The 98,325-nt window shown below is 45.9% G+C and carries 86 protein-coding genes and 1 tRNA gene (1 of these 87 cut by a window edge); 8 read left to right on the forward strand and 79 right to left on the reverse strand.

Annotation, left to right across the window (positions count from 1 at the left end; all coding sequences use genetic code 11):
* The 16 genes from AC3RCI_RS28875 to AC3RCI_RS28950 form a co-directional block, all read right to left on the reverse strand.
* A protein-coding gene (locus AC3RCI_RS28875) for an ABC transporter ATP-binding protein (protein ID WP_492527220.1) crosses the window boundary here: on the reverse strand, positions 1-749 show its 5' portion. The gene continues 61 nt to the left of window position 1, outside the view; 749 of the gene's 810 nt are visible here — the first part of the coding sequence; its start codon is at positions 747-749; its stop codon lies off the left edge, out of view.
* Complete coding sequence (locus AC3RCI_RS28880) at positions 749-1,780, reverse strand: FecCD family ABC transporter permease (protein WP_492527221.1); 1,032 nt, start codon at positions 1,778-1,780, stop codon at positions 749-751. Before AC3RCI_RS28880 ends, AC3RCI_RS28875 begins: the two co-directional genes overlap by 1 nt.
* Positions 1,777-2,817: a FecCD family ABC transporter permease gene (locus tag AC3RCI_RS28885; RefSeq protein ID WP_492471117.1), complete on the reverse strand. Its 1,041-nt coding sequence runs from the start codon at positions 2,815-2,817 to the stop codon at positions 1,777-1,779. Before AC3RCI_RS28885 ends, AC3RCI_RS28880 begins: the two co-directional genes overlap by 4 nt.
* Positions 2,810-3,907 (reverse strand): iron-siderophore ABC transporter substrate-binding protein, encoded by a 1,098-nt coding sequence (locus AC3RCI_RS28890; protein ID WP_492527222.1) that lies wholly within the window; start codon positions 3,905-3,907, stop codon positions 2,810-2,812. Before AC3RCI_RS28890 ends, AC3RCI_RS28885 begins: the two co-directional genes overlap by 8 nt.
* A gap of 530 nt (positions 3,908-4,437) precedes the next feature.
* Positions 4,438-5,292 (reverse strand): ABC transporter ATP-binding protein, encoded by an 855-nt coding sequence (locus AC3RCI_RS28895; RefSeq protein ID WP_492527223.1) that lies wholly within the window; start codon positions 5,290-5,292, stop codon positions 4,438-4,440.
* Complete coding sequence (locus tag AC3RCI_RS28900) at positions 5,289-6,089, reverse strand: ABC transporter ATP-binding protein (protein WP_492471114.1); 801 nt, start codon at positions 6,087-6,089, stop codon at positions 5,289-5,291. Before AC3RCI_RS28900 ends, AC3RCI_RS28895 begins: the two co-directional genes overlap by 4 nt.
* The gene (nikC, locus tag AC3RCI_RS28905; RefSeq protein WP_492527224.1) at positions 6,086-6,943 is read right to left on the reverse strand and encodes a nickel transporter permease; all 858 of its coding nucleotides are present in this window, start codon (positions 6,941-6,943) and stop codon (positions 6,086-6,088) included. Before nikC ends, AC3RCI_RS28900 begins: the two co-directional genes overlap by 4 nt.
* Positions 6,940-7,887, reverse strand: coding sequence for a nickel ABC transporter permease (gene nikB / locus AC3RCI_RS28910; RefSeq protein ID WP_492527225.1), 948 nt, complete (start codon positions 7,885-7,887; stop codon positions 6,940-6,942). Before nikB ends, nikC begins: the two co-directional genes overlap by 4 nt.
* Positions 7,887-9,434 carry a nickel ABC transporter substrate-binding protein gene (gene nikA, locus AC3RCI_RS28915; RefSeq protein ID WP_492527226.1) on the reverse strand — a complete coding sequence of 516 codons (1,548 nt, stop codon included), beginning with the start codon at positions 9,432-9,434 and terminating at the stop codon, positions 7,887-7,889. Before nikA ends, nikB begins: the two co-directional genes overlap by 1 nt.
* A gap of 272 nt (positions 9,435-9,706) precedes the next feature.
* On the reverse strand, positions 9,707-10,036 hold the full coding sequence (locus AC3RCI_RS28920; protein WP_110758177.1) for a hypothetical protein: 330 nt from the start codon (positions 10,034-10,036) through the stop codon (positions 9,707-9,709).
* Positions 10,036-11,226 (reverse strand): WXG100 family type VII secretion target, encoded by a 1,191-nt coding sequence (locus AC3RCI_RS28925; RefSeq protein ID WP_336782595.1) that lies wholly within the window; start codon positions 11,224-11,226, stop codon positions 10,036-10,038. Before AC3RCI_RS28925 ends, AC3RCI_RS28920 begins: the two co-directional genes overlap by 1 nt.
* Before the next feature lie 222 nt (positions 11,227-11,448).
* Positions 11,449-13,143 carry a histidine kinase N-terminal 7TM domain-containing diguanylate cyclase gene (locus AC3RCI_RS28930; protein WP_492527227.1) on the reverse strand — a complete coding sequence of 565 codons (1,695 nt, stop codon included), beginning with the start codon at positions 13,141-13,143 and terminating at the stop codon, positions 11,449-11,451.
* A 297-nt stretch (positions 13,144-13,440) separates the two neighbouring features.
* Positions 13,441-14,205, reverse strand: a complete 765-nt coding sequence (locus AC3RCI_RS28935) for an AAC(3) family N-acetyltransferase (RefSeq protein WP_492527228.1) — start codon at positions 14,203-14,205, stop codon at positions 13,441-13,443.
* 208 nt (positions 14,206-14,413) lie between these two features.
* Positions 14,414-15,838 (reverse strand): L-arabinose isomerase, encoded by a 1,425-nt coding sequence (gene araA, locus AC3RCI_RS28940; protein ID WP_492527229.1) that lies wholly within the window; start codon positions 15,836-15,838, stop codon positions 14,414-14,416.
* A gap of 93 nt (positions 15,839-15,931) precedes the next feature.
* Positions 15,932-16,627, reverse strand: a complete 696-nt coding sequence (locus AC3RCI_RS28945) for an L-ribulose-5-phosphate 4-epimerase (RefSeq protein WP_492527230.1) — start codon at positions 16,625-16,627, stop codon at positions 15,932-15,934.
* Position 16,628: 1 nt separating this feature from the next.
* Positions 16,629-18,245, reverse strand: coding sequence for a xylulokinase (locus AC3RCI_RS28950; RefSeq protein WP_492530047.1), 1,617 nt, complete (start codon positions 18,243-18,245; stop codon positions 16,629-16,631).
* Positions 18,246-18,706: 461 nt separating this feature from the next.
* Between AC3RCI_RS28950 and AC3RCI_RS28955 the strand changes: the two genes are divergently transcribed.
* Positions 18,707-19,798: a GntR family transcriptional regulator gene (locus tag AC3RCI_RS28955; protein ID WP_492527231.1), complete on the forward strand. Its 1,092-nt coding sequence runs from the start codon at positions 18,707-18,709 to the stop codon at positions 19,796-19,798.
* Positions 19,799-19,916: 118 nt separating this feature from the next.
* On the opposite strand, the gene AC3RCI_RS28960 is transcribed toward AC3RCI_RS28955, so the two are convergent.
* The 4 genes from AC3RCI_RS28960 to AC3RCI_RS28975 all read right to left on the reverse strand — a co-directional run bounded on the left by AC3RCI_RS28960 (position 19,917) and on the right by AC3RCI_RS28975 (position 23,218).
* Positions 19,917-20,561: a nitroreductase family protein gene (locus AC3RCI_RS28960; RefSeq protein WP_492527232.1), complete on the reverse strand. Its 645-nt coding sequence runs from the start codon at positions 20,559-20,561 to the stop codon at positions 19,917-19,919.
* 119 nt (positions 20,562-20,680) lie between these two features.
* Positions 20,681-21,127, reverse strand: a complete 447-nt coding sequence (locus AC3RCI_RS28965; protein ID WP_492527233.1) for an RrF2 family transcriptional regulator — start codon at positions 21,125-21,127, stop codon at positions 20,681-20,683.
* A 98-nt stretch (positions 21,128-21,225) separates the two neighbouring features.
* Positions 21,226-22,071: an ATP-binding protein gene (locus AC3RCI_RS28970; protein ID WP_492527234.1), complete on the reverse strand. Its 846-nt coding sequence runs from the start codon at positions 22,069-22,071 to the stop codon at positions 21,226-21,228.
* Between the two features lie 616 nt (positions 22,072-22,687).
* Positions 22,688-23,218 (reverse strand): GNAT family N-acetyltransferase, encoded by a 531-nt coding sequence (locus tag AC3RCI_RS28975; RefSeq protein ID WP_492527235.1) that lies wholly within the window; start codon positions 23,216-23,218, stop codon positions 22,688-22,690.
* A 275-nt stretch (positions 23,219-23,493) separates the two neighbouring features.
* On the opposite strand from AC3RCI_RS28975, the gene AC3RCI_RS28980 reads away from it, so the two are divergent.
* Positions 23,494-24,237: a YheC/YheD family protein gene (locus tag AC3RCI_RS28980; protein ID WP_492527236.1), complete on the forward strand. Its 744-nt coding sequence runs from the start codon at positions 23,494-23,496 to the stop codon at positions 24,235-24,237.
* A gap of 87 nt (positions 24,238-24,324) precedes the next feature.
* On the opposite strand, the gene AC3RCI_RS28985 is transcribed toward AC3RCI_RS28980, so the two are convergent.
* From AC3RCI_RS28985 to AC3RCI_RS29060, 16 genes are all read right to left on the reverse strand, one after another.
* Complete coding sequence (locus AC3RCI_RS28985; protein WP_286455731.1) at positions 24,325-24,657, reverse strand: hypothetical protein; 333 nt, start codon at positions 24,655-24,657, stop codon at positions 24,325-24,327.
* Between the two features lie 273 nt (positions 24,658-24,930).
* The gene (locus tag AC3RCI_RS28990; RefSeq protein ID WP_492527237.1) at positions 24,931-25,707 is read right to left on the reverse strand and encodes a class B sortase; all 777 of its coding nucleotides are present in this window, start codon (positions 25,705-25,707) and stop codon (positions 24,931-24,933) included.
* 26 nt (positions 25,708-25,733) lie between these two features.
* On the reverse strand, positions 25,734-31,874 hold the full coding sequence (locus AC3RCI_RS28995; RefSeq protein ID WP_492527238.1) for a DUF7601 domain-containing protein: 6,141 nt from the start codon (positions 31,872-31,874) through the stop codon (positions 25,734-25,736).
* 547 nt (positions 31,875-32,421) lie between these two features.
* On the reverse strand, positions 32,422-34,545 hold the full coding sequence (locus tag AC3RCI_RS29000; RefSeq protein ID WP_492527239.1) for a bifunctional metallophosphatase/5'-nucleotidase: 2,124 nt from the start codon (positions 34,543-34,545) through the stop codon (positions 32,422-32,424).
* Between the two features lie 251 nt (positions 34,546-34,796).
* Complete coding sequence (locus AC3RCI_RS29005) at positions 34,797-34,934, reverse strand: hypothetical protein (RefSeq protein WP_492527240.1); 138 nt, start codon at positions 34,932-34,934, stop codon at positions 34,797-34,799.
* Between the two features lie 831 nt (positions 34,935-35,765).
* Positions 35,766-37,589, reverse strand: coding sequence for a caspase family protein (locus AC3RCI_RS29010; protein WP_492527241.1), 1,824 nt, complete (start codon positions 37,587-37,589; stop codon positions 35,766-35,768).
* Between the two features lie 13 nt (positions 37,590-37,602).
* Positions 37,603-37,914: a hypothetical protein gene (locus AC3RCI_RS29015; RefSeq protein WP_492527242.1), complete on the reverse strand. Its 312-nt coding sequence runs from the start codon at positions 37,912-37,914 to the stop codon at positions 37,603-37,605.
* Between the two features lies 1 nt (position 37,915).
* Complete coding sequence (locus AC3RCI_RS29020; protein ID WP_492527243.1) at positions 37,916-38,824, reverse strand: radical SAM protein; 909 nt, start codon at positions 38,822-38,824, stop codon at positions 37,916-37,918.
* Entirely contained in the window at positions 38,811-39,797 is a 987-nt protein-coding gene (locus AC3RCI_RS29025; RefSeq protein WP_492527244.1) for a dTMP kinase, read from the reverse strand. The genes AC3RCI_RS29020 and AC3RCI_RS29025 overlap by 14 nt, the downstream gene beginning before the upstream one ends.
* A gap of 366 nt (positions 39,798-40,163) precedes the next feature.
* Positions 40,164-40,337, reverse strand: a complete 174-nt coding sequence (locus AC3RCI_RS29030) for a hypothetical protein (protein WP_492530049.1) — start codon at positions 40,335-40,337, stop codon at positions 40,164-40,166.
* Positions 40,259-40,684 carry a type IIL restriction-modification enzyme MmeI gene (locus AC3RCI_RS29035; RefSeq protein WP_492527245.1) on the reverse strand — a complete coding sequence of 142 codons (426 nt, stop codon included), beginning with the start codon at positions 40,682-40,684 and terminating at the stop codon, positions 40,259-40,261. The genes AC3RCI_RS29030 and AC3RCI_RS29035 overlap by 79 nt, the downstream gene beginning before the upstream one ends.
* A gap of 1,030 nt (positions 40,685-41,714) precedes the next feature.
* Complete coding sequence (rlmH, locus tag AC3RCI_RS29040; protein ID WP_095362209.1) at positions 41,715-42,194, reverse strand: 23S rRNA (pseudouridine(1915)-N(3))-methyltransferase RlmH; 480 nt, start codon at positions 42,192-42,194, stop codon at positions 41,715-41,717.
* Between the two features lie 274 nt (positions 42,195-42,468).
* Complete coding sequence (locus AC3RCI_RS29045) at positions 42,469-42,693, reverse strand: hypothetical protein (RefSeq protein WP_492527246.1); 225 nt, start codon at positions 42,691-42,693, stop codon at positions 42,469-42,471.
* Between the two features lie 36 nt (positions 42,694-42,729).
* Entirely contained in the window at positions 42,730-42,897 is a 168-nt protein-coding gene (locus AC3RCI_RS29050; protein WP_068964251.1) for a CxxH/CxxC protein, read from the reverse strand.
* Positions 42,898-43,179: 282 nt separating this feature from the next.
* Positions 43,180-43,701: a hypothetical protein gene (locus AC3RCI_RS29055; protein ID WP_492527247.1), complete on the reverse strand. Its 522-nt coding sequence runs from the start codon at positions 43,699-43,701 to the stop codon at positions 43,180-43,182.
* Between the two features lie 278 nt (positions 43,702-43,979).
* The gene (locus tag AC3RCI_RS29060) at positions 43,980-45,251 is read right to left on the reverse strand and encodes a trypsin-like peptidase domain-containing protein (protein WP_154894427.1); all 1,272 of its coding nucleotides are present in this window, start codon (positions 45,249-45,251) and stop codon (positions 43,980-43,982) included.
* Between the two features lie 669 nt (positions 45,252-45,920).
* On the opposite strand from AC3RCI_RS29060, the gene AC3RCI_RS29065 reads away from it, so the two are divergent.
* Entirely contained in the window at positions 45,921-46,133 is a 213-nt protein-coding gene (locus AC3RCI_RS29065) for a hypothetical protein (RefSeq protein WP_095290595.1), read from the forward strand.
* Here AC3RCI_RS29065 and AC3RCI_RS29070 read toward each other — a convergent pair.
* From AC3RCI_RS29070 to rpsF, 27 genes are all read right to left on the reverse strand, one after another.
* The gene (locus AC3RCI_RS29070; protein WP_175397035.1) at positions 46,102-46,908 is read right to left on the reverse strand and encodes an MBL fold metallo-hydrolase; all 807 of its coding nucleotides are present in this window, start codon (positions 46,906-46,908) and stop codon (positions 46,102-46,104) included. The two genes, AC3RCI_RS29065 and AC3RCI_RS29070, sit on opposite strands and share 32 nt — an antisense overlap.
* Positions 46,909-46,914: 6 nt before the next feature.
* Entirely contained in the window at positions 46,915-47,658 is a 744-nt protein-coding gene (gene yycI / locus AC3RCI_RS29075; RefSeq protein ID WP_095290591.1) for a two-component system regulatory protein YycI, read from the reverse strand.
* Positions 47,659-47,935: 277 nt separating this feature from the next.
* The gene (locus AC3RCI_RS29080) at positions 47,936-49,216 is read right to left on the reverse strand and encodes a YycH family regulatory protein (RefSeq protein WP_492527248.1); all 1,281 of its coding nucleotides are present in this window, start codon (positions 49,214-49,216) and stop codon (positions 47,936-47,938) included.
* Positions 49,200-51,050, reverse strand: coding sequence for a cell wall metabolism sensor histidine kinase WalK (gene walK / locus AC3RCI_RS29085; protein ID WP_127537593.1), 1,851 nt, complete (start codon positions 51,048-51,050; stop codon positions 49,200-49,202). The genes AC3RCI_RS29080 and walK overlap by 17 nt, the downstream gene beginning before the upstream one ends.
* Positions 51,050-51,772 carry a response regulator YycF gene (gene yycF, locus AC3RCI_RS29090; RefSeq protein ID WP_492527249.1) on the reverse strand — a complete coding sequence of 241 codons (723 nt, stop codon included), beginning with the start codon at positions 51,770-51,772 and terminating at the stop codon, positions 51,050-51,052. The genes walK and yycF overlap by 1 nt, the downstream gene beginning before the upstream one ends.
* Before the next feature lie 249 nt (positions 51,773-52,021).
* Entirely contained in the window at positions 52,022-53,554 is a 1,533-nt protein-coding gene (locus AC3RCI_RS29095) for a peptidoglycan DD-metalloendopeptidase family protein (protein WP_154894422.1), read from the reverse strand.
* A gap of 552 nt (positions 53,555-54,106) precedes the next feature.
* Entirely contained in the window at positions 54,107-54,868 is a 762-nt protein-coding gene (locus AC3RCI_RS29100; RefSeq protein ID WP_492527250.1) for a hypothetical protein, read from the reverse strand.
* Positions 54,869-55,039: 171 nt separating this feature from the next.
* On the reverse strand, positions 55,040-56,326 hold the full coding sequence (locus AC3RCI_RS29105) for an adenylosuccinate synthase (RefSeq protein ID WP_492527251.1): 1,287 nt from the start codon (positions 56,324-56,326) through the stop codon (positions 55,040-55,042).
* Between the two features lie 441 nt (positions 56,327-56,767).
* Entirely contained in the window at positions 56,768-58,129 is a 1,362-nt protein-coding gene (dnaB, locus tag AC3RCI_RS29110; protein ID WP_095290580.1) for a replicative DNA helicase, read from the reverse strand.
* 1 nt (position 58,130) lies between these two features.
* Positions 58,131-58,574 (reverse strand): 50S ribosomal protein L9, encoded by a 444-nt coding sequence (gene rplI, locus AC3RCI_RS29115; RefSeq protein ID WP_095290578.1) that lies wholly within the window; start codon positions 58,572-58,574, stop codon positions 58,131-58,133.
* A complete protein-coding gene (locus AC3RCI_RS29120; protein WP_127537597.1) occupies positions 58,571-60,559 on the reverse strand; it encodes a DHH family phosphoesterase in 1,989 nt (662 codons plus the stop codon). Before AC3RCI_RS29120 ends, rplI begins: the two co-directional genes overlap by 4 nt.
* A gap of 11 nt (positions 60,560-60,570) precedes the next feature.
* Positions 60,571-61,482, reverse strand: a complete 912-nt coding sequence (locus AC3RCI_RS29125; protein WP_127537598.1) for a DUF2232 domain-containing protein — start codon at positions 61,480-61,482, stop codon at positions 60,571-60,573.
* A gap of 5 nt (positions 61,483-61,487) precedes the next feature.
* Positions 61,488-61,790 carry a MazG-like family protein gene (locus AC3RCI_RS29130; RefSeq protein WP_095290575.1) on the reverse strand — a complete coding sequence of 101 codons (303 nt, stop codon included), beginning with the start codon at positions 61,788-61,790 and terminating at the stop codon, positions 61,488-61,490.
* Positions 61,791-61,972: 182 nt separating this feature from the next.
* On the reverse strand, positions 61,973-62,398 hold the full coding sequence (locus AC3RCI_RS29135) for a CBS domain-containing protein (RefSeq protein ID WP_127537599.1): 426 nt from the start codon (positions 62,396-62,398) through the stop codon (positions 61,973-61,975).
* Between the two features lie 175 nt (positions 62,399-62,573).
* Positions 62,574-63,608, reverse strand: a complete 1,035-nt coding sequence (locus tag AC3RCI_RS29140; RefSeq protein ID WP_127537600.1) for an LCP family protein — start codon at positions 63,606-63,608, stop codon at positions 62,574-62,576.
* Positions 63,609-63,866: 258 nt separating this feature from the next.
* Positions 63,867-65,459 carry an MFS transporter gene (locus tag AC3RCI_RS29145; RefSeq protein ID WP_492527252.1) on the reverse strand — a complete coding sequence of 531 codons (1,593 nt, stop codon included), beginning with the start codon at positions 65,457-65,459 and terminating at the stop codon, positions 63,867-63,869.
* Positions 65,460-65,741: 282 nt separating this feature from the next.
* Positions 65,742-68,174 carry a S9 family peptidase gene (locus AC3RCI_RS29150; RefSeq protein ID WP_492527253.1) on the reverse strand — a complete coding sequence of 811 codons (2,433 nt, stop codon included), beginning with the start codon at positions 68,172-68,174 and terminating at the stop codon, positions 65,742-65,744.
* A 105-nt stretch (positions 68,175-68,279) separates the two neighbouring features.
* A complete protein-coding gene (locus tag AC3RCI_RS29155) occupies positions 68,280-69,173 on the reverse strand; it encodes a D-alanyl-D-alanine carboxypeptidase family protein (protein WP_492527254.1) in 894 nt (297 codons plus the stop codon).
* Positions 69,174-69,467: 294 nt separating this feature from the next.
* Positions 69,468-71,294, reverse strand: coding sequence for an oligopeptide ABC transporter substrate-binding protein (locus AC3RCI_RS29160; RefSeq protein WP_492527255.1), 1,827 nt, complete (start codon positions 71,292-71,294; stop codon positions 69,468-69,470).
* A gap of 17 nt (positions 71,295-71,311) precedes the next feature.
* Entirely contained in the window at positions 71,312-72,226 is a 915-nt protein-coding gene (locus tag AC3RCI_RS29165; protein ID WP_127537605.1) for an ABC transporter permease, read from the reverse strand.
* Positions 72,227-72,255: 29 nt separating this feature from the next.
* A complete protein-coding gene (gene opp4B / locus AC3RCI_RS29170; RefSeq protein ID WP_127537606.1) occupies positions 72,256-73,218 on the reverse strand; it encodes an oligopeptide ABC transporter permease in 963 nt (320 codons plus the stop codon).
* Between the two features lie 7 nt (positions 73,219-73,225).
* The gene (locus AC3RCI_RS29175) at positions 73,226-74,158 is read right to left on the reverse strand and encodes an ABC transporter ATP-binding protein (RefSeq protein ID WP_127537607.1); all 933 of its coding nucleotides are present in this window, start codon (positions 74,156-74,158) and stop codon (positions 73,226-73,228) included.
* Positions 74,159-74,162: 4 nt separating this feature from the next.
* Entirely contained in the window at positions 74,163-75,161 is a 999-nt protein-coding gene (locus AC3RCI_RS29180; RefSeq protein WP_127537608.1) for an ABC transporter ATP-binding protein, read from the reverse strand.
* A 726-nt stretch (positions 75,162-75,887) separates the two neighbouring features.
* A complete protein-coding gene (locus AC3RCI_RS29185) occupies positions 75,888-76,478 on the reverse strand; it encodes a M15 family metallopeptidase (protein ID WP_492527256.1) in 591 nt (196 codons plus the stop codon).
* A 204-nt stretch (positions 76,479-76,682) separates the two neighbouring features.
* A complete protein-coding gene (gene rpsR / locus AC3RCI_RS29190; RefSeq protein WP_062327715.1) occupies positions 76,683-76,955 on the reverse strand; it encodes a 30S ribosomal protein S18 in 273 nt (90 codons plus the stop codon).
* 54 nt (positions 76,956-77,009) lie between these two features.
* Complete coding sequence (gene ssb, locus AC3RCI_RS29195) at positions 77,010-77,492, reverse strand: single-stranded DNA-binding protein (protein ID WP_154894413.1); 483 nt, start codon at positions 77,490-77,492, stop codon at positions 77,010-77,012.
* A gap of 48 nt (positions 77,493-77,540) precedes the next feature.
* A complete protein-coding gene (gene rpsF / locus AC3RCI_RS29200; RefSeq protein WP_024629534.1) occupies positions 77,541-77,834 on the reverse strand; it encodes a 30S ribosomal protein S6 in 294 nt (97 codons plus the stop codon).
* A 199-nt stretch (positions 77,835-78,033) separates the two neighbouring features.
* Here rpsF and AC3RCI_RS29205 point away from each other — a divergent pair, with 199 nt between their 5' ends.
* Complete coding sequence (locus AC3RCI_RS29205; RefSeq protein WP_095362189.1) at positions 78,034-78,228, forward strand: YjzC family protein; 195 nt, start codon at positions 78,034-78,036, stop codon at positions 78,226-78,228.
* Between the two features lie 408 nt (positions 78,229-78,636).
* On the opposite strand, the gene AC3RCI_RS29210 is transcribed toward AC3RCI_RS29205, so the two are convergent.
* From AC3RCI_RS29210 to AC3RCI_RS29225, 4 genes are all read right to left on the reverse strand, one after another.
* Positions 78,637-78,727, reverse strand: a tRNA-Ser gene (locus tag AC3RCI_RS29210).
* Between the two features lie 102 nt (positions 78,728-78,829).
* The gene (locus AC3RCI_RS29215; protein WP_336782654.1) at positions 78,830-79,039 is read right to left on the reverse strand and encodes a DUF951 domain-containing protein; all 210 of its coding nucleotides are present in this window, start codon (positions 79,037-79,039) and stop codon (positions 78,830-78,832) included.
* A complete protein-coding gene (locus tag AC3RCI_RS29220; RefSeq protein ID WP_492527257.1) occupies positions 79,029-79,994 on the reverse strand; it encodes a mechanosensitive ion channel family protein in 966 nt (321 codons plus the stop codon). Before AC3RCI_RS29220 ends, AC3RCI_RS29215 begins: the two co-directional genes overlap by 11 nt.
* Positions 79,995-80,009: 15 nt before the next feature.
* Positions 80,010-80,261 (reverse strand): putative Se/S carrier protein, encoded by a 252-nt coding sequence (locus tag AC3RCI_RS29225; RefSeq protein WP_095293526.1) that lies wholly within the window; start codon positions 80,259-80,261, stop codon positions 80,010-80,012.
* Positions 80,262-80,423: 162 nt separating this feature from the next.
* Here AC3RCI_RS29225 and yyaC point away from each other — a divergent pair, with 162 nt between their 5' ends.
* Positions 80,424-81,029, forward strand: coding sequence for a spore protease YyaC (gene yyaC / locus AC3RCI_RS29230; RefSeq protein WP_095362187.1), 606 nt, complete (start codon positions 80,424-80,426; stop codon positions 81,027-81,029).
* Here the strand turns inward: yyaC and AC3RCI_RS29235 are convergent.
* The 12 genes from AC3RCI_RS29235 to rpmH all read right to left on the reverse strand — a co-directional run bounded on the left by AC3RCI_RS29235 (position 81,004) and on the right by rpmH (position 92,906).
* Positions 81,004-81,504 carry a DUF4446 family protein gene (locus tag AC3RCI_RS29235; protein ID WP_127537610.1) on the reverse strand — a complete coding sequence of 167 codons (501 nt, stop codon included), beginning with the start codon at positions 81,502-81,504 and terminating at the stop codon, positions 81,004-81,006. The genes yyaC and AC3RCI_RS29235 overlap by 26 nt on opposite strands.
* Before the next feature lie 186 nt (positions 81,505-81,690).
* Positions 81,691-82,845 carry an aminotransferase class V-fold PLP-dependent enzyme gene (locus tag AC3RCI_RS29240; RefSeq protein ID WP_492527258.1) on the reverse strand — a complete coding sequence of 385 codons (1,155 nt, stop codon included), beginning with the start codon at positions 82,843-82,845 and terminating at the stop codon, positions 81,691-81,693.
* Between the two features lie 183 nt (positions 82,846-83,028).
* Positions 83,029-83,874 (reverse strand): ParB/RepB/Spo0J family partition protein, encoded by an 846-nt coding sequence (locus AC3RCI_RS29245; protein WP_095293505.1) that lies wholly within the window; start codon positions 83,872-83,874, stop codon positions 83,029-83,031.
* Complete coding sequence (locus AC3RCI_RS29250; RefSeq protein ID WP_095293506.1) at positions 83,867-84,628, reverse strand: ParA family protein; 762 nt, start codon at positions 84,626-84,628, stop codon at positions 83,867-83,869. Before AC3RCI_RS29250 ends, AC3RCI_RS29245 begins: the two co-directional genes overlap by 8 nt.
* 192 nt (positions 84,629-84,820) lie before the next feature.
* Positions 84,821-85,639: a nucleoid occlusion protein gene (gene noc, locus AC3RCI_RS29255; RefSeq protein WP_095293507.1), complete on the reverse strand. Its 819-nt coding sequence runs from the start codon at positions 85,637-85,639 to the stop codon at positions 84,821-84,823.
* 494 nt (positions 85,640-86,133) lie between these two features.
* Complete coding sequence (gene rsmG / locus AC3RCI_RS29260; protein ID WP_492527259.1) at positions 86,134-86,859, reverse strand: 16S rRNA (guanine(527)-N(7))-methyltransferase RsmG; 726 nt, start codon at positions 86,857-86,859, stop codon at positions 86,134-86,136.
* A complete protein-coding gene (mnmG, locus tag AC3RCI_RS29265) occupies positions 86,859-88,748 on the reverse strand; it encodes a tRNA uridine-5-carboxymethylaminomethyl(34) synthesis enzyme MnmG (RefSeq protein ID WP_336782665.1) in 1,890 nt (629 codons plus the stop codon). Before mnmG ends, rsmG begins: the two co-directional genes overlap by 1 nt.
* A 216-nt stretch (positions 88,749-88,964) precedes the next feature.
* Positions 88,965-90,341: a tRNA uridine-5-carboxymethylaminomethyl(34) synthesis GTPase MnmE gene (gene mnmE / locus AC3RCI_RS29270; RefSeq protein WP_492527260.1), complete on the reverse strand. Its 1,377-nt coding sequence runs from the start codon at positions 90,339-90,341 to the stop codon at positions 88,965-88,967.
* A 148-nt stretch (positions 90,342-90,489) separates the two neighbouring features.
* Positions 90,490-91,191 (reverse strand): RNA-binding cell elongation regulator Jag/EloR, encoded by a 702-nt coding sequence (gene jag / locus AC3RCI_RS29275; RefSeq protein ID WP_239305407.1) that lies wholly within the window; start codon positions 91,189-91,191, stop codon positions 90,490-90,492.
* The gene (locus tag AC3RCI_RS29280) at positions 91,188-92,066 is read right to left on the reverse strand and encodes a YidC/Oxa1 family membrane protein insertase (RefSeq protein WP_127537615.1); all 879 of its coding nucleotides are present in this window, start codon (positions 92,064-92,066) and stop codon (positions 91,188-91,190) included. The genes jag and AC3RCI_RS29280 overlap by 4 nt, the downstream gene beginning before the upstream one ends.
* 74 nt (positions 92,067-92,140) lie before the next feature.
* Positions 92,141-92,491, reverse strand: a complete 351-nt coding sequence (gene rnpA, locus AC3RCI_RS29285) for a ribonuclease P protein component (protein ID WP_095293513.1) — start codon at positions 92,489-92,491, stop codon at positions 92,141-92,143.
* Positions 92,492-92,771: 280 nt separating this feature from the next.
* Positions 92,772-92,906 carry a 50S ribosomal protein L34 gene (gene rpmH, locus AC3RCI_RS29290; protein WP_024629517.1) on the reverse strand — a complete coding sequence of 45 codons (135 nt, stop codon included), beginning with the start codon at positions 92,904-92,906 and terminating at the stop codon, positions 92,772-92,774.
* An 806-nt stretch (positions 92,907-93,712) separates the two neighbouring features.
* Between rpmH and AC3RCI_RS29295 the strand changes: the two genes are divergently transcribed.
* From AC3RCI_RS29295 to gntK, 3 genes are all read left to right on the forward strand, one after another.
* A complete protein-coding gene (locus AC3RCI_RS29295; RefSeq protein ID WP_154894406.1) occupies positions 93,713-94,387 on the forward strand; it encodes a GntR family transcriptional regulator in 675 nt (224 codons plus the stop codon).
* A 211-nt stretch (positions 94,388-94,598) separates the two neighbouring features.
* Entirely contained in the window at positions 94,599-95,960 is a 1,362-nt protein-coding gene (locus AC3RCI_RS29300) for a GntT/GntP/DsdX family permease (protein WP_492471084.1), read from the forward strand.
* Between the two features lie 63 nt (positions 95,961-96,023).
* Positions 96,024-97,571, forward strand: coding sequence for a gluconokinase (gene gntK / locus AC3RCI_RS29305; protein WP_492527261.1), 1,548 nt, complete (start codon positions 96,024-96,026; stop codon positions 97,569-97,571).
* Positions 97,572-98,325: the final 754 nt, after the last annotated feature.

Consider the following 98,325-nt stretch of genomic DNA (forward strand, 5'->3'; position numbering starts at 1 on the left):
GGATCTTCTACCACAGTACAGTCCAGGCCAAATATGTCTTTCACCATGGTGCTTGTAATGACGTCAGAAGGAGCACCCTCTGCGACAAGCTTCCCTTCCACCAGCGCAATGATATGATCCGCATAACGGGCTGACAGGTTGATGTCGTGCAGCACCATGACAATGGTTGTTCCATGCTTCCGGTTAAGGTCGGTGAGCAGATCGAGAATCTCAACCTGATAGGTAATATCCAAGAAGGTTGTTGGTTCATCTAGAAAGAGAATATCCGTCTGCTGCGCCAGAGCCATCGCAATCCAGACCCGTTGTCGTTGACCGCCTGAAAGCTCATCGATGTTATGGTTGGCAAATTCGGTAATGTCCATGATCTCCATGGCTTCAGCTACAGCTTCGTAATCCTTCTTGGTCCATCCGCTCAGCAAGGACTGGTGCGGAAACCGCCCTCTTCCCACCAAGTCGGCAACAGAGATCCCTTCCGGGACAATAGGGGATTGGGGTAACAGTCCCACCACCCTGGCCAGCTGCTTGGGTGGGAATTTGCTGATCGGCTTCCCATCCAGCGTAATTTTTCCCGATATCGGCTTGATCAGCCGGGCCAATGTTTTGAGAAGCGTAGACTTCCCGCAGCCGTTAGCCCCAATGATGACACTGATTTGGTTGCTGGGAATCGCAAGGTCTACGCCATGAATAACGGTTTTATTGTCATAGCCAGCCACTAAGTCTTCCGCTTGGAACACATGCGTCGGTTTCATTATAATTCTCCCTTTCGGTTCATTCGGATGAGCAGGTAGATCAGATAAGGTGCACCGAGGATTCCGGTAATGATGCCCACAGGATATCTGACCTCGAACGCAAATTGCCCGATGAGATCTGCAGCCAAGACCAGATTAACGCCAACAAGTCCCGCCGGAATGGCATTTGAGAAGCCTGATCCGGCTAGTCTCTTCGCGATAGGTCCCGAAAGGAAAGAAACAAAAGCAATCGGACCGGTAGTGGCTGTCGCGAGAGCAATCATGCCTACAGAACACAAGATGAGTACAACTCTTGTCTTATCCGTAGCAACACCAAGTGATGTAGCCGATTGTTCTCCAAGCTCCAGTAAACCAAGATGTTTGCCTAGCACAATAATAAAAGGAGACAGGACCAGAACCGCAATGATTAAAGGCGGAAGCTCGTCCATCTTGGAGCCGTTAAGGCTGCCGCTGAGCCAGCGAAGCGCAGTTGGAATGTCCTGCTGCGAACTGACCAGCAAAAGATAGGATATGACCGCATCCAGCATGGCCTGTATGCCTATTCCGACAAGGATCAATCTTCCGATCGAGAAGGTTCTTCCCTTGGATAATACATAGATCAATACCACCGTTGCAAGACCCGCAATGACCGAAGCTATGGAAACAACGGCTCCATTTGCATGAATGACCGTGATGCAAAACACAGCTGCTGCGCTTGAACCGGAGGTTATACCGATGACATTCGGATTCGCCAAGGGGTTGCGCAGCATGGTCTGAAAAATATAACCCGCCATACCGAAGGCAAATCCGGCAAACAGCCCTGCAAGCATCCTTGGTAAACGTATGGTATGGATTGCAAATGTCGCCCCCTTAACCTGCTCACCGGAAAGGACCCGGATGACATCACCAAGCGGGTAAATGGTATTTCCCAGCAAAAGCATGGCACAGCATAGAGCGAGCGCGAGTATGGCAAGTAATGCAGTAACAACGACCCACCGACGTCGTCTATGACGTCTGCCCGATATAATCAATTCCATCGTATTATTTTTCATAATGAACGCACTTTCGATTTAATCGCTAGAATGATAAGAATTGGAGCTCCAATGAAGGCTGTAACCACACCGACCTCGAGCTCTCCCGGACTGCCGATGAGCCTGCCAAGCACGTCGGATATCGTCAAGATAATCGCACCCGAAATCGCCGACATCGGAATAACAAAACGCAAATCAGAGCCGAGTATAAGCCGAATCACATGCGTCGCCAAAAGTCCGATAAAACCAATGGGACCGGCCAGTGCCGTTGTTGCACCACACAATAGAACCGCCGCAAGTGCTGCAATCAGCCTGAGCACTCCCGTTCGAACACCCAGCCCGGTTGCCACGTCGTCACCCAGTGCCAATGCATTCAGTGCTGGAGCCGTAATAAAGGCAATGATGATACCAATGGCCAGAAACGGCACAAACGTACCGATATCGCTCCAGTTGCCTGAACCGACGCTGCCGACTTGCCAGAATCTGAATTGATCCATTACATAAGCGCGTGGAATCATGATGGCAGTCACCAGAGAGGAAAGGGCTGCCGTTATGGCTGCTCCTGCTAGCACCAATTTGATGGGTGTAGCGCCGCCCCGCCCCATGGAACCGACAGCGAATACAAATACAGCGGTAAGTGCAGCACCAACCAAGGCCAGCCAGATATATTGGCCTGCCGTGTTTATGCCCAGAAAGGCAATGCCGAAAACAACAAACAGGGACGCCCCTGTATTGACACCCAGAATACTCGGGTCAGCGAGCGGGTTGCGCGTGACCGATTGCATCAATGCTCCGGAAACGCCCAGTGCAGCTCCGCAAAATAAACTGAACACGGTCCGGGATATTCGTTTGCGTACGATATTTGCCCCATAGGAGTCCATATTGGAGTGAAACAGACCATCCATCAGTTCATTCCATCTCACAAGCCGGGAACCTAGTGTGAGTGATGCCAACACGCAAACGCCGAGCAAGACGATGCAAAGGAACAGCACCGTCTTGAAATGTTTAGGCATATGAAGTTTTAAAGGATTGTTTTGGGAAGTCGAAGAACTATTCATTGATCTTGTCGATCGCCGCACCGATTAATTTCAGGTATTCATCAATGGTATACGCAATCGAAAGCGGATTCGGTGTTCCGGCAGCCACCAGAGGTGTGTCACTATCGATGAAGGCAACAGAGCCTCTCTCGATCGCAGGGATTTTACCCAGCAAGGAATCGGCCTGAATAGCCTTTAACAATTCATCATTGCCGTATCCGATCAGCAGATCGGCATCGTTAAGAGCCTCTGCATTCTCAGCACTCAGTTCCAATGAGTAGCTTTTCGGATCCTTAATGAGTTCGGTGATACTTTCGGGATTACTCAATCCCAGTTCTTCCAAGAAAGAAACACGAGAGTCAACTGGCGTATAAATATGCAGTTTGGACATGTCTTGGGCAGAGAAGTTCACCCAAACTACTTTTTTGCCTGCAATCTGAGGATAGGCACTCAGTTTCTCCTTAATCATGTCTTCGGTATCTTTGATCAGCTGCTCACCTTCCGCTTCCATGCCCATGCCCTTAGCGTTAAGGTTTACTTGTTCACGCCACGTCGTTGCCCATGGAGCTGTTGGATAAGCCACAACTGGAGCAATCTCGCTTAATGTATCGTAGTCTTCTTGTGTAATACCGGAGTACGCGGCAAGAATCACATCAGGGTTAGCATCCGAAATGGCTTCAAAATCAAGACCGTCTGTATCCTGGAACACGTTCGGATCTGTTACACCAAGCTCGTCCAGCTTCTCTTTGGTCCAAGGAAGCAGTCCGCTGTCATCCTGCACACCAAAGTTTGCTGCCGAGAATCCAACAGGGACAACATTTAGAGCAAGAGCGATGTCATGGTTGGCCCATTGTACGGTAACCACGCGTTCAGGCTTGCTTTCGATAACCGTCTCACCAAGAGCGTGCTTGATGGTGATTGGATATTGTGTACTTTCATCTGGCGTAACCGCTGTTTCCGTAGCTGCTTCATCTGTGTTTGATGAACTGTTTGCGGCTGGCGCTGAACCCGTGGTCGAATCGGATTGCTGCGTTGAGCAGCCCACCAGTGCCAAGATCATAATCACCGAGATGATTAGTGCTTTTAATGAAATGTTTTGTTTCCCCTTCATGTGTTAGACCCTTCCTTTTCTACAATAAAATTTTTTGAATAAATCGATTAACTATCCTGTCTTGCTGTAACCTCGATCACGAATCATTTCGAGAACGTTTTCAATCAATCTGAGCGATTGAATGAAGCTGATATTGCAAAATCGTGGCATGCATCTGCTCACCTGAAACCCCAGTCTATATGTATCGGTGCGAAAACAACCTATAGCAAAGTAGAGAATGAAGCTTCGTATATTTATGCATTTTTACTCATTGCGATACTGATAATGATTATCGATATCACAAATCTACCTTTGTTTTAATCGATTGTCAACAAAAAATATGGATGCATACGATCTGAAGTCATGAAAAAAGGAGGGGACAAAAATTATTTTATTCCTAGATATCTTAAGTTTAATGAACAAACCAGCAAAAGTATGGGCTTTCAAACGTACAGAAAAACAAAAGTAACATCAAAAAGCCACAATCAATTCTCATTGAAAGTGGCTTTTAGGTTTGGGTATGCCTTTATACCCTCCATTTCGGGGTTTACTCAGAAGATTGAGATGAGTCCCTTCGTATACGGATGACGTTCATCTGCGAACAGCGCATCCGCACCAAATCGATCGACGATTTGTCCTTCTCGCATCACGATGATACGCTGGCTCATACGGTGTACGGCAGCCAGATCATGCGAGATGAACAAATATGAAAGTCCCAGTGATGTCCGTAGGTCGGTTAGCAATTGCAGTACAGCGCCCTGTGATATCACATCCAGGCTGGCTGTTGGTTCGTCAAGAACGATAACGTCCGGTTCAATACCAATGGCACGTGCGATGGTTACGCGCTGACGCTGCCCGCCGCTTAACTCATGCGGATAACGCCCCGCGAGTTCACTTGGAAGCTCAACAGCTTCCAGCAGCTGCTTCACGTAGGCGTCCTTCGATGTATAGGCAAAGTGTGACAGCTTAACGTCTCTCCCCAACTGTTCATACGGGTCGATTAATGAATCGGCAATCTTCAGCTTTGGATTCAGCGCCGCAGCCGGATTCTGAAACACAATCTGGATCTTCCTGCGATGTGGGCGCAAGCGTCGGCCGCTAAGCCGCGCAATGTCCTCACCACCAAGCATGATCGAGCCGGAATCAGCATCTTCGATCCGCAGCAGACAGCGAGCGAGTGTACTCTTGCCACAGCCGCTCTCGCCAACCAGTCCGAGGCACTCGCCTTGGTTTAAGGTGAAAGACACGCCGTTAACAGCTGGACGCTCAGCGCCAGCATAGGTACGGCTGAGATGTTCCACGCCCAGCACCGGTTGGGCAGACAACTCAGATTTCTCCTTGTCCTGTTGGATAGATGGCTCAACCGGCAATGATTCCTTATGGTACTCCATTTCGATAGTCTTCACTGCGTTTCCGCCTCCTTCAGACCCGATTTTAACGAGCGGCTCAGGACAGGAGCTGCTTCAATCAGTTGACGCGTATACTCATGCTGCGGATGGTCCAGAATACGGTGTTTCCCGCCCGATTCGACAATCTGTCCTTCCTTCATAACTGCTAGCCGATTGGCGTAGCGGCGCACATGACGCCAGTCGTGTGTAATGAACAGAATGGCGCAGCCAGTCTCTGCCTGCTTACGTGCCAGCAGCTCCAGCACGCGGTGACCCGAGACGCTGTCGAGCGCCGTAGTCGCCTCGTCGGCAATTAGCAGCCTTGGCGATAGCATAAGCGATGTTGCGATGGATGCACGCTGAAGCTGACCACCGCTCAACTGGAACGGATAGCGGCGCAGCAGCTCTGCGCCAAGTCCAACGGACTCCAGCGCCTCGATGGCGCGTTTACGCCGGACAGCAGAAGACTTTTCTCCATGGATCTTCTGGTATTCGTCAAAGTGTCCGCCAATACTGCGAAACGGCGTGAACGCTCCCTGATAATCCTGAAAAATATATGAGATGCAGCTTCCCCGCAGGGCGCGCATCTCCTTCGGTTTACATTCGAGCAGGTTGCTGCCTTCAAACATGATTCGCCCCGCTGCGTGCAGGTTGGATGGAAGCAGTTGACCGATCGACTGTGAGAGCAGACTTTTGCCACTACCGCTCTGCCCAACCAGCGCCATGAATTCACCTTCTCGAACGGCGAGAGAGACGCTGTCGACAATGGTACGATCACAGCTGAAGATGCTCAGTTCCTCAATGGAGAGAATCACGGCTGCACCTCCTTTTTCACGTCAAAGCGGTCTCTCAGATAGTCGCCGAGCATATTCGCAAGCAGTACTACCACTACGATGGCTAGACCCGGATAGACCATAAGCTCTGGCCGTGACTGGAAGTATGGTCTGGAGTCATTCAGCATAGCTCCCCATTCAGGCGTTGGTGGCTGAGCCCCAAGTCCGATGTAGGACAACGAAGAGATGAGCAGAATGATCTTCCCCAGATCGAGGCTTGCCAGTACGAGCACATGCCCGGCAATATGCGGGAGCAGATGCTTGGTCATAATGCGTGCGTCTGACAGTCCATTGGTTCGTGCGATACGAATGTAGTCCTTTTGCGACTCGGACAGAACGGTACTGCGGACAAGGCGTGCATAGCTGACCCATTTGACGATCACGATCGCCAGCACCAAATTACCGATACCCGCCCCAAGCAGCCCGCTTAATACAATAGCCACAATGGTGTCAGGGAAGGCAAGGAAAGCATCGGCAATTCGCATAAAGAGCTTATCCACCCAACCTCGCTTGTATCCCGCAATCAGGCCAAACGGAATGCCAATGAGCAGTGCCGCTCCGAGCGCCAGCAGACTATAACCGAGCGTCTGGCCGCCTCCAAGCAGCAGCCTTGTTAGAACGTCTCGACCCAGATGGTCGGTGCCAAATGGATGGAGAGTACTTGCACCCTGCAGCCGTCCGCGCAAATCGGTTAGTGTAGGGTCATGCTTAAGATAAACAAAGGCATATATGGAGGCCCCGATGATCAGCAGCACAAATAGCAAGGCGGTGATCGCCTGTATGCTGTGTTTTTTCGATTTTTTAGCGGCCAGTGGGCGCAGAAGCATCGTTTTCATCGGTGGGCCTCCCTTTCCTTGAGTTTCATTTCCGGATTCAAATATCGATAGGACAGATCAACTGCCGTATTTACGAAGAATACAACGACCGCCATGATCAGAATGTAACCCTGAATCAATGGATAGTCGCGCTGGCGGATGGCATCAACGACGAGCTTGCCAATGCCCGGATAGGCAAACAGCACCTCGATAACGACGACTCCTCCAATGAGACTTCCCAGACTGACACCGAACACTGTAATGACGGGTGGCAGACTGTGGCGAAAAGCATGTAAAAAGAAAATGCGGCCTTCGGATAACCCTCTCGCCCTGGCGGACCGGACGAACTCCTGGCTCAGTGAATCCAACAGGCTGGAGCGCAAAAGACGCACATAAACGCTGGATATGGCAAGCCCCAGCGTCAGAGACGGCAAAATAAGCGATACAAATCCATCCCGCCCCATGGTCGGCAGATTACCGAAGCGTACGCCGAACAGGTCGATCAGAATCAGGCCCAGCCAGAAGCTTGGTACCGCTGCACCGACAATGGACAGCATGCGGCTGCCCCGGTCGATCCAGCTGCCACGATGCAATGCCGACAGGGATCCAAGTGGGATCGCCACAACCAGCATGACAAGCAGAGCTCCGATTGTCAGTTCCGCTGTAGCCGGAAGCGCCCGCATGAGCGTCTGCATAACCGGCTGCCCCGTCGAGTACGATACGCCGAAGTCCAGGCGGATGAAGTTGAGCAGCCAGTTTCCAAACTGGACTGGCAATGAGTCATTGAAGCCCATTTGTTCACGCACAACCTCTACCTGTTCCTGACTGACAGATAGTTCGTCCACGTTTAGAATCGTGAGCACCGGGTCCCCTGGAGCCAGACGGATGAACAGGAAACTCACGAACATAATGAACAGCAGAAAAATAAATACTTCGAGAAACTTGCGGAGCAAAATGCGAAACATTACATCACATCCAGCTTATTGGTAATCATGTAATACTCACTGCGCGTGGTAACCCAGTTCTTGATCTTCTTGCCGTTGTAGGCAACGATCGTACCCGGATGCAGGACAAATGAATTCAGCACGTTGTCGTGCACGTAATTGGCGGCCTTTTCCGCAAGCTCTGCGCGCTTCTCCGGATCGACTGTGAGATTCAGCTCATCGATGATCGCCGTCAGCTCCGGATCCTCTGATCCACTGAAGTTGAGTGCGCCCTTCGGATGATATGTTGCGTTCAGGTAGTACCCGGCGTCTCCACGTGGTGCTGTCAGGTTACTATAGGTCGCCAGATCCCAATCACGGTTGGATGCCATATAATCTTCCGGCGTATCGATCTGGCGAATTTGCACATCGATGCCAATCTGCTTGGCGTCAGACTGGAAGACTTGGGCGATCAATGGCAGGTCTGCGCGAGCCGAGTATGTAAGCAGCGTCAGTTGCAGTGGTTTGCCATCTTTGGTCATAACGCCGTTTTGCAGCGTGTAGCCGGCTTCCTTCAGGTAATTAACCGCAGCTTCTTCACCTGATTGTGATGCTGCCTTGTCATAGGTAGGTGCAAACGGCAGAGACGGAAGGAACGGCCCGATTGCCGACTCACCGTAGCCAAGCAGGATGGTATCAACGATCCCCTGCCGGTCAATTAATGCATCCAGTGCACGGCGCACGTTTAGGTCCTTGATGCTTTCACGCTGCATGTTCATCGTCATCTGGTGAACGCGGAACGTGGAGGTGGACTCCACAGTCATGCCATCGATTGCTTTAAGGGATTCCAAACTTTCTACTTCCGGACGGTATACGATGTCGACTTGTCCGGATTGAAGTGCGAGTGTACGAGCATTGGCATCCTCGTTAAACGAGAATGTTACCGAGTCGAGAGGTGAAGCACCGTCCCAGTATTCATCGTAGCGATCCAGTTCTAGCTTGCTGCCTGGGGTAAAAGAAGTCAGCTTGAACGGGCCCGTACCAATAGGCTTGTTCACAATGTCCGGCTCACTCACGTCTATAATCGCCGTGTTGGGGTTCACCAGTTCTGAAGCGAATTCCGGGAACGGCTGTGTTGTTGTAATCTCCAGTTTGTCGCCCTCGGCTTCGATCGTGTCGATCTTAAGTGCGTTCTGAATGGCCGTACTTTCGGTCAATGCGCGCTCAAGTGATGCCTTAACAGATTCACCGGTCATCGGCTTGCCGTTCTGGAATGTTACATCATCGCGCAGATCAATCGTCCAATGCTGTCCGTCTTTGCTTTCCCAGCTCTCAGCAAGCCATGGTGCAACGGTCAGATTCTCTTCATCGAGACGAACCAGCGTTTCCGTGATGCCCGCACGTAGCGGAACATAGCTGGAGTCTACATGTGGGTCAAGCGAGTTTGTGGAAAAGTTATATAGGAAGTGAACGTTTTTATCGGTGGAAGGCTGCGCAGCGGGACTCGTTTCGGAAGATCCACAGGCGCTCAGCAGTCCGGCGCTCAGGACCAGGGAGGTCAGCACCAGCAGCGGCGTCTTTTTATTCAAGGTAATGCCCCTCTCTCTTAATCGTTGTCTTAATCGTAATTATTATTATTTAAACAATGAGTATTATCATATCGTAATGATTACGTTTTGACAAGAGATATATTGGTGTTGGAATGCAAAAGAAACCCGACTCTCAGATGAGAGCGGATTCTTCATGTTTTTTGTTACATATAAGGGCTTTATTATGGTTCCTATTACGCTGATTGTGTTCTTTTAATGTGACCTAGCCTCTACGTTCATTAGTTACATCGTACAGAAGGTTTAAATCTTACTTAGAATATATAAAGTACCGTGTCTTCATTAATAAATGCATCAGGCAGCACTTTTTGTAGATTCTCAATTCTCCCCTTCATATACTCCAAATCATTTCCAACCAAGTTTTTTATTGTCCATTCCTTTAAAAGTGCTAACTCATCTATTGCAGCTTCTAATTGACTATAATTAATCTCAGATCCATCTTGAATAATTTTTATTCCTAATTCATGTATTGCTGTCTCCCAATGTTCTTCATAGAAATCTTGAGTTGATATATTCTCACTGAGTGTCAGCTCTGCGTTCCGATCATTGATGTCACCGTTATATCTAAATAGACCTATGGACATTATTCTTTCCCTCCAAATTCAGCTGAAAAATTGTAATCCGGATATTTGGTTTTTAAATTATTAAGTTCATTTTGAACTGCCAACCTTAACTTTGGAGTATCTGCATCAATTCTGAACACATAGTTCCTAATGTTCGTTATATCCTCAAATAGGGGAACATCTTGAGATATAGAACTTGACAGCTTCACTTCCGTTTGTTGAAGCGCTGTTATTCTGTTTGAACCCTTTTTAAATATCTGTTTAAGTGCCCATTGTTCTTCAGTTTGCGGAACATTGGGATTATCCATGTACAATTTCTTCGCTGATTTATCCTCATATATTATTTTGTTTTTTAAATCTACTTCGTCAATTTCACTATTTAACTTACCATGTATATTAATCTCTTTATAAGACTCTTGCTTAACTGAAACTGGAGAAGATGGTCCTACCTCTTTACCATTTTTCGTTCTAACAGCCTCAATATGCTGCTTAATCTTCGCCACAGCTGGGTTGGATGATGGCAACCGGAATGGACCTTTGCTACCCGGCATACTCCCTTTAACCATCGAAACGGCCATAAAAATCTGACTAAGTTTAAGCGACGTAACCATTGTTTGAGCATATTTATCTGAGACAGGCTCGCCTGTAAACGGATGTATTCCATTCTCAAATGCCTTGATCTGGAGCGCGAAGATATCCTCCCCTGGCGGGTCCATGTTCATAGGGCCTTGCATACCTTTTACATCCAAATTCCCTTTATCCTTCTCATAGGCCTGGAGAGCCGCCTGATCCGTAACGCCTTTCTCATTCACAGGAAGCCATACTCCAAATGCTGAGTTATACGCCATCCGATAACCCTTATCTTCCGGGTTTCCGTTCCCCGTCAATCTTGTCGTCATCGCCATCGCACCAACAGCTCCAGTTGCACCTGCCAAACTTACTTGCCCTGCATCTGCTTCTTGAAAGCGGGTAGCGATATCCCTCAGATCCTTGGACGTGTTGACCATACTCTCTAATGCTTTCTCCAGTATAGGCTTGGATCGCTCAAACTCATAGTAAAAACGTTCCTGCGTTGCACCCATCCACATCGCCTGAATGAACATAATCTGCCTGGTCAGATCACTCCGAATGCTCTCCATTTGTTGTCTGGCCTGATCTATCTGATTGGATACGTGATGTAGTTGTTCAGGGGTAACTTTAATTGTACTCATATGTATCTCCGCTCATTTAATAAGATTAAACTATGTTAGCAGAAGTTTTACATACATACATCCGGCTAACATCCTGATTTTTCCTATTTCATAATATTAGCTCCTGATACTATCAGTCCTATGGTCCTATATGCATATACCCTGGCTAAAGGTTAAAAAAACAAATGACACCAATCGGCTTGGTGTCATTTGTAAGACAGTATAGAAGTGATTCTCACCTCATCAAGAAACGCTCCGCTCTAGCTCAGCAAACTCAATCCGATTCCGCCCATTCTGCTTCGCCTGATAAAGTGCCTTGTCTACTGCTGCAAATAGTTGCGTCAGATACCCTTCCGGATTATCCGGTACATCATCACATTCGAAATCCTCAATAGATAGAATCCCAATACTGATCGTAATGGACACCTGCCCAACCGTATGATCTACTGCCATAAGGTTGGACTCCACGAACAGCCTCACGCGTTCTGCGATTTTTTGAGCTAACTGGCGTTCCGTATGCGGAAGGTAGATCATGAACTCTTCCCCGCCGTAACGCGTTAGGATATCGGTCTCCCGGATGGACTGTTTCACAGCCTGAGCTGTGCGGTACAGCACTTCGTCCCCGATGACATGTCCATAGCGATCATTAATCGCCTTGAAGTAGTCAATATCCAGGAGAAGGAGTGAAAACGGCGTCTTATAGTGGACGTTCGTAATCACCTCATGCGTCAGCTGCTGGGTCAGATAACGGCGATTGTAGCAGTGGGTCAGACTATCCGTAAGCGCCAGCTCCTCCAGTTTGCGATTAGCCTCGGATAACTCCTGCCGAATGCGATCCAGGGCATGATTGCGTTCCTGAAGCATCTCATTCTGCCGGTTCATTTCTTTTACATAGTAGCGCTCTTGTGACACATCCTGAAATGTAACGAGGTAACCAATGGAGAGCTGATACCTATCAACGATTGGAGATGTCTGGAGGATGAAATGACGCTCCATGTCTTGCTCCACGATAACTTCAATTTGGGAGAGCTTATTTTCCCTTTGCCGATACTGATTCAGAAACGACTGGCTGCTGCCCTCTACGCGGACAGATTTAAGAAACGCCTCCATATCGAAACAATCCCCAACATGCAGATCCATGAAGGATCTAGATGCCTTGTTCGCTTCAATAATGGTCTCATTCTCATCCAAAACCAGGATGCCATATGGAAGAGTATTAATCACATCCTCATGGGCGACGGAAACCAGATCGAAGACATTGTACCTCTTAATGACATAGACAAAGAATAGATCCGACATAAAAATTCCCAACGACGTGAGTCCGGGAATGATGAACGGTATCCATGCTCGCAGAACCACATTCAGGAGGGCATCAATGGCTGCAAAAACAGCCAGGACGAATATACCCCAGAGCGTAATTTTCACCTGTTTTTTAATCGTTGGCGATTTATCGGAGGCGCGAAGTGCCCCGAACAAAATAAAGAGGGAAGCTACAAAGTAGCTCACCAAAACAATCATGACAACCCAGAACCATGGGCCATACGCCCGTTCGACATAACCACCCTCCAGCGGGGTTACAAACCAATTAGCCGGGTTGATAACCACACCTATCGCTGCAATAACGGCTGGTACGAACAGCAGCATAACTCTTTTTGTCCCTAAACGATCCGAATAACCGGTAATGAAGATGGTCAACAGCAGCCAGCCGCTTCCAAGCAGTGAGACGGCGACGAAAGACAGGGTCACATAAAATAACTGCCAACCCGGGTTATCCGACAACACGATCGCAAACTGACAGAAGGGCCAGAGCATCATCAACCCATGAAATAGAAAGTAAACCTTATGTAAGTTCGTGATTCTAGCGGTAGCAAAAACATAAACGTATACACCTAACAACAGGACGAATAAAAAGAGATCATACCATACCAATGGGCTCACAAATCTTCTCCTTCTTGGTTGCGCTACTTCGATATCATTGAGCTAGGCTGTTTTCGTAAATCTAATTGAAGCTGTATTGAAACTAAATATTGCTTTCCCTGACTAAAATTTTGGTTAAATTAACCATATCTTATCACACACCCCTATGGGTGAGTAGGCCATACACTGGAAATACAGCCAAGCACTGTTTTATTTATGCATCTATTTTGCTGATTTGTGAGTGTTTTTGAACGTTTAACTATTGAGAAAAGAACCATCTCCCGCCCGTTGCCGAGCGGTCCTCTGATACATCTACTCTTACTCCTTCGCTAGTGGCAGGTTATCCGAGAATAGATCCGGATTCGCCCTCAGCATCTCTGTGATAACTGCCTCCACCATGGCCGCATCACATACTCGTACAATAGCACCCCCAAGCCTTCCTATGCGCATCGCGCCTTTGTGCTGTAACACCTCATCCACTTTCCAGAAATGCTCCGACCACGACAACCCGCAATGCCTGCGGGAGGGTACTGAAATCTCTGTTCCATCTGGCAATACCGTGTAGAGCTGCTCATGCTCATCTGTTAAACGCCCCGGAATGTCCACCCATTCCTCTACGCCATGAATGAACGTGTTTCGTTTTAGGTCAACGCCAACAAGGAGAATGGTCGCCTTACGATCCAGCAGCTTGCCCCAAGCTGAGCCTCTTGCACAAGGCGTGTCATCTAGGTGATCGTCCTTCGTGAATGCCACTGCATCCTGACCGATTGCTGCAACCGAGTGAGTCGGGTGCCAAGAACGTACTACACCTGGCCGTTTTCGAAATAGCTCAGGTAGAATCCCGACGCAGCATGGTGATGATTCCACGTGGAACATTGGATTACTCGCATTGATGGTGGACCAGGTGTGGGTTGGCAGCACCAGCAGTCCGTCCTTCATATACTCTGTAAAGGCATCCAGTACGGTATCCGCCCCACCTTCGACCTCACCCATACTTTTCATGGAAGAGTGAACAAGCAGCGTACCTCGTCCGTCAATACCAAGCTGGTGGAGCTGCTCAAACAAGCTTTGTTGTGTATGCATAATGAATCGATAACCTCCTTTGGGCTATTATAGCAAAATGAAAGAAACTCTATGGTGCGCAAGGGTACGCACTTCATGAGACTGCATTACAGATTGTGACTGTGACTGCTCAGCCAACCGCATTACAGCATGACAAAGGGCCGAGGGAATCCCTCGGCCGCCAGGCAATCATGGATATGAGTCCAATTACGATAAAAATATCTTATGTTTACTTAATAACTACATACTCCAGGTTAACCAGCTTCGCATACGTTACGATCTGGTCTGTTGTCAGGTTCAAGGAAACCACGGTGTGGTGACCGCCGCCATTTTCGATCCAGGCTTTGACCCCATCCTGGAAGTTTGGCTTCACGTTCCACAATACACGTGCCACAGGCAGATTCGGTGCTGGTACAGTTGGCTCAAATGCAGACACTTCATTGATTAGCAGCTTGTAATGTGTGCCGAAGTCAGCCATGGATACAACAACACCTTCGCCTGCTTTGCCATCGAATACCAGACGTGCTGGATCTTCGCGATCGCCAATACCCAGTGGAGACACAATGATTCTCGGTTTGGTGCTGGCTAGTGTAGGATCTACTTCAAGCATGTGAGATTGAAGGATAGCTTCCTGTCCAGCAGCCATTTCATAGGTGTAATCTTCCATGAAGCCCGTATTCTTGTTATGGCTCATGATTTTCAGCAAACGATCAAGTGCAGCTGTTTTCCAGTCACCTTCACCAGCAAATCCATATCCTTGGGCCATCAGGCGCTGTACAGCCAAACCTGGAAGCTGCTTCATGCCATGCAGATCTTCGAAGTTGGTGGTGAATGCAGTGTATCCGCCCTCGTCGAGGAAGCGTTTGATTGCAATTTCATAACTGGCTTGCACACGTACACTGGCTTCCCAAGCTTCCTTGCTGTTTGTACCATAATCGAATTCATACAGCTCTGCGTATTGGCTGATCAGGTCATCGATTTCCTGCTCCGTCACCGCATTCACAACCTGTACGAGGTCACCGATGCCGAAGTAGTCGACCGTCCAACCGAATTGGATTTGTGCCTCCACTTTATCCCCTTCAGTTACACCCACATTGCGCATGTTGTCGCCAAAACGGGCCACTTTAATATTGAAGCTTTCGTTATAGGCAACCGCCACGTCCATCCAATCGGCAACCTGCTGCTGCACTTCTGGGCGCTCCCAGTATCCAACGACAATTTTGTTTTGTTTTCTCAGACGGGCATTGATGAAACCATACTCACGGTCACCGTGTGCTGCCTGGTTCAGGTTCATGAAGTCCATATCGATGGTGGCCCAAGGAATGCTTTCATTGTATTGCGTAGCCAGATGAAGCAGTGGTTTTTGCAGCAATTTTGTACCACGAATCCACATTTTCGCAGGAGAGAAGGTATGCATCCAAGTAATAACACCCGCTACTTCGTCGCGGTAGTTGACTTCTTTCATGATGCTTGTGATTTTATCCGCGCTTACCGCCAGATCCTGCAATACGAGTGGGTATGGCAGAACGCCGCTTGCATTCAGGGCATCCGCGATCTTCTGTGCATTGGCTTTGACCTCGCCCAGTGCTTCTTCACCATAGAGATGCTGCGAACCAACGACAAACCAAAATTCTTTTGCTGCTGTTGTTGACATGTAATCATCCTCATTTCATTTTTATAGTTGAACAAATGGGTTACACTTACCACTCCGATTGCAGTACCATCTTCCGATCACTACATAACCAAATTACTTCTGTCCGTAATACGCGTCTTTTCCGTGTTTCCGCAGATAGTGCTTATCCAGAATGCCTTGCGGCAGTTCTTTGGCGAAGTTGTTTAGTTGCCGTGCATACAGGTTCATTTTGCATACTTCCTCCAGCACAACACTGTTCACCACAGCCGCCTTCGCATCTTTCCCCCAGGTAAACGGTGCATGACCATGGAGCAACACGGCCGGAACGGTCATAACATCAATCCCACGCTGTTCAAACGTTTCAATAATGACGCGCCCTGTCTCCGCTTCGTACCCGCGATCAACCTCATTCTGGTTCAGGAAACGTGCACAAGGTACCGCACCATAGAACGTATCCGCATGTGTCGTTCCCATAACAGGTACATCCAATCCAGCTTGGGCCCAGATGGTCGCCCATGTGGAATGCGTATGCACAATCCCGCCTATTTCGGAGTAATGCTTATATAAAACGGCGTGGGTTGCTGTATCCGAGGAGGGTCTCATCTCACCCTCGACCACGTTGCCATCCAGATCGACAACAACCATGTCGCTTGGCTTCATGACATCGTAGCTGACACCGCTTGGTTTGATTACAAACAATCCGCTATCCCGATCAATGGCGCTGACATTGCCCCAAGTGAACTTCACAAGACCATGCTTCGGCAGCTCCAGATTCGCCTCGTAAACCTCTTGTTTCAATTGCTCTAACATCTTAGTCCCTCCCGTTCTCTACCAGATGATCAACAGCCGCCTGCTCAATGGCCAGGCCCTTCCGGTAGCGTTCGATAAATGATTCAAATCCTTTGACATCCGATGGGTCCGGTGCTACTTCCTCTCCAGCGACATCGCTGAATACCTTTTGCTCCAGGAATATATCCAGACTCTCCTGCTCATCCTTATTGATCATGTACGAAGCGAGAAGCGCCATGCCCCATGCCCCGCCTTCCCCCGCCGTGGACATAACGGATACGGGCACATTCATCGCTGCTGCAACGATCCGCTGTCCAACGACTGGCGTTTTGAACAATCCACCATGAGCCAGGATGCTGTCGATAGCTACATGCTCTTTTTCCGTCAAAATATCCATCCCGATCTTCAGTGCACCGAAGGCTGTGAATAGATGGGTACGCATGAAGTTGGCCAGGTTAAACCGGCTTTCAGGTGAACGAACGAACAACGGACGGCCCTTATCGATCCCTGTAATGTTCTCGCCGGAATAGTACCCGTAGCTCAGTAGGCCGCCGCCATCCGGGTCTGCTTCAAGTGCTTTGTTAAACAAGACACTGAAGAGCTTGCCGCTATCAGCTTCGTATCCCATCGCCTCAGAGAATTCACGGAACAATCCGATCCAGGCATTGATGTCGCTGGAGCAGTTGTTGGCATGAACCATACCCACCGGGCTGCCGTCCGGCGTTGTGACCATATCGATCTCGGGATACACTTTGGACAGCTCATTTTCCAGGACGATCATGGCAAAGACAGATGTGCCGACAGAGATATTGCCCGTGCGTTTTCTTACGCTGTTCGTCGCGACCATGCCTGTTCCGGCATCACCTTCCGGTGGACATAGCGGAATGCCTGCTTGCAAGTCTCCTGCAGGATCAAGCAGCTTGGCCCCGGCATCCGTTAACGTACCTGCATCCTCGCCAGCGAGATATACCTTGGGAAGAAGCTCTTCCAATGTCCATGGATAGCCTCGGCCTGCGATCAGTTCGTCGAACTGCTTGATCATGGTTGGATGATAATTATGTGTGGACTCATCGATTGGGAAAATGCCTGAAGCATCACCAATTCCAATCGCTTTATTGCCGGTTAACAACCAGTGAATGTATCCAGCCAGTGTGGTCAGGGCATCAATACGAGGCAGATGCTCCTCCTCGTTCAATATGGCCTGATACAAGTGTGCGATGCTCCAGCGTTCCGGGATGTTGAACTGAAGAAGATCTGTTAACTCCTTCGCTGCCACTCCAGTTGTTGCATTACGCCACGTCCGGAACGGTACCAGCAATTCACCCGTACGATCCAGTGCAACATATCCGTGCATCATGGCGGAAAATCCGATGGAACCAATGGTTTGCAGCGTGATGCCGTACTTATGTTCTACATCCTGCTTCATCTCGCGATACGCGGTTTGCATGCCCGTGATGATATCCTCTTGGTTGTACGTCCAATATCCGTCTTTCAAGAGATTCTCCCATTCGTAACTTCCGGATGCGATGGTGTCGAAACGTTCATTAATCAATACGGCCTTGATCCGCGTTGACCCGAACTCGATGCCCAGGGATGTAGCTCCCTTTTCAATGGCCTCTTTCATCTGCTCATGACTCATAACCATGGTTGTCCCCTCTCTGATCGCCGTTTTATATCCCAAGGCTGGTAGTTACATTAAAGGACCAAAACTGCAACCGCTTAGGATGAATTTATGAATTCGTATAAAATGTGTACTGCTGTTGTGATCACTTCTGGTGAATGAACAGCAGCAATCCTTATTTAAGAAGGCGCTTTCCTTTTCTGACAGCCTTAGTATAATTTTTGTACGTACATCTGTCAATAATATATAATATTTATACTTACAAAGAACATGTTATTACTGTTTATCATGTCTTTTTATGCTTGCTTAAGGGTATGCTGTAGTGTACAGTTTCATGTAATTGAACCTGAATTGTACGGTTTATTTCGGGAAACATGCTGTTTTATTTTCATTAGACTAGAATCATGCTAAAATATGTACGTACAACTATTTGAACCCTACGTTTCTATAGATGAGTAATCATGAAAGAAGTGGATTGCATGAAGCCAAAATACCAAGTCATTATTGATGATATAAAGAGCCATATCCTTTCGGGGACATATAACGTGGGAGAACAGATTCCAACAGAGTCTGCTCTGCAGGAGAGCTACAATGTGAGCCGCCAGACGGTACGGAAGGCCATTCTGGAGCTGTCGAACGAAGGCTTTTTGAGAAGCGAGAAGGGCTCTGGCACCTATGTCAGCAACCAATACCGATCCAGATCCGGTGGAACAACGATGAAGAAAACGATTGGTGTCATCACGACATACATCTCTGACTACATCTTCCCCTCGATCATTCGCGGTATTGAAAGCCGATTGAACGAAGATAATTATTCACTGCTGTTAGCCAGCACCAATAATGATGTCGCTCAAGAGAAAAAAGCGCTGGAGATGATGCTCTCCTATGGGATCGATGGTCTGATTGTGGAGCCGACCAAGAGCAATCTGTACAATCCCAACATTGCGTACTACCTGTCATTTAAGGAGCAGGATGTACCGTTCACGATGATTAATGCCTTTTACGAAGAGCTGGAGGTTCCCTTCTTCTGTCTGGATGACGTACAGTCCAGCTATCTGGCCACCCGGGAATTGATCGCCAATGGGCATACCCAGATTGGGCTTATTGCGAAAATGGATGATTTGCAAGGAAAGTACCGGATGAAGGGGTATATCAAAGCATTGGGCGAAGCCAAGTTACGGTTCCATCCCGAGCAGGTGCTTTCGTTCGATACGGCCTCGAAGCCGGATCTATCCGCTAATCTGGAAACGTTTCTGAACGATAACAGGGAAGCTCTAACTGCCATCGTATGTTACAACGATGAGGTGGGGCTGGAAGTGGTGCATGCCTGCCGAAGACTGGGCATATCCATTCCGGATGAGTTATCCATTATTGGACAGGACAATTCGTACATTGCCAAGAACGCCAACATTAAACTCACCACGCTAACCCATCCCCAAGAGCAAATGGGCCGCGACGCTGCCGATTGGGTCATTAAGAAGTTGCAAGGCAAAAAGGATCTACCAACCAACACCTATTACCAGCCTGTCCTGGTGGAGGGTGAGACGGTGAAGGAGATTGAAGTAGAATAAGGTATTATCCATAGAAAAAGGCTGCCATCATGGCAGCCTTTAACGTTTTTATGTTTTACCTATCTACAATCATTAGAAGAACTCTATCCAAGGGAAATCCTCGGGAGCATTCTTCCCATTATCTTGTTATGCCATTCCAAAATGTCATCTCATCAATCGGAAGACGTGTGGTTGGATGTCCCGGTTGTGATGCTTTACCGATAGCTATGAGTATAGTGGGCACATAATGATTGGGGATATCAAATGCCTCGATGAATTTCTCCTTGTCATACCCAGCCATGGCAACGGTATCGTAACCGCGCGCTCGTGCGGCTAGCATGAGCTGCATCGATACAAGACCACAATCGAATATTACACCATCCTTAATATATTGAGGATCCATGGATGCCAGCATTCCCTTCATATTGGTAACCAGTGTTTCCTTGACTTCTTGGGTCATGTAACCAGCTTCTACGGAAGCGTCATAAACAGAGTCCACCTGTCTAATGTACTCCAGGTCACCAAGCACCGCGATGACAGCCGAGGCATTCACCACTTGCTGTTGGTTATTCGCAATGGGAAGCAGCTGTTTCTTCAAAGCCTGATCATTGAAGACAACGAATTTCCATGGCTGCATATTTGCACCTGACGGAGCAAGAGTAGCTTCAGTCAAAATATCTTTCAGTTCCTGCTCGGAAATATTGAAGGCAGGATCGTAATGCCGTACTGAACGTCTTTCTTTGACAACACCCATGAAACTTTGCTCTTGTTTTGTGCTCTCCATTCCGTTTAGCCTCCCATATCTATACTGTGTATTATTTAGCACAGTTAAGAGCAAAAAAAATAAACCACTTAACTGTGCTAATATAAGCACAGTATATATGCGGAATAGATCGTTGTCAATTATTCCGTTACAGGGTTCATTTTATTGGCCATATCGGCAATGGTGTATTTTTGTAAAATATTCAGAACGCTATTGTTAATTTCATCCGATATATCGCTGAACATATCATGCATCTGTAAGCCGAATGCGTGCTCACCTGTAGATTCAAGCATACCTTCGCATAGAGATATATCGGTCTGGAGTGCCTGATATATATCAGCCAGCGTGACTGACTCCGGTGTTGCCTTCATCCGGTATCCCCCATCGCGACCTTCCCGGACTTCAAGAATATTTTCCTGAGCCAGCTTCGCCAATATCCGGCGGATCAACGTCGCTTCCGAACACAAGTGATCAGCAATATTGGTGCTTGGATAGCGATTTGGACTATCTGACATGAACACAAGAGCCTGCAGAGCCAAGCCGAATGCCTTGCTGTTGGATGGACAGGTATGTTTGGCCTTTTTCATTATACAGTGCTCCCTTCTTCGTGATGTAATGTGTGCATTATAACAAACCCTTAAGTCCCATTCAACAACAGGAAGAGGAACCATTCTACGATGACTGTTTACTTCTCACTCACAGCTAAGAAGCGAACAGTAACCGTGGTTCCATGTCCTATCACACTATGATAATGAATCTCTCCACCATACTTTTCTACAATGTTAAAGCAAATCATTAACCCTAACCCTGTCCCATTACTTTTTAACGAATAAAAAGGAGTGCCTAGTGACTTCACCTCATCTTCTGACATTCCGCTTCCTTGATCGATAATTCTTATCTCAATATCATGACGACTTCTCCTTGCCGTGATAGAGACAGACATGCCGGCCTCCGAGGCTTCCACTGCATTTTTGATTAAATTCATAAGCAGCTGCTTAAACTCAATCGTATTAATGAGAATCGTGCAGTCTTCCTCAACATCTATATCAATATGATTATCCGATAGCATGGCATATGAACTTAGCAGACTTGTAACACTATGAAGGACATCCTTCACATCGACTCTCTCCGGTTTCAAATCTCCGTTGGGCTTGGAGAGGGTTAGGAATTGAGAAGTGATGTGTTCAACCGTATTCAGTTCATCGATCATTAATTTAAACTTGCTCTTGTCCGAAACGTCAAAAGCGGGATCTTGCTGATATAACTGCAAAAAACCTCGAACAACAGTAACCGGATTCCTAATTTCATGCGCCACAGCAGCGGTCAAATTAGCGATCATCTTCAAACGCTCTGCTTGTTGTATCTGCTCATAATAGAGCTGCTGCTTTTTCATCCGACTAAAGGATAAATGAAATATGAGAAACAGCAGCACTTGGCTTGCTATGATATTGATTAAATTGCCTACAAGATCATAATGTAAGTATGTATACACCTGTCCCTGGTCAATTAGAGTGATGTAAACGAAAGTCATCAGAATCAGTATTCCATTTAAAACCATGGAGAAGTAAAACAATTTCATATCAAAAAACAAAATGGCAAGAGAAGGAATGAGGCATATCAGAATATAGGTGGTCCAGGTATCCGGGTACAAAAAGAACAGCGTATAGAAATAAGCGAACCCCATCATAATGATGATCGTTCTGAAAACATAGGTCTCATACTTCGGATAGATCAGCAAACACACCGATATAATTGCTACACACGTAAAATGAATACCATAGCCTATCGTAATGCCCTTTAACTCAGACGTCGATAGGATAAGTCCCCACACCATAAGCACTATGATCGTTAACATAGATATGTAATATGTTCTTCGGTTTACCTGACTGTATAATTCCTTCATGAACCCACCATTTCAATTCAAATTTAATATCTTCGAATATCTTCAACACGATATAACCTTGTGCGCGGGCAAACCTAAAGGCACCCGCCTGGATGCCTATTCTACATCTCATTGTATCTTATTTGACTAACGACTTAATATAAAATTCTGTTGTTTTACGTAAAATATAGTATAGCCGTACAGTCTACGAGCCCGTACGGCTATACTAAAGTTTATGCTGCTATCGTAATCCTGATAGATAAGCTTAATTGGATGTTGATTTTGAGTATAAATAGAGATCGCTCGCTGCTTCTTCTGCGCCTTTATCTTGACTAAGGATTCCTTCATACGTGAAACCAAGCTTCTGCAAGAGCTTTATGGAATTCAGGTTTTCAGATTCTACCTTTGCTTCGATTCGTTTCAGCTTCCATGATGAAAAAGCATACTCGACCAAACTCGAAACCGCCTCTGAAGCATAACCTTTTCCCCAGTACGATTTGGCTAGGTCATAACCAATTTCCGCTGTTCCATTTACAAAATTGAAGGCATTATATCCACATGATCCTATAATTTCGCCCGATTCTTTGTGTATGATGGAGAAACGAACGGCCTTATTGGCCTGTGATAGATCATCCAGAAGCTGAATCATTTCTATTGCTTGATTTTCAGCGGTGAAACAACGAACATTCATAAATCGAGTAACCTCCGGATCAGACCAGATTTTAAATAAACCCGGTGAATCTGATACCTGCATTTTCCTCAGCTGCAGACGCTCTGTCTGTATTTCTGTAATCAATACTTTCACCTCCATTGTTTTTAGAATAGGGTAGGTTCAAGATATTGATATCTGCGCATAGTTCAGTCCCTTCCATGTTGAATTCACTCTATTATATCAAATGGTTAAAAAAACCATATACCCACCATTCTACCATGCAAATTGGACATCATGGAACCGGTCGGCATCCCACGCCGAACCTCATTGAGCACGTGAGTTGAACGAGCACTATCCTAAATATAGACGAATGGCCGCTTATGCTAACCGTTACTTTACCTTAGAATGACTGTAAACGAATGGAAAAGGCTGTGATTCCGATTGGAATGAAAAGAGACAAATGGACTCAGTATCGCATCCTCCGTAAGGGCCCTTCTCTTGCCAAACGTCTGCCTAAGACGCGGCTGCTTCGAAAGAACAATTTATCGAAGATGCTGCATCAATATCAAAGCGTTGTTGTGAAGCCTCGCGACGGGCGTTACGGAAGAGATATCCTGTTCATTCATCGAAATGGTGCAAAATCCATACGTATTCAATATGAGGACCATGTGACTACCATGAAAGACATGAATCAGTTACTTCAATTATTTCATAACAAAAACAAGGATCATGGATATGTCGTCCAAAGACGTTTGCAGCTTGCCCAGGTTCAAGATCGACCCTTCGATATCCGCATTATGGTTCAACGCCAAAAAAGTCCTTCATCCCACTGGAACGTGACAGGCTCATACGCAAAAGTTGCAGAGCAAGGATACTGTGTCACGAATGTGACCAGCCGCACCATCCCCGTGCTAAAAGCATTAAAATTATCTCATATTGGAGGCCGAAGCTTACTTGTTAAGGCGGAACGAATTGCCCTGCTGGCTGCCAAACGACTGGGAGAGCACTACCCCAAGCTTAGACAGGTGGGGTTCGATATAGGCATCGACAGGAAGCGTCGGATTTGGATCATTGAAGGCAATTATAAACCAGACCTGCGCCCTTTCCGGCATGTACAAGATTCCTCAATGTATCGCAGAATATTATGGTATAAGGAGCATTGAAGCAAAAAAGAAAGGTGACCCACCTTGTAGCTTTGGCAGGTCGCCTCTTTATATTATGGCGCTATTCCCGATCATGATCGGTTTCTGTTATTTCTTGCGGCGTTTAGCAGCACTTATTACACGTGTCACTTGAAATCTATTAGCCCCGACTTGTATAATAGCGAACTGGCTGTATGAAGTACCCGAAGAAGTATACGGTTCGGCTTCAACATTTCCACTCGGTGTTCTAACCGTTGCCGTTATTCTAGTCACCAGGCAGGCCCCGCGACTAGACGCTCTCCAAGTCTCATCACGCTGAACACTATAATTGTCGTCAGCACAAAAGATGGATGCATACTCTACTCTCCCAACCGCATTATACGGAGTGGAGTTAACGATCTGAACAAGATCATAGCCAGCTCCAGGTCTTCTATTTCCCATTCTCAAAACCTCCTTTGTTATTGATAGTTTTATTAAATGCAATAGGATTGCTTTTAGTGAGGTATAACAGTGGACAAGAAACAAAAAGTACGTTTGTCCGATTATCGTTCTATTGAATAAGAGTTAAAAAGCAACGGTAAGAAATTAATTAGACTCAACGTTTTGGCGACAAAAAATCGCGTCCTCCAAAGAGAGAACGCGATATGAAGCAGAATCATTTCCTGTTTTATTTCTGGTATCATTTCCTGTATCGATTCTTGTATCAGCATCACCTCAACGCTTTCGCGCGACCACGGCCAGCCTTCCATTTTCAGTCGAGTACTCACAGGTGGACAGCACAATAAGCTTGTCGCCATACTCAGCTGTTACACCTGTATCATAGAGAGCAAGCTTCTTCATATTCTGTACATAGGAATTGAACTCGGCAGGGGTATTGATCTCCCCAATCTGGTAGTATTTAAAAACGTCATCCGATTTCAGGTAGACCTCTGACAGAATAACAGCAACAATCTCATACTCTTCTTTCTCGTAAAGTGTGCTGAATTGGAACGTGGCATGCTCCTTATAGAAGCTCTCGTTCTTATATTTCATCAAGTCTTTGAACATCCAGCCGCTTTTCATATGGTGTCCGTGAATCAGCAAAATGTTCGAAGTGTCAGCCTGACTATCCTTATCCAAAAAAGGAAGCCCACCTGTATTTTCTCTTTTATCAAAATCATGATTGAGATAGTACTCCGCATCCTGTGGATTCTGCATGACCGGATACTCAATCCGGGTGCCCTCCATTTTCAGCCAGCCAACAATGTCTGAGTTCCTCTCATACAGATTCCGGAATTCGGGAAGCATGACCTGCTTATTCGCCTTATTGGACAAAAAGGAGGGGACTGTATCCCCTCCTTCTTGGTTTGATCCTTCCTCCCAAACCTCTGTCAGCTCTTCAATTTTCTGTTGCTCCGTATAATCCCGCAAAAAAATTCTTGTCATACTGACGAGAGAAAACACCAACAAAAGGGAGGAAACGGCGATAAGCATTTTTTTCGTTTTGCTCATTGCTATCTTACCGCCTTTCCAATCTACTACATGTGCGATTTCTTCTTATTACCGAATAGACAGAGTCCGATTGTCACCAAAGACATCAGCGCCAGAACCATATACCACATTGGCGAAACGCTATCGTCACCGGTTTTTGGAGCATCATCCAGCTCGTCACCAACATTGCTGCTTTCGTTGCTGTTGTTATCGGCTTCGTTGCTGCCGTTGCCAGTTTCGTTGCTGCTGTTGTCGGTTTCGCTGCTACCGTTGTCGGTCTCGCTGCCACCGTTGTCGGTCTTGCTGCTACCATTGTCGGTCTCATTGCCACCGTTGTCGGTCTCGCTGCTACCATTGTCGGTCTCATTGCCACCGTTGTCGGTTTCGCTGCTACCATTGTCGGTTTCGCTGCTACCGTTGTCGGTCTCGCTGCTACCGTTGTCGGTCTCGTTGCTACCGTTGTCGGTCTCGTTGCTACCGTTGTCGGTCTCACCGCTACCATTATTGTTGTTTTCGTTACTGCCATTGTCTGTACCACTGTTACCGCTGTTGCCCGTTCCGCCATTCCCAGCGTTACCACCAGTGCCACCACCGGAACGGATCGGTTTCATTGGAACATCGTATTTTACAATGTCAAAATCAACAGAAATGGTGCCGCTTCTGTGCGTTTCATATCCATCCTTAGTTACGATCAGGTAATAATCTGCTTCAGGGAACACCATGTACGCGTAGAAGCCGTTGGCATCACTCAACTGCTCTGGGCTCGCGTTGTCATGAGGCGGAAAATTAGGAACCGGAGGAAGTGTAACTTTCGTACCCGGAATGCGGCCGTTATCTCGATTACGCTGCGTATCGGCATAGTAGAGTGTAACTTTGGCTCCTTCAATTTTTTTGCCTGTGCTCGCATCTCCTGTCGTTTCGTCATAAACCGTACCGTAAGGATCGACCAATGCCTCGGATATATTCAGCTCCCCGTTCGCTTTCACGTTCAGCTGTGTCACTTTGAAGAGCAGTTCCTCCCCCGTCTCAGCCTTATAGCGAACTTCCATGGTATACTTCTGCTCGCTCAGCCCCTCCACAGAGAAGGTACCGTTTGAAGCCATAGGAAACGCCTTGGGATGACCGTTCTCCTCAACATACTTGCCGTTCATATCCTTCAAATAAATGTACATCTGACTGGTTAATGACTCACTGAATAGCTCTGTTGTTCCATCCAGCTGCTTAAACAGAATGATCCCTACAGCTGTTATGTCAGCTGGAACGGTCTCGTCAGTCACGCTGCCGTCTACATTGGCTTTTTGTGTGAACTCGACAGGAACATCTTTTCCGCCAACCTGATACCACTTGGCATATGTGATTGTGTAGTCCGTATCCGCTGTGGCCGGAATCGCATATTCACCCTTGTCATTCGTTTCCGTTTGAATCTCCTTACCGGTCTTCAGGTCCGTTATCGTAATAGGTGCATTTGGAATAACTTCTCCTGTGTTGTTGTTACGCAGAACGCCTTCCAGATAAGGGCGAGTATTGATGAAATGCGCTTCGGCCAGTTTTTTGTCTGGAATCGTGCCTGCGTGGTTGAAAGTTTCAGGACTCGTTACATAACCATCTTCCATGTAATCATCCTGGGTCACCTTATACTCGAGATACGTTGGAAGTCCTTGCACAATAAGTGTTTGACCGTCTGTAAGCTCAAAGGTCTCCCCGTTCTTGATTGTGCCGCTGCTTCCGTCTGATTTTTCATAGGTGTAAGCTTCATTCTCGCCCTCTCCTGTGAAGTTAAGGGTGTACTTGAACAATTTCTTTTTGTCATCGTCTTTGCCTTTGACTGTATTACTGATGAGCAGTCCACCCTTCAGCACACGAATGTTGGTGAACGGGGCTAGTTCATCTTGGCCTTCCATGATTCCGATATGTTCCCGTTCCTCAGGATTGGTCGTGTAGTCATCGGCTGTGTATTCCTTCTGGGTAACGGTGTACTTCAGACCTTTAGGCAGATCGGAAATATCCAGTGTCTCTCCATGCTTAAGCTTGAAGATATCCAGGGACTTGATCGTACCTGTGCTGCCGTCCGACTTCATATAGGAGTAGCTTCCATCCTTACCCGTACCCTCAAAAATGACTGTGTACTCAAAGTCCTTCGTCTTGTCGCCACCATTTCCCATGACGGTATTGCTGACTGTCAGCTTGTTAACGGTTCGTTCATTGACGAAGTCTGCCTTGTGATCACCTTTGTTCACGATTGTACCGGTCAATTCTCTCGTTTCCGGGTTAGTCGTGTATCCGTCAACGGTTGTATAATCTGCCTCGGTTACGGTATATACCAGACCTGCAGGCAATGCCGAGAGCGTTACAGATTCTCCATGCTTCAGGATAATCTTGTCACCGTTCTTGATCGTGCCAATCGTACTATCAGGCTTCTTATAGGTATACTCTCCGTCCTTACCTTCACCCTCAAAAGTTACGGTATATTCAAAATCCTTGGCAGGATCGCTGCCGTTCCCTTCCACCTTATTGGTGATGGTCAGCTTTCCTTGTGCTGGTGTAGGAACAACCAGGGGATTAGTGCTTTCTACCAGAATGCCGTCCACCCAGATAGGGTTAAATGGCGTACTAGACACACGCACGTTATACACTCGTTCGGTAGGCAGATAGGTTGTCTCGTCGATCCAGGTTTCTTTCAGATCATAAAGTCCTACCTCGACGTTAAAAATCAACTCGCCCTTGCTGTCGGTAACTCCCTTGAGGGGAACCCCCTTCTTATCAACAGCTACCGTACCATCCTTGTTGTAAAGCGTAAACTCTACGCCCTGCAGCGGCTTTCCATCAGGATCGACCTTTCTTAGCTTCAGAATAGGCTGCCATCCAGCACCCCCGCTAATATCTGCACTTTCTACCGTGTATTCCGCATGGCTGCTGACATCCTTGGCGGCATCATCACCCATCATCTGCACGTTGTTGCCTGCCTTGTCGCCGACACCGAGTACAGTGCCATCGATTTCAGTCTGGTAAACGAACAGATACAGCTTGTTCGGGTTCGCCATCTTGAAGGTCAGTGTCGTTGTCCCGTCTGCCTCCTTGTTCGCTGTAACCTTGACCTCGCTATCAGAAGCGTACAGGTCAAGAGCCTCACCGTCTTTGGCCAAAGCTCCGCTAGCCGTTAACTTGGCAGGGTAGATCGCCATATCGGGAGCCCGTAGAGAGAGTTGGTCAAATTCATCATTGCGCAGTTTAAGTCCCTTGCCTAAGGTATCCTGCAAGTAGGCGGTATCCTTAACCGTAAATGGCGTGGCATATTCCACGGTCCACTCCAGCACGCCAGGGGCTGCTTTTTTAACCGTTTTGTTTATCGATTTTGATGGGGGAACGATAACTTTGCGCTGCACGGGCGTCTGGTTATCCCGCTCGACATCAACTACTGTATCCTCGTCTCCCCATTTGATGCGCAGCTCAGCCTTGTTATATACCGTCTGTTCCGTCTGACCGGCATCGGCATATTGCTTGAGTGTCGCCGCCGTTGGGCCAGCCTTCACCAAAATCACATATGGCTGCTCCAGCTTTGTAAAGCTAAACGTCCCTACGTTGCCAGCAGCAGAAAAGCTTACCAGATTGTCGGGATCGGTAATAGGCGCAACAGGTGCAGTGGCGTCCACCCTCAACCCATAATCGGCTCTTGCCCCTTTGTAAATCTCAAATGCTTTCCCCTCGGAATAAGACTTAAACTCCCAGCCCTCGGGGAGGATATCGACCACTTGAATATTTTGTGCGACATGCGTGCCGCCGTGCTTGGCCATTTCCTCGGTATTGATTCCATTGGCGTTGACCGACAGACGGAAAGTTACTGTATTGGTCTCTCGGTCATAGGCCGCTCTTGTCCAATAATCCTTCTCATTTCCGGAGTAGATAAAACTGTTAACCTGATTTGGCGCAACATTATCCTCCACCCCGCTTGTCGGGTTCACCGGCTTTGACGCAAAGAGCATTCCCTTGGTCAGCATACCGCTGTTGACAGCGTTAGCGTTCGAACCTGCACCTGTTACATAATCTCCGCCATCGAACAGAGATACCTGGTTATAAAAATTATTCGCGTAATTATGTGCAAAATGCTTCCAGTTCGTCAAAAATGTATTAATGGTATACGTATATCCTTTCTCTCCGGTTGTAAAACCGGTGACAGCCAGGATGTCGGCGACCGCCTTGCCGTTTTGAGTAACCGTATAGACTTTTTCGGTTAACCCATCGGCAGAGCTAAAGGAAACTGGCTTATACCGCTGCCAATACCTTGGATTTGCCGCATTTTTGGTTCGTATAGCTGTCAAGAGTTCCGTATCGATGGACGGACTGACCGTAACCTTACTCCAGTCAATGTCGCTTCCATCTCCGTACACGAACAGGTCATAAATGCTTCCGTCCGGCATCGCGTCCAGCGGCTTAAAGGTCACCTTCCATCCTAAAATGCCTGTAGCTAAATCGCCTCCGTTGGCTGTCTTGCTCAAGCTAATGGTCGCTTTGGTGACCGTTGCCTGATCTGTTACCCCGATGTCGTTGTTTTGCCCGTTACCGTCCGTCTGATCCAGATTCCACTTGGCAGTAGCCTTATTAGTAAAGCTGGTTTGCGTGCCGGTAATGTCGGTGACAATGACCAGCCTCACGGGACCGTCCACATTTCCGAAGGAATAGACATCGTCAGCGGGCTTCGTCGTAATCGTATTTATATCCGACCATGCATTTGCTTCAGACTTTTGAAATGTTGCAGACTTGAAGGTGAGTCCGGCAGGGATGACATCCGTTATTGCCAAGTCCTGCAGAGGGTTCCTGTTGTATTTGGCATTATGGTTAACCGTAATGGTCCATGTGATGGTGTTATCCTTGTAGTTCTGCACCCCATCCTTCTGAATCCAAACGGGCTTGAGCGCAACAGCCCACGTATTACCTGTTGTCAGCTCCGTATTGTCCGCTTTCAGCAGTTTTACTGCACTTGTGTCCGTGCCATTGATTACTTGCTGTGTTTTGGAGAAGTCCCAGCTACTATCATTATAGCGATACTGTGCGTAGTATTTTTCCTTCGGAATCCAGGTTTCGAAGTTGATGGTTGCCGTATCGCCGATATTGTCAGGGAAGGTGTAGGTCAGCCCGTTCCCATTATAGGTTGGCGTTGCTCCTACCACAACATTGTTGGCCGCATCCTTTACTTCGAAGGAATCTGCCACATAATTACCTACATTAGTCAAATCATTGGAAAATATCGTTTTGTCCAGCGGCAGCTTGATGTTCACGTCATCCATGTCAGTAGCAGTGACGATCGCTTGCCATTTCACCTTGCCTGCTTGAAAATCAGCATTCGATATCTCCACCCTGCCTCGTTGCTGGGTATAGCTAACGAAGCTGTCCGTGTTACTGATCGAGCGCAAGCTGATGCTGTACTTCCCTGCAACATCCGGATTTTCCAGCATATATCCGCTCCCGAATAGGCTGAGAGGCGCGGTTGTGCCGTAGTCCATGCCCGCTACATCGGCCTTTGCGGTGGTGTCAAAGCGGAAGTTAACGTTTGTCCCCTGGAGAAACAAGCTTTCTTCACCGTCAAAAATGATCTTAATGCTGCTTCCGGTAAAATAGGCGGTTCCCAGCTTGTAGTTCACCCCAAACAGATTAACGTTTAAAGGTAATGTAGCATTCGTCAGAGTTACTCCCTGAAAGTAATCCGCTTGCTTCAACTCAATGAAGTCGCCTTGTTGGATGTAAGTGTCTGGATCGTTCGCATCCGTGTCACTGTCGCTCCGCATTGGCACACTGAGATTTTCCGACGTGATTGTAAAAGTCTGCCTGCCGTTGATCTTGTCAACTTCTGGATCGTATCCAGAAGCTGTAGTAGACTTTATCTCACTCGCAGGAGTTCCTTGGGAAACCGTCAGCGGAAAAGGGGTATTTTTACCCATCAATAAACTCGTCTTATCCGCTGGCCCAGCCGCTAAGGCTATTGGGGCCGAGGCCGGCTCATCGTACACCGCCTCCGTTACTGACGGCTGTTCGTCCGTACTCGATGAATCGGCTTCGCTAATAGCCGCTGCCCCGGAATCATTTGGCACGCTATCCGCATATGCAGTGACAGAGAATGCTACCGTCTGCAAAATAAGCATCATTGCCAGGAAGCAAGAGAGTATAGCCTTACCTATGTTGCGTTTTCGTTTCAAAATCCCATTCTCCTCCATTCCCTAAATTGCCAAAATCCATCTACAGCAGGAGGATCCAGCCTGATCACATTTATCCTAATGAATCTCTTCTGTATGTATGATTCTAGTAGACCTTTGCTTCAAATGAGATCTTGCGAAGATTCCTCCTGTTCACCCTCATAGATCGATGGCTCGTGAAGATGCACTTTGGTCCGAGTTTCCACTCTTTCTTGTTTAGTTTAAAAAACGAGTCTCTACAAAATCTCAACAAAGACAACTAGAACATGAGAAACGAGCTGATCGAGGTGACATTTGAATAGAAAAGTGATTCGTTTGGGATAAATTGAGGGGATTTATTGCTTGAAGGAGTGTATTTCTGAAGTGAGCTTGCCTCTTGGACTAACTAACCGTTCATATAAAAGCATAATAAAAAACACATCCTCATTGGGGTTATAGTACTCTCCCAGATAAAACCTTTCAAAGATTCGAGGTTTATCATTAGAAAAGAGCTATTTTCCAAAAAGGATGTGTCTTCCTGTCTTAAAATATGGTTTGAATACGTTCTATATTATGAAGCTTTTGCTGCCACTGCTTTTTGAATGAGTGCTTTGGCATCGTTATTAGAGAGGCCTTGTTTCGGCTCGAGTGAATTGTTCTCTGCCGCTCCAAGAATACCTTGCTCAATCAATTGTGCCAAGGATTTAACTGCATAGGCAGATACGGATTTACCATCTTTGAAACCAGCAATAATCGCTGCAGCATCTTTATCCGAAGCTGGATTTTTCAACAATTTAGCAAGAATAGTCGCTGCTTCTTCACGAGTGATATCACGGTCAGGGCTGAAGTTACCACCAAAGCCTTGAATGAGTCCAGCATGAGCAGCTTCAGCAATAGCATCTGCATATGCCGCGTCAGCAGCCACATCCTTGAACGCAGGTGCTGTAGCAACTTCGTTTAGTTTCAACATGTCTACTAGCGCACTTACAAATTCAGCACGGGAAATGAATTCTGTTGTTACCGGTGTTTCTGGCTGCTCTGCAGCTGCAGCGATGTTCGTAATGCGCCCTTCTGTTTTCGCTTCAATCGCGCCGCCTTTATATGCATCTACAATGTATTGATAGAATACATCCAGATCGATAGGACCGGCCAGGGACGATTTAGCATCCACCAGTACTTTATAGTTATCTCCACCTGCTGCCATAAAGTTGTTCACTACAGCTGTATATGTTTTGGCAGGATCAATAGCCGTACCATCTTCAAGGCTAAGACTAGTTACACGTTCTGCAACTGGCTTATTGAAATCTGCAGTGTATTTCAAACCAGAGATTTGTAGGGTTTTGGTGTTTGGCGTACCATCCGCATTGGTTCCCCATTGTTGTTCCAGCAAGGTTTGAATTTGCTCACCCGTCAGCTCTAGTTTTACTAGGGTGTTGCCAAACGGCTGGATTTTAGCAAGATCAGCAAAAGTCACATCGCCTTCTGGCAGATCTGCACGAATACCACCTGGGTTCATAAATGCAAAGTCAGCTTCGCTTGCGTTATCCCCGAAGTCAGCTTGACGCATTGCATCTGCAATGAGGTTCCCCAGAGGCGCCTCGTTATTGTAAGCATCTGTGCGAGTAACAGAACCATCTGTTGTACCTACTGGCTTGGTTAGCTCAGGATGCTTGTCCAATGATTTCTTTATAATTGCCAAAGATTCAGGGTCTTCTTTTACACCCTCTTGGAAAGTAGTTGTCACTGTTGCAGATTTTTCAGTTACATCCCCAGTCGTCGGGTCAATCATCAACTTGATATCTTCAAATGCTGTACCATAAGAGTACGCTTGAACGATCAATTTCCCATTCACTTCACCGTTAGCCAAAGCGTGATTGTCACCTGCAACGATAACATCAACAGGAGAGTCTGCTGGCAGAGCTTTTGCCAAATCAGCTGCTTCTCCAGTCGTTACGCCTTCTTTGGTTGTTGCTGGGTCATGCGCCAGAACGATGATCGTTTCAACACCTTGATCTTGCAATTCTTTAGAATATTTATTAACCGCTTCCACTTCTTCCTCAGCGCTTAGGAAACGCACGCCTGCTGTACCTGATGGGGAAACTTTAGCCGGTGTAGATTTCGTCACCAATCCGATAAATCCGATTTTGACGCCGCCCACTTCTTTGATCACATATGGCTTAATTAATGTTTTGCCCGAGGCAGTCTCGATGACATTTGCATTTACATAATCAAATTTTGCTCCAGCATGAGTCACTTTGCCTTCTTTTGGATCAAGGCCACCAAAGATCTGTGCTTTCAATGCAGCAATGCCTTGGTCGAATTCATGGTTGCCAAGAGAACCTACATCGAAGCCCATCATGTTCATCCATTCCATCGTAGGCTCATCCCGATCCAAAGAAGAAACTGGCGCAGATGCACCAACAGAGTCTCCATTATGGAAGAGTAGGGAGTGCTCATATTTGGCTTGAGCTTCTTTCAGATATGTAGCTAGAATTGGAGCAGTTCCTGCCTTTTTATCCCCAACCATTGATGTGGTATCGAGCTGACCATGCAGGTCATTAATTCCGATCAAGTGTACTTCTACATCTGCGTCTGCAGCAGAGACAGAACCTACCGCGCCGAATAGTTGAGAAAGTAATAGTGCAGTAGTGGCCACACGAATGGTACTTTTCCCCAAAACTTTTTTCCATGACATGCGTTAAAAAACCCCTCTCCAATTTCTGATCCTGAGATATTTTAACATAAATCTAGTCATAAAAATCGCGAATTATATCAAATGGATGTAAAAATTTCGGAAGATTGATAGAGAGGTGAAATGCCCGTATTAATTAAAGACCTAACAATTAACTTCTTCCCTTCATCACTTACAAGAGCGAAAACTGGCCAAAACTCTTTAAGTATTAAGATTTTAGTCTTTATCAACCTTCGCTTCATTACTAACAATCTCTACGCTCCCTTACGATTGCTCCGCTTCAGTTGGGATTGGACTTTGCCAAATGTAATTTTTTTAATTAATGGTTTATGTTGACCTTTTACAATTAAATCTGAATGTCTAACCTTGCCTATATAAAATCGATTCGTCAAGATAATTCGAATTGCTCATAGTTACCTTGTTGTGTCTTGTAACCTAACTCACACAAGTGACGTTGAAATCTAGCAATGGATTTAATTCTAATTAACTTTTAAAAATGACACGAACTACCGTGGCCTTTTCTTCAGCCGTTACTACTTATGGCTTTTCGACTCCTTCGTGCTTCCATTTGTAACCTATTGGAGCATTACCGCAAGCCTTAACACCACTTCTTTCCTTTTGACACCGTCCCTTTGCCAGTTTCTTGCTTATGCTTAGGTGGTCATATTGGTCATGTAATTCCATCATGCCTTTCACCAAAAAAATAGTTAGGCTCCTTGTTATAAATGTTATAATCTTTTTGTTCAATACTGACTATTTGGGCATTTATTTTCTGCAAGTCTCGCTTCATTAAGACTTTGGCCGTATCTTCACGCCATAATCGACTCGTATTCATGACAATTACTTTTTTACTCCATAAGCTGTAATCCTCCTGTATTGCTATATTCTTTGAATGCATTCTCTTGAACATCTTTTCCATAACCTTTTTCAGCTTGTGTTTCCGTTGTAAGCTCTTATATATAAGCTTTTAGTAAAATACAACGTAACTGCTTATATAAAGGGGAAGAAAAAAGTTTTTCAGCAAGTGGAGTAATAAACAAAAGCCCATGACGGTAGTACCATCATGAGCTCTTGATTTAATAATATTTTTAATTTAGATGATATAACGTTAGCCCTGGAGGTATAACCGTCATGGAGTATGATTTAAAAACGAGGTTCCAAAAGTCAATTGTTTAGTGATTAAGAATTAGCTTTTAAAAATGACTATTGAAGCATAAATAAAATTAGACCATTATTCTTTTTTCTTTCAATATATTCTTAGTAGCCCATTCAATACTGCGTGTCTCATTTCTATTTAGCTTATGTTTTGCTATATAATCATCGCAATCAAAACCAAGTGATACAGCCTCTAAAATAAAATCTAATTTACCTGGATAAAGTTGACCATTAATTTCTTCATGGAAAGATTCCTTTACTAAATCAGGATAAGCCTTTAATGCACGTATAGCTGTCCTTCTAACCCATGGGTGGGGATCACTTACTCCCCATTTTAATTCATTAAAATATTCTTGAAGTAAGTCATCATAAATTGTCATGTATTGAAATATTGCCATTCTCATTTCCACTAGGGGTAGATTTGCAGCTACTTCTAAATCTGTACGGATTTCTTCCTCGTGAAAATTATCAAAAAAGTCACGTAATTTTAAATCTACTTGATCTCTCCAGTTACCGTATAAGGAAGAAAAGAGCCACTTTTGTTTTGTAGATTTTGTTTCTCCTCTTTTCTTTAGTTCATACAGTATGGGTATTAGTTTACTTTTTTTGACTTGTTCTACTAATCTTTCATCCTCTATAATACTGTCCTCAAAGTACAGATGAAGAAATAGAGGTTTTAATAATGAGTTATCCACTCTACTTTTAATCTTTTCTAAAAGAACAGGTCTCTCCATTTTTTCTGCGTATCGCACCCATATATCAAGAATACCCCAAGGAGTCTTTACAAGTGATGAAGATAACGCAAAATCAATATCTTGAAACTCACTGTCTGATAAATATAGATTTGCTAACCAAATTGCATCAACTTGCGTTTGACTTGAAAGAATATTTTTTACTTCATTCCTTATTGACTCGTGACTTATTTCCTTCCGGGTGCCTATTAGACCAATACATTGAGCCATCCAGTCACTTGAGCGAAGCAAACCGAGAACAATATTCTCTTTATATTTATAGTTTCTTATTTCACTAATTAAACTACCCATTGCTCTCCTTACTAACCAATGGGGTTCACTTACATTCTTTTCAAAATTATTTCTTAATACCTCTAATTTCGTTACTTCAGGTAAATCCATTAAATAATACCAATGCATTTCCCTTGTGGTAGTATCTGACTCATTAATTCTTAGTAAGAATCGTCTTTGGAAATCTTTATTATCTTCTATTAGAATAGTAGAATTCTTTAGCACAATATTAGGATGTCCATTTGGGGTATTTACATAACAACGATTCCCTGAAAACTCCATTTCCTCCGCTATTATACGTAAAGATAAGGTTTTACCTTCTTCACTAATATTATTTAGTACATTACATAATTCCCTTGTAAAAATGCTCCCATTATCATCAAATGATGACCTTCCAAAAGGACTACTAGAAGCTATTACTGATATTTTCTCATTACTAAATATATTTGCATTACTAGCAATGTTGAGTGCTGCTCCAGAATAACAACAATCGAGTATTAGAATTGTTTGGAAATTCACTTGGTGTAACATGTCTTTTAATTGTTGTAGTCTATATTTTCCTTCGCCATCACTATCTGCATTACTAAATAGTAAAGCTAAACTTTCGTTATTTATTAATTCACCATGTCCACTAAAATAGATTATTAGATTATCTGAATGACTGAGGTTTCTTTTAAATATTTTTACCACAGATAAGAACTCGGAGTCAGTTGGTCCTGTCAAACAAACACTATTTTTATCTGAAAAATCTGTATTGAGAACATTATTAAATGTTTCATACACTAAATAAGCATCATTATAAGCACATTTAATTTCACCAAATGACTCATCTTTGCACTTTTTAATTCCAACTGAGATTAAATGATTCATTTAACTAAACCTACTATTCTACTTTTTTTTCAATCTCTTCAAGAGAATATTCCTTATTCTCAATTTTAATTTTTTTACTAGGGTCGTAATCTTCACGGTTTTTATACATTTTAATTAATGACTTAAGAGCATCATAGATTAAATTAGCTGCCAAACTTATAGCTAAAGCAGTTATTATCTCGCCTTTCGCATTTGGTTGAACCTTTTTTTGCAATTCTATAGAACTTGTTTCAGTACGTAATGCCTGTTCTAATCCTTTTAATAAATCTGATACAAACTCATTGTCCTCAATATTTTGAACCAATATTTTTTCGGAGTTTATCATGTTATCTTCCCTCTTTCTTCATTGGCAGCCATACACCAAATTTTTTAACATAGTTCTTTATATCATTAACATTTTCAGGTATAAAATCAAAGTCAAATCTATCTTCACTATGTTCCGTATGCTGTTTTAATTTCCCATTAGGATATAAAACCCAATATTTTGAGTAATTATGATTATATCTTAGCGTAATATTTATATTATTGGAATATTTTTGTGTCATTTTTCGTCTAATATCATCTGCAATACTATCAAATTCTCTTTTATTTGTTGCATATTCATCGTATTTCTCCTTTTTATTAGCTGGATGTGGCTGAATCAGGCACCATTCTTGAGGTTGAATTTTATGTATTAATTCTACAAACTGTTCGACACAATCCTGCTCATGAAACATTTTAGTTACCACTGTATTTATTCTAATATTTGTATATTGTTTTTTCTTAAGATCCTCTATCAGATTATTTAGTTGATCAAATGTTCCTACCTTTCCTCTTAATAAATCATGTTGGTTGGAAGTTGGGCCATCAATTGATACTAAAATCCAACTGAACTTTTCTGCATTATTAATTAGCCATTCTTTAACATCATTTTTTCCAACTCCACTTGTTGTTAATGTCATTTGAATTCCTAACTCAGATAGCGCATTACAAATTACAGCTAAATTGGAATAGGTAAGTGGGTCTCCACCTGCAATATCTACTTTTTGAACTCCTAGTTGTTTAAACACTTCCATAAAATTACTTAAGTTATCTAAAGGAGTTTCTCTACCTGTTTTTGTGGCAAAACAATAAGGACAGGATAAAAAACACCTGTCCGTAATATGCCAAATTATTTGTGGTAAAGTTGATACTTCTTCATCACTATTTGTAACATAAAAATCATTAGACGTTGAGTCATATTTAATACTGCCCATCTTCTACCACCTTCATAACAATTTGGTTAATCTCTTCAGGTGTCTTCATTTTATTGTTTGAGTCCAAGCAATTTATAATAACTATATTATTATATTTTAGTGCTAACTCTTGATAGATTTTTCTCGCATTACTCATTATATCTGTAGAGTCTTCATAAACGTCTGCTTTTTCCCCTACATAATCTCGGTACCCTTTATTAGAAATATTTTTTTTAGAAGTTTCAGCATTAAGGTCAAATACTATATATAAATCCGGCGACGGTAGTCCTAATTGGGAATGTTCTAAATCAAATATCCATTGTACAAATTCATGTCGCAGCTCCGGTTTTACTCTAGAAGTTTGATACACAGCACTTGAAAGTGTAAATCGATTTAATAGTAAATAGTCATAATCTGTGTAATTGAAATTTTCAAAGTTCTTCCATCTATCTAGAGCATACCATAAAGACATTGATTTTGGGTCAACATTATTTGCATCAACTTCTTCGTTTCCTGAAAGAAACAGCCCAATATTCTTCCCAAAAAAACTTTCATAAACAGGAAACGATTTTATTATTACTTCATTACCAGATCCCTTTAGTTTTTCCTCAAATAAAGACATTTGTACTGTTTTTCCACTACCATCTATACCTTCAAAAGCAATAATTTTTGTCTCTTTTTGGTTAGGAAATAACATTTTTGTATGAGTGTTAAATAGCTTTATTAGCTTCTCGTGAGGTATTTTAAAGTCTTCAGCAGCTGTTTCAAAGCGCTTATCTCTCATATTTCTAGGTAAATAATCTAAATCTGATGTGTTGTAACACCATGTTAGAATATTTAATGCATAGTTTACTCTTTCATTTGTATTATTATAAACATTTCCATCATACCATTTTAATAACTTAATTATTAGATTTTCAGGTATATCCTTGGATACTGAAAGGTAATCTTCCTTGGACTGAAATTTTTGAATAATATTTAATAATGGATTCATTTTTTTACCACCTTCTTAGACTTTGTATGGTATACAAAGGTCTTACCTTTTCTTTTCTTAAATTAAAATTGATTAAGAATATATACACATCATAACTCTTTCTTCATAAGTTTAAACAACAAAAAAATAAACAGCTTGTAATCAAATAATAGTTAGGATTACTTTTGTACGATCAAACCTAAATCTATTGTTTTATTTGATTTTTTATTTGTCCTAAAATTTTTTTGTCAATTATTACTTCCACTTCTTTGTTTACCATCACTTGTGGTACAGTTCACCGTATCATCCATAAAGCGAAGCGAAGGACACCGACTAGGTGTCTTCGCTCATAATTTATCAGTATCTAAATCAGAACTCCCACTACAATTACAATAGTTCGACCAAACGAGCGATCGTAGGATCATATACTACATTAATAATTGAACCATCTTGTATACAACTCACTGCTTCGTCGATTACATCTAGCGGTACGAGAAACCATTCTTTCGGGCGTACAGGGTGATCATTGATTGTAATATCCAGCTGAGCAGAAGCAAAAATGCGGTGAAATATTCCCTCCAACTTCGTCCTGTTGATGCTAGCCAGCTTATAGCTTGCCCGTCAGTAGCAATAATGTAGCGCACCTTCGCTCTAGACGTCGACCGACTTTCTTTCAGTGCGGCAAGAGTCCTGGTAACTTCACCAGGTTGAGTGACTTTGATATGGATGTTATTCGTCTGTAGGACGCCACCTAGGTCCAACTTATTTGATTCGCCCGAGCGCAGGCGCTTGATTGTCGTATCCTTGTTCCCGAAAGCCCGCAGGAAGGCAAAGGGGAACTCCTCCTTGTCAAAAGGTTGAGACGATAAATCGGACACTGCTGCTGCTTCGATTTCTACTGGGTTCAAGGCATATTTCCTCCTGAGTTAGTACTGTTGCTAACATGATGCCGCAGTCATTCTCTGCGGCGATAGTAAACATTATTCAAAATACAACACCCACTATAAACGAGAATGGGTGTCTCTGTATCAATTTTATTATCAATAGATACAATTGCATCCTCAGCGCAAACAGTAATTCACTTCTAATTATACCATATGGACAAAAAGCAGCGAATTTCAATTTCAATCGAACCAGCAGCAGCTTGCAATTCTAGTATCAGGACCTTCACCAAGAAAAACGACTAATTGTATGGATCTTGACCGTTATTAACACGACGTCCCCTTCACAGCGGAACACACCGAAGTTAATGTAGTGGACGAAGAAACGCCTAACTGTTTACTTCAAACCACCGACGAGAGCGACGCGAATGATTACGTTGATGATACAGAAAATTTCGTAGTATTAGATGAGGAGACAAGAATGATTATATTCAAGTGAGGGGGTATTGAATAGAAGGTCCTCTCATTTTTATGGGGGTACAAATTCATGATGCACTAAGTTAGATATGTGAATTCCTCAAACCTTTCTAAATCCAAATGAAAAAACCGTTCCTAACACCGGAGCAACGAATAGCTTTGAATGATCACGACGAGGATTACATTGAGCTTAGTCGGAAAACTTATGAAACCCCCAAGATCAAAAGCATGACCTATAATGATGGCCTCAATGTTCAATTCTGATAATCCGAAATTGCCATGTCGGCCTACAAAATAACAAGGAGGATCTGTTATGAAATGACCGTCAGCGAGAATATAAAGCAAGCAGACTCTACTTATATCAACAAATAATTCGAGGAGCACATTTCTCGGTTCCCTTATCAATATATCTGCTGATCACTCGACTCTGGCAATCTACGCCCATTAGCAAGCCACCATTTATGTCTTTAAAACTATCCGACTAAAAATTCTTTGTATATCGTTAATTAGAATACTAACAAATGGTGGGATACTATGCATAAAAATCACCCTTACAATGGGGGCACGCTAAAATTTCGTCCTACTTATGATATGGTTCATTCCGATTGATCTTCACCGCGCGATAAATCTGCTCCACCAGCACCAGCCGCATCAACTGGTGCGGCAGGGTCATGCGCCCGAAGCTCAGTCGCTGCTTCGCGCGGCGCAGTACCTCATCGGAGAGCCCGTGGCTTCCTCCGATGACAAACACGACATGGCTCGTCCCATACGTGCCGAGCTTGTCGATCTCTGCTGCCAGCTCCTCGGAACTCCAGAGCTGGCCGTCCAGTGCGAGCGCTACGACATGTGCCTCGCTCTTCACATGCGCGAGGATGCGTTCCCCCTCGCGCTCCTTCACCGCCCGCACCTCAGCTTCGCTCAGGGTGTCGGGCGCCTTCTCGTCTGCGACCTCGATCATCTGAAACTTGATGTACGGGGCGAGACGCTTGGCATATTCCTGAATGCCGAGCGTCAGATATTTTTCCTTCAATTTGCCTACGCCAATAATCTGAATGAACATAAAACCATTTCCTCCTCATGATCCAATCCTGTATGTATCTATTATATGAACGGTGCTTCGCCACACCTATGATCTCAATGATGAAACCCTCTTTCTAGTGAAACCTCAAGCTCTTATGCCTCATGTACATGTTTTGTCCGACTACCGAACCTCACACACCTTATACAGTCTCAAGTACACATTAATGCGCGGCTAGCGAACCTCACACACCTTAATACGAGGAAATAAGGACTCTATACAGTTCATTACAGGCAAATAGCGTGTCTACGGTTCGTTAACCCACATATCGGCCCAAATCAACCCATTTAAAACGCCTCAGGTTCCTTACATTACGCTTCAAAGAATGACTCTCCGTACCCGACTTCACCCACAGACAGCAGACAGCACATACCGCCATCTCCTCATTCTCCCACAAATACAAAAAGAGCGCTCCGACACGCTCTCCCTGCTTCTTGCCTTTGATGTTCATACCGGATGGCAGGCGAGCGAGTGCGTCCATAAGAGACGACTCTGCTGCGGATGCCTACACAGTACGCTAGACGACGAGAAACTCGGCCTTTTGTTCGCACTCGGCGCACTTCGCAGGCGGGTCCCAATCGGCAAATTCCGTCTCCTTCAGATCAACAATATCCGGAGCGTCCTCATACTCATCGACAAACATGTCAATGGCAATGTCCACGTGTTCTTTGCATACAACGTACATCCGTTCAAGCATCCTTTCTGTAACCAGCTATGCTCCCGATTCACAACCGCTTATCCATATAGGATAGCCACTTCTCTGTTCTATCACACCTGGGGTGGAAAAGAAACCCCTATCCCTCATTTATCGTGTTTAACCCCCCAATAATCTTCCCCAACCGGCAAAAATCAAACCAAAAAAGCGTTCTCTTTCGACACTATACCGTGTCCCTAGAGAACGCTCCAATGATTCCATACAATAACGCTTATCTATGTTTCAACGCATTCAATCTCCAGTCCAACGTTCTTAATTCAATCCGGATTGTGCCTTGGTCAGCAGCTTGCCACCCTGGAACGCCAGAATCGCATTGGCTCCCGTATCGCCAGCTCCCTTATAACTGTAGACGACCGTATTCTCCGCTTCACTCAGGGCTTCGCCTTCCCCGCCGACGATCTCCTTCACTTCATCATACGTCATACCCACCTCAAGCTTCTCATATTGAGCAAAGGTAATCCGTATGCCATCCCCCTTGCCGGCAGATCCGTTATTACCTGAAGCAGCTGAACCATTCCCACCTAATTCATTTACTTCTGTTACCGTACTACTTAGCTCTTCCAGCTTCTTCTCCAGCGCAGCAATCTTCTCATCCTGCTTCATACTCTTCTCACCTTGTGAAGCAAGCTGCTTCTCCAGACTTGCAATTCGTCCCTCCAAACCGCTGTTATCCGCAGATCCAGAGGAAGATACCTCAGATCCACAAGCAGAGAGTACGGATAAGGATAGCAGTAAAGCCGCTCCTCCGAGCGATGGTTTCATCAAATGTTTCATTAATAAGCTCCTCTTCTTGCCAATTGATCTTTCAACCCAACCACGACAAATGCATGTTACTCGCACAATTCTTGCACCCTTGGCACGCTTTAAAATAGTCTATCATAGCCTACCCCTTCTGTAACTGAGACTTTGGCTCTGGTTCAATCTGCTTATTCAGAAAGAAAACAAAAAAAGTCCCCGATTCGTCTCAGAAGGTTCCACCATTCCAAAAAGAATGATGTGTTGCTTCTTTCACGAGCAGGGGACTTCTCACCCAAATTCATTTCCGAATACCTTTACTCCGGTTTATCAGTCAGCTTGACGGAAACCTTCTCGGCATTGCCGTCCCGATAAAAGGTGACTTCAATGGTATCGCCAATCTTCTTCTTATCGTACAGATATTTGCGAAGATCCAGCGTAGAGGTAATTTTTTGCCCATCAAATTCCGTAATGACATCATTGAGCTTCAGGCCCGCTTCGGATGCCGGACCGGATGCTTCGAGCACCACAACCCCACTATCGACGTGAGATGGCAGCTTCAGATCCTTGCGCTGCTCGTCATCCAGTGGTGCATATGGATTGCTGAGATCAACGGTGTACACGCCCAGGTATGGACGGGACACTTTGCCGCTCAGCAGCAGTGAATCCACAGTTTTCATCACTTCATTCATCGGAATCGCAAATCCCAGGCCCTCAACGCCTGTATCCGAGATTTTCATCGTATTGATGCCGACCACTTTGCCGTTTAGATCAACGAGTGCGCCACCGCTGTTGCCTTCGTTGATGGCTGCATCCGTCTGGATGACGTTCTGCTCCCAGTCGTATACACCATCCTGGTTAATGGACACGGGCAGGATCCGATCCGTATAACTGACAATACCGGAAGTCAGCGTACCACCCAAGCCAAGTGGATTCCCGATAGCGAGTACTGTCTGGCCACGCTGAAGCTTGCTGGAATCGCCAATCTCCGCTACTGGCCCAATGCCTTTGTCATCCTCAACAGACATAACTGCGATGTCGCTTACGCGGTCCTTGCCGACCAGTTTCGCCTTGTGTGTCTCGCCCTCGACGGTCACGATCTCCAGATCACTTGCCCCTTCGACGACATGATGATTGGTCATGATATAGGCCTTGCCATCTTCCTTCTTGAAAATGACACCTGATCCAAGCGCCGAATCTTCCATGGATAGACTGCTACCCGTCTTATGGTTCACGATGCTCACGACCGATGGACGCACCTTGGCTGCTGCCTGGATAATCCGGTCATATGGATCAGCCGTCTGCGCGGCCTGCACGTTACCTCCATTCCCGCCATTGCCTGTAGCGTTGGCCAGAGGAACAGATGCGGGCTGCATGATGAAGCTAAACAGCGTGACGGTCACGATGGAACTGATTACCGAACTAATGACTGCCACCTTCACGGTGGAGCTGATGCCCGAGCGCGACCGGCGTGGATTTTGCCAGCGATCCCGTCCACCGGGGCGGATAATCTGAAGTTTGCCTTTCTGTACAGGCTCGGCGCGTCTTGATACTTTGGTTGAATAAAAATCGTCTCCGAACAATCCCATCGTGATCCTCTCCCCTTCGTTGTCACGCATCCAGATCCTGACTGCCGCCTGATCATTGTGGCATGGCCAACGATGGTGTTCTCACATAGCCCACTCTGCCGACAGATGAACCTTTCGATTCGCTTCTCCAAGTTCATTCTGTCGTCTCCGTTACGTGAAGACCCCAACGGTTTTCCATGCTTTCTAGCATTTTTTCAAGGTTGTTTTGCATATCGCTGCATCCCCGCTATCCCGGAATGAAGCGTCTATGTATAACAGAACGGACACTCCCATCCTGTCTATGACTCTACCAGCAACGTTCTCGCATTCTACGACATGCCAACTTCCCGAGCAAACAAGCCTCTCTTGCAAGGCTCCATATATACTAAACACCACAAATTCAAAAAAGTTGCATCATTACGAAGATTGACGCAAATTTCTGCTAAAGCAGGTTTATCAATAACGGACCTACAATAAAACGTCCATAGTAACTATCACCACAAAACCCGGTTCGCTAAGCGTACTTTTTCCAATTTCCCAAGAACTTTTACGGCCCAGGAAGCCACAGACTTCAGCATACACGCCTCGCAACTTAAATTATAGCGGCAAAAAGAGGAATGTTTTCCATCCAGCCTGACTACAATAATAGTAAAAGACCAATTCGAAGGTTCATAGAAGGAGGATTCACTTATGGAACGCACGCGTACTCTTACAGCTATGGATGAGGTTCATATGGCGGCCAAGCTGGCCGATCTCAAGGAAGAACATTATCGGAATACCCTAGCGTTAAGCACCATCATCGAGCTGCTGATCGACAAAGGCATTTTGACCCGTGAAGAAGTAGAGCGCAAAGCCGCCGAACTCGACAGCTTTATGGCTCACCCACCCTATCCCATGGCGTAGGCCGATCATAATACGTATCACAGAGTTTGAACTCATGATCCTTATAAAAACAGCCCCGGCTTTCCATCGCTTCACGCACCGTCATTTTCGCGAGGTCCATCATATTATGGTCCCGGCTGAGATGTGCCAGATACGTGCGCTTGATGCGTCCGTTCATTAGTTCACTGAGCGCTGCCCCTGCCGCTTCGTTCGACAAGTGCCCAATGTCGCTCAGAATGCGGCGCTTGGTGTTCCATGGATAACGTCCCATGCGCAGCAATTCGACGTCATGATTCGCCTCCAGCACAAGCACATCAGAATCTGCGATTGCATCGCGAACCTTGTCGCTCATATAGCCAAGGTCTGTTGCGACGGACAGCTTCTCGCTGCCATCATCGAACGTGTATCCCACAGGCTCCGCTGCGTCATGAGAAATGCCAAAGGATTCCACACGCAAGGAGCCAAAATCATGCTGCTCCCCCGTCTCGAACACCCTCCGGTTTTCCTCTGGAATGGCCCCAACCGACTTCTCCAGTGCCGCCCACGTATTCGTATTTGCATAGATTGGTAAATTATATTTCCGAGACATCGCGCCTAGTCCTTTAATGTGATCGGAATGTTCATGTGTAACCAGAATCCCGTCCAGCTCCGTTCCAGAAATCTCCCGTTCCAGAAACAAAGCTTCCAGACGCTTCGCACTAAGGCCCGCGTCAATCATGAGGGACGTGCCCCCATGCTGTATAACTGTGGCGTTCCCTGTCGAACCGCTGGATAACACGGTAAAATATATCCCCATAACGCATTACTCCCCTGGTTTGTCTGTCTTGGGACTGAATACATCCCCACTGATGCCCTGCACGTACAACACTTCGCCACTTTCCAGCACGAACCGCCATGCCGGCATCGCTACCTGTATATCGGAATTAAACAACTGGCCGTAGTAGCCCAGCTGAATGTCTTTGACAATTGCATCGTTCGGCAAAAAGTTCTCGATCAGCGTTCCCAGCGCCTTGGGCGCCGGAAGCACCTGCTGATCGCTCTCCTCAGCGGTTGTAATCCGCACCGGAGTCTGACGGTAACCCGTAATTTTCTGATCGCTGTAGAACAGCTCCAGACTGACATTGAAGAGCGGCCATTTCCCATCGACTAGCGGGTGAAGCACAAACGCCCCATCCTCTGTCATCAGCTGATCCAGCCGATACGTGCCAATCTGCGGAATTTCATCCGCCAGCACGTCCGCCAGCTCTCTTTGCGAGAAGATCAGCTTGCTGTCCACCGGCTTGTCCAGATCGATTTGAATCCCCGTCTTGTCCTCTTCTATAAACTCATAAGACAGCTTGGGCAGCTTCGGCGTTTCGTTCGGGATTGGTGCCAGCACCTGAATGCCCTTCTCTTCCATCGCCTGCTGTGTATTATCTGCCAGCGAGGTGAAGTCCAGATTGGCTCCGGCCGTCTCCCGCGCATCCATCCAGATCTGGTAACCCAGCACCAGATTGAGCAGCAGGAAGGCATAGATTAACACATTTTTCGCCCGTCCCCAATCCAAACCAATCACCTCCGTTAATTTTACTTCTTGAGACATCCTAACTAAAACTATCCACACTTCCCCACTGCGTCATGTTCGTTTATAGCCTTTAAACTAAAAAGCTACACGATAACGGAGAGGGCAGAATAAACCTGAAGAAGCGGAGCGTTCGCGTTTACCACCGGATTTCCCCTTTTGAAAAAAATACATGAAATCCGGGGGTAACAGCGATCGGAAGGTTGTTCTGACCGCGCAGTGGTCCAGTGTAGCAAACTGCATGTTCATTGGTTATAACCTATCAAGAAACAGTGGTTTCCTCTCCGTTGCTGAAGCGGATCACCCATACAGGGATTAGCTTCAGTCCGCCTTCAATCGTGGACGGACGATACGCCGGGTACACATCTACCACTTGGCGGTTCTCTCCAGCAACCTTCTCGATAAGGGCCTTCAGCTTATCTCCACCTGATAGCTTCACCGGTTTCTTCGTCTCGGCACCCTCGTTCAGGTATTCCAGCGAGCGTTCATAGCTGGACACGGTCTCCTGCTGCATCTCCATACTGATAGTGCCAAAGCGAAACTGCACCGAATCCATAATCGGAAAACTGCCGTAATACTGTTGGAACTCCAGCTGTGTTTTGCTATCCACGGTATCCAGCATCATGCGTGAGCGGCCTTTCCAGCCGCCATGCTGATTCACAAAATCCACTGCAGACAGCGCGTCCTTCGCCGCATCAATCTGCCCTGCAGGCGGTGCAGCCGGGTCCGTATAGCTGATCCAGCGCTGATCCTGCTTCACTTGCAGACTTCGTTTGCTGTCCGTATAGATCTCCGACCCATCCTTTTCCCGAATATTTCGGGTCATGCTGGGATCGAAGAACAGGCTGCGCTGCATCTGCTCCACCGTGAACTGCCCGGTTGGCACATCGGCCTCCACCGCATCCAGTGGCTCTGCCGGAATATAATATCCGCCATCCGTCAGTGTGTATGGCGTCCAGTTGGTACCGAAATCGACATGCTGCTGTACGTCCTGGACCGTCAGGTCCGCCTGTGCAGCTTCATAGACAACATCACCTTTGGCACTGAAGAACAGTGCATGGGCTTTGGTTTCATTTTTCGCGGTATAGATCGCTATCCGGTTAATGGTTTCCCCCTGAAACAACGAATCCGTACCCAGCCGCATCACCCGCTGCAGCAGGGTAACCGGAATGCCTTCCTTGAAGGACAGCTCAATGCCGGGATTATCCTTTCGGATCTGACCCCAGTTCACGGACTGTACCGTGCGCCGCTGAAAATCATCAAATGTCCGTCCTTGCAGACGTGAATAGATCAGCTGGTAGAAGGTATTGCCTGGATAAAAAACGGTATGCTTGTCCTCTCCCAGATGAATCATCATCTGATCGGGGAAGATCAGTTCCTCAATATCTCGCTCCTGACCCATATTCTCGGTCTTCACATAGTTCGTCTCAGACGTCACAATGGAATCCCCGCCCCCGGGCAAACGATAGATCAGAAAATAACTCTGCACCAGACTGGCGGCAACGAGAGAAGCGAGCACCAGGGATTTAATCCGTTCCTTCAAGGTGCTCACCTCCTTCTTCACGCATAGGCAGTGTGAACGTTACGGTTGTGCCTACATCCACTTCAGACTCCAAAGAAATGGTGCCGTCATGCGCCCTAACAATTTCCCGGGCAATGGATAGTCCGAGTCCTGTACCGCCCATGCTGCGGGAACGAGCTTTGTCCACACGATAGAACCGTTCAAAGATACGATCCAGGTCCCGCTGCGGAATACCCATCCCCGTATCTGACACGGAAATGGCAAGGGTATGTTCATCACTGCGTCTGGCCGCGATTGTAATCGTGCCGCCCTCCAGCGTATACTTTAGTGCATTGGATACGACATTATCCAGGACCTGATCAATCTGGTCCCGATCAAGGGGTACCTCAGGAATGCCATTCTCAACCGACAATACGGGCTGGATATCCTTCTGATGCATCTGGAATGAGAATCGATCCGTTACCTCCTCCAGCATGTCCATAATATCCGTCGGCTGTTTGCGCAGCAGTGCCTCCTTGGAGTCGAGCCTGGAGAGGTGCAGCAGATCCGTCACCAGCCGTATCATCCGCTCCGTCTCATTCTGAATAACGCCTACAAAACGTCCAGCCAGCTGCGGATCTTCAAGTGCTCCATCATCGAGCGCCTCTGCATAACTCTTGATCGTCGTCAGTGGTGTACGCAGCTCATGTGATACATTCGCAACGAACTCGCGCCGGGACGCCTCCAGCTCTTCCTGTTCGGTAACATCCTGAAGCACGGCAATGGTTCCGGTAATGCCCAACTCACGCCGATGAACCGGTGTAAATGTCATGCGGATCACCACAGGGTCTTCCTGCCCGGCAGGTGCAATCTGCAGCAGCGTCGAGCCTGTAAAACCACTTGCAAGTGCTTCTGCATCTTCCGGATCAATGCCGAGCAATACGGCAAAATGCCTGCCTTCGATATCCGCAGGACGCATGCCCAGGATGCTGCTGGCCCGGCGGTTGACCAGAATGACTTTGCCATACTCATCAGTCGCGACCACACCATCACTCATGTTCGTCAAAATGGACGTCAGCTTCTCTTTCTCCTCTTCGTTCTGGGAAAGTGCATCCCGCAAGCGACTGGTCATGTAATTGAACGCCCGGCTGAGCTGCCCAATCTCATCTGTACCAAATACAGGTGTCTGCTGATCAAAGTTCCCTTCGGCAACCGCCGTTGCCCTGCGGGTAACTTCCTTGATGGGCTGCGTAATCGTATGCGACAGAATGACGCCGAGCACTGCGGTCAGTACCAAGGCAATCAGTATGCCGGAAATAAAAATCTTATTGATTCCCTCCATGGTGGAGTACAGCTCGTTCATGGAGGCGGCGATGTAGACCGCGCCGATGATCTTGCCGCCGGACATGACCGGCTTGGCCACGACCTTTTTACGGACGTTATCTTCGTCCACAATATATTCCTCGTTATCCCGAATGCCTTGCAGTGCCCGGCTGACAACGGTCTGGGTATTTTTGCGACCTACGTAATCGGAATGTGAACTCAAGGAAGTGGTCAACACTTTGCCACTGGCATCCAGCACCTGAATCTCGGCACCGTTAATGTTGAACAGATTGTTTACCAGTACGCGCAGGTTTTCCGTTTTGTCCTCGCCTGCCTCTGCTTCTCCGCCAGCCATGGTCTCGCCCACAAGAACGGACAGCATCTCTGCCCGGGCCTGCAGATCCTCGGTAAAGTTGCTCGTCAGGGAGTTCTTCATCGCACTCACGAAATAAACGCCGATCAATTGCATCGCAATCAAAATCAGCAGTACATAGATTATAATCAGTTTCGCCTGAATCGTTCGGAAGAACGAAAATCGCGAGAAACGCCCCATTATATCCCCACGCTTTTGGGACTGCGCACGAGATAACCCAGCCCGCGGCGAGTCAGAATCGTTTCCGGTTTGCTCGGATTCTCCTCAATCTTTTCGCGCAGACGACGGATCGTAACATCCACGGTACGCACATCCCCAAAATATTCATATCCCCATACTGCCTGAAGCAGATGTTCCCTTGTCATGACCTTGCCGGAGTTCTTCGCCATATAATAGAGAAGCTCATATTCACGGTGCGTCAGATCAAGCGGTTCACCGCTTTTATAGGCGGTATACATGTCCATATCAAATGCAAGATCGAACAGGCGCATGACCTGCTTCTCGTCGTCCTCCGGAGCCTCGGCAGCCATCGCAGGCTTATGTCGTCTGCGCATCTGTGCCTTCACCCGGGCGAGCAGCTCTCGCGTACTGAAAGGCTTCGTTACATAATCGTCCGCACCCAGCTCCAGGCCGAGCACTTTATCAATTTCGCCATCCTTAGCCGTCAGCATAATAATCGGCATCTCCAGATGGGCGCGTACCTCACGGCACACATCCATGCCATCCTTGCCGGGCAGCATCAGGTCCAGCAGCATCAGATCGGGTTTCTCGGATAACGCCAGTTCAACTGCACGAATACCATCAAAAGCGCAGATGACCTCGTACCCCTCTTTTTCCAAATTAAACTTCAGAATGTCCGCAATGGGCTGTTCATCGTCCACCACCAAAATCTTCCCCTGCATCGGCTGTATTCACCCCTATATCCTGCTTGATCCGCTCTAGCGGTCTTTATCTCTTTTGGTTCTTATCTTCTATGGCAAACGTAATTCTAAGGTTTGATCTATAAAGGTATCTTTACTGTATAGTTTAACATACCTGAAGGACAGTCACATCCTGATCCAACGATCCAAATGCTACAAATTGAAAATATTTTACAGCATGAAAAAACAAGGCCGGCATTTAAGCCAACCTTGCTTCTGATTACTTAATATTTAATTGAGGTAAGTCATCGGGTTCTCCGGCGTTCCGTTCTTGATGATTTCGAAATGCAGATGTGTTCCGGTCGAACGACCCGTGTTGCCCATAACGCCGATGCTCTCACCTTTTTCAATCACTTGTCCAACCTTTACGCCAATGCTGTCCAGGTGGCCATACAGTGTTTCATATCCGTTACGATGGTTAATGATAATGACATTGCCATACCCGCTCTTCTGTCCTGCAAAAGTAACCACGCCTTCATCGGCCGATTTCACATCCCGGTTACCTACCAGATCGACACCTTTATGCTGACGACCCCAGCGTTGTCCGAAGCTGCTGCTCATCGTTGCGTTTGATACAGGCCAAGCGAATTCACCTGTACCCTCACCAACCACTTTCGTTCCACTCAGCACCACTTCAGTAACAGCTGCCTTGATGACTTCCTGGCCCAGCCATTCTTCCTTGATGACCTCTCCATTTTCCTTGGTTACACGGTACTGCATGCTTTTTAATCCGCTTTGTCCAGGACGTACCACTTTGGTTGTGCCGGCTTTTAGCTCAGCACTTTTGCGTACTTCAACCTGTGGTTTGATCTCAATTTGCTCCACGACCTGCTCAACCGACTTCACCGTAACTGCCGGTTTAGGCACCGTCAGCGTAAGCTCGTCCCCGATCTGCAGTGACGTTTCCTTGATGCCTGGATTATTCTTGCGAATCTCGCTTTGCGTAATCTCATATTTGGCCGCGATGGAAGAGATCGTATCTCCTTCACGCACCACGTAGGTTACAGGCGCGTCTTTACCAACGGTTAACGCTTTAACCGCCTCGGACACGTCCCATATTTTATTCGGATCTGCCTTCACTGACTCTGTCGCCACATCTTCCTTGATGTCCACGGACTTCAGCGTTGTACTTGGCCCTTCCGCTTTGCTTGACGAGTTAGCCGATACCGACTTCGTCTTGAGCGAACTACGCACAGCCGATGCCGATATGTATTTGCTCTGCACTTGTTCCAGAATGGCATCAGCTGTTGCCTGATCCTTCACAATGCCGATTACTTCGCCATCCACTTTGAGTTCCACGCCTTTGGCATATGCTGTCAGCATATCATCCAGCTTGTCCAGCGTTTCTTCGCTGTTCACTTCAGGTTTGTACGCTTTTACCGTTTCGGTCGTGATGCCATCTGTGTTCAGCACCATTTCCGCGTCAGGATATTTATTTTGGTATTCCTCGGTTTTGTCTGCAAAAAGTTTCTGTAATTGCGCTTCATCCGCAATGCTGCCAATCTCATTCCCTTTTACCATGACCTTGTAATATGGAACGGTGTTCGCAGCAACGTATTGCTTGCCTGCGAATCCAACCGATGCAGCGATGAACACTCCGCATGCTGCTGTAATGATCCATTTACGCGAGGCCAGAACGCGCTTTTTATTTACACTGAAGTTGGACATGCTCATGTTGTTTTTGTCTTCGGCCGTCCGGTGTTCTCCGGATTGTTCGTGTACCCGGTTTTTGCCCGGTTGGCGTATGCCTCTGAAACCTTTCATGATTCTCTCCTTTTCAGCACTTCTCAGTTCGCATTTCTGTCAAGACACACCCATCCGTGTCTGTCTCAAGTCTGTCGATATTTGGTTCTGGGTGTCCGCAAATCAGGACTTTAGCTGCGCTCATAAAAGTGTCAAAATTTTAACCTTTAATCACACCCGTATACTTTAACACAGGTTTTACACTCATTTCAACTCTATGTGTCACAGCCCAAAGCCGCGCCCCGCTTGGTTTTCCTGTATTACCCATAACATGGCAGGCGAATATTCTTACCCATTATGCCTCAGGTTCAGGTATACTATGTAGTTTCGGTCTAGTGTTAAGACTAGGTTCTAAGACCCACAATAATGCAAAATTATTTTCATAAAAGCACAATTAAAAAATCCCTCGCCTGATGTTCTCAGACAAGGGATGGTTGTATGAATTGAATATGCTATCCTACTATATTTCTCGCTTGCTCTCAGGCCTTGAAGTGTGAATTCCTTTCCTGAATCTATAAATACGTCAAGCTGCATACAAATGCCTGCACATCATGCGTATTTGTAATCTATTACTTATTCAGCCTGAAGCACTTCCATAAGATTATCGTATTCCTCACTCGTCAGATATTTCGATATCACCTGTTCAATGTCACGTAATTCCTGTTCAGTCAGGCCATCTTCCATCGCGCCCGAGATTTGCTGCATTTCATTTTGGGGAAGCTTTGCCATGAGCAGACTGAAGATCTTTTCTTTTTCCTCCAGAGGCAGCTTGTCCTTGGTTCCCGTAATATCATCTGGTGATACTACAATATCATCATTACCTGAGCCAGCAGAATGACCAGAGGTTCCAGCCGTACCATTGCCAGCTGCTGTCCCGTTTCCACTTCCCGCAGCACCTTCTGGAGCCTTATTGGGGTCTGTGTCTATGCTGCCAGTGTCACCGTTGCTGCTCTCGCCTCCACCGTTTGAAGCCGTCTGGTCGGTTTTATCTGACCCACTCCCTGTATTGCCAGAACCATTGTCAGCGGTTGTCTCAGATTGGTCTGTTCCATTCCCCATGACCGATATGGCGTCCTCTGGAACTTGTTCCTCTTCAGCACCAGTCGGCTGATCCGTTGTTCCTGCTCCCGGTTTGTTCTCCTCGCTCGCCTTACCACCGAGTGCACCCTGGAACATGGATGTTAACCCCAGCGGTTGACCTTCCCACTCAATATTAAAACTCGCCAGCAGCGATTTCACATACGACTGTACAATTAATCCGGTTGTCAGTAAGGTCAATGAACTAACCAGCATGACGGTAAGTACGATTTTGGCAAACCATTGAAGCAACTTCATCCCTGTTCTCCTCCTCCGATTATCCAACCTGTCTGTGGCAATCAGCACATCAGGTCTGTGATTCTACTGTTATTCAGTATTGACGGAAATCTCGGGATTATATCAGGAGATATGCGAAAAACCCCAGTCATCGCTTATGGGGCGACAACTGGGGACTATGATTCAACTTAATTATACGTAGATTGGAAGAACTTGATTCGTTTGCTCACGGTTACGACCTACGGAGAAGATCGCGATTGGAATCCCTGTCAGCTCGGAAACACGTTTCACATAGTTCTGTGTGTTCACAGGCAGATCTTCGAGTATCTTCGCTCCAGTGATATCTTCGCTCCATCCTGGCATCTCTTCGTATACCGCTTCACATTCAGCCAGCATTTTCAGACTGGCTGGGTAGTGTGTGATGATCTCTCCACGGTATTTGTATCCTGTGCAGATTTTCACCGTTTCAAGACCTGTCATCACATCCAGAGAGTTCAGGGACAGTCCTGTAATGCCGCTGACACGACGAGCGTGACGCACGACTACACTGTCGAACCAGCCCACACGACGCGGACGTCCAGTTACGGTACCATACTCATGTCCAGTCTCACGGATCTGATCACCAACTGCATCATGCAGCTCCGTAGGGAACGGTCCATCTCCTACACGTGTGGTGTAGGCTTTAGCTACTCCGATGACTTGCTGAATGCGAGCAGGACCAACGCCGGAACCGATACATACACCGCCTGCAGAAGGGTTGGATGAAGTTACATAAGGATACGTTCCTTGGTCAAGGTCCAACATCACACCTTGTGCACCTTCAAACAATACTTTTTTGTTCTCATCAATGGAATCGTTGAGTACAACGGATGTATCACGCACGTATGGACGCAGGATTTCTGCATATCCCAGATAATCTTTCAGAATTTCTTCTACATCTACTGGCTCACCGCCATAGACTTGCTCGATCACACGGTTCTTCTCTTTTACCAGATGACGCAGTTTCAATTCGAACTCTTCCGCATCAAGCAGGTCAACCATCCGAATACCGATCCGAGCTGATTTATCCATGTAAGCTGGACCAATCCCTTTACCAGTTGTACCAATCTTGTTTGGACCTTTGCTCTCTTCTTCCAGTGCATCCAGAACCATGTGGTATGGCAAGATGATATGTGCGCGTTCACTGATGAACAGGTTTTTAGTCGTAAAATCATTATCATGAATATAGTTAATTTCTTCAATAAGTGCCTTCGGGTTGATAACCATGCCGTTACCAATGACACAAGCTTTATCCGTGTAGAAAATGCCCGATGGAATCATCGTCAGTTTATATTTTTTGTTGTCGATCAGAATCGTATGTCCTGCGTTGTTACCACCTTGGTAACGAGCGACCACGTCTGCGCTTTCAGCCAAATAATCCGTAATCTTACCTTTACCTTCGTCTCCCCATTGCGTTCCCACTACAACTACCGTTGACATCGTACATACCTCCGTGGGTGCCTTGCGCACCTTTGTATTGGTCTGTCCGTCCTCTATCTCGGCAGGAATTCGAAGTGAAAATACCGGCGGAGAAGCGTGCTAACGGACAGTGAAAATCCCCCTCGTGTTACATATCAAGGAAGGTTTTCGCTGCTTTAACGCAGCAATTCTAGTGTACCAGTCCCCTATTTCAAAGTCAAATGAAATGGCGAACAATTGGTAAATGCACTAGTTTAATGTTCGGAATTAACCCCATATTTCCACGCAAAAAACCGGGGCAGCCTGTTAAAACTAGCTTGACGGCTAACCCCGGTTTAATTGCACGATAGAATTAAGGCTCTACATATCGTATTAGGAATCTATTTATAAGTCCATATTAACTAGTAGTTGATGAGCACAGAATCTTCTCTATTATCTAGCAAAATATAACGTAACTATCATCTACATCGCAAAGGCATCATTATGTGCCCGTTCATAGTTAACGAACTTATTGAAGTTTTTGAGGAACACCAGCTCAACCGTACCTACCGGACCATTACGCTGCTTGGCGATAATAATCTCGATAATATTTTTCTTCTCGGTCTCCTGGTTATAGTAGTCATCCCGGTACAGGAAGGCTACGATATCGGCATCTTGCTCGATCGAACCCGATTCCCGCAAGTCACTCATCATCGGACGTTTATCCTGACGCTGCTCTACACCCCGGCTCAGCTGGGACAAGGCAATAACCGGAACCTCAAGTTCCCGGCCAATCTGTTTCAGTGTACGCGAGATCTCTGATACTTCCTGCTGACGGTTCTCGCCCGCTTTACCACGGCCGCTGATCAGCTGGAGGTAGTCGATCAGAATCATGCCAAGACCTTTTTCTTTTTTGAGACGACGGCATTTGGCACGAATATCGGCTACCGTAATCCCTGGTGTATCATCGATATAGATCTCTGCTTCGTTTAATGCAGCGATCCCCATCGTCAGCTTTTGCCAGTCCTCATCACCTTTGAATTCACCAGTACGAAGAACCCCTGCATCTAGATTGGCTTCCGCACAGATCATACGCTGTACCAGCTGCGCGGCTGACATCTCCAGACTGAAGATGGCTACCGTCTCTTGCGCCCGAATGCCAACATTCTGAGCAATATTCAAGGCAAAGGCTGTCTTACCAACCGAAGGACGCGCAGCTACAATAATCAAGTCACTACGCTGGAATCCGGCAGTCATCTTGTCGAGATCGATAAATCCGGACGGAATGCCCGTTGTGGTTCCCCGGTTCTGATGCAGCGTCTCGACTTTGTCGAACACTTCCATCAGTACATCCTGAATGGCGATAAAACCGCTGCTGGAACGTCGGTTGGAAATCTCCAAAATGCGCCGCTCTGCTTCACCGAGCATCGCAGCAACGTCTTCACCGCCCGTATAGCCTTCACTAACAATCTGTGTAGCTGTACGAATCAAGCGCCGCAGCATTGATTTTTCTTCAATAATCTGTGCGTAGTAATCCACGTTGGCAGCTGTAGGCACACCATGAGCCAGCTTTGCTAGATAGCTAACGCCGCCAATGTCCTCCAGCTCGCCTTTATCCTTTAGACGCGAAGTCAGCGTGACAAGGTCAATCGGTTGATTTTCCTCTCCAAGCTGGATCATCGCTTCAAATATCAATTGATGGGGCTTATCATAGAAATCCTCGGTTTGCACCCGTTCCATCGCTGTAATCAGGGCCTCGCCCTGCAACAGGATTGCACCCAGCACAGCCTGTTCGGCTTCCAGGTTCTGTGGGGGAATCCGGTCGAATAACATTTCGCCGCCCATCTTACTCCTCCGTTACCTGTACCTTCAAGGTAGCTTTCACTTCAGGGTGAACCTTGACGGTTACTTGTGTTACGCCGAGTGTGCGAATAGGCTCGTCCAGCTCAATTTTGCGTTTGTCGACTTTCAGACCTTTTGCAGCCAGAGCTTCAGCGATTTGTTTGCTTGTAATTGCACCGAACAATCGGCCACCTTCGCCGGATTTTGCTTTCAGCTCAGTTACTTCTGCTTCCAGCTTTTTGCCGAGGACTTCCGCTTCAGCCTTCTCTTCCTGCTTGCGTCTTTCCTCCGCTGCATTCTGGTTATCCAGCGTCTTCATGTTACCGTCTGTTGCCAAGCGTGCCATTCCCCGTGGCAGAAGGAAATTCTGTGCGTATCCCTCGGATACTTCCTTCACTTGTCCTTTTTTCCCTTGACCTTTTACATCTTTTATAAAAATGACTTTCATTCGAACAGCCCCTCTTCCTTTTCGATTTCAGCCAGTACGTTCATCAGCCGTTTTTCTGCCTCTCCAAGCGTTCCTTCCAATTGCACGGCAGCATTCGTCAAATGTCCGCCACCGCCAAGTCTTTCCATGACGACCTGAACATTCATGCGGCCCAGTGACCTTGCACTGATGCCAATCAGTCCATCCGGACGCTCACTAATAACAAATGAAGCGACCACATCTGTCATATTCAGCAATGTGTCTGCCACCTGGGCAATCATCATCTGTGAAATCTTGCTGCCAGGATCCGTGACCGCCAGCGCAATATTCCCGTATACCATTTTAGCATGCTTTATGATTTCTGCCTTAGCAATATATTCTGACAAATCCTCTTTCATGAGACGCTGGATCATAATGGTGTCTGCACCACTGCGGCGCAGGAAACCTGCGGCTTCGAATGTCCTCGAGCCTGTATGCAGTGCAAAATGCTTTGTATCCAGCGTAATCCCGGCCAGCAGGGCCGTTGCTTCAAGCGGAGTGAATTGTACCTTGTCATGAATATATTGCAGGAGCTCAGTCACAAGCTCCGCAGCCGAAGAAGCATATGGCTCCAGATAGATTAATACCGCATCGTTAATAAATTCCTCTCCGCGGCGGTGGTGATCCACCACCACGACGCGATTGGCCGATTGCACAAGCTTCGGTTCCATCGTCATCGATGCCTTATGGGTATCCACCACCACGAGCAACGTATGCTCCGTCATCATTTGTGTCGCTTGTTCAGGTGAGACGAAGGCTTTGGACAATTTCTCATCCTTGTTCACCTGCTCCATTAATCGTTCGATGGACGGGTTGATTCCATCCAGGACGATTCTTGCTTCTACATTGTATAAGCTTGCTGCCTTCCACACGCCGATTGAAGCTCCGATTGCATCCATGTCGGGCATCTTGTGACCCATGATCAGCACTCGATCGCTCTCCTGCATCAAATCACGCAAGGCATGGGCAATTACCCGGGCTCTGACCCGTGTACGTTTCTCCACAGCATTGGATTTCCCGCCGTAGAAGGATAGGCGTTGTCCGGACTTCACAGCAGCCTGATCCCCGCCGCGTCCAAGCGCCATATCCAAACTGGACTGTGCCAGTTCACCCATCTCACTGATCGTATCCGATCCAAATGCGAGTCCAATACTGAGTGTCATCGGAACTTTAAGATCCGCCGTCATCTCTCGCACTTCATCCAGAATGACGAAACGGCTCTGTTCGAGCTCCTGCAGCGATTTATGATTCAGCATCATCAGATAGCGGTCAGAAGAGAGACGGCGTAAGTAAACTTCATATCTCTTTGCCCAGGATGTAATCTCGCTTGTTACCCGCGCAATAAGCGCAGTACGCTGCTGATCGTCCATTCCCTGTGCTGCCTCATCCAGGTTATCCAATACCAGAATCCCCAGTGCAATGCGTTCATTCTCATATTTATCGCGCAGTATGGCAAGCTCCGTAATCTCGTAAACATATACATACCGCTCCTGCGGATTGTGAATAACGCCATAGAACCGGTCATCCAACTGGAACTCATCATGAAGTTCCTTGGCCGGTTCTTTGGTTCCATCCTTTTTTTCTTTCGGCTGAGGCAGCTTCGGGAAAAGGTTAAGCAGTGGATTGCCCACCATCGTCTTTTCCTGAAACATCTCCCCAACGAAACGGTTGTGCCACTCTACCGTACGATCCTCGCTGTACAGCACGATCCCGAATGGGAGCATGCTGATTGCTTCGCCCTCCATTCGTTTGATGCGAATAGACAGGCCGTTAATGTAGTCGTTAAGCTCGCGGCGGAACGCCATCTCCGCCTTAATCATGACGATTCCCAGCGCTGAAGCCAGTATCAGACTAATCAAACCAAGCGCCCAGTTATAGATGGTCACGAACATAACAAGCAGAAGCAGCAGTATGAACGCCCATACGGTATAGTAGCCGTGCCAGCGTTTCTTCAGAAATTTAGGCATGACTCATCACCCTAACGTTTTGGTCTCGATATTGCCTCGCGAAGCGGGAACGCCAGATCGATAATCCCGATAATCCGAAGCGGCCCAATGAAGAAGACCGCAACCGCCAGCAAATACGGTATAACCGGATTCCACTTCTTCGCATGTGCCAGGAAGAAGAAGAAACCGATGGCTTGAATCATGAAGCCCAGATTAATCAAAGGCGACAAGTTCATCGCAATCATGGTCCAGTATGTCCCATCGCTCTGTCTGGAGATGACCTCGAAGAGCAGTGCCAGGAAGTAATACCAGATCAGAGCACGAGGCATACGCCATTCGCGCGCTGGTGGCAGCTTCGATACGGATACACCCATCACATTCAGAATAGGACGAGCAATCACGTGTGTGATAAGCGACATCACCATGGATGTCACAACCAAAGCGAACGGAATCATGAGTTGTGTCTGCCTTGCGACATCCTGAGTCATTTCAGGTGTCCACGCAAAGCCATTTACCATTTGATTAGACGTATTCGTTAGTGGTTCAATTGTAAGTCTCACCACATCATCAATATAACTCGACAGATCGAATTGGAAGATGACACTTCCAATCAGCAAGAGCAGCAGGTATTCTGCCAGCATGGCTCCGGTTCCCGCCAATAATGCGAACAAGGCCGATTTCCTTTTCTTATAGGCATTACCCATAATGATCGCAGGCAGGGTGAACAGCAGCAGTAGTAATAAATAGATCGGATGAAACAGGACTAATATGACCGCTACCGGAACAAGGTGCCATATAAATGATTTTACAGATAAGGAAGCATACAAAATAACTCCGGGTACCATCATGAAAAATATGGCGAGAACCGATAAAGGAGTTAACAGCGAAAGCAGCAAGAGCAGGTATACTGCGCTCCAGACGGCTGACTTCAAGCTAAATTTCAACAAATTCACCTCTTACGCATATGATCTTCTAGCGCGGATATATCCTGGTACCAGTCTTCAAGCTGGTGACCTTCCGATTTGTGCTTTCTCAACTTCTCAATTAACAATGCATCCAGATCCTTGAAAGGAATACCGAGCCTGCGGCCCAATATGTAACTACTCATCATCAGACTGGCGAGACTGTCCCCGATGCGGGAGGTACTGCCTTCCCATAACGCTTTAAACAATCGGGATACCTGGTCAAGTACTTCGGTTTTCAGCCATTCAATCACTTTAGCGCGTTTGGCTACATCCAGTTCTTTAGGCATATTGGCGAAAGTCACTCTCCCCGAAAAAGCTTTATTCTCCATTATAGCATAAAAAGGGGGTCCACAAAATCATCCCCCATGGCAGGAAAATCCCGCGCTTCTTATGCTTCCTAATGCTTAACATGATACTGAGAGGCTCTGATTATCCGCGTTCACTGAAGCTTAATTCATTTAATGATTTCTTACTTGGCTTTCATGGACTCTTTGGCGACAATGCCTTCACAGTATTCAATGATCTGACTGCGCCGCACAATACCAATAAAACGTTCCATATCGTCGACTACAGGCACAAAGTTCTGTACCTTGGCCAGATTGATCAGGTCTTCCATATTGGCATCAATAGATACTGGCTTAATATCGAGGCGAAGAGGTACATCTTTGAGCAGAAATTTTGAAGCGTTTTCAAATGTAATCTTTCCCTCAGCGTTTTTCATATACCATAATAGATCACCTTCAGTGACCGTGCCTATATATTTGCCTTCCTTATTCAAAATGGGTACCGCCGTAAACCGGTGATATTCCATTCGTTCCAACGTTTGCCGCAGAGTAGAATCCGACGTTACACAGGTAACCTCTTGCTTAGGCAGCAAAAAAAATGCGATGTTCATACCCTTACGTATCCTCCTTGTATTTCTACTTCAAGTTACGCCTCAACTTATATTATACGGATCAAAACGCAAGATGTTCCAAAAGGTTGAAATCGCCCTCCAATGAAAAAAATCAGCAGCCCGCTCATTAACGTACTGCTGATTGTAGTCATAAACAAGGTCTGTATGGAATTCATTAGTCGATCGCTTGCCGGTCTGGAACCATGACTTCACCGGCTGGGGTCGATTCATCCATCCAGTTGTTAATCAGCTCTTTGGCATATTGGACATCCTTCTCATCCGCCTGACCATAATAGATACCGTCTTTGCGCATCCCTTCGCCGAGAATGGTGAAGCTCGAGATTTGCGGTTTATCCTGGGTCATGACCTGTTTGGCCAGATCAGTAATAAATGATGGCTGCATGTCTGTCTGGAAGTTCTCTCCCATAATCTGAATCAATTCCGGGATTTTCGTAATCTGATTCAAACTCAGCATTTCGTTTGCCATGGCGTTCAGGAAAATCTGCTGCCGCTTGGTACGATTAAAATCACTATCCTCGCGGTATCTTACATAATACAGGGCTTCCTGACCATCATAGATCGGCTTGCCGCCTTCAATCGTGAATTGCACGTGATTCGGATCCTTGTTCACGATATCCTCTTCAATCGGCAGCTTCACCCCACCAAGCGCATCCACGACCTTTTTGATTCCGTCAAAATTGATCGTCGCATAGTAGCCTACATCCGCATCCAGAAACTTCTCCACCGTATTGATGGACATATTCTCCCCTCCGAAAGCGTAGGCATGCGCAAGCTTGTCGTAATCATCTACGCCATCCTTGTTGGCATCACGTCCAACAATCTGTACATAAGTATCACGGGGAATGGATACGAGCAATACACGCGATTCCTTCGGTCTGACGACGGCATAAATGACCGTATCCGAGCGACCACGCGTTTTCTCGTAAGCACGTTTGTCAGAACCAAGCAGCAGCACCGAAAACGGCTCTTTGCGATAGACGGTTGGATCAGGCGTTTTATTGCCCTCCTGCGGAACATACGATTTGGACAATTGGCCCTCTACAGAGCCTGCCAGGAACAGGTCAAATGCAGCTACAGCGAGCTGCTGGCGAAACAAATATCCGCCAATTAACAAAACAACGAGCGACACGAGAGTAATATATATGCCTTTTCTTCTTTTCTTCTTCTTTTCTTTAGTTCTGCTTTTCATTCATCGATTCCTTCTTCACTGTCAAAATGAAATTCGATACTACATATCATTAAACGTCTGAAACTGCTTATGACACGGTGCTCTCTGAACTTTTCTCTATCTCGGACAGGAACAACGCTCACGCTCGTTCTATTTTAAACATTGCTACAGGGCGAAAAGTTACAATACGGTTAAATTGAAAAGAACAGCACTTCCTTTTTGGCTCGTTCAAAGGTAAGGCTGTTCTCTTCAAATTATACTTATATCTTTTCTATAAAATCAATTGGTGGATACTGTATTCACACGTTTGTTTTTCTCTCGTGTACGCAAACGTCCAGTAATCAGGGCAGCTGCCAGGGTCAGTACACTGAAGATAACAGCTGACCAGAACAGCCCGTTGTAGCCTTGACCAGTCGTTTGATGAACGGCTTGGAGCAGCACATCCCGAATACCCGGGTCTGGAATTTGGGACAATCCTTCTGTCAGACTCGCGACATCACTTCCCGATGCTCCGCCTGCTCCTGAGGCATATTGTTGAAGCACTTCTGGAGGAACCTGGATTCCCTGATCCGCAAGGCCTGTCTGAATATTGGAACCCAAATTGGAGAACGAACGGGCGAGAAATCCTGCAAAGATGGTAGGCGCAATGGCCATCGCCATCTGGCGGAATAAGGAACTGGTTGCCACGGCAATCCCCTTGTTGTTCTCACCAGCCTGTTCGGTGACGAGCACGTTTACCGGCGCCCCCAGCATCATACCGAAACCAATTCCCACGAGTACACTCGCAATCACAAACTGCCAGATATGCTCTACCCATAGCGGGAATAGCAAGAATCCAATGGCAGACAGCAAACCGGCGACAGATAAGGTCCAGATCGGTCCTTTGCGGTCAACCAGATAACCACCACCACCTGCACCAATTCCTGATGCCAAGGCAAGCGGGGTAAACCAATAACCTGAAGCCGTACTGGATACACCCAGATATTGCTCCACGAAGCCTGGAATGAAGATCACGGATGCCAGAATAGCTCCCGAGAAAAAGGCAATCAGCAGCGTCCACCGAAAGGAAGCAATGCCAAGAAGCTGAGTCGATACGACAGGTTCACGTTGTGAGCCTTCCAGCCTTTTTTCCAAGAAGTAAAAGAGCACCAGAATAATCACACCTGCCAGGAAGAAACCATAGAACATCGGAGAACCGAGGCTCTGCAGCATATCGACACCGTCCAGATTACTGAAGCTGTACATCAAACTCAGTACCCCGAGTGTGAGAACGGCAATACCACTCCAGTCCACAGCAGCACGGTTTAGCTCCTGTTCTTCATGGATGAATCGAATGCCCGCGATAAATAAGAGAATGGCGATCGGTACATTAATGAGGAATAACCAGTGCCAGTTTCCCGTAATATCCAAAATAAAAGCACCAATGTTCGGTCCCAGAATCGCAGCAACACCATTCATGCCTCCAAGCAAGCCTAAGGCTGTACCCTGACGTTCAGCAGGAAACTTGCTCAGCACATACGAGCTGGCAATGATAAAGATTCCGCCACCACCCAGCGCCTGGATGACACGCGCAACCAGGAAGAAGGTAAATGATGGACTCATTGCGACAAGCAATGAACCTATGCCGAACAACGCGACTTCAATTAAAAACAGCTTTTTGCGGCCATAACGGTCCGACAGCTTCCCTGCAATCGGTACACTCACCGCAAGACCAAGCGTATAGAGAGTAATTGTCCATGCTCCCCACGTCGGAGATACTCCAAATGAAGCATTTAGCGTCGTCAGCGATGACGTGATAATACCATTATCGAGTGCAGCCATGAATACCCCTATCGCAAATAAAATGAGCGGCCATTTCATTTGTTTTTGCATCTCTTCTTACCTCCCCGATCAGATCACAATTGCCCAGCATATGCCGGGATGTTACATATATATTAAACAAAATAGAACATTAATGACTCACTGGTCATTTTAAAACAAAAGGATTTCATATGTCAATTCATTAATATGGATTTACACTGGTTATTAGCAATGATTTCAATGAAAAAAGCTGCCCCCAGATTGTGTTTGAATCTAACCTGAGGGACAGCTCGCTGCCTTATGAAAATTACCTATGGCTGCTTAATTTAGCGAAACGAACAACTTGGATGTACACTATTCCTGCATCAGGTGACGATTGAGGAATTTCTCAATGGCCCGATACAGATCAAGCTGATTCTCAACATTAGCGAAGCCATGACCTTCATTTGCTTTTAACATGTAAGGTACATCCACACCACGTTCGCGCAGTGCTTCCACGATCTGATCAGACTCTGCCTGTTTAACCCGCGGATCATTCGCACCCTGTACGACAAATAACGGCGCCTTCATCTGATCGATATGGAATAATGGTGAGGCTGCGGTCAGCAGCTCCTTGTCTTTCACCGGATCACCCATGCGCTCATAGAACATGTTCCGCTCAGACTCCCAATAGGGTGGAAGGGAATCCAGCAGGGTGAACAGATTGGAAGGTCCCACATAGCTGATTCCGGCAGCATACACGTCCGGCGTGAATGCCAGTCCGGCTAGTGCTGCGTAACCTCCATAAGATCCTCCATAAATGGCTACACGTTCTGGATCAACTGTCCCTTCTTTCACCAGCCAGTTTACGCCATCCGTAAGATCGTTCTGCATCGCTTTGCCCCACTCTTTGTTTCCTGCATCCAGGAACGCTTTGCCATACCCGGTGGAGCCACGGAAGTTCACCTGCAGTACAGCATACCCGCGGCTGGCAAGGAACTGGATTTCCGGACTGAATCCCCATGAGTCACGAGCCCATGGACCGCCGTGTGGGACAACAACGAGTGGTAGCTCGGAAGCTTCCGCCCCGTTAGGTAGTGTCAGATAGCCATGAAGGGTTAAACCATCACGTGACGTATAGGTCACAGGTTTCATATCCGACATTTTGCTCTCATCAATCCATGGTGCAGCATCAGCCAGTTTATCCAGCTTGCCTGTCTTCGAGTCGTAGAAATAATAGGTGCCCATCGACTTGTCACTATAAGCGGCGAACAGGACCTGACCTTCTTCGCTCATGTTGGAAATGCTAACTTCCTTGCCGGGCACTTTGGCTTGAAGATCCTGCATTAATTTTTTGAACTCGTCATCGAAGAATTCATAGTTTACCTTGTCTGTCTCATAAACTGCTGCAAGAATTGTCCCCTTCTCTTTGGAAGGTACGAAGCTGGTTACATCCACATCTTTGTTTTCATAAATGGTTCTAGTTACCTTCTTGGTGCTCGGGCTAAATTCCACGATAGCTGTTTTATCCCGATCTAGGTTGGACGCAACATAGATATTTTTGTTGTCATAGGTGAACATCAGTGGAACAAACGTCTCTCCCAGCTCTGTGGTTAGCAATGGCTCAAACGGTTTATCCTCCGAATCACGATACATTAACGAGGATACGTTGCCATCACTGGATACGGCTACACGAATCTTACCTTCGTGATCTGTTAACCAGCCCGAGATATTACCTGGATTCTCAGCAGCAAGCACAGCTTCGCCTGTCTTAATGTTGATGCGGTATACATCGAAGATCCGAGGATCACGTTTGTTCATGCCCACCAAAATTTCATCTGGAATGCTCTCCAGCGGATCAACCAACATGGCTCTTGTATTGGGGTATGGGGTAAGATCCTTGCTGTTTTTCCCATCCATATCCGTAACATAAATATGATAATTCTCGTCCCCGGCTTCATCCTTCACATAGAGCAATTTGTCATCGGTAGCCCATACAAAGGCAGCAATATTGCGATCGGTTTCACTTGTAATCCGGATTGGCTTGCCTGTACCGTCATTTTCCTTAACTACAACATTCATACGGTTATTCCACGGTTCCAGATACGCCATATGTTTGCCGTCCGGTGACATCTGGAATCCAGCCTGAGCAGGCTGCTTGAAGAAATCCTCTAATGGTGTAAGACCCTCTGCTGCTACATCAAGCCCTAGTGCCAGATACAATGCTTCAGCAAATTCACCATGAGTTACTGTACCCTTAGCATTAAACGCACTGCCTTCAATGATAAAATGCTGCTTGAGGCGGACCGCATCCTCGGCATGCACTGCGGGAATCTGTTTCATATCACTGTATACGACCTGAATTCCGTTATCCTTCAATTCAAATGCACGGGTAAATAATGAGGCCATCTGTGCCCGCGTGAGTGGTGCATCCGGTGCATAGCCTTTGGCTTGTCCCTGAATGAGACCACTCTGCTTCAATGCATAGATGGCTGGTGCAGCTTCATCTTGAGCCAGAACATCTGCGAAGCCTGTAAGAGAAGCAGGTGTATCGAGCTTTAGTACACGTTGTAGGATAATTGCTGCTTGAGCACGCGTTATCGGTGTCTGTGTTTGTTGCATTCCATCTGTTGTACCATCTATGTATCCCAGTTGCTGGAGCGTCTGTGCTGCCTTCGAAGTTATGGCTTCAGCAACGGCTGCTGTAGGCTTGCTTGCTTCGGCTGCCAGAACTGCAGGCTGAATCAGAGCAATCGACATGGCCATGGTTAGCGTTACAGCATATACCTTCTTGCTAATTGCATTCAATATTAAATCCCCCTTATAAGTGAATTACAGAATAATTTGGAATTATTCGTAAATCATTTTACCATGATAATCCATAAGTTTACAGTTAGGGGAATACGGCAACATTTAATTCTTTGAGCCAGAGAAACCATAATTGAGCAGTTTGCGCGTTTCGTTAAAACGGCTTTCACGGCTTTCTGTACCGAATACGACCGAGATTAGTCTTTTGCCATCGCGCTCTGCTGTTCCTACAAAGTGGTAGCCTGTAAGTGGATCATAGCCAGTTTTCAATCCGTCATTGCCATCGTATGCATAAGGTCCGCCAATGGAGGATAGCATCCAGTTCTTGTTACTCATATAAATCCCTTTTTGGTGCATGGATACCTGAGTTTGGCTGGAGATCTTGAGTACTTCGGGGTAATTCTCAATCAGATATTGTGCAAGTTTGCATGCATCCGTAGCTGTCATGACGGTCTGTCCCTGAATTACATCAGGACGATGAGGACCCAGCTGTTTCTCACTTAGTCCCGTGGAGTTCCTGAAGACGGTATCCATTGACATGCCAATCTCTGAGGATTTCTCGTTCATCATCTGTACAAATGACTGCTCTGTACCACCAATATGCTCTGCAAGCGCGACAGCTGCATCATTAGCGGAATACACCGCCATCGTCTGGAAAAGCTCCTGTACTGTAAATTTCTCACCTTGCTTAAGTGCAACCTGAGTGCCCCCCACCGAACTGGCGTACAGGCTAACATTAACCGCATCATCCCAGCGTACCTCGCCATTCATAACAGCTTCCATGACGAGCAGCTCTGTCATCAATTTGCTGATACCCGCAGGGGCCATTTCTATTGAACCGTTATAATCCATCAAGATCTTGCCTGTACTCAAATCCATCAGTACCGCAGATTCCGCCTTGATTCCCGGTTTGCCTATCAGTATGTCCGGTTTAACACCCACATATATAATGACCAGCAGAGCCAGCAGCATTCCTGCCCGTTTCCACCATCTTTTCATCCGTGAATCACCTCTTATAGATATAGACGAATGAAAGAGGCATTTGGTCTGCACTTTTTTGCAAAAAAGTTAAATTTTTTTTATTTTTTTGTCATCAAAAAAACATGGACTCTATTCACCCCATGCCAGAGTGATAGAATCCATGTTTTAATTGACCCTTTTTATCGTACCCAGAGGAATTCATTTACCCGATCTAGCAACCGACTTCGTCAAAGGACCCCAATCCTTATGGTTGCTATATAGATTCGAAAGTAACCTTTCCTTGAGAACAAGGCACTTATAAGAAATTCATAATTACTCAGCCACTACTGGTTTATCTGCGTTAACAGCCAGATCGTTCAGGTAGATACCTGTTCCATCACCAATAGCGTAGTTCATCACACGTTTGTTAACTGGTGCTACTACAGCACGGTACAATGTCGGGAATACTGGAACTTCATCGACCATGTACTGCTGCCATTCATTGTAGATCTCTTTCCGTTTCTCTACATCGAATGCTTCAGCAGAGATACCTTTTGCGAGCAATTCATCATTTTTCTCGCTTGAGAATCTGGAGAAGTTATACAGTGCATCGCGACCATACAAGCCTGCTGGGTCTACGTCAATACCAACGCCCCATGCTGCTTGATATACATCGATGTTTGGATCATCTTTACCTGTGTTACCTACACGGTCATAGAAGCTGTTAAACTCAACCATTTCCAGGTTCACTTTCAGACCGATTGCTGCCCAGGATTGAACATAATAACGTGCCAGTGGTTCAGCAGTGTCGCCACCTGTCATAGATACGAAATTGATCTCAAGTGGCGATCCATCTGGATTGGTACGGAATTCTCCGTCCAATTTGTAGCCAGCTTCATCAAGCAAAGCTTTTGCTGCTTCAGGATCATAGGCTACACCTGGATTGTTGGAATCATGGAATTCAGGGTGAGATGGCGGAATCAATGTTGTTGCGTTCCAACGCAGACCGTTGTAGAAACGTTTACCGACTTGGTCGTTGTCTACAGCCATCCACATCGCTTTACGCAAGTTTTTGTCAGCCATTTTTGCATCAGGATTCGTTACAACTTTTCCGTTTGCTTCATCCCATGTACCCAGTTTGAAACCGATGTACGTATAAGCACGGTCGATTGCACCCAGGAATTCCACATTGGACATATCTGCATTGTCTTTATATTGATCTGTAGGGAATGCATCCACGAGGTCTACCCCGCCAGATTTCAATTCTTGAACAACCGTTGTTGGGTTGATAACTTTCAGAGTCACTTTATCCAGTTTTGGAGCTCCACGCCAGTAATCTTCATTCTTAACGTAGGTTACAGACTCACCTGGAGTAATGGTTTCCACTTTAAATGGACCAAAACCGATTGGAGTTTCACGCACTTCTTTGGAAGAGGACATTTTCGCTACATCCATATCTCCGAAGATATGTTTAGCCAGCGGATATGTCCATACGCCACCTGTCAGCAGGGACGGTGTAGATTCTTTATACGTAATGCTAATTTTTTTGTCGCTCAACACTTTGATACCCGAGATTGTTTTTGCTTTACCAGCGTGGTATTCATCCATACCTACTACACTTGTGAAGTTGGAATCATAACGAGGACCATCATAGTCCTTGTGACCGATCACTTCAAATGCAAATTGCAAATCTTCTGCAGTTACTGGCTTGCCGTCATGCCAGTTTACATTATCACGAATGGTCAGTGTGAACGTTTTGCCATCTTCGGATGTTTCATACGTTGCTGCACCGTCATTGGTGTATACGTAGTCTTTATCCCAAGTCAGCAAACCTTCATCAAACCAACCGAGAACTACAGCATCAGGGTTACCTGAATAGAAGTTATAGTTTAGTGTTCCTTCAAACGCTGTGTCGGACACGAGTCCGTAAGTGATGGATCCACCTTCAATCGCAGTTCCTTCGTTGGTTTTAACATTGTTAAAGTCCTCAATGGAGTATACGCCTTCTTCATTAGCAGGCTTCTCCTCTGTCTTCGTCTCCCCTGTGTTCGAAGAAGGCGTTGGTGTTGCTGCCTCTTTCTCCGAGCACGCCGCAAGCGCCAGTACGAAGACTAACATCATCGTGAAAAATAGTCCCCGTGAAAAAAATCTCTTTTTCATGAACCTTTCCTCCCTTTTTAACCTCTTCTTTGTCTTGCATCAGTCGCACGCTTAAGGGCTTGACCGACATTATTTATACTCAACATCAATACCAGAATAAGTACTGACGCAGGTAGCCATATCCACCATCTGGATTCCAGGGTTTGCGGATTACGTGCATAACTTACGAGTGTTCCAAGACTTGGTGTACTTTCAGGGAATCCAAATCCCAAGAAAGACAACCCGGATTCAAGGCCAATATTGGCAGCGAGGTTCAATGTCATCGTTACGATGATGATGGAGCTCAGATTAGGTAGAACCTGTGAAAGCATGATTTTGAGATGGGAAGAACCCAACGTTTTTGATGCCTTTACATAGTCCAGTTCTCGTTCCTGCAATGCTTTGGAGCGGATCAACCTGGCAATACCCATCCATAAAAAGGCGGTCATAATGAGTGAGAACGAAACGATATTATATTTCGGTACTGCTGTTACAAAAGCGATAACAATCATCAACATCGGAAGGATCATGAAGAAATCAACTACACGCATAAACAGGTTGTCAATCATGCCACCGAAGTAACCGGATAAAAGGCCGACCAAGATACCTATAAATCCAGTCATTAGCGTAACGATAATACCAATTGTCAACGAGTTGCGTGTACCAATAACCAGTTGGCCGAATACATCGCGACCACCGTAATCCGTTCCAAGCCAGTATTGTGCGGAAGGTGGCTCATACAATGCAAACAAATCCACCTTAACAATCTCCTCCTGATCCAGGATCAGGGAAGTACCATATACGAGTAGGATGACCAGACCCAAAAATATGAGAGAGATTAACGCTACCTTATCTCGCACTAGCTCTCTCCACAAGATACTCAAGCTAGAGGGGCTTTTATCCAGTTTCTGTGAATTCTGTGAAGTTACAATGACATCATTGGCCTTGCTCATCTTGTTTTCACCCCGAAATCTTCAAGTTCTTACTTGATCCGTATGCGTGGATCCACAATGCCCAAAATTATGTCAGACAACAGCGCCCCTAGAATTGAAGCCACACCATATAGAAGCACGAGTGCAGTCACAACACTGAAGTCCCGCAGGGAAATGGAGTTAAGGAACAACTGTCCCATACCGGGGTAGCTGAATATACTTTCGATAAATACGGTTCCTCCAATAAGTCCTGTAATCTCATAGCCGAAGAATGCTGCTATCGGCAGCAAAGAGTTTCTTAAAATGTGCCTATTATAAATTCTGGATTCCGAAGCACCTTTTGCTCTCGCAGTAAGTACAAATTCCTTGTGCTTAATATCGATGATTTCGCTACGCAAGTACTGTACGGTGGAAACCGTAGTAATAAGTGCCATGGAAAGGGCCGGTAATAATAGGTGATAGAACTTACTTGCAACATAATTAAATGTTCCTGGCGTAAGTCCCGGCTCCACACTGCCCCCTGTAGGGAACCAGCCAAAATGAAAGCCGAATACCCAAACCATCACTAGAGCGAAAATAAACAGCGGAGCGGCAAATCCCAGATAGGTATAACCTGTGATCAATCGATCAGACCAAGTATCGTTATAACGACCACTGATAATACCAAGTGGAATGGCTATCAAATAAGTTAATATGAGTGTCGCAAGTGCCAACCAGAAGGTATTGGCAACACGCTGACCAATAAGATCTGTTACCGGCATCTTAAACCGGAAAGATTGTCCAAAGTCACCTTGGACAGCATTTTTGATCCAATCCCAGTACTGTACATACCAAGGATTATTTAATCCCAGTCTTTCACGTTGAGCCTCAAGTGCTTTCGGGTCAACGCTTGGGTCAAGCAATCCAGTTAACGCATCCCCCGGCATGGCCTTTGCCATCAGGAAGACCAAAAGGCTTAGTAAGAAGATTTGAGGGATCATTATGATAATTCTACGTACTATCGTTTTCCACATATGGCCTTCAACCTTTCTGAGGTAGAGCTACTCGGTGAGTATCGGAAATGGATTTGAGCGAGTATGCAAGCCCTTCCTCATCAAAGAAGTTTCGGTATGAATTCTCGTACTCGGATTTAACCATCTGACGGAAAGCATTCATCTCGTCACGTTTGGTTGGATCCATATCCGGAATGGCTGCTATGAGACGTTTGGTATAGATATGCTGTGGGTTCTCAAAAATATCATCGGTCGTTCCTTGCTCTACATAGCGACCTTTATACATAATTCCAATCTGATCACACATATGACGGATGATTCCGAGATCATGGCTGATGAACAGATAGGTCAGATTTAACTCCTTTTGAATCTCCTGCATGAAATTTAGTACCTGTGCCTGTACGGATACATCCAGTGCGGATACGGGCTCATCTGCAATGATCAGTTTCGGCTTCAATGCAATTGCCCGGGCAATTCCGATCCGCTGCCGCTGTCCTCCGGAGAATTCATGAGGATACTTATAGATGGATTCCGGACTCAGTCCGACCTTTTCAAGTAAATCCCTCACTTGTCTCTTTTCTTCTGTGGCTGTCAGTCGCTCATAGTTACGAAGAGGTTCAGCGATAATGTCGATAACCCTCTTTTTAGGATTTAATGAAGAGTACGGATCCTGAAAGATCATTTGCACGTCTCGCTGGAGTTGTCGGTCTTTTCGCCGCTCTTTGGCAAGATCTTTGCCGTTGAAAAGAATCCTTCCAGCTGTCACATGGTTGAGTCCGATGACGGCTCTCCCTGTCGTCGTTTTGCCTGAGCCTGACTCACCAACGAGTCCGTAAGTCTGTCCCTGTTCAATGGAGAAGCTTACATCATCAACTGCCTTGATACTTCCAATTTCACGTTTGATCAATCCACCGCGAATCGGAAAGTGTATTTTGAGTCCTTCAACTTCGAGTAGTGCCATTATGTTATTCCTCCTCAGCTTGATCAGGGAAATGAAAGTGCTGGTAACAGGTGCAGCGTACAAAGTGACCTGGAGCAATTTCATGCATCTGTGGGTTATCTTCATGGGCCGAATCACTAATCCATGGAATTCGGGCCTTGAATCGACACCCGTAGCGAGGAAGATTCTTTAAAGAAGGTACAATGCCTTGAATGACATGCAGCTTCGATTTTTCTTCAGTAATGGTAGGAATAGAGTTTAATAGAGATCTTGTGTATGGATGCTTCGCATCGGTCATTAGCGTGTAGATATCAGCAATTTCAACAATCTCACCTGCGTACATAACTGCCACACGATCCGCCATCTCGGCGACCACTCCAAGATCATGCGTAATTAAGATGATGCCGGCATGAATTTCGTTCTTCAACTCACGTATAAGTTCAAGAATTTGCAGTTGAATCGTAACGTCAAGTGCTGTTGTTGGCTCATCAGCGATCAGCAATTCCGGTTTATTGGCAATTGCAATCGCTATAACAACCCGCTGTCTCATACCACCAGATAGTTCGTGAGGATACTGCTTGTAAATTTGTTCGGGGCGTGGGATGCCCACTTGGTTAAGCAGATCAATAACCTTGTCTTTCTTTTCTTTAGAAGACATTTTAGGTTGATGAAGTGTCAGAATCTCATCGATCTGGTCACCAATAATCATCAGAGGATTTAATGCGGAAAGGGGGTCCTGAAAGATCATCCCTATCTCTTTTCCGCGAAGTTTGTTCATTTTGTTAGGATTGATATTCGCGATATCCTGCCCTTTGTATAGAATCTGACCATCAATTTTGGCTTTGTTGTGAAGACCCATAATTGAAAATGCGAACGCACTTTTGCCTGATCCTGATTCTCCAACAATCGCTAGTACTTCGTTTTTCTTAACCGTAAGGTTAACGTGATCAACTGCTGCATAATAGTCATCTTCAATTCTGAATGATGTAGTTAGATTTCTGACTTCCAATAGCTCTGTGTTCAAATCAATCACCCTAACCCCAAAATTTCCGCAGACTGTATTCAAATATATAAGAATGCATCCACTGTATATTTCCATGTTCTTGAAGAAGACGAACAAAAGTTATACAAAATACTAATCCTTTAGGAGAAACGAGTTTCGCTATTGCTATTTAGACCATTGGTCAATTAATGTTGATAAATCCTAGCGGAATTATATTGGAAAATAATTAATGTAATCATACGTGTAAATTTAGGTGACGTCAATAAGTATTTTGAGATTTTTGGTATAAATGTTTTTTATATCATAGTTTTGGGTATTAGTTATATTTTTAAGGTGCTTTATCAAGGGGATTTCGATATTATTTCGACTTTTTTCGCGTGAGGTTTTGAAGTGGGAGAGTGAGAATATTAAATATGTAACATGCACCTTACGTGTATTCCGTACTTACATGTCGAATTAATTTAATTTTAGAATATATATGTTAGGTTTGTGATAAATATTCGATTTAATTTGTTTCTTCTATGTCAGCTGTATTTTTAGCAAATTTATGCCTATGTGATTATTTTTATGCTATTCATTAAGTCTGTGTTAAAATTCTAGTTATTCTAGTATAGTTTTATTTATTTGCTGCTGTAAAGGACTAATTGTAATCTTTTATCATTTTTTTTACAAAAGAATGAAAAAAGCCCTGCAAAATGCAAGGCTTTTCAGATATTTATACAATATATTGTATTTTAATAATACTCTTTATGGTGATTCCGGCGGGCGTTTGCCACGCTTCAACTCATTGATGCTTAAGCCAAAATCCATCTGCAGATGAGGATAATCCGGAAAGTTAGCCCAGTCGCCTCCCCATGTAAATCCTAACTCCTTGGCCATATCGACAACTTCCATCCAGTCTGCTTGTCCATTGCCGTTATCATCACGCTCCATATCCCATACTACATCACCATCTGGTGTCCGAAGTGCAAAATCAATAGCCAGTCCATAATTATGATATGACTCCCCGCCCCTGGCATTCGTAACTATATTCCCAGTCGTAGCGCGGCCTTGATTAAACAGCTCATCCTGCTCTTCTATACTTCGATAACCATGGGTGATAACGATATCTATACCACGCCGGGCCGCTTTGCGTACCAGTAACTGCTCACTCTCTGCCACGACGGGGTGGAGACCTGTGATGGGTGCAGCTTCTCTCGTATAATCTGGCCAAATTTCGTAAGTATCTTCTTTCTGTTGCAGCCACACGTATAAAACGGAAATTAGCAGCGTAGCTATTAGCCAAAAACGCAAAATTTTCTTTTGCTTCCGCTGCTCTTTTTTATTGATTTTCTTCATATGCACTCCTGATGTTTTGATCTGTTATAAATGGAATACGGGGTTAACTCATCACTTACTCAAATATAAGCTAATCTATTCTATTATAAATGATTTGCATTCCAATTACTTCTCCAGATCATTTCACTCAGGTTCGCGTTCGTTTTACAACACAAAAAAGCAGCCGGCTATAAGCCGGCTGCTTCGTATGCAAGCTGAGTAAGACTACTCAGTTGTGTATGGCAGCAATGCGATTTGACGGGAGCGTTTGATCGCGATCGTCAGCATGCGTTGATATTTAGCGCTAGTACCTGTTACACGGCGTGGCAAAATTTTTCCACGTTCGCTGATAAATTTACGAAGCAAGTCCGTATCTTTATAATCGATGTGAGTAATTTTGTTAGCTGTGAAGAAGCACACTTTACGACGTTTGTTACGGCCGCCACGGCGAGCCGGTCTTTTATCGTTGTCTCCGCCTTCTCTTTGCTTGAAGCTCATGCTTTTCAGTCCTTTCCTATCGTTAAACCATCCACTCTAGAGTGTCAGTTCACGTTAAAATGGCAAATCATCATCCGATATATCAATCGGTTTTCCGTCATCGGAAAAAGGATCCTGATTGTTGCTACGCGAATTGTTATTGTTCGCGCGCCCGCCGCCTCCATAAGAAGGCTCTTCACGCATCGGTTGCCCACCGCCGCCACCGTTATTATCACGGTTACCTGACTCCAAGAAACGGACATTATCGGCAATGACTTCGGTCACGTATACACGTTTACCTTCGTTATTCTCGTAGTTCCGTACTTGAATGCGTCCTTCGACTGCAGCTAGGCGTCCTTTGCGCAAATAGTTTGCACAAGTCTCAGCAAGCTGTCTCCAGGTTACGACCGGAATGAAATCCGCTTCCCGCTCTCCCCCTTGGCTTGTAAACGGTCTGTCCACCGCCAAAGTAAATTGCGTAACTGCTACTCCTGCTGGAGTGTAACGCAACTCAGGATCCCGGGTTAACCGGCCGATCAGAATGACACGGTTCAACAATGTAATCCCCTCCTTCAGAGCGTATTGGTGCGTTAATCACGAGTTGTCTTAGGCAGACTTAACATCGTTCGTAATGAGATAACGAATTACTTCGTCAGAAATCTTCATGAGACGCTCAAGCTCAGTAACTACTGCTGGTTCAGCAGTGAAGTGTACCAGAACATAAACACCATCACGGAATTTCTTGATCTCATACGCAAGACGGCGTTTACCCATAACGTCGTGAGCTGTAACTTCACCACCGCCGTTGGAGATGATGCCTTGGAATTTATCGACTGTAGCTTGAACAACTTCTTGCTCAACGTCAGGACGAATAATGTACATCACTTCATATTTGCGCATAATTTTCACCTCCTTATGGACTCTGGCCCTCAATCCAGGTTGAGAGCAAGGAACGAGCACAAACTCGAACTATATTAATATAACAAAAATAAGACATCAATGCAAGCAAACGTTCCCTGTTTGTATTGGCACATGATCATTCGAGTTCTGGAGACACTATGGATGCAGGAATAAGAAAAATATCTGAGGAGGTCTTACCATGGGCGAACAAACTGAGTTTGAAAAAGGTGACAAAGCACCGAATGATGGAGAGTACACGGAAGTCGGAGAAAAAAGCTTCCATACGGAAATACAAAATCCTAAACGGATAACGCTCAAAAAAGGGGAATCCTTTCCTGAAACGAGCAACCAAAACCGGAAGTGGAAGAGATTAACGAAGGCCCGTGTTCATTAGAAGGAAATTATTTTTAATAACACATGTATATAAAACGTAATAATGCACATAATACAATCAGGCGGTACACGAGAGAGGTGTGGTTCCGTTGGACAACGCAGCCGATCGTGTAATGTTGGAGATTCATCACGTAATCTAAGAAGCAAGTGGTAGTGTGTAAGGCCCTTCGTCTGAGCACGAGTATTGCATCAGCAGTACGCCAGGTTTCTGATCTTACGACCGATTGTTTCCTAACTAACCGATGTATCGCCTACAAGGAGCCCTTCGGGGCTCTTTTGTTTTATGTCGTAGACTTTTTTTGTTGTTAAAATAAATAAAAAAAACCTTCCATTCGAGGAAGGTCTGATCGCTTTAATTATACTCAATATAACTAAGTTCATTGAAATGCCATTGCATAAATGCTGTAAGTGGCGGAAAGGGTGGGATTCGAACCCACGCACGCTGTGACACGCCTAGCTGATTTCGAGTCAGCCCCCTTGGGCCTCTTGGGTACCTTTCCGCAGCAATACTGATTATAGCATGATCACATACGGAACGCAATACCTGTGCAGCGCATGCATGAAAACGTTATTATGGTATGCATTTGACCACGGACTTTCATTTAAGTTTCTGCAGCATCCTCTGCCGAGCGAAGAACTTTTTTCATGTTTTTCTCAAACTTTGCTCTCGGAATGAGTACACTGTGTTTACAGCCTACACATTTGATACGAATATCCATCCCCATCCGAATAATCTCCATCTCATTACTTCCACAGGGATGCTGCTTCTTCATCTGTACAATGTCTCCAAGCTGGAAACTCTTACGCTCCACCAGTACCATCCCCTTCATCCTTCTCCTGCCCGGCTGCCTGTTCCAATGCTGCGAGCTTACCCATCTCATGATACTCCATCGTTTTCTTTACATCACTCTGAATTTGGCGCTCTACAGAGGCTCTGGAATTTGGCATACACTCTGCAACGATCCGAACGACATACTCTGAAGTGGTCATCGATTGAATGCCTAGCACATCCGGGACTTTTACAATATTGAGATCCCGGTCTTCAATTCCAACCAGGGCCTGTTTGACCAAGTGAACAGATTCATCCAAGGATTGATCCCCCTTCATCGGAATATCCACCACAGCAAGCGAATTGGACATGGAGAAGTTTGTCACACTAGCAATCGTACCATTCGGAATAATATGAACTTCACCTTGCCAGCTAACCAGCTTGGTTGTTCTCAAGCCGATGACTTCAACGGTTCCTTTGTAGGTACCTGTCTGAATTACATCCCCTACAGCAAACTGGTCCTCCAATATAATGAAGAAACCGGTAATAACATCCTTCACTAATCCCTGTGCACCAAAACCGATGGCAAGTCCAAGCACACCTGCACTGGCCAGTAGGGGTCCAACTTGTATGTTGATCTCTGATAACAGTAACAGAATCATAATGAAATTACATGTTATGGAGGTCGCATTTTTGAGCAATTCACCTACCGTGACAAACCTGCGCGGGTTTACGCGGACTTTGCCTTCCTGCTTCCGTTCCAGGCTGCGATCAATAATGCGGTACACAATCTTGATTACAATACGCGTGATAATAAAAATAATAACAATGCGAATCGAGCTGAACAGAATGTTTAGCCACATATCCGCATCGGTAACGGAATTCCACAACTTATCAGTCCAGCTGATAGCACTTTTTACAGTGCCTTCTAAGGTATTAGTATCATCCGCCGTACCCGGATCAGCAGGAGCTGCAGCGAAAAATCTAAATGGCAGCATCAATTCCGACCTCCTCTACATGGGTATGTTATCATAGCTGTCTTCGGTTTTGAAATAGAGGCCCCGGATCTCTACAAACTCGTTGCGAATGATCTGCTGCACTCTTGCCAGATCTTCTTTTGGAAACTGTATACAGAGGGCACAGCCTGCCGTAATCTCTTTCGGGGTAGGAAATAAATCAATTTCAATCTCGGCAAATTCTAGCAGCATTTCCGCTCGCAAAGCCTGCTGGGTAGAATCAAAGGCTATCAGCATCCAATCATCCATCCACTCGTCCATATCTGGCTCCTTTCCGATTACCAAGCATCATCCATGGGTTGTTCTCTCTCGGTGTAAACCTTTAAGAAAAAGCTTGTCCTTACGAAGTATAAAACCTTCTATCCTTCCATATACTGTTACTACCATTCTCAAGGGGAAAGGATAGATCCTATGAATCCCAATTCGCGTTCTTATTCATCCCAAGATATGACCAGTTTGAAGATACCACATACCGATCCAGGCATACACTCCGCTATTATACATCGTTTAATGTTTCATCTCTATAAAGCCCATTCTCTGCAAAATGTCGTTATTGTCTGCATTGGCACAGATCGCTCCACAGGAGACTGTCTTGGTCCTCTGGTAGGCTCTTCGCTTGCCAAGTGGGACAGCCCCCTATTTCACCTCTATGGTACATTGGACGAACCTGTGCATGCAATGAACCTTCAGGACACCCTGAACACCATTCAAAACACACACCATAACCCCTATGTAATAGGAATAGACGCCTGCCTCGGGCAATCCTCCAGTGTAGGCTGCATTCAGGTGGTCAATGGGCCGCTCAAGCCTGGTGCGGGTGTAAATAAAGAATTACCGCCGGTCGGCGATATCCATCTTACAGGTATCGTTAACGTCGGCGGCTTTATGGAATACTTTGTTTTGCAAAACACACGGCTTAGTCTTGTCATGCGCATGTCTGAAATTATCGCGAGCAGTCTTTACTCAGCCATTCGCGAATGGCATACACGCTCTACTCTGCTTGCTGTGCCAGAGTAATGGCTTCCTTCTCTTCAGGGGATAGTGTATAAGATGACTCTCCCCCTTTAAGAGGTTTGGCATACACATAAGAACCATCACGATTATAGATCCCTGTGAGGATCATCCCATCGTTATTATCGTTAATCATGGCCATGGAGAAACTCAGATCACTGCCTCTTTCTCCATAGGCATTATACCGTTTCACACCCACTTTACCCTGGATACGGGTCAGTTTTTGCATGACTTCCTGGATCTGACTAGTCTGCAAGTTATGCTCGTCCTCAATGCTGTCCATCTGAATTTTCAGATTGATCAACAACGATTCCAGGTCCTCTACTCCGCTGCCAGCCATCATCGCTTCATATTTCCGTTTGAACTTGCGTAACTTTGCGCCTTGGGCAATACTTACAATCAGTAAGATTACCAATAATAATGCCATTCCGCCAATAATCCATAGCAGCTGTTCCAGAATCAGCTCGTTTAATTCAGCCATGTAGTGCAACTACCCCTCTGTTTGTTTGTTCATTAACCTGTCCGTTCATTTTTGCCAACGAGCGTTCGTACATTCGTTAGGCCTTCCCCTAATAAATAAACCCTTTATCTATAGTAACTAATCAACTATTTTCCAATTTCAATAGATATCCCTCTAATCCGCAGTCCCTTATACCGAACATCGTAGTTACCGCGGCATTGTCAGTTCATTTACTGCTTGAATTAGAGCATCTATCTCTTGGCTAGTTGTTGAATATCCTACACTGGCTCTGACTGCTCCGCTCAAGGTGGTTCCCGCAGATTCATGAGCAAGAGGTGTACAGTGAAAACCGGAACGCACAGCAATTCCATAACGCCGGTCCAGTTGAAAAGCTAGCTGAGCAGAATCATATCCTTCTACTGTAAAGGATACCAACCCGGTACGTGGTTGTCCAAGCTCTGGCCCAAGCATCCGAATTCCTGCTACAGATGATAACCCTTGCATCATAAGTTGAGTTAGTTCCCACTCATGCTTATAGATTGCTTCAGGAGTCAATTCCATCACATGCTTCACCCCGGCTGCCAGCCCTGCCATACCTACGGTATTCGGAGTTCCTGCCTCATATCGGTCTGGACGAACAAGCGGCTGTTCAATGGCTTCAGACTGACTGCCTGTACCCCCATGAAGAAGCGGTTCGAGATCAAGCTCCGGAGCAATATAGAGGCCTCCCGTTCCCTGTGGACCGAGAAGACCTTTATGTCCTGGAAACGCAAGCATATCGATACCGAGCTGTTGTACATCCACTGGCATAATGCCAGCACTCTGAGCGGCATCTACGAGAAATGTCGCCCCATATTTACGGCTAATCCGTGATATTTCACCAATAGGTAAAATGCTGCCTAGCAAGTTGGAACTATGTGTACACACAACCAATCTCGTGTTTGGACGAAACAAACGTTCGAGTTGAACCAGATCAATATCACCTGCAGCATTCACAGGTACATAATCCACTTCTACATTACGGGTCCGTCGCATGTATTCCAGAGGCCGCCTGACCGAGTTATGCTCCGCCATTGTAGCAATGACATGATCACCTTCTCGCAAGTGGCCTTGAATTGCAAGATTCAACGCTTCTGTCGTATTGGAACCGAGTGCAATATCATTGGCATTACTGATACCAAAAAGACTGGATAGTACCTTTCTCGTGTCAAAAAGTACACGGCTTGCTTGAACAGCCATTCGATGACTGCCTCTGCCCGGATTGGCTCCAGCGACATCAAGGGCATGCATCATGGCCTCACCAACAGCAGGCGGCTTAGGCCATGATGTCGCAGCATGATCCAGATAAATGACTTCCTTCACCTCACAACCACCTCTGTCCTGTTCGTTGAGCGATCCACTATAAAACCAATCATAACGCCACTGCTGAATAAGAAAACAACACCTTTACAGAAAAAATAATGACATATCGTTTCTCCATCGTACAGAGGCGATATGTCATCAGATGAAAAGCCCCGCGTGTTGTAAGTTAATCTACAGGTTTGTCTATTGCAGCAGTTCTAACAATCGCTCCAGATCCTGTTTGCTGTAGTAGTTGAGCTCGATTTTGCCTTTATCTTTGTTGTGCTTTATCTTCACTGTTGTTTTGAAACGCTCGCGCAAGGATTCCTCCACCGTGTCAATGAATGGATCCTTTTTCTTGAGTTTGGATTTGGCCTTGGCTTCACCCGTCTTGGAACGATCCAGCTGCTGTACCGCTTCTTCCAGTTCACGTACACTCCATTGTTGGTCAATGGTTTGTTTGGCCAGCTGTTTCACCATATCCTGATCCTTCACACCAACTATGGCGCGTGCATGACCCATGGACAATGTTCCACGTGAAACATGGTCTTTCACTTCTTCCGGAAGCGAAAGTAAACGCAAGAAGTTTGCAATGTGAGACCGGGATTTTCCCACTTTGACAGACAGCTCTTCCTGTGTCAGTGAGAACTGATCCATCAGGCCCTGATAGGCTACAGCCACTTCCATCGCGTTGAGATTTTCCCGTTGCAAATTCTCAATCAGAGCGATTTCCATGACCTGCTGATCACTAAAATTACGAACGACTGCGGGCACTGTTGCATTACCGCAATATTGAGAAGCTCTAAACCGCCGTTCCCCGGCAATAATCTCATAACCTCTCAGTACAGTACGCACGATAATTGGCTGTATCACACCGTGTTGACGGATGGATTCTGCCAATTCATGAATCGCATCCTCATCAAATACCTTCCTTGGCTGATAAGGGTTTGCCCGCAACTGGGCAATAGGAATTTCTACAACCTTGTCATCGTCATTTATTGAAAGCGATGGAATGAGGGCATCGAGACCTTTTCCGAGCCGCTTACTCATACGATATCACTTCCTTTGCGAGCTCTAAATACACTTCTGCTCCTCGTGAACGGGGATCATACGTAATAATGGACTGCCCATGTGAAGGGGCTTCACTAAGTCGCACATTACGCGGAATAATCGTTTGATACACTTTTTGTTGAAAATACTTCTTCACTTCTTCAATCACCTGGATCCCCAGGTTCGTACGGGCATCAAACATGGTGAGCAGTACTCCCTCTATTTGCAGAGAGGTATTCAAATGTTTCTGCACGAGGCGAACCGTGTTAAGCAGTTGGCTCAGCCCTTCAAGTGCGTAGTACTCACACTGGATCGGAATGATCACCGAGTCGGAAGCGGTCAACGAGTTGATCGTTAACATGCCAAGAGATGGTGGGCAATCGATCAGTATGTAATCATAGTTTTTTTTCACCATGGCGAGTGATTTTTTCAAACGAACTTCACGTGATATGGTGGATACCAACTCAATCTCGGCTCCGGCAAGTTGAATCGTTGCAGGGATGATATGAAGCCCTTCAATTTGGGTTTCCACAATGGCTTCCTGAGGATGTACTTCATTAATGATGACATCATATATACAATTGGCCACATCTGCTTTGTTGATTCCGACTCCACTAGTCGTATTTCCCTGAGGGTCAATATCGACAAGCAGTACCCTTTTCCCGAGTGAAGCCAGTCCTGCACCCAAGTTAACAGATGTCGTCGTTTTCCCCACACCGCCCTTTTGATTTGCTACGGCCATAATCTTAGACAATTACTTCACCTCAAATAAAATAGGAGTCTTTTCTTGTAGGTTGTGAGATACAGTTAACTAAAAGCAGGTGGCTATCGTCCACACAAACAACAACTACCGTTCCGTTCTTCAAGCACGTTCTTCAATACAGACTTCAGACTTCAACCAGCTCTATAGACAGAAAAAGCGGCCCATTGCCGCCTTAAGCTTCAACTATTTGCGTTTAGGAATATGAATGACGATCTCATAATGATCTTCGTGATCGGCTTCTTTTGTTTTAATATCCATACCAGAGCCAGATACCATATCAATGGATTGGCGAATGGTATTTAGAGCGAGTCTGACATCTTTGGTAAATGAGATGCGTTTGGACTTTTTGATTTTGGAAGCTTCCTTGTAAAAGGCGACCCTTGCTTCGGTTTGTTTTACGTTCAGCTCTTTTTCAATAATCTCGCTGAGCAATTTCATTTGCAGTTCTTCCGAGTCCAGTGAAAGCAAAGCTCTTGCATGACGTTCGGATATTTTCCGTTCCATCAGTGCAGTCTTAATTCCTTCCGGGAGTTGTAACAACCGAATTTTATTGGCAATGGTTGATTGGCTTTTGCCTAATCGCTGTGCAAGACTCTCTTGTGTCAATTGGTGAAGATCAATCAACTTTTGATAAGCAACCGCTTCTTCAATAGCTGTGAGCCCTTCACGCTGCAGGTTCTCAATCAAGGCAATGGAAGCGGCTTGAGAGTCATTAAATTCGCGCACAATGGCTGGAATATGCTCTAGTCCCAGTTTTCGAACCGCACGCCAGCGACGTTCCCCGGCAATAATCTCATATGATCCATTCCGCACACGGACAACAATGGGTTGAATGACTCCATGGGTTTTGATTGTCTGCAACAACTCATCAATTTTATCATCGTCAAAAATCGTACGCGGTTGATAAGGGCTGCTTACTATTTCGCCTACCGGAATTTGTTTCACTTCATCTCCGTTATTGCGCTCCGCCAAACCAAACAACTTCGAAAATTGTTCTTTCATTCCGTATATTACCACCTAGTTTCGTAATAGCTCCCGCAGCAGTGCAGGTGCTTCCTATTCTATATGCGACCCCTCATATGTTGTCGTTCTTCGAATAAGTTTTGCTTTCTACATCACGTTCTGATGAAATTGTCTATACTTCTTGCCAACTCTATTTATATATAATCTATGATCTCTGATACACAGGATCGGCTACTTCTATTCTATCATCTTTTCTATCATAATCCTATTCTAACCTATTCTTTAAACCCTCCTAATTTTCCTGCTTTCCATCCGAGCATCTTGGCGGTTTTACCCTCGATTTCTCCCTTTTTCATCTGTTTATTTTTGAAATGGTACTCGCTTTGTAATATGTATCTGAAAATAAAAAAAAGGATGTTTCACGTGAAACATCCTCTTCAATATTTTTCTAGTCTGACTTTATATATGGCACAAGTATTAATTTTATAATCCGGCCAAAGTAAGCAAAGCATATTGGTTTACCCAGCATTAATTTACTGTACCAATGGTGTCTTGAGTGGAGTCCCCGGTTTACGAGGATATTTGTGAGGCGTTTTATCAAACTTCTGTATCAAGATGATATGACGCGCTGACTCTTCCACTGGCAGCTGGAATGGATGAACCGCTTTTACCCGTCCTCTTAGCTGGTTGAAGCTAAATTCTGCTTCCTTCATTTCTTCACGAGGGTCTCCGCCTTTCATTGCGGCAAACATCCCACCCTTGCGAACGAAAGGCAAACAGAATTCATTCAGCACTGCCAGCTTAGCTACTGCGCGCGCAGTAACCAGATCGTAGCTGTCCCGATATCCTACCTTGCGCCCCAGCTCCTCTGCCCGGCCATGAATTAATTCAACCTCGGTTAGGCCGAGTGTATCCACGACATGCTGCAGAAAGCCAATGCGTTTGTTCAGCGAATCAATAATGGTCAGCTTGATATGCGGGAAGCAGATCTTGAGTGGAATGCCAGGAAAGCCTGCTCCAGATCCAATATCCGCAAGCTTTTCCACTTTGGTCATATCCGTATAGAAGGCCAGGGATACCGAGTCATAAAAATGCTTCGTATACACCTGTTCCCGTTCCGTTATGCCTGTCAGGTTCATCTTTTCATTCCAGGATACCAGCTCCTGAAAATATAGTTCGAACTGTTCCAGTTGACGTTCATCAAGATCCAAACCATGCTCTTTCAGTCGAAGCTGCAATTGCTGTTGAATATCGTCCATTATTGTCCCCTTGCTGCGGTTACACGGTTATAATGCTCCAAGTAGACGAGCAGAATGGAAATGTCCGCAGGAGTTACCCCAGCAATCCGGGAAGCCTGCCCAATTGAAATAGGACGGATCGTGGATAGTTTTTGCTTCGCTTCCATAGCCAGACCGTGAACATCGTTGTACTCAATCGTATCCGGAATTTTCTTTTTCTCCATCTTTTGCAAACGTTCCACGTGGATCAATTGCTTCTCAATATATCCCGCATATTTAATTTGAATCTCCACTTGTTCCTTCATATCTGCTGTCAGTTCTACCTCAGAAGGTGAAACCTGTTCAACCCAGTCATACGTAATTTCCGGACGACGCAGTAGAGTAAGCAGTGTGCTTCCATCCTGAATTGGAGTCGAGCCAAACTCTTCAAGCTTCGGATTCACATCCGCAGGGCGTGCTTTAGCCGCTTTTAGACGTTCAACCTCTGCATCCACTTTGGCTTTTTTGTCGAGGAATTTAGCATAACGCTCGTCTGAAACCAGACCAATATCATGACCAATCTCGGTCAAACGCAGATCTGCGTTATCATGACGAAGCAGCAAACGATACTCGGCACGTGATGTGAGCAAACGATACGGCTCGTTTGTTCCCTTAGTCACCAGATCATCAATCAACACGCCAATATAACCTTGGGAACGATCCAAAATAACAGGCTCTTTGCCTTGTACTTTGCGTGCAGCGTTAATCCCCGCCATGATCCCCTGTCCTGCCGCTTCTTCATAACCGGAAGTCCCATTGATTTGTCCGGCCGTGAACAGACCTGGCAAACGTTTGGTTTCAAGTGAAGGCCAGAGCTGTGTAGGTACCATCGCATCGTATTCAATGGCATATCCATTACGCATCATTTCCACTTTTTCCATTCCGGGAATCGAGCGAAGAACGGCAAGCTGAACATCCTCCGGCAGACTGGTAGATAGTCCTTGTACATAATACTCGGATGTATTTTTTCCTTCTGGCTCCAGGAAGATCTGATGTTTCGGCTTATCACTGAAACGAACAATTTTGTCTTCAATGGATGGGCAGTAACGTGGTCCCGTACCTTCAATAACACCCGAGAACATCGGTGCACGATGCAGGTTATCATTAATGATCTGATGGGTTTCAACCGAAGTGTAGGTCAACCAACATGGCAGCTGTTCATTTTCAGAAGATTCTGTCTCATAAGAAAAGAACTTCGGCTCATCATCGCCAGGCTGAATTTCCGTTTTGCTGAAATCAATTGTATCCTTATGCACACGAGGTGGTGTACCTGTTTTGAAACGAACAAGTTCGAATCCAAGTTCCCGCAAATGCTCTGACAATTTGAGTGAAGGCTGTTGATTGTTAGGTCCGCTTTCGTACATCAATTCACCCATAATAACTTTACCGCGCAGATAAGTGCCTGTAGTTAGAACAACAGCTTGGGCACGGTACTCTGTACCCGTCTGAGTCACTACCCCCACACATTTCCCGTCTTCGACGATCAAGCGATCCACCATACCTTGACGCATAGTTAGGTTGCGCTCATTCTCCATCGTTTCTTTCATTTTATGCTGATAAGAGAACTTGTCTGCCTGAGCACGCAGAGCGTGAACTGCAGGACCTTTCCCTGTGTTGAGCATTCTCATCTGAATAAACGTCTTATCGATATTCCGTCCCATCTCTCCGCCAAGCGCATCGATTTCGCGCACAACATGTCCTTTAGCCGGTCCCCCAATGGATGGGTTACAAGGCATGAAGGCCACCATATCCAGATTTATTGTAATCATCAGTGTTTTGGAACCCATACGGGCTGCGGCCAGTGCCGATTCCACACCCGCATGTCCAGCACCAACGACAATTACATCATAGCTGCCGCCATCAAAAGCCATTCTTGTTACCTCCTTATGCCGCAGCACGTTTGAATCCCATGCGCACGGTCTATTGTAAAAAAATTTGAATGCTCTCCCTATTCAGCCAGGGGACATCCCGATCTATATCAAGCCATCAAGTCTGTGATTCCTACAGACGTTATTGCCATGCTGACCATTCACAAGAAATGGACTTCATTATCATACTACTTTTCACAGGAAGTATGTTTGTTCATTTTACTTTCCTAGACAGAACTGGGAGAAAATCTGGTCGATCAATGCATCATGTGCGGTATCGCCCACAATCTCACCAAGGTGCTCCCACGCCAGACGTACATCAATCTGAATCATGTCAATTGGAATGAGCTGTTCAGCAGCTTCATATGCGTCAATCAAGGACTGTTTTGCCTTTTTGAGCAAAGCAATATGACGTACATTGCTGACATACGTCATGTCAGCCGATTCCAGCTTGCCGCTGAAGAACAAGGTGGAAATGGCCTCTTCCAAACGATCAACACCCAGATCATCCTTCACTGACATCGGAACAAGGCGCTCTTCCGGAATGTAGCGAAGCAAAATGTCGCGGTCAGCCTGCGGAGCTAAGTCCATTTTATTCATAATGATAATTGATTGTCTACCGCGGATTTGTTCCAGTAATTCAATCTCATCTTCATGCAATGGTTCTGCCGCATTGATCACCATCAACAATAGATCAGCCTCTGCTACTGCAGAGCGGGACCGTTCTACCCCGATTCTCTCGACAACGTCCATCGTTTCCCGAATGCCGGCTGTATCCAGCAGCTTGAGCGGAATGTTGTTAATCGTTACAAATTCCTCAATGACGTCACGTGTTGTTCCCGGAATGTCCGTTACAATTGCCCGATTATCCTGAGCGAGTGCATTCAGCAAAGAGGATTTCCCTACGTTTGGCCGTCCTACAATCGCCGTCGTAATTCCTTCACGTAGTATCTTGCCCTGTTCTGCCGTTACCAGCAATTTATCAATTTCAGTCATGACCAGACTGGATTTTTCTTTAATAAAATCCGCAGTTAAGGACTCTACATCATGCTCAGGATAGTCAATGTTCACTTCAATGTGAGCCAGCGTTTCCACCAATGTATGTCTCAGATCACGCAGTTTGGAGGAGAGCTTTCCCTCCACTTGTTTGAGTGCTACTGAGAATGCTCTATCCGACTTGGAACGAATGAGATCCATAACACCTTCCGCCTGTGACAGATCGATCCGTCCATTCAGGAAAGCACGCTTTGTGAATTCCCCCGGCTCCGCAAGGCGAATATTGAGCTGAAGCAGCAGATCCAGAACCCGCTTCACGGAGACTACTCCACCATGAGCACTAATCTCAACCACATCTTCTGTCGTAAACGAACGAGGTGCCCGCATTACCGTAACCAGTACTTCTTCAATCTTCTCCCCACTGCCAGGTTCAATGATATGACCGTAGTGAACTGTATGAGATGCTGCTTGGGTCAAAGGGGTTTTACTGCGGAAAATTTTCTCCGTCTCCGATACTGCATCCGGACCGCTGACTCGGATAACTGCTATGCCCGCTTCTCCAACAGCCGTGGATATCGCTGTGATCGTATCACTGATCATCGTTATCTCTCCCTGCTCTATTTTAAAATGGTTGTCCTTACGGACCACATGTGAATTTCACTTTATAAGTTCTCAACAATATACTTATCTACGAAAAAAGCAATGGCTTCTGCACCGGGCAGGAAGCCATTGCGTCTTCAATTTCGTGTTATTTCGTCATGATGACCACACGCCGATTGGGCTCTTCGCCCTTGCTGTACGTCTTAATCTGCGGGTGGTTTTGCAGTTTCGCATGAATGACCTTGCGTTCGAGTGGAGGCATCGGCTCCAGAACAACTTCCTTGCCAGAACGAATCGCTTGTCCAGCCAGACGTTCAGCCAGATCCTCAAGTGTCTTCCGGCGGCGTTGGCGGAAATTCTCCGCGTCCAGTACAATTCGAACGAAACTTTCCGAATAACGGTTAGCTACAATGTTCGTAAGATATTGAAGTGCATCGAGTGTCTGTCCACGTCTGCCAATAATCATGCCAAGATCCTCCCCGGCAATATTGAAGATATGTCCATCCCGCTGCTTTTTGATATCCACTTCAACATCCAGTCCCATACCTGCTGCTACTTCTTTTAAGAAAGCAGCCGCTTCCTCATAGGGATTTTTAGCTGCGACATCCTCAAGTTTAGCTTCAACCTGAGGTATATGTGCGGCCGGCTCGACCCGCTGTGGTACAGCTTCGGGCACAGGCAGAAGTTTCACTTCAACTTTTGCCGCCTTTACCCCGATCAAACCCAGGAATCCTTTTGACGGCTGCTCTAACACTTGTATCTCGACCTTGTCCCGGCTCACGCCAAGCTCAGCCAATCCTTGGTTTACAGCATCTTCAACGGTTTTTCCTGACGCAATGACTTTGGTCATTTCGATTTTTTGGCCCCTTTCGACCCTTTTCCAGAGACGGTTGCCTTGCCACCGTTTTTGCGTTTAGCTCCATTTTTGGAGGAGCTATTCTGCTTCACGTTGACTTCAGCCACGACTTTATCATTATTCCGGTAAAGGAAATAGTTTTGCACGATCGTGTAGATGTTACTGTAGAACCAGTACAGCGGCAACGCTGACGGGAACTGGTAAGACATTACGAAAATCAAGATTGGGTAAACCCACAGCATGAACTGCATTGGTCCAACCTGTTGTGCAGGATTCATGCGCATCATCATCCATGTTTGTACGAATGTTGTGATGGCAGCCAGCACAGGCAGTATAAACAGGTGATCCGGCGCTCCGAGCTGGAGCCACAAGAAGTCATGTGTTCTCAGACTGGAGTTACCGTAAATTGAGTTATAAAGTGCGATGTAAATCGGCATCTGAATCAGAAGTGGTAGACAACCCGCCATCGGATTAACTTTATTCTCCTGAAACAACTTCATCGTTTCTTGCTGAACTTTCTCAGGTGTATCTTTATACTTGGCTTGAATCTCCTTCAACTGCGGCTGTATTGCCTGCATGGCTTTGGAGCTGCGGACCTGCTTCATTGTTAGTGGCAAAATCAACGTCCGCACAATCAGCACCATGACTAGGACAGCTAGTCCATATTCACCGTTAAACCAGTTGGCGAATGTATCGAGCGCCAGTGAGAACCAGTAAACAACATTGCTTTGCCAGAATGAGTCACTGTTTTTCAGATCTTCCGTCGTAACCCCGGATCCTTGCGGAGTACACCCCGCTAGTACGGTGACCATTGCAATGACTGCAATGAGGAGAATCCACTTCCCCTTTGATGTCTTCAATCGCGACACTTCATAACCCCTCTCTTAACCATTCCATTCCACCGTAAATCATACCATAATTAGGAGGACAAATAAACCGAAGCTTACCGTTTGTTAGGCTTAAGAAGAGCCGCTTTGCGCATAACGTGCAGCAGACTTTTCTCCATTTCCTGATAGGTCATGTCCAGTGCCCCTTTTCTCACGATGAAGATCAGGTCCATCTGTGTGACAATCTCTTTTTCATGGTGCCTTATAATTTCCTTAATCATGCGTCTCATCCGGTTTCGTACGACAGCGTTTCCGATTTTCTTGCTGCATGATACACCTACCCGGAATTGCTCCGTATCTTTACGGCGGCAGCCATACACCACAAATTGATGATTGGCAAAAGATTTCCCATACCGGTATACGCGGCTAAAGTCCGCCCGGTTTCGCAAACGCAGTCTTTTATACACGGCGCTTCTCCTTGCTGTTCTCCACCATCCATATTGACGGAGGCCTCATTACTGATTTAGTATAGGCTTTCTTGAATAACGGTAAACTGTTCTAACGACAACTTCATTATATATAAGGAAACTTTTTTATAAATTCCGTGACGGATTAGATCCTTCTTCCATAAAGAAACAGACATTTTCGCCGTTTTTCGCAGCCAATTCAGACCCGATCTATATCAGCATCCTGTCTGAAATGACTCATTTAAGAAAAAAAAGACCACCTCGGTGGTCTTCTCATGCATTAAGCACTCAGGACTTTACGGCCTTTCAGGCGACGTGCAGCCAAAACTTTACGGCCGTTGCTCGTGCTCATTCTTTTCCGGAAACCATGAACTTTTTTACGTTTGCTTACGTTCGGTTTGAATGTAGGTCTCAATGTATTGCACCTCCTTACAAGGAAATACTTATGTGATGAATCATTTTCATCTTCACAGAAAACACCTTTATACATTTAACCACGTACACCTGGAAAAGTCAACTCTAACCCACTTCACTTCTCCCTCTTTTTATAGCCCTTTCCAGCTTGCCCCTCAGAGCTCGTAACACTTTAGCAGATTTTGATTTGAATAAAGTAATTTTTGATCTGAAAAAAGTTATCCCCAACAAGCCTCGCGCTTTCACTTCATCCATCACTCCAACGGTTATCCACACCCCAACTTGGACCTCTCGTTCATCTCTCACCCTCCACTTTCAGTAACCAGAAGTTATTCACATGTGGATAACGAATTCAACTACGTTTTATTCGTATTGCCGCTTTTCTTTTATACAATATTTTCTTTCTACTGAAGGCTACAAATTCGCTAATTATTTTCTCAGCTTATGCAGTACATTTTGTTGAATATTGGACCTTGTTTAAAATTTTATGTATCCGCTTTAATCTGAAGGTTTACAAGCTTTCAAGAAAGGTGTAGGATAAAAACCACATCTTGTATACAAGTATACTTAAGTATTCAGGAAGAGAATATCCGCGTTACCTAACACTCTTTTTGATTTACAAAAGGACTGATCTTCGGCTCTTTGAAAACGGTATTAGGAAAATAAGATATAGACTTCTGCTTGCTAATCAGACAGCATGCAAACTGCAAAAAGGTTATGCTATGATCAGTGTACAGGTCCACCTGAGATGGATTACCTAGTACTGGACCTAGAGAACTGATTACTTGAATAGGAGCGTTAGCCATTATGTTGTTTCCTTCTTCCTGGCTGCAGGGAGCTTCCCGCGGGGAAGCCATCGCCTGCGAATTAAGGCTGCGCATCATCAGTGGAACCCTGCGTCCTGGAGAGATTTTGTCTGAAAATCGAATTGCCGCTGATTTTGACAGCAGTCGTTCACCTGTCCGCGAAGCCCTGAGAACACTGTCGAATGAAGGACTGATTCGGCTTGAACGGATGGGTGTGGTGGTCCTTGGATTGAAGATCAAGGATGTTGAAGAGCTGTACGACGTCCGTTTTCTAATTGAAAGCTTTGTCCAGCAGCGACTAGCAGGGTCTGTTCCCGAGCAATTGATTACTTCGCTTCGTAATATACTGGACAAAATGGAGCTGGCAGGTCGGCATCAGGATGCCGTCGAGTTTGCTTTTCAGGATCTGACTTTCCATGAGACTATCATTGAGGCAGCCGAGCATTCCCGTATTTCACATTTATGGAGAAGCATTCGTTATGTTGTCATGACGGTTATGCTGCTAACAACCCGCAGGGTGTTTGATCAGGGCGATCCAAAAGTAAGCGCTGTAATTCAAAAACACCGATTGCTGATTGAAGCACTAGAGTCAGGTGACAAAGCATCCATTCAGGCCGGCGTGCGTACGTACTTTCAGGATTCCGGCAAAACCCTGCATGAGAGCTTCGACTCTTGATCATGTCAGAAAGTTTATATTTTTCGACTTTGGTTTAAATAATGACCACCGTTCGCAATCACATCCAAGTGGATGGATTGTCATTTAAGTTGTCGACAAGTATACAAAATGCGATTTAGTTTCAATTTTTGGGCATATTAAAGGGATACAAACTTCCCTGACGGCAAATTCACTTGTAAGCGTTTATATTCAAAACAAAGGAGCATACATCATGAGCACTCTTTTTGGACTATCCCATAATGCAACATTGTTGGTGTGGACATTGATTGCGATCGTATTTCTGATCGTGTTGATCTCCAAATATAAATGGAACCCCTTCGTTACCCTTTTAATATCCGCTTTATTGCTTGGTCTGCTTGCCGGTATGAAACCTGCCGATGTGATCTCTTCCATTACAGGTGGACTCGGCGGTACGCTTGGAACCATAGCCATTGTCATCGGGCTTGGCACGATGCTGGGTAAAATGATGGCCGAATCAGGCGGTGCCGAGCGCATTGCAACCACACTGGTCGATCGCTTTGGTGTAAAACGTGTGCACTGGGCCATGATGATCGTTGGTTTTATCGTAGGTATTCCTGTCTTCTTCGAAGTTGGCGTGATCCTGCTGATTCCGATTATTTTCACCGTTGCACGTAAAACCAATATGTCTCTTCTGCAGATCGGGATTCCGATTTTGGCCGGTCTGTCGACGGTACATGGTCTGGTTCCACCACATCCAGCTCCGATGATCGCTATTGATGCATTCAACGCGGATTTGGGGAAAACCATTTTGTACTCCCTCATTGTTGGTATTCCGACAGCGATTATCGCAGGTCCTTTGTTTGGTAAGTTTATTGGCAAAAGAATACACACGGAACCGCCAGCCGAGCTGGCAGAGCAGTTCGCAACGAAGAAAAACACCAATCTTCCAGGGTTCGGCATTACCCTGTTTACGATTTTGCTGCCAGTCATCCTGATGCTAATTGGCTCCATTGCCAATATCGTAGATCCCAATGCGACAAGCGGCTTTACGGTCTTTTGTGAGTTTATCGGACATGAGATTATTGCCCTGTTGATATCCGTTGTGTTTGCCCTCTTTTCGCTCGGCTTCGCACGCGGATTTACCAAACACGACATTTCCCGTTTCACCAGTGAATGTCTTGCGCCTACGGCAACCATCATCCTCATTATTGGTGGGGGCGGAGCGTTTAAACAGGTCTTGATTAATAGCGGTGTCGGCAATGCGATTGCAGAAGTTGCCACTCACGCCAATATCAACGTCATCCTGTTTGCTTGGCTGGTTGCGGCACTGATTCGGGTAGCCACAGGCTCGGCAACGGTTGCCATGACAACGGCAGCGGGTATTGTTGCTCCGGTTCTTGCGCTGACTCCAGGAGCCAATATCGAACTGGTTGTACTTGCTACTGGTGCGGGATCACTTGTTTTGTCCCACGTGAATGACGCGGGCTTTTGGATGATTAAGGAGTTCTTTAACATGAGCGTCTCTCAAACGCTGAAAACGTGGACCGTTATGGAAACACTATTATCCGTCGTCGGACTGATCTTTATTTTGCTGCTGAGTGCCGTGATCTAAGACAGATCGTATCTATTTAGAAGATAAATTTTACTGTATCAAGGGAAAGAAGGATTACACCAGATGAAAAAATATATGATTGGCATAGATATCGGGACCACCAGCACCAAATCCGTATTATTTACGGAGCAAGGTGAGGTTGTGAGCACTTCCACTCAGGAATATCCTCTATATACACCTGCTCCTGATGTAGCTGAGCAGGATCCCGAGGAAATTGTACAAGCAGCTATTCGCTCGGTACGTGGAGTCATGGATCAGAGCAGTGTAAGTGCAGGACAAATCATGTTTTTGTCCTGCAGCTCTGCCATGCACAGTGTGATTGCCATGGACCAGGATCATAAGCCGCTCACTCGCTGCATCACGTGGGCAGATAACCGCAGTGCAGCCTGGTCAGCCCAATTACAGGAGAGTGGACAAGGTCATCGGATCTATTTGCGCACGGGCACACCGATCCATCCCATGTCTCCCCTAACCAAACTCATGTGGCTGCGTCATGATGATCCAGACCTTTTTCAGCGCACAGCCAAGTTCATCTCCATTAAAGAATATCTGTTCTTCCGTTTGTTCGGACAATATATCGTGGATCATTCCATCGCCTCCTGCACCGGTCTTCTCAACCTGGAACAACTAGATTGGGATACGGAAGCGCTGGAGGTTGCAGGAATCACACCTGACCATCTCTCGCAGCTTGTTCCTACGACATATACAATAGAGGGAATGGACATCGAATGTGCAGAGAAAATGGGTCTCTCCCCCTCTACTCCTTTTGTGATCGGGGCAAGTGATGGAGTGCTGTCCAATCTCGGCGTAAATGCCATCGAGCCCGGAGTCGTGGCAGCAACCATTGGTACCAGTGGTGCCATTCGTACGGTCGTTGATCGCCCTGTTACCGATCCCAAAGGACGGACCTTCTGTTATGCCCTCACGGAGGATCTCTGGGTCGTGGGTGGGCCTGTGAATAACGGTGGCATGCTATTTCGCTGGGTACGTGACGAATTTGCGGCATCCGAAGTGGAAACAGCAAAAAGGCTGGGCATCAATTCATATGACGTCCTCACCAAAATTGCTGAGCGAGTCAGCCCAGGTTCTGAAGGACTGCTGTTCCATCCTTATTTGTCAGGAGAGCGTGCCCCATTATGGAATCCGGATGCCCGCGGTTCTTTCTTTGGTTTAACCCTCCATCATCAGAAAGAACATATGATTCGTGCTGTCCTGGAAGGGGTCATTTTCAACCTGTATACGGTCTTGCTGGCCATGGAAGAACAGATCGGGCAGCCGACCTCCATTCAGGCTACCGGCGGATTCGCACGTTCCCCTCTCTGGCGTCAGATGATGTCTGATATTTTCAATCAAGAGGTCGTCGTTCCCGAGAGCTTCGAAAGCTCCTGTCTGGGTGCCGTCGTCCTCGGTCTGTATGCTACGGGGCGAATCAAGTCACTTCATGCCGTCTCTTCTATGGTGGGGACAACGCACAGACATACCCCTGTTAGAGAAAACGCAGCAATTTACCGGGAACTTCTCCCGATTTTCATTCGCATCTCGCGAAAACTTGAAGAGGAATATGCGGATATTGCAGAATTCCAACGCAAATTGCCCTTAAGAACCAAGTAACTTTTTCCTCATTTAATCACCAAAAAAGAGGTTGTTCACTTAGACCACACGCTGGCCTTAAGGAACAACCTCTTTTTTGTCCATTTTTTAATTCAATGATTTGATTCGATCTATTCTCCCCATCCGGCATTTATGTCACATTTTATGACTTCCTTCCCCTATCCAGCCAGCGCTTCAACCGTCCTCTTTTTAGTGTTAATCAGCTTGTCTGCCTCTATTATCATTGCTGCGAATCTCTGCTTATTGCATACAACCCCCACATGAGGTTAAAGAGGATAATTCAACAGATCCCCAAAACGATCATTCTGAATTCGTGGTTATCCACAGATGTGTTATTCACAACTAAGGAGTCATTTTACACACAATTTAGCGATTTTCGACGAACAACCTGTGTATAAAACATTTTGGCTTTTTGGGTCATCCTGTCGAAAATTAAACAATTTATAAACAATATATTGTGTTGTGATTAAAAATTATACACAAGTTATTGAATTTGTGGATAAAATCTCGCGATACGTTGAAATGCGGGGCTTCTTTTGCTATGATTGTATTACTTTTGGATGTGAATATGTGATCTGACCCATAATATTATCAACAGCCTGTGGATAAAGTTGTGAACAATTTTCCGTTGTTCATTCTTTTTTTGTTTTCGACCTGCGGGGGTTTGGGGATAAATTCCGGCAATATATCTCGTATTTCGACACTGCATCATGGCTTAAGCCACACTTGGAACATGTAAAAGGAGTGACAGTCT

This window comes from Paenibacillus sp. MT124 (assembly GCF_058792755.1).

What these genes read in the sequence shown, in the direction of transcription:
- AC3RCI_RS28880 (WP_492527221.1), bottom strand. Translation starts at nt 1,780, where the DNA reads ATGAAAAATAATACGATGGAATTGATTATATCGGGCAGACGTCATAGA.
- AC3RCI_RS28885 (WP_492471117.1), bottom strand. Translation starts at nt 2,817, where the DNA reads ATGAATAGTTCTTCGACTTCCCAAAACAATCCTTTAAAACTTCATATG.
- AC3RCI_RS28890 (WP_492527222.1), bottom strand. Translation starts at nt 3,907, where the DNA reads ATGAAGGGGAAACAAAACATTTCATTAAAAGCACTAATCATCTCGGTG.
- nikC (WP_492527224.1), bottom strand. Translation starts at nt 6,943, where the DNA reads ATGAAAACGATGCTTCTGCGCCCACTGGCCGCTAAAAAATCGAAAAAA.
- nikB (WP_492527225.1), bottom strand. Translation starts at nt 7,887, where the DNA reads ATGTTTCGCATTTTGCTCCGCAAGTTTCTCGAAGTATTTATTTTTCTG.
- AC3RCI_RS28920 (WP_110758177.1), bottom strand. Translation starts at nt 10,036, where the DNA reads ATGTCCATAGGTCTATTTAGATATAACGGTGACATCAATGATCGGAAC.
- AC3RCI_RS28925 (WP_336782595.1), bottom strand. Translation starts at nt 11,226, where the DNA reads ATGAGTACAATTAAAGTTACCCCTGAACAACTACATCACGTATCCAAT.
- AC3RCI_RS28935 (WP_492527228.1), bottom strand. Translation starts at nt 14,205, where the DNA reads ATGCATACACAACAAAGCTTGTTTGAGCAGCTCCACCAGCTTGGTATT.
- araA (WP_492527229.1), bottom strand. Translation starts at nt 15,838, where the DNA reads ATGTCAACAACAGCAGCAAAAGAATTTTGGTTTGTCGTTGGTTCGCAG.
- AC3RCI_RS28945 (WP_492527230.1), bottom strand. Translation starts at nt 16,627, where the DNA reads ATGTTAGAGCAATTGAAACAAGAGGTTTACGAGGCGAATCTGGAGCTG.
- AC3RCI_RS28950 (WP_492530047.1), bottom strand. Translation starts at nt 18,245, where the DNA reads ATGAGTCATGAGCAGATGAAAGAGGCCATTGAAAAGGGAGCTACATCC.
- AC3RCI_RS28955 (WP_492527231.1), top strand. Translation starts at nt 18,707, where the DNA reads ATGAAGCCAAAATACCAAGTCATTATTGATGATATAAAGAGCCATATC.
- AC3RCI_RS28960 (WP_492527232.1), bottom strand. Translation starts at nt 20,561, where the DNA reads ATGGAGAGCACAAAACAAGAGCAAAGTTTCATGGGTGTTGTCAAAGAA.
- AC3RCI_RS28965 (WP_492527233.1), bottom strand. Translation starts at nt 21,127, where the DNA reads ATGAAAAAGGCCAAACATACCTGTCCATCCAACAGCAAGGCATTCGGC.
- AC3RCI_RS28970 (WP_492527234.1), bottom strand. Translation starts at nt 22,071, where the DNA reads ATGACTTTCGTTTACATCACTCTAATTGACCAGGGACAGGTGTATACA.
- AC3RCI_RS28980 (WP_492527236.1), top strand. Translation starts at nt 23,494, where the DNA reads ATGGAAAAGGCTGTGATTCCGATTGGAATGAAAAGAGACAAATGGACT.
- AC3RCI_RS28985 (WP_286455731.1), bottom strand. Translation starts at nt 24,657, where the DNA reads ATGGGAAATAGAAGACCTGGAGCTGGCTATGATCTTGTTCAGATCGTT.
- AC3RCI_RS28990 (WP_492527237.1), bottom strand. Translation starts at nt 25,707, where the DNA reads ATGAGCAAAACGAAAAAAATGCTTATCGCCGTTTCCTCCCTTTTGTTG.
- AC3RCI_RS29000 (WP_492527239.1), bottom strand. Translation starts at nt 34,545, where the DNA reads ATGTCATGGAAAAAAGTTTTGGGGAAAAGTACCATTCGTGTGGCCACT.
- AC3RCI_RS29010 (WP_492527241.1), bottom strand. Translation starts at nt 37,589, where the DNA reads ATGAATCATTTAATCTCAGTTGGAATTAAAAAGTGCAAAGATGAGTCA.
- AC3RCI_RS29015 (WP_492527242.1), bottom strand. Translation starts at nt 37,914, where the DNA reads ATGATAAACTCCGAAAAAATATTGGTTCAAAATATTGAGGACAATGAG.
- AC3RCI_RS29020 (WP_492527243.1), bottom strand. Translation starts at nt 38,824, where the DNA reads ATGGGCAGTATTAAATATGACTCAACGTCTAATGATTTTTATGTTACA.
- AC3RCI_RS29025 (WP_492527244.1), bottom strand. Translation starts at nt 39,797, where the DNA reads ATGAATCCATTATTAAATATTATTCAAAAATTTCAGTCCAAGGAAGAT.
- rlmH (WP_095362209.1), bottom strand. Translation starts at nt 42,194, where the DNA reads ATGTTCATTCAGATTATTGGCGTAGGCAAATTGAAGGAAAAATATCTG.
- AC3RCI_RS29045 (WP_492527246.1), bottom strand. Translation starts at nt 42,693, where the DNA reads ATGGACGCACTCGCTCGCCTGCCATCCGGTATGAACATCAAAGGCAAG.
- AC3RCI_RS29050 (WP_068964251.1), bottom strand. Translation starts at nt 42,897, where the DNA reads ATGTACGTTGTATGCAAAGAACACGTGGACATTGCCATTGACATGTTT.
- AC3RCI_RS29055 (WP_492527247.1), bottom strand. Translation starts at nt 43,701, where the DNA reads ATGAAACATTTGATGAAACCATCGCTCGGAGGAGCGGCTTTACTGCTA.
- AC3RCI_RS29060 (WP_154894427.1), bottom strand. Translation starts at nt 45,251, where the DNA reads ATGGGATTGTTCGGAGACGATTTTTATTCAACCAAAGTATCAAGACGC.
- AC3RCI_RS29065 (WP_095290595.1), top strand. Translation starts at nt 45,921, where the DNA reads ATGGAACGCACGCGTACTCTTACAGCTATGGATGAGGTTCATATGGCG.
- AC3RCI_RS29070 (WP_175397035.1), bottom strand. Translation starts at nt 46,908, where the DNA reads ATGGGGATATATTTTACCGTGTTATCCAGCGGTTCGACAGGGAACGCC.
- walK (WP_127537593.1), bottom strand. Translation starts at nt 51,050, where the DNA reads ATGGGGCGTTTCTCGCGATTTTCGTTCTTCCGAACGATTCAGGCGAAA.
- yycF (WP_492527249.1), bottom strand. Translation starts at nt 51,772, where the DNA reads ATGCAGGGGAAGATTTTGGTGGTGGACGATGAACAGCCCATTGCGGAC.
- AC3RCI_RS29095 (WP_154894422.1), bottom strand. Translation starts at nt 53,554, where the DNA reads ATGAAAGGTTTCAGAGGCATACGCCAACCGGGCAAAAACCGGGTACAC.
- AC3RCI_RS29100 (WP_492527250.1), bottom strand. Translation starts at nt 54,868, where the DNA reads ATGAAGTTGCTTCAATGGTTTGCCAAAATCGTACTTACCGTCATGCTG.
- AC3RCI_RS29105 (WP_492527251.1), bottom strand. Translation starts at nt 56,326, where the DNA reads ATGTCAACGGTAGTTGTAGTGGGAACGCAATGGGGAGACGAAGGTAAA.
- dnaB (WP_095290580.1), bottom strand. Translation starts at nt 58,129, where the DNA reads ATGGGCGGCGAAATGTTATTCGACCGGATTCCCCCACAGAACCTGGAA.
- rplI (WP_095290578.1), bottom strand. Translation starts at nt 58,574, where the DNA reads ATGAAAGTCATTTTTATAAAAGATGTAAAAGGTCAAGGGAAAAAAGGA.
- AC3RCI_RS29120 (WP_127537597.1), bottom strand. Translation starts at nt 60,559, where the DNA reads ATGCCTAAATTTCTGAAGAAACGCTGGCACGGCTACTATACCGTATGG.
- AC3RCI_RS29130 (WP_095290575.1), bottom strand. Translation starts at nt 61,790, where the DNA reads ATGCCTAAAGAACTGGATGTAGCCAAACGCGCTAAAGTGATTGAATGG.
- AC3RCI_RS29135 (WP_127537599.1), bottom strand. Translation starts at nt 62,398, where the DNA reads ATGAACATCGCATTTTTTTTGCTGCCTAAGCAAGAGGTTACCTGTGTA.
- AC3RCI_RS29140 (WP_127537600.1), bottom strand. Translation starts at nt 63,608, where the DNA reads ATGAAAAGCAGAACTAAAGAAAAGAAGAAGAAAAGAAGAAAAGGCATA.
- AC3RCI_RS29145 (WP_492527252.1), bottom strand. Translation starts at nt 65,459, where the DNA reads ATGCAAAAACAAATGAAATGGCCGCTCATTTTATTTGCGATAGGGGTA.
- AC3RCI_RS29155 (WP_492527254.1), bottom strand. Translation starts at nt 69,173, where the DNA reads ATGAAAAGATGGTGGAAACGGGCAGGAATGCTGCTGGCTCTGCTGGTC.
- AC3RCI_RS29160 (WP_492527255.1), bottom strand. Translation starts at nt 71,294, where the DNA reads ATGAAAAAGAGATTTTTTTCACGGGGACTATTTTTCACGATGATGTTA.
- AC3RCI_RS29165 (WP_127537605.1), bottom strand. Translation starts at nt 72,226, where the DNA reads ATGAGCAAGGCCAATGATGTCATTGTAACTTCACAGAATTCACAGAAA.
- opp4B (WP_127537606.1), bottom strand. Translation starts at nt 73,218, where the DNA reads ATGTGGAAAACGATAGTACGTAGAATTATCATAATGATCCCTCAAATC.
- AC3RCI_RS29175 (WP_127537607.1), bottom strand. Translation starts at nt 74,158, where the DNA reads ATGGCACTACTCGAAGTTGAAGGACTCAAAATACACTTTCCGATTCGC.
- AC3RCI_RS29185 (WP_492527256.1), bottom strand. Translation starts at nt 76,478, where the DNA reads ATGAAGAAAATCAATAAAAAAGAGCAGCGGAAGCAAAAGAAAATTTTG.
- rpsR (WP_062327715.1), bottom strand. Translation starts at nt 76,955, where the DNA reads ATGAGCTTCAAGCAAAGAGAAGGCGGAGACAACGATAAAAGACCGGCT.
- rpsF (WP_024629534.1), bottom strand. Translation starts at nt 77,834, where the DNA reads ATGCGCAAATATGAAGTGATGTACATTATTCGTCCTGACGTTGAGCAA.
- AC3RCI_RS29205 (WP_095362189.1), top strand. Translation starts at nt 78,034, where the DNA reads ATGGGCGAACAAACTGAGTTTGAAAAAGGTGACAAAGCACCGAATGAT.
- AC3RCI_RS29220 (WP_492527257.1), bottom strand. Translation starts at nt 79,994, where the DNA reads ATGCTGCCATTTAGATTTTTCGCTGCAGCTCCTGCTGATCCGGGTACG.
- AC3RCI_RS29225 (WP_095293526.1), bottom strand. Translation starts at nt 80,261, where the DNA reads ATGGATGATTGGATGCTGATAGCCTTTGATTCTACCCAGCAGGCTTTG.
- yyaC (WP_095362187.1), top strand. Translation starts at nt 80,424, where the DNA reads ATGAATCCCAATTCGCGTTCTTATTCATCCCAAGATATGACCAGTTTG.
- AC3RCI_RS29235 (WP_127537610.1), bottom strand. Translation starts at nt 81,504, where the DNA reads ATGGCTGAATTAAACGAGCTGATTCTGGAACAGCTGCTATGGATTATT.
- AC3RCI_RS29245 (WP_095293505.1), bottom strand. Translation starts at nt 83,874, where the DNA reads ATGAGTAAGCGGCTCGGAAAAGGTCTCGATGCCCTCATTCCATCGCTT.
- noc (WP_095293507.1), bottom strand. Translation starts at nt 85,639, where the DNA reads ATGAAAGAACAATTTTCGAAGTTGTTTGGTTTGGCGGAGCGCAATAAC.
- rsmG (WP_492527259.1), bottom strand. Translation starts at nt 86,859, where the DNA reads ATGGACGATATTCAACAGCAATTGCAGCTTCGACTGAAAGAGCATGGT.
- mnmG (WP_336782665.1), bottom strand. Translation starts at nt 88,748, where the DNA reads ATGGCTTTTGATGGCGGCAGCTATGATGTAATTGTCGTTGGTGCTGGA.
- mnmE (WP_492527260.1), bottom strand. Translation starts at nt 90,341, where the DNA reads ATGATCAGTGATACGATCACAGCGATATCCACGGCTGTTGGAGAAGCG.
- jag (WP_239305407.1), bottom strand. Translation starts at nt 91,191, where the DNA reads ATGACCAAAGTCATTGCGTCAGGAAAAACCGTTGAAGATGCTGTAAAC.
- AC3RCI_RS29295 (WP_154894406.1), top strand. Translation starts at nt 93,713, where the DNA reads ATGTTGTTTCCTTCTTCCTGGCTGCAGGGAGCTTCCCGCGGGGAAGCC.
- AC3RCI_RS29300 (WP_492471084.1), top strand. Translation starts at nt 94,599, where the DNA reads ATGAGCACTCTTTTTGGACTATCCCATAATGCAACATTGTTGGTGTGG.
- gntK (WP_492527261.1), top strand. Translation starts at nt 96,024, where the DNA reads ATGAAAAAATATATGATTGGCATAGATATCGGGACCACCAGCACCAAA.